The organism is Massilia sp. H6, assembly GCF_024802625.1.
GTDB lineage: Bacteria > Pseudomonadota > Gammaproteobacteria > Burkholderiales > Burkholderiaceae_D > Telluria.
Map to the genome: position 1 here is coordinate 2,341,000 of NZ_CP103371.1, position 115,343 is coordinate 2,456,342.

The 115,343-nt window shown below is 64.4% G+C and carries 86 protein-coding genes, 5 tRNA genes and 1 pseudogene (2 of these 92 only partly in view); 50 read left to right on the forward strand and 42 right to left on the reverse strand.

Translation table 11 applies throughout. The features are described 5' to 3' along the window. The 5 genes in view from NRS07_RS10470 to wrbA are tightly spaced (at most 11 nt apart) and all read right to left on the reverse strand, a layout consistent with a single transcriptional unit that may run on beyond the window. Positions 1-1,280, reverse strand: the 5' portion of a protein-coding gene (locus tag NRS07_RS10470; protein WP_259206126.1) for an FtsX-like permease family protein. 1,291 nt of this gene lie to the left of the window's left edge; 1,280 of the gene's 2,571 nt are visible here — the first part of the coding sequence; the start codon lies at positions 1,278-1,280; its stop codon lies beyond the left edge, outside the window. Further along, positions 1,268-1,699: a DUF4124 domain-containing protein gene (locus tag NRS07_RS10475; protein ID WP_259206128.1), complete on the reverse strand. Its 432-nt coding sequence runs from the start codon at positions 1,697-1,699 to the stop codon at positions 1,268-1,270. The genes NRS07_RS10470 and NRS07_RS10475 overlap by 13 nt, the downstream gene beginning before the upstream one ends. Positions 1,700-1,710: 11 nt before the next feature. Then, entirely contained in the window at positions 1,711-3,144 is a 1,434-nt protein-coding gene (locus NRS07_RS10480; protein ID WP_259206130.1) for an FAD-binding oxidoreductase, read from the reverse strand. Further along, the gene (locus NRS07_RS10485) at positions 3,137-3,535 is read right to left on the reverse strand and encodes a DUF2069 domain-containing protein (RefSeq protein WP_259206134.1); all 399 of its coding nucleotides are present in this window, start codon (positions 3,533-3,535) and stop codon (positions 3,137-3,139) included. The genes NRS07_RS10480 and NRS07_RS10485 overlap by 8 nt, the downstream gene beginning before the upstream one ends. Next, positions 3,535-4,146 carry an NAD(P)H:quinone oxidoreductase gene (gene wrbA, locus NRS07_RS10490; protein WP_259206137.1) on the reverse strand — a complete coding sequence of 204 codons (612 nt, stop codon included), beginning with the start codon at positions 4,144-4,146 and terminating at the stop codon, positions 3,535-3,537. The genes NRS07_RS10485 and wrbA overlap by 1 nt, the downstream gene beginning before the upstream one ends. A gap of 95 nt (positions 4,147-4,241) precedes the next feature. Here wrbA and NRS07_RS10495 point away from each other — a divergent pair, with 95 nt between their 5' ends. Continuing rightward, positions 4,242-5,621, forward strand: coding sequence for a YihY family inner membrane protein (locus tag NRS07_RS10495; RefSeq protein WP_259206141.1), 1,380 nt, complete (start codon positions 4,242-4,244; stop codon positions 5,619-5,621). A gap of 67 nt (positions 5,622-5,688) precedes the next feature. On the opposite strand, the gene NRS07_RS10500 is transcribed toward NRS07_RS10495, so the two are convergent. Both NRS07_RS10500 and NRS07_RS10505 read right to left on the reverse strand, forming a co-directional pair. Beyond that, complete coding sequence (locus tag NRS07_RS10500; RefSeq protein ID WP_259206143.1) at positions 5,689-6,498, reverse strand: alpha/beta fold hydrolase; 810 nt, start codon at positions 6,496-6,498, stop codon at positions 5,689-5,691. 1 nt (position 6,499) lies between these two features. Continuing rightward, positions 6,500-7,810, reverse strand: a complete 1,311-nt coding sequence (locus NRS07_RS10505) for an O-acetylhomoserine aminocarboxypropyltransferase (protein WP_259206146.1) — start codon at positions 7,808-7,810, stop codon at positions 6,500-6,502. A 181-nt stretch (positions 7,811-7,991) separates the two neighbouring features. Between NRS07_RS10505 and NRS07_RS10510 the strand changes: the two genes are divergently transcribed. Then, entirely contained in the window at positions 7,992-8,444 is a 453-nt protein-coding gene (locus NRS07_RS10510; RefSeq protein WP_259206149.1) for a CBS domain-containing protein, read from the forward strand. A gap of 46 nt (positions 8,445-8,490) precedes the next feature. Here NRS07_RS10510 and NRS07_RS10515 read toward each other — a convergent pair whose 3' ends face one another. Next, positions 8,491-10,818: an EAL domain-containing protein gene (locus NRS07_RS10515; protein WP_259206152.1), complete on the reverse strand. Its 2,328-nt coding sequence runs from the start codon at positions 10,816-10,818 to the stop codon at positions 8,491-8,493. 204 nt (positions 10,819-11,022) lie between these two features. Here NRS07_RS10515 and aroC point away from each other — a divergent pair, with 204 nt between their 5' ends. Then, a complete protein-coding gene (gene aroC / locus NRS07_RS10520; RefSeq protein ID WP_259206154.1) occupies positions 11,023-12,117 on the forward strand; it encodes a chorismate synthase in 1,095 nt (364 codons plus the stop codon). A 30-nt stretch (positions 12,118-12,147) separates the two neighbouring features. On the opposite strand, the gene NRS07_RS10525 is transcribed toward aroC, so the two are convergent. Continuing rightward, positions 12,148-13,641, reverse strand: a complete 1,494-nt coding sequence (locus tag NRS07_RS10525) for an HDOD domain-containing protein (RefSeq protein WP_259206157.1) — start codon at positions 13,639-13,641, stop codon at positions 12,148-12,150. Beyond that, positions 13,638-15,386: a bifunctional diguanylate cyclase/phosphodiesterase gene (locus NRS07_RS10530; protein WP_259206160.1), complete on the reverse strand. Its 1,749-nt coding sequence runs from the start codon at positions 15,384-15,386 to the stop codon at positions 13,638-13,640. Before NRS07_RS10530 ends, NRS07_RS10525 begins: the two co-directional genes overlap by 4 nt. Before the next feature lie 349 nt (positions 15,387-15,735). On the opposite strand from NRS07_RS10530, the gene NRS07_RS10535 reads away from it, so the two are divergent. The 4 genes from NRS07_RS10535 (at position 15,736) to NRS07_RS10550 (ending at position 19,096) form a co-directional block, all read left to right on the forward strand. Next, positions 15,736-17,418, forward strand: a complete 1,683-nt coding sequence (locus NRS07_RS10535; protein ID WP_259206162.1) for an isovaleryl-CoA dehydrogenase — start codon at positions 15,736-15,738, stop codon at positions 17,416-17,418. A gap of 105 nt (positions 17,419-17,523) precedes the next feature. Further along, the gene (gene upp, locus NRS07_RS10540) at positions 17,524-18,174 is read left to right on the forward strand and encodes a uracil phosphoribosyltransferase (protein ID WP_259206165.1); all 651 of its coding nucleotides are present in this window, start codon (positions 17,524-17,526) and stop codon (positions 18,172-18,174) included. A 25-nt stretch (positions 18,175-18,199) separates the two neighbouring features. After that, complete coding sequence (locus tag NRS07_RS10545; protein ID WP_259206173.1) at positions 18,200-18,550, forward strand: Hpt domain-containing protein; 351 nt, start codon at positions 18,200-18,202, stop codon at positions 18,548-18,550. A 342-nt stretch (positions 18,551-18,892) separates the two neighbouring features. Then, positions 18,893-19,096 carry a cold-shock protein gene (locus NRS07_RS10550; protein ID WP_027867533.1) on the forward strand — a complete coding sequence of 68 codons (204 nt, stop codon included), beginning with the start codon at positions 18,893-18,895 and terminating at the stop codon, positions 19,094-19,096. A gap of 101 nt (positions 19,097-19,197) precedes the next feature. On the opposite strand, the gene NRS07_RS10555 is transcribed toward NRS07_RS10550, so the two are convergent. Beyond that, on the reverse strand, positions 19,198-20,103 hold the full coding sequence (locus NRS07_RS10555; RefSeq protein ID WP_259206177.1) for a LysR family transcriptional regulator: 906 nt from the start codon (positions 20,101-20,103) through the stop codon (positions 19,198-19,200). 168 nt (positions 20,104-20,271) lie between these two features. On the opposite strand from NRS07_RS10555, the gene aceB reads away from it, so the two are divergent. Continuing rightward, complete coding sequence (gene aceB, locus NRS07_RS10560; RefSeq protein WP_259206178.1) at positions 20,272-21,861, forward strand: malate synthase A; 1,590 nt, start codon at positions 20,272-20,274, stop codon at positions 21,859-21,861. Between the two features lie 34 nt (positions 21,862-21,895). Here the strand turns inward: aceB and gloB are convergent, their stop codons facing one another. Next, positions 21,896-22,687 (reverse strand): hydroxyacylglutathione hydrolase, encoded by a 792-nt coding sequence (gene gloB, locus NRS07_RS10565; protein ID WP_259206203.1) that lies wholly within the window; start codon positions 22,685-22,687, stop codon positions 21,896-21,898. A 23-nt stretch (positions 22,688-22,710) separates the two neighbouring features. Here gloB and NRS07_RS10570 point away from each other — a divergent pair, with 23 nt between their 5' ends. The 5 genes from NRS07_RS10570 to NRS07_RS10590 all read left to right on the forward strand — a co-directional run bounded on the left by NRS07_RS10570 (position 22,711) and on the right by NRS07_RS10590 (position 25,080). After that, positions 22,711-23,484: a class I SAM-dependent methyltransferase gene (locus NRS07_RS10570; RefSeq protein WP_259206205.1), complete on the forward strand. Its 774-nt coding sequence runs from the start codon at positions 22,711-22,713 to the stop codon at positions 23,482-23,484. Then, a complete protein-coding gene (rnhA, locus tag NRS07_RS10575; protein ID WP_259206208.1) occupies positions 23,481-23,969 on the forward strand; it encodes a ribonuclease HI in 489 nt (162 codons plus the stop codon). The genes NRS07_RS10570 and rnhA overlap by 4 nt, the downstream gene beginning before the upstream one ends. Before the next feature lie 85 nt (positions 23,970-24,054). Further along, positions 24,055-24,762, forward strand: a complete 708-nt coding sequence (gene dnaQ / locus NRS07_RS10580) for a DNA polymerase III subunit epsilon (RefSeq protein ID WP_259206212.1) — start codon at positions 24,055-24,057, stop codon at positions 24,760-24,762. Between the two features lie 37 nt (positions 24,763-24,799). After that, positions 24,800-24,874 (forward strand) — tRNA-Val (locus tag NRS07_RS10585). A gap of 131 nt (positions 24,875-25,005) precedes the next feature. Further along, positions 25,006-25,080: transfer RNA gene (locus NRS07_RS10590), tRNA-Val, on the forward strand. A gap of 61 nt (positions 25,081-25,141) precedes the next feature. Here NRS07_RS10590 and NRS07_RS10595 read toward each other — a convergent pair. Then, positions 25,142-26,167, reverse strand: coding sequence for an AI-2E family transporter (locus NRS07_RS10595; protein ID WP_259206215.1), 1,026 nt, complete (start codon positions 26,165-26,167; stop codon positions 25,142-25,144). 270 nt (positions 26,168-26,437) lie between these two features. Beyond that, on the reverse strand, positions 26,438-26,671 hold the full coding sequence (locus tag NRS07_RS10600) for a DNA-binding transcriptional regulator (protein ID WP_259213155.1): 234 nt from the start codon (positions 26,669-26,671) through the stop codon (positions 26,438-26,440). A 454-nt stretch (positions 26,672-27,125) separates the two neighbouring features. On the opposite strand from NRS07_RS10600, the gene NRS07_RS10605 reads away from it, so the two are divergent. The 3 genes from NRS07_RS10605 to cphA (NRS07_RS10615) all read left to right on the forward strand — a co-directional run bounded on the left by NRS07_RS10605 (position 27,126) and on the right by cphA (NRS07_RS10615) (position 33,018). Beyond that, positions 27,126-28,526: an amino acid permease gene (locus NRS07_RS10605; RefSeq protein WP_307729887.1), complete on the forward strand. Its 1,401-nt coding sequence runs from the start codon at positions 27,126-27,128 to the stop codon at positions 28,524-28,526. Positions 28,527-28,810: 284 nt separating this feature from the next. Next, complete coding sequence (locus NRS07_RS10610; protein ID WP_259206217.1) at positions 28,811-30,286, forward strand: iron-containing redox enzyme family protein; 1,476 nt, start codon at positions 28,811-28,813, stop codon at positions 30,284-30,286. Between the two features lie 95 nt (positions 30,287-30,381). Then, complete coding sequence (gene cphA, locus NRS07_RS10615) at positions 30,382-33,018, forward strand: cyanophycin synthetase (protein ID WP_259206241.1); 2,637 nt, start codon at positions 30,382-30,384, stop codon at positions 33,016-33,018. Between the two features lie 51 nt (positions 33,019-33,069). Here the strand turns inward: cphA (NRS07_RS10615) and NRS07_RS10620 are convergent, their stop codons facing one another. From NRS07_RS10620 to NRS07_RS10640, 5 genes are all read right to left on the reverse strand, one after another. Next, the gene (locus tag NRS07_RS10620) at positions 33,070-33,615 is read right to left on the reverse strand and encodes an outer membrane beta-barrel protein (RefSeq protein WP_259206251.1); all 546 of its coding nucleotides are present in this window, start codon (positions 33,613-33,615) and stop codon (positions 33,070-33,072) included. A gap of 216 nt (positions 33,616-33,831) precedes the next feature. Beyond that, the gene (gene cphA / locus NRS07_RS10625) at positions 33,832-36,435 is read right to left on the reverse strand and encodes a cyanophycin synthetase (protein ID WP_259206258.1); all 2,604 of its coding nucleotides are present in this window, start codon (positions 36,433-36,435) and stop codon (positions 33,832-33,834) included. Next, positions 36,432-37,310 (reverse strand): cyanophycinase, encoded by an 879-nt coding sequence (locus tag NRS07_RS10630; protein ID WP_259206261.1) that lies wholly within the window; start codon positions 37,308-37,310, stop codon positions 36,432-36,434. The genes cphA (NRS07_RS10625) and NRS07_RS10630 overlap by 4 nt, the downstream gene beginning before the upstream one ends. After that, positions 37,307-38,218, reverse strand: a complete 912-nt coding sequence (locus tag NRS07_RS10635; RefSeq protein WP_259206265.1) for an isoaspartyl peptidase/L-asparaginase — start codon at positions 38,216-38,218, stop codon at positions 37,307-37,309. Before NRS07_RS10635 ends, NRS07_RS10630 begins: the two co-directional genes overlap by 4 nt. 127 nt (positions 38,219-38,345) lie before the next feature. Beyond that, positions 38,346-38,801, reverse strand: a complete 456-nt coding sequence (locus NRS07_RS10640; protein WP_259206266.1) for a DUF2244 domain-containing protein — start codon at positions 38,799-38,801, stop codon at positions 38,346-38,348. 172 nt (positions 38,802-38,973) lie between these two features. Between NRS07_RS10640 and NRS07_RS10645 the strand changes: the two genes are divergently transcribed. Further along, a complete protein-coding gene (locus NRS07_RS10645; protein WP_259206268.1) occupies positions 38,974-40,254 on the forward strand; it encodes an Hsp70 family protein in 1,281 nt (426 codons plus the stop codon). Between the two features lie 15 nt (positions 40,255-40,269). Then, positions 40,270-40,932 (forward strand): PolC-type DNA polymerase III, encoded by a 663-nt coding sequence (locus tag NRS07_RS10650; RefSeq protein ID WP_259206270.1) that lies wholly within the window; start codon positions 40,270-40,272, stop codon positions 40,930-40,932. Between the two features lie 172 nt (positions 40,933-41,104). Here the strand turns inward: NRS07_RS10650 and NRS07_RS10655 are convergent, their stop codons facing one another. Together NRS07_RS10655 and NRS07_RS10660 are read right to left on the reverse strand one after the other, a co-directional pair. Next, complete coding sequence (locus NRS07_RS10655; protein ID WP_259206285.1) at positions 41,105-43,075, reverse strand: TonB-dependent receptor; 1,971 nt, start codon at positions 43,073-43,075, stop codon at positions 41,105-41,107. 69 nt (positions 43,076-43,144) lie between these two features. Then, positions 43,145-43,480: a hypothetical protein gene (locus NRS07_RS10660; protein ID WP_259206288.1), complete on the reverse strand. Its 336-nt coding sequence runs from the start codon at positions 43,478-43,480 to the stop codon at positions 43,145-43,147. 302 nt (positions 43,481-43,782) lie between these two features. Between NRS07_RS10660 and NRS07_RS10665 the strand changes: the two genes are divergently transcribed. Beyond that, the gene (locus tag NRS07_RS10665) at positions 43,783-45,168 is read left to right on the forward strand and encodes an SEL1-like repeat protein (RefSeq protein ID WP_259206291.1); all 1,386 of its coding nucleotides are present in this window, start codon (positions 43,783-43,785) and stop codon (positions 45,166-45,168) included. Between the two features lie 144 nt (positions 45,169-45,312). Next, the gene (locus NRS07_RS10670) at positions 45,313-47,484 is read left to right on the forward strand and encodes a prolyl oligopeptidase family protein (RefSeq protein WP_259206293.1); all 2,172 of its coding nucleotides are present in this window, start codon (positions 45,313-45,315) and stop codon (positions 47,482-47,484) included. Positions 47,485-47,587: 103 nt separating this feature from the next. Here the strand turns inward: NRS07_RS10670 and NRS07_RS10675 are convergent, their stop codons facing one another. Together NRS07_RS10675 and NRS07_RS10680 are read right to left on the reverse strand one after the other, a co-directional pair. Next, positions 47,588-53,686: a CHAT domain-containing protein gene (locus NRS07_RS10675; protein WP_259206296.1), complete on the reverse strand. Its 6,099-nt coding sequence runs from the start codon at positions 53,684-53,686 to the stop codon at positions 47,588-47,590. A 366-nt stretch (positions 53,687-54,052) separates the two neighbouring features. Next, positions 54,053-54,628: a helix-turn-helix domain-containing protein gene (locus NRS07_RS10680; RefSeq protein ID WP_259206298.1), complete on the reverse strand. Its 576-nt coding sequence runs from the start codon at positions 54,626-54,628 to the stop codon at positions 54,053-54,055. Between the two features lie 191 nt (positions 54,629-54,819). Between NRS07_RS10680 and kbl the strand changes: the two genes are divergently transcribed. From kbl to NRS07_RS10695, 3 genes are all read left to right on the forward strand, one after another. Next, a complete protein-coding gene (gene kbl, locus NRS07_RS10685; protein WP_259206300.1) occupies positions 54,820-56,025 on the forward strand; it encodes a glycine C-acetyltransferase in 1,206 nt (401 codons plus the stop codon). 24 nt (positions 56,026-56,049) lie between these two features. Continuing rightward, positions 56,050-57,006 carry an NAD-dependent epimerase/dehydratase family protein gene (locus NRS07_RS10690; protein ID WP_259206303.1) on the forward strand — a complete coding sequence of 319 codons (957 nt, stop codon included), beginning with the start codon at positions 56,050-56,052 and terminating at the stop codon, positions 57,004-57,006. 63 nt (positions 57,007-57,069) lie between these two features. Then, the gene (locus NRS07_RS10695; RefSeq protein WP_259206318.1) at positions 57,070-58,458 is read left to right on the forward strand and encodes an L-serine ammonia-lyase; all 1,389 of its coding nucleotides are present in this window, start codon (positions 57,070-57,072) and stop codon (positions 58,456-58,458) included. Positions 58,459-58,464: 6 nt separating this feature from the next. Here the strand turns inward: NRS07_RS10695 and NRS07_RS10700 are convergent, their stop codons facing one another. After that, on the reverse strand, positions 58,465-59,859 hold the full coding sequence (locus tag NRS07_RS10700) for a lysophospholipase (protein ID WP_259206321.1): 1,395 nt from the start codon (positions 59,857-59,859) through the stop codon (positions 58,465-58,467). Positions 59,860-60,005: 146 nt separating this feature from the next. On the opposite strand from NRS07_RS10700, the gene thrC reads away from it, so the two are divergent. Genes thrC through moaD form a run of 3 tightly spaced genes read left to right on the forward strand, consistent with a single transcriptional unit; the run spans position 60,006 to position 62,971 of the window. Next, positions 60,006-61,481 carry a threonine synthase gene (gene thrC / locus NRS07_RS10705; protein ID WP_259206323.1) on the forward strand — a complete coding sequence of 492 codons (1,476 nt, stop codon included), beginning with the start codon at positions 60,006-60,008 and terminating at the stop codon, positions 61,479-61,481. 13 nt (positions 61,482-61,494) lie between these two features. Then, a complete protein-coding gene (glp, locus tag NRS07_RS10710) occupies positions 61,495-62,706 on the forward strand; it encodes a gephyrin-like molybdotransferase Glp (RefSeq protein ID WP_259206325.1) in 1,212 nt (403 codons plus the stop codon). A 7-nt stretch (positions 62,707-62,713) separates the two neighbouring features. Beyond that, positions 62,714-62,971 carry a molybdopterin converting factor subunit 1 gene (gene moaD / locus NRS07_RS10715; protein ID WP_259206328.1) on the forward strand — a complete coding sequence of 86 codons (258 nt, stop codon included), beginning with the start codon at positions 62,714-62,716 and terminating at the stop codon, positions 62,969-62,971. A gap of 25 nt (positions 62,972-62,996) precedes the next feature. Here moaD and dctP read toward each other — a convergent pair whose 3' ends face one another. From dctP to NRS07_RS10735, 4 genes are all read right to left on the reverse strand, one after another. Then, positions 62,997-64,013, reverse strand: a complete 1,017-nt coding sequence (gene dctP, locus NRS07_RS10720; protein ID WP_259206330.1) for a TRAP transporter substrate-binding protein DctP — start codon at positions 64,011-64,013, stop codon at positions 62,997-62,999. A gap of 227 nt (positions 64,014-64,240) precedes the next feature. Further along, on the reverse strand, positions 64,241-64,471 hold the full coding sequence (locus tag NRS07_RS10725; RefSeq protein ID WP_259206332.1) for a hypothetical protein: 231 nt from the start codon (positions 64,469-64,471) through the stop codon (positions 64,241-64,243). 91 nt (positions 64,472-64,562) lie between these two features. Next, positions 64,563-64,766, reverse strand: a complete 204-nt coding sequence (locus tag NRS07_RS10730) for a helix-turn-helix transcriptional regulator (protein ID WP_259206341.1) — start codon at positions 64,764-64,766, stop codon at positions 64,563-64,565. Continuing rightward, complete coding sequence (locus tag NRS07_RS10735; RefSeq protein ID WP_259206343.1) at positions 64,763-65,149, reverse strand: hypothetical protein; 387 nt, start codon at positions 65,147-65,149, stop codon at positions 64,763-64,765. The genes NRS07_RS10730 and NRS07_RS10735 overlap by 4 nt, the downstream gene beginning before the upstream one ends. Before the next feature lie 128 nt (positions 65,150-65,277). On the opposite strand from NRS07_RS10735, the gene NRS07_RS10740 reads away from it, so the two are divergent. Continuing rightward, positions 65,278-66,522, forward strand: coding sequence for a TIGR03862 family flavoprotein (locus NRS07_RS10740; RefSeq protein ID WP_259206345.1), 1,245 nt, complete (start codon positions 65,278-65,280; stop codon positions 66,520-66,522). Between the two features lie 138 nt (positions 66,523-66,660). Here NRS07_RS10740 and NRS07_RS20345 read toward each other — a convergent pair whose 3' ends face one another. Continuing rightward, positions 66,661-66,972 carry an antibiotic biosynthesis monooxygenase gene (locus tag NRS07_RS20345; RefSeq protein WP_373889822.1) on the reverse strand — a complete coding sequence of 104 codons (312 nt, stop codon included), beginning with the start codon at positions 66,970-66,972 and terminating at the stop codon, positions 66,661-66,663. 511 nt (positions 66,973-67,483) lie between these two features. Here NRS07_RS20345 and NRS07_RS10745 point away from each other — a divergent pair. The 4 genes from NRS07_RS10745 to NRS07_RS10760 all read left to right on the forward strand — a co-directional run bounded on the left by NRS07_RS10745 (position 67,484) and on the right by NRS07_RS10760 (position 69,603). After that, positions 67,484-68,128, forward strand: coding sequence for an RHS domain-containing protein (locus tag NRS07_RS10745; protein WP_259206346.1), 645 nt, complete (start codon positions 67,484-67,486; stop codon positions 68,126-68,128). A gap of 16 nt (positions 68,129-68,144) precedes the next feature. Continuing rightward, entirely contained in the window at positions 68,145-68,504 is a 360-nt protein-coding gene (locus tag NRS07_RS10750) for a TNT domain-containing protein (RefSeq protein WP_259206349.1), read from the forward strand. Continuing rightward, a complete protein-coding gene (locus tag NRS07_RS10755; RefSeq protein WP_259206351.1) occupies positions 68,501-68,818 on the forward strand; it encodes a hypothetical protein in 318 nt (105 codons plus the stop codon). Before NRS07_RS10750 ends, NRS07_RS10755 begins: the two co-directional genes overlap by 4 nt. A gap of 128 nt (positions 68,819-68,946) precedes the next feature. Next, a complete protein-coding gene (locus NRS07_RS10760) occupies positions 68,947-69,603 on the forward strand; it encodes a hypothetical protein (protein WP_259206355.1) in 657 nt (218 codons plus the stop codon). A 928-nt stretch (positions 69,604-70,531) separates the two neighbouring features. On the opposite strand, the gene NRS07_RS20350 is transcribed toward NRS07_RS10760, so the two are convergent. Continuing rightward, positions 70,532-71,356 carry an IS3 family transposase gene (locus NRS07_RS20350; RefSeq protein WP_373889823.1) on the reverse strand — a complete coding sequence of 275 codons (825 nt, stop codon included), beginning with the start codon at positions 71,354-71,356 and terminating at the stop codon, positions 70,532-70,534. Positions 71,357-71,516: 160 nt separating this feature from the next. Next, positions 71,517-71,756 (reverse strand): hypothetical protein, encoded by a 240-nt coding sequence (locus tag NRS07_RS10770; protein ID WP_259206360.1) that lies wholly within the window; start codon positions 71,754-71,756, stop codon positions 71,517-71,519. Between the two features lie 63 nt (positions 71,757-71,819). Here NRS07_RS10770 and NRS07_RS10775 point away from each other — a divergent pair. Both NRS07_RS10775 and NRS07_RS10780 read left to right on the forward strand, forming a co-directional pair. Beyond that, positions 71,820-72,224: pseudogene (locus NRS07_RS10775) on the forward strand (IS30 family transposase); the annotation flags it as partial. Positions 72,225-72,348: 124 nt separating this feature from the next. Beyond that, a complete protein-coding gene (locus tag NRS07_RS10780; protein WP_259206362.1) occupies positions 72,349-72,612 on the forward strand; it encodes a DUF2628 domain-containing protein in 264 nt (87 codons plus the stop codon). A 124-nt stretch (positions 72,613-72,736) separates the two neighbouring features. Here NRS07_RS10780 and NRS07_RS10785 read toward each other — a convergent pair whose 3' ends face one another. The 5 genes from NRS07_RS10785 to hpnC form a co-directional block, all read right to left on the reverse strand. Next, on the reverse strand, positions 72,737-73,543 hold the full coding sequence (locus tag NRS07_RS10785) for a head GIN domain-containing protein (RefSeq protein ID WP_259206366.1): 807 nt from the start codon (positions 73,541-73,543) through the stop codon (positions 72,737-72,739). A gap of 1 nt (position 73,544) precedes the next feature. Continuing rightward, complete coding sequence (locus NRS07_RS10790) at positions 73,545-74,351, reverse strand: DUF1700 domain-containing protein (protein WP_259206368.1); 807 nt, start codon at positions 74,349-74,351, stop codon at positions 73,545-73,547. A 146-nt stretch (positions 74,352-74,497) separates the two neighbouring features. Next, positions 74,498-75,937 carry a hydroxysqualene dehydroxylase HpnE gene (gene hpnE / locus NRS07_RS10795; protein ID WP_259206379.1) on the reverse strand — a complete coding sequence of 480 codons (1,440 nt, stop codon included), beginning with the start codon at positions 75,935-75,937 and terminating at the stop codon, positions 74,498-74,500. Continuing rightward, positions 75,924-76,757: a presqualene diphosphate synthase HpnD gene (hpnD, locus tag NRS07_RS10800; protein WP_259206389.1), complete on the reverse strand. Its 834-nt coding sequence runs from the start codon at positions 76,755-76,757 to the stop codon at positions 75,924-75,926. The genes hpnE and hpnD overlap by 14 nt, the downstream gene beginning before the upstream one ends. Positions 76,758-76,861: 104 nt before the next feature. Next, complete coding sequence (hpnC, locus tag NRS07_RS10805) at positions 76,862-77,671, reverse strand: squalene synthase HpnC (RefSeq protein WP_259206391.1); 810 nt, start codon at positions 77,669-77,671, stop codon at positions 76,862-76,864. A 98-nt stretch (positions 77,672-77,769) separates the two neighbouring features. On the opposite strand from hpnC, the gene NRS07_RS10810 reads away from it, so the two are divergent. The 11 genes from NRS07_RS10810 to NRS07_RS10860 all read left to right on the forward strand — a co-directional run bounded on the left by NRS07_RS10810 (position 77,770) and on the right by NRS07_RS10860 (position 91,330). After that, on the forward strand, positions 77,770-78,954 hold the full coding sequence (locus NRS07_RS10810; protein ID WP_259206394.1) for an efflux RND transporter periplasmic adaptor subunit: 1,185 nt from the start codon (positions 77,770-77,772) through the stop codon (positions 78,952-78,954). Continuing rightward, the gene (locus tag NRS07_RS10815; protein WP_259206395.1) at positions 78,951-82,049 is read left to right on the forward strand and encodes an efflux RND transporter permease subunit; all 3,099 of its coding nucleotides are present in this window, start codon (positions 78,951-78,953) and stop codon (positions 82,047-82,049) included. Before NRS07_RS10810 ends, NRS07_RS10815 begins: the two co-directional genes overlap by 4 nt. A gap of 241 nt (positions 82,050-82,290) precedes the next feature. Then, a tRNA-Leu gene (locus NRS07_RS10820) sits at positions 82,291-82,377 on the forward strand. 31 nt (positions 82,378-82,408) lie between these two features. Further along, complete coding sequence (gene tig, locus NRS07_RS10825) at positions 82,409-83,749, forward strand: trigger factor (protein ID WP_259206397.1); 1,341 nt, start codon at positions 82,409-82,411, stop codon at positions 83,747-83,749. Between the two features lie 63 nt (positions 83,750-83,812). Beyond that, on the forward strand, positions 83,813-84,430 hold the full coding sequence (gene clpP / locus NRS07_RS10830; RefSeq protein ID WP_259206399.1) for an ATP-dependent Clp endopeptidase proteolytic subunit ClpP: 618 nt from the start codon (positions 83,813-83,815) through the stop codon (positions 84,428-84,430). 175 nt (positions 84,431-84,605) lie between these two features. Continuing rightward, positions 84,606-85,874, forward strand: a complete 1,269-nt coding sequence (clpX, locus tag NRS07_RS10835; protein WP_259206402.1) for an ATP-dependent Clp protease ATP-binding subunit ClpX — start codon at positions 84,606-84,608, stop codon at positions 85,872-85,874. Positions 85,875-86,141: 267 nt separating this feature from the next. After that, positions 86,142-88,550 carry an endopeptidase La gene (gene lon, locus NRS07_RS10840; RefSeq protein WP_259206404.1) on the forward strand — a complete coding sequence of 803 codons (2,409 nt, stop codon included), beginning with the start codon at positions 86,142-86,144 and terminating at the stop codon, positions 88,548-88,550. Between the two features lie 229 nt (positions 88,551-88,779). After that, positions 88,780-89,052, forward strand: a complete 273-nt coding sequence (locus NRS07_RS10845) for an HU family DNA-binding protein (protein ID WP_259206407.1) — start codon at positions 88,780-88,782, stop codon at positions 89,050-89,052. A gap of 66 nt (positions 89,053-89,118) precedes the next feature. Further along, positions 89,119-89,195, forward strand: a tRNA-Asp gene (locus NRS07_RS10850). A 19-nt stretch (positions 89,196-89,214) separates the two neighbouring features. Beyond that, positions 89,215-89,291: transfer RNA gene (locus tag NRS07_RS10855), tRNA-Asp, on the forward strand. 116 nt (positions 89,292-89,407) lie between these two features. Beyond that, positions 89,408-91,330, forward strand: coding sequence for a SurA N-terminal domain-containing protein (locus tag NRS07_RS10860; RefSeq protein ID WP_259206409.1), 1,923 nt, complete (start codon positions 89,408-89,410; stop codon positions 91,328-91,330). A 93-nt stretch (positions 91,331-91,423) separates the two neighbouring features. Here the strand turns inward: NRS07_RS10860 and mnmH are convergent, their stop codons facing one another. Next, entirely contained in the window at positions 91,424-92,497 is a 1,074-nt protein-coding gene (gene mnmH / locus NRS07_RS10865) for a tRNA 2-selenouridine(34) synthase MnmH (RefSeq protein ID WP_259206416.1), read from the reverse strand. Beyond that, positions 92,494-93,099, reverse strand: coding sequence for an arylesterase (locus NRS07_RS10870; RefSeq protein ID WP_307729888.1), 606 nt, complete (start codon positions 93,097-93,099; stop codon positions 92,494-92,496). The genes mnmH and NRS07_RS10870 overlap by 4 nt, the downstream gene beginning before the upstream one ends. Before the next feature lie 22 nt (positions 93,100-93,121). Between NRS07_RS10870 and NRS07_RS10875 the strand changes: the two genes are divergently transcribed. Next, positions 93,122-93,862, forward strand: a complete 741-nt coding sequence (locus NRS07_RS10875) for an ABC transporter ATP-binding protein (protein ID WP_259206425.1) — start codon at positions 93,122-93,124, stop codon at positions 93,860-93,862. A gap of 7 nt (positions 93,863-93,869) precedes the next feature. On the opposite strand, the gene NRS07_RS10880 is transcribed toward NRS07_RS10875, so the two are convergent. Further along, positions 93,870-95,372 carry an NAD(P)H-hydrate dehydratase gene (locus NRS07_RS10880; RefSeq protein ID WP_259206434.1) on the reverse strand — a complete coding sequence of 501 codons (1,503 nt, stop codon included), beginning with the start codon at positions 95,370-95,372 and terminating at the stop codon, positions 93,870-93,872. 85 nt (positions 95,373-95,457) lie between these two features. On the opposite strand from NRS07_RS10880, the gene NRS07_RS10885 reads away from it, so the two are divergent. Then, positions 95,458-99,057 (forward strand): hydantoinase B/oxoprolinase family protein, encoded by a 3,600-nt coding sequence (locus NRS07_RS10885; RefSeq protein ID WP_259206442.1) that lies wholly within the window; start codon positions 95,458-95,460, stop codon positions 99,055-99,057. A gap of 50 nt (positions 99,058-99,107) precedes the next feature. Here NRS07_RS10885 and NRS07_RS10890 read toward each other — a convergent pair whose 3' ends face one another. Together NRS07_RS10890 and NRS07_RS10895 are read right to left on the reverse strand one after the other, a co-directional pair. Next, positions 99,108-100,721 carry a mechanosensitive ion channel family protein gene (locus NRS07_RS10890; protein ID WP_259206445.1) on the reverse strand — a complete coding sequence of 538 codons (1,614 nt, stop codon included), beginning with the start codon at positions 100,719-100,721 and terminating at the stop codon, positions 99,108-99,110. A 177-nt stretch (positions 100,722-100,898) separates the two neighbouring features. Next, positions 100,899-102,014: a prolyl oligopeptidase family serine peptidase gene (locus tag NRS07_RS10895; protein WP_259206447.1), complete on the reverse strand. Its 1,116-nt coding sequence runs from the start codon at positions 102,012-102,014 to the stop codon at positions 100,899-100,901. Between the two features lie 176 nt (positions 102,015-102,190). On the opposite strand from NRS07_RS10895, the gene NRS07_RS10900 reads away from it, so the two are divergent. The 3 genes from NRS07_RS10900 to NRS07_RS10910 all read left to right on the forward strand — a co-directional run bounded on the left by NRS07_RS10900 (position 102,191) and on the right by NRS07_RS10910 (position 112,088). Continuing rightward, the gene (locus NRS07_RS10900; protein WP_259206449.1) at positions 102,191-103,114 is read left to right on the forward strand and encodes an ABC transporter ATP-binding protein; all 924 of its coding nucleotides are present in this window, start codon (positions 102,191-102,193) and stop codon (positions 103,112-103,114) included. 9 nt (positions 103,115-103,123) lie between these two features. Next, entirely contained in the window at positions 103,124-106,705 is a 3,582-nt protein-coding gene (locus NRS07_RS10905) for a M1 family aminopeptidase (protein WP_259206462.1), read from the forward strand. A 130-nt stretch (positions 106,706-106,835) separates the two neighbouring features. After that, complete coding sequence (locus NRS07_RS10910) at positions 106,836-112,088, forward strand: tetratricopeptide repeat protein (RefSeq protein ID WP_259206473.1); 5,253 nt, start codon at positions 106,836-106,838, stop codon at positions 112,086-112,088. 16 nt (positions 112,089-112,104) lie between these two features. On the opposite strand, the gene NRS07_RS10915 is transcribed toward NRS07_RS10910, so the two are convergent. Further along, positions 112,105-113,739 carry a tetratricopeptide repeat protein gene (locus NRS07_RS10915; RefSeq protein ID WP_259206474.1) on the reverse strand — a complete coding sequence of 545 codons (1,635 nt, stop codon included), beginning with the start codon at positions 113,737-113,739 and terminating at the stop codon, positions 112,105-112,107. 228 nt (positions 113,740-113,967) lie between these two features. On the opposite strand from NRS07_RS10915, the gene purL reads away from it, so the two are divergent. Continuing rightward, positions 113,968-115,343 carry the 5' end (the start) of a phosphoribosylformylglycinamidine synthase gene (gene purL, locus NRS07_RS10920; protein ID WP_259206477.1) on the forward strand. Its footprint extends 2,668 nt past the window's final position, so only the first 1,376 of its 4,044 coding nucleotides appear in the window; its start codon is at positions 113,968-113,970; its stop codon lies beyond the right edge, outside the window.

Genomic DNA, 115,343 nt, shown 5'->3' on the forward strand with positions numbered 1-115,343 from the left:
GGCGCAAAGGCCAGCGCCGCCGCCAGCACCAGGCAGGCCACCGAGGGCCAGACGCGGCTCAGGCGCGACAGGGCAGCTTCGTCCGCGCCCGACTTGATCGCCACTGCCGGCCGCGCGCGCGCGGCATCCAGGGCCGGTGCCAGGCAGCCGAGCAGCGCCACGCCCAGGCCAAGCGCAAAGAATACGGCGGCCGCCACTGGCGTGAACTGTACTTGCGGACGGATGCCGGGGAAGTAACCCGCACCCAGGTCGCCGCCAAAGAAGTGCAGCGCCAGCGCGGCCAGCAGGTAACCGCCGCCGATGCCCAGCGCGGCGCCAACCACGCCCAGGCTGGCGCCTTCGAGCAAGACCTGGCACAGCAGCTGTCCGCGTTCGAGTCCCAGCACGCGCAGCAGCGCAAACTGGCCGCGCCGGCGCATGACCGACAAGGCCTGGGTCGAGAACACCAAAAAGGCGCCGGTGAACAGTGCCACCAGGGCCAGCACGGTCAGGTTGACGCGGTAAGCGCGGCTCAGGTTGGCGTTGCGGTCTTCCTGGTCGCTGTCGTCGGGCTGGCGCACCACGAAGCGGCCCGGATAGGCGGCGTCGAGCTCGGCCCCCAGCGCGCGCTGAAACGCTGCGCGGTCGACCCCGTCGCGCAGTTTCAGGTCGACCCGCGAGAGCCGGCCCAGCTGGCGCAAGCGCCACTGGGCCGCGCCGATGTCCATCACCGCGATGCGCTGGCCGGCGCGGGCACGCGCTACCGGTCCGGCCACGCGCAGCGCCACGTTGTCGGTGCCGACACGCAGCAGCACCGTGTCGCCGCGCCGCTTGCCAAGCCAGCTTTCGGCCGCGGGCGACAAGAAGATCGCATCGTCGGCCAGCACGTCGGTCATGCGGCCCTCGTGCGGCACGCCGGTCAGGTCGGGCGAAATAAAGCTGGCGCGGAAGGGATCGATGCCGACGATGCGCAGCGAGCCGCCACCGGCAACCCCGGCTGACAGCTCGAGCACGGGCGAGGCAACCACCACGCCTTCGCGCGCGGCCAGGCGCGGAAAAATGGCTTCGTCGAACAGCGGCTCGGTGGACACCACCTGCACGTCGGCCTGTCCCGACAGGCTCTTGACCGCGGCGGAGAATTCATTAAAAGCGGCGGCATTGATCAGGTGAATGGCGAAACCCATCGCCACGCCGACCGCGATGGCGGCCACCGCCAGCAGCGCACGCACGGGGTGGGCGCGCCATTCGCCCAGCAGCAGCCAGCGCGAGAGCGTGTCCAGGCGCAGGTTCAGGCCGGGCATTCCACCGCCAGCACCTCGCCTTGCCGTTTCGCCTTCAGGCGCGCCTGCCCGGCTTCATCGCGGCCGGCGCGCGCGCTGTCTTCATCGGCCCATTTGCGTTGCAGGCGCAGCTTGTCGCAGCGGCGCCGTTCGGCCGCGGCGGCGCGCTCGGTGCGGGCGGCTTCGCGCGCGGCTTGCTGCCCGCGCAGTGCGCGTTCCTGTTCGATTTCTTGCAGCAGTTTGCGCTCGCGCGCCAGGCGCTCGAGGGCGGCGGCGGCGTCGCCGGGCAGTGCCGGTGCGGCGGCCAGCGCTACCGCAGCGGCGCCGCAGGGCCGGTCGCTGTAGCTCACCTTGCCGGCATCGATGCACTTGTAGATGGTGGCGCCCGAGGCCGATCCGGCCAGCAGGCACAGCAGAACAAGGGGAAGCAGCTGGAGCATATCGAACCCTGTCATAGAATTTTGCCAGGGTTCATAATGCCGAGCGGGTCCAGTGCGGCCTTGATGGCACGCATCATGTCCAGTTCGACGGCGCTCTTGTAGCGCACCAGCTCGTCGCGCTTGAGCGCACCCACGCCATGCTCGGCCGATATCGAGCCATGGAAGGCGGCCACGTTGTCGTGCACGATGCGGTTGACCGCCTGCTGATGAATCAGGAAGGCCTCGTGCCCGGCTCCGGGCGGCGGCGCGACATTGAAATGAAGGTTGCCGTCGCCCAAGTGCCCGAAGCACACTAATTGGCAGCCGGGAAAGGCGGCCTGCAGCGCGGCGCCCGTTTGGTCGATGAACGCCGGAATACGCGACACCGGCAGCGAAATGTCGTGCTTGATGTTCTTGCCGGCCGCGGCCTGAGCCAGCGGTATGTGCTCGCGCAGCTTCCACAGGCCAAGCGACTGGCTATTCGAGCTGGCCAAGACGGCGTCGAGCGCGATGCCGGCCTCGAGCGCCGCCCCGATTGCCGACTCGATGAGTCCACAAGCATGGTCTTGGGATTCCGGGCTGGACAGCTCCAGCAGCGCGTATTGCGGATGGTGGACCGCGAACGGCGTGGGTAGCGCGGGAAACTGCGCCGCGACCAGGCGCAGGCAATAGTCGGACATCAATTCGAAGCCGGTCAGTGCCGCGCCGCAGCGTTCCTGCACCAGTCCCAGCAAGTCGAGGGCGGCCTGGGGCGAGGCCAGCGCCACCAGCGCCGTCAGGCTTGCCTTTGGCTGCGGGTACAGCTTGAGCACGGCGGCGGTGATCACACCGAGCGTGCCTTCGGCACCGATGAACAGCTCGCGCAGCGCATAGCCGGTATTGTCCTTGCGCAGCGCGCGCAATCCGTCCCACACCTGGCCCTGGGCGGTGACCACCTCGAGGCCGAGGCAGAGCTCGCGGGCATTGCCGTAGCGCAGTACCGCAGTGCCGCCGGCATTGGTCGACAGATTGCCGCCGATGGTGCAGCTGCCCTCGGCGGCCAGCGACAGCGGAAACAGCATGCCCGCTTGCGCGGCAGCCTGCTCGATGTCGGCCAGGATGCAGCCGGCTTCCACGGTCATGGTGCGGTTGGCGGCATCGATGTGGCGGATGCGGTCGAGGCGGCGTAGCGTCAGCACGATGGCAAGCCCGCTGGTATCGGGCACGCTGCCCAGCACCAGCCCGGTGCGCCCGCCCTGCGGCACGATCGGCACGCGCGCGGCCGCGCAGGCGGCCACGACGCGGGCGACTTCGGCGGCATTGGCGGGCAGCACGACGGCATGGGCGCGTCCGGTGTAGCGTCCGCGCCAGTCGGCCAGGTAGGGCGCCATGGCCGCGGGATCGAGCAGCAGATGGGACGGGCCGACGATCGCGCGCAGCGCGTCGTGCAGCTCGTCGTGCAGCTCGTCGTGCAACGGCTCAGTCATGCGGTACTTTGACCTTGTCGAGCAGTTCCTTGGCCAGGCGCTTGGCTTGCTTCTTGTACGGACGCAGGAACAGCAGCGCGCAGGCGAAATACACCAGTACCAGGACCACTTCGCCCAGTGCCATCATGCGCGAGGTGTCGTTGGTGTCGGCCCAGGCGCGCACCACGCCTTCTGCGAAATAGATCAGGATCACCATCGACGACCACTGCAGCGTATAGAGGTCGCGCTTGATGACCCCGCGCAGCGGCAGCAGCAGCGGCAATGCCTTGAGCGCCAGCAGCGAGCCGCCCGGATGGAGCGGAGCAACAAAAATTTCCCAGGCCACGAGCCAGCCGATCAGCCAGATCAGGCTGGCAATCGCGCCGGCGTGGAAGATTCTTGCACTGTCCATTATTTCATCCCCTGCAGTTTGACCGCGGCGGTGGCCAGCCGTTTGCCGAGCGCGAGCGCAAGCACGCGTTCTTCTTCGGTCAGCGCCTTCTTGCCGTCGGCGCCGGCCCAGTGCGAGGCGCCATACGGGCTGCCGCCGCTGGCGGTATTCATGAGTTCAGGATGGGAATAGGGCAGGCCGAGCAACAGCATGCCATGGTGCAGCAAAGGTAGCATCATCGACAGCAGTGTCGACTCCTGGCCGCCATGCAGGCTGCCGGTAGAGGTAAATACCGCCGCCGGCTTGCCCGCCAGGGTGCCGTTGACCCAGTCGGCGGCGGTGCCGTCGAGGAAGTACTTGACGCTGGCCGCCATGTTGCCAAAGCGCGTAGGCGAGCCCAGTGCCAACCCGGCGCACTCGTGCAGGTCGGCCAGTTCGACATACGGCGCACCAGCGGCCGGGATGTCGGGCGCAGTGGCCTCGGCCACGGTGGACACCGCGGGCACGGTGCGCAGGCGCGCTTCGGCTCCCGGCACGCTCTCGATGCCCTGGGCTACCAGTTCGGCCAGTTTGCGGGTGGCGCCGTGGCGCGAGTAGTACAACACGAGGATGGTCAGGTTGGTCGGCTTCATCGTTGGTATTATAGAGCTCTTTGCTTAAATGACATGCCTCCCCGCGGGGAAATTCGTGCCCGGCTTGCGCCGGTGCCCAGACTTGTCCAGACCAGATGCTCACCAAAACCGTGCACTCGCTGGCGCGCTCCACCACCGACAGGTTTTCCCAAGGGGTAGAGCAGGCGCGCTGGCTCAGTTTCGACGAAATCCGCGACTTGCTGCGTTTCGCGCGCCGCCGCCTGCGCGAGGCCAGGCTACCCCAGGTGGCGGGCAGCCTGACCTTCACCACCACCCTGGCGCTGGTGCCGCTGCTGACCATCGTGCTGGCGATCCTGACCATTTTCCCGGTGTTCGATCAGTTGCGCATCGCGCTCGACATCTGGTTCGTCGAAACCCTGATGCCCAGGGCCATTGCCAACACCATCAGCGACAACCTGAACCAGTTTGCCAGCAAGGCCAAGGGCCTGTCGCTGCTGGGCGCCCTGGCCCTCCTGGTGACCACGACCACCATGATGGGCATGATCGAGCGCGCCTTCAACCAGGTCTGGGGCGTGCGCCGGCCACGGCCCTGGTCGCAGCGGGTGCTGGTCTACTGGGCCCTGATCACGCTCGGCCCGATCCTGTTCGGCCTGTCGCTGAGCGTGACCACGCGCCTGTACACGGCCACCAGCGGCCTGGTCCAGACCATGCCGCTGGCAGGAGAACTGTTCTATACGCTGGTATCGGTGGCGCTCACTACCGGCGCCTATACGCTGCTTTACATGGTGGTGCCGAATCGGCGCGTGGCCTGGCGCGACGCGCTCTGGGGTGGCGTGGGCGCCGCCATCGCGTTCGAGCTCGCCAAGCGCGTGTTCGCGCTGTTCATCCGCCAGTTCCCGACCTACGAAATCATTTACGGTGCACTGGCCGCGCTGCCGCTGCTGCTGGTCTGGATGTATGTCTCCTGGCTCATCACGCTGGTCGGCGCCGTGCTGGCGGCGGCACTGCCAGTGGTGAAATACGAGCGCTGGTGGCACCAGCCGGTGCCGGGCAGCGCTTTTGTTGATGCGATGGCCGTGCTCAAGGTGCTGCACGGTAGTCCGCAGGCGACCGGCACCGCGCTGGTGTCGAGCGCGGCGATCCGGAGCCACACCCGGATCGGCTACGACGAGTTGACGACGCTGCTCGAAAAAATGGTGGAGGCCGGCTGGGTCGGGCGGGTGCAGGACGAGGCCAGTAGCAAGCCGCGCTGGAGGATGGGCGTGGCCGGTCCTGCGCATGCCGACAACTGGGTGTTGCTGGTCGATCCGGGCACGCTGCGGCTGGCCGACGTCTACCGGCTGTTTGTATTCCATGCGGGCGATGTCGATGGCGGCGGCGGCAACGAGCCTGCCCTGGCGGCGCCGGCCACGCCGCTGGCGCTGGACTCGGCAACGCTGGCGCGCCAGGTCGAAGGCGCGGTCGAAGAGGGGCTGGAACAGACGCTGGCGCAGCACTTCGGCCAGCCAGCCTGACTCCGCTCCTGCCAGATTAGCTTGCCCATCCGACGCTTGCCCGTCCGACGCTTGCCGGCGCGATCGCTCAGCCGAGCGTGGCGCTAAAGTCGATCAGGGCATCGAGCACCGCGTCGGGTGCTTCCGACATCATCTGGTGGCCGGCGTCCACCTTGACAATCTTGCCCTGCGCGAGCGCGCCGGTTAGCAGTTTCGTCGAGCGCAGCGGCGTCATCATGTCCTTGTTCCCGAAAACGAACAGCACCGGGCAGCGCACCGCGGCCGCGGCGCTCTCGCCATCGGCGTAACTGTTGCATGCGCTGAAATCGGTAAAGAACAATTGATCCGGGTTGCGAGCGGACATCCGCTGCATCAGGCGGCGCGCACCGCCCATGACCGAAAATCCCGGCCCCGGGCACGAAGGCTTGTGCGCGATCGACGAATGCGACCAGATGTTGACCATGTCGATCGCGGCCGGCTCGTCGCTGCGCGCAGTTTCTAGCAGGGCATCGGCCACGCGCATCGGATAGGTGGTGCCGAGCAGGGCCAGGCCGGCCAGCATGTCGGGCGCACGCCGGGCCGCTTCCAGTGCGATCAGCGAACCCATGCTGTGTCCGACCAGGATCGCGCGTCGCGCGCCGGCCGCGGTCAGCAGCGCCAGTACCCAGTCGGCCATCGCTTCGACGCTGGTCAGCGCCGGGCCGGCGCTGCGGCCGTGGCCGGGCAGGTCGAGCGCCAGTACCGAATACCCGTGGTGCGCAAAATAGCGGCTTTGCAGTGCCCACACCGAATGATCGTTCTGAGCGCCATGGATGAATACCACCGTGGCCAGGGTGGGGTCGAAAGCCTTGCCGCCGGTATAGGCGTAGGCGCTGGCGCCATTGATCTCGATCTGCATGTCAAGCTCCCTTCTGCGCCAGCTTCAAAGCGCGCTTGAGGTCGTCGATCAGGTCGTCCGCGTCTTCGAGGCCTACCGACAGGCGCATGGTGCCCTCGAGGATGCCGCTGGCGGCCAACCCCTCGGCCGGCACCCGCAGGTGGGTAGTCGAGGCCGGGTGGATCACCAGCGACTTGGCGTCGCCCACGTTGGCCAGGTGCGAGAACACCTGCAGGCCGTCGGCGAAGCGGCGCCCGGCCGCGCGGTCGCCTTTCAGGTTGAAGGTGAACACGGCGCCACAGCCCTTGGGCAGCAGCTGCTGCGCCAGCGCGTGGTCCGGGTGCGATTCGAGCTCGGGATACGATACCGATTCGACTGCCGGGTGCGAGAGCAGGAACTGCACCACGCGGCGGGTGTTGGCGACGTGGCGCTCCATGCGCAGGCCGAGGGTTTCGACGCCTTGCAAGATGGCAAACGCATTATGCGGACTCATGGCCGCGCCGAAGTCGCGCAAGCCTTCGCGGCGGGCGCGCAGCGCAAACGGGGCGACCGTCGATTCTTCGGCGAATACCATCCCGTGAAACCCATCGTAGGGCTCGCACAATTCGGGGAAGCGCCCGCTGGCCGCATGCGCGGCGTCCCAGTCGAAGCTGCCGCCGTCGACCAGCACGCCGCCGATCGCGGTGCCATGACCGCACAAAAATTTCGTGGCCGAATGAAACAGCAAGTCGGCGCCGAGCTCGAACGGGCGCTGCAGATACGGCGTGGTGAAGGTTGCATCGACCATCAGTGGCAGGTGATGGGCATGCGCCAGCGCGGCAATCGCCGGGATGTTCAGCACGTCCAGGCCCGGATTGCCAAGCGTCTCGCCGAACAGGACCCTGGTGTTTGGACGGATCGCGGCGCGCCAGCTGTCGATGTCGCGCGGGTCGACGAAGGTGGTCTCGATGCCGAACCGGCGCAGCGTGTAGTGCAGCAGGTTGTGCGAGCCGCCGTACAGTGCGCGCGAGGCCACGATATGGCTACCGGCGCCGGCGATGGTCGCCAGGCCCAGGTGCATCGCGGCCTGGCCGCTGGCGGTGGCAATGCCCGCCACGCCGCCCTCGAGCGCCGCGATGCGCTCTTCGAGCACCGCATTGGTCGGGTTTGAAATGCGCGAATACACGTGGCCGGCGCGTTCCATGTTGAACAGCGACGCCGCGTGGTCCGAGTCGCGGAACGCGAACGACGACGTGAAGTGGATCGGCGTGGCGCGCGCGCCGGTGGCCGGGTCGGGGGCGCTGCCCGCGTGCAGCGCCAAGGTATCGAAGCCGGGGTACTGGGGTCCGCTCATGGGTGAACTCATCCATCAATCAAGATGGGCGGCATCGTAGCATTGATTGATGGTCGCGCAACGACTTGCCGGCCATGAATTGGCGCGGTGCTGGATTTTTTGGTGGGCATCGGCTACAGTCGGTGTTATGCATCATACAAATATTCCTGGCATTACAAACCAACCGGACGGGGTGGCCAATATGAAAGTCTCCGAGATCCTGCAGGTCAAAGGCGAAATCCTGTATACCGTCACGCCCGACATGCCCCTGGCACAGGCTGCCGCGACGATGGCGGAGAAAGATATCGGTTCGCTGGTCGTCATGGAATTCGGCGACCTGGTCGGCATGCTGACCTTCCGCGAGGTGATCAAGGAGCTGCACGCCCAGGGCGGCAGCATTGGCGGGGGCACCGTGCGCAAGGTCATGGACGACAGCCCGATCACCGTCACTCCCGATACCGAAGTCAACGAGGTGCGCCGCATCATGCTCGAGAAGCATGCGCGCTACCTGCCCGTAATGAACGCCCGCACCCTGCTGGGCGTGATCTCGTTCTACGACGTGGCCAAGGCCGTGCTCGAGGCGCAGCAATTCGAGAACCGCATGCTCAAGGCATATATCCGGGATTGGCCGGCCGAGCAGGCGGCCGAAGACTGACAGGGCATACGGGCCGATCCGGCCCGTATGCAGCGGCGATGCAGATTTACGCCGCCTCGATCCGGGCCTGGTTCCCCAGCCACTCCACCAGCGCTTCCGGCGTCAAGGGCCGCGAGAACAGGTAGCCCTGCGCCAGCGGGCAGCCCAGGCTGCGCAAGATGTGGGCCTGGCGCTCATCCTCGACGCCTTCGGCGATCACCGACAGCCCCAGGTTGCGGCCCAGCTGGATGACCATCTCTGCAATGCTGCTGCCGCGCGCCGAGCCGGTGATCTCGGTAACAAAAGTGCGATCGATCTTGAGCCGGTCCACCTGCAGGCGCTGCAGGTGCGACAGCGAAGAAAAGCCAGTGCCGAAGTCGTCGATCGCGATCGACACGCCGGTGCGCTTGACCTGGGCCAGCTTTTCTACCAGCAGGGCCGGATCTTCCATCGCCATCGATTCGGTGATCTCCAGTTCCACGTATTCGGCGGCGGCGCCGGTATCGTCCAGCGCACGGCGCAGCATGTCGACGAAATGCGGATGGCGAAACTGCACCTGCGAGACATTGACTGACATGGTAAAGGTCCGATACCCGGCGGCGTGCAGGCGCACCAGTTCGGCCAGTGCCTGGCGCAACACCCATTCGCCGATGTCGACGATCAGGCCTGAATATTCGGCGATCGGGATAAAGCGGTCCGGTCCGATCAGGCGCCCGTCCTCGGTGCGCCAGCGCAGCAGCGCCTCGGCGCCGAAGGCGCCATTGGTGGCAAGGTCGACCTGCGGCTGGTAGGCCAGGAACAGCTCGCCACGCTGGAAGCCGCTGCGCAGCGCATGCATCATGCGCACCCGCTCGCGAATCTCGACTCCCATGCTGCGCGAAAAATAGAAGTGGCCGGCGCGCTGGTGCGACTTGGCGCGCTTGAGGGCGATGTCGGCATCCTTGAGGGCGTCGGCGCCGCTGCCGTCATGTTCCGACAGGCGTACCAGGCCGAGCGTGGCCGAGACCTGCACGTCCTGGCCGTCGATATGGAAGGGCTCGCGAAACAGGGCCTGGATCGGCGCCGGCTGCACCACGCCGGCTTCACCCAGTACGCAGAAGATATCGCCGCCGATCCGGGCTACCTCGAGTGTGTTACTGGCGTCAGCGCCGGCGGCGCTATCGGGCTTCATGCGCGTGCGCAAGCGCTTTCCGACCGCCGCCAGCAGCAGGTCGCCGAAATGGTGGCCGAGAGCGTCGTTGGTTTCGGCGAAGTGATCAAGGTCGATCAGGGCCAGTGTTGTCAGGCCGCGCTGGGCGCTGTCCAGGACCGCGTCCAGGAGTTCGACCACGCGGGTGCGGTTCGGCAGGCCGGTCAACTGGTCGTGGAAGGCCGCCTGGTTCAGGTGCGTCACCAGTTCGACATTCTCGAGGCCGACCGTGACCATGCTGGCGAAGACGTCGAGCAGGCGGCGCTCGGTGTCGTCCAGCTTGCGCCCGAACGGGATGCAGGCAGCGAAATCGCGGCCCGCCTTGCCCGGGAAATGCAGCGACAGCCAGCCTGCGGCGTCATGGCCGCGGCGCTCGCGCAACGTGCGTTGGGCGGCAGCGACCAGCGCCTGGTGGCGCTGCGGGTTCAGTTCTCCGCCTTCGAGTTCGCCGTGTTCGCCGGCAGCGGCTACCACGCGCAGCAAGTCGGGGCGCGCGTGACCGCTGTCGCGCACGCACAGCACGCCAGCCGGCTCCTGGCCGAGCAGGGTCGCCATCTGACGCAGCACGCCGTGCGCCACGTCGCGCACCCCGTGCTGGGCCATCAACTGGGTTCCGGCCGCGAGAATATGCTCCAGGCCGGCGCAATTGGCGTCGATCACGCGCAATTGCTGGTACGAGCGTATCGCGGCCGCCACCGCGGTGTACAGCTTGGTACGGGTGAGCTCGGACTTGGTGCGGTAATCGTTGATGTCATAGCCGCGGATCGCCTCGAGCTCGGGCGCATAGCCGGGCTGACCGGTGCGCAGGATGATGCGGACCCGGCTCATGCCCAGCTCTTCGCGGATCTGGCGTACCAGCTGCAGGCCGGCGTCGGGACGCTCCATCACCACGTCGAGCAGCACCACGGCGATGTCGGCTTCGCGCTCGAGTAGCGCGCGCGCCTCATGGGCGCTGTACGCATGCAGGAATTGCAGCGCACGGCCCTGCATCTCGACGTTCTTCAGCGCGAACAGCGTGCTCGAGTGAACGTCGGCGTCGTCATCGACCACCAGGATCCGCCAGGTCGCAACCGGCGCCAGCGGGGCGCGCACCAGCATGCCGTCGGCAGCAGAAAGCTGGTCGGCTTCAGCGACGAAGACCAGATCGTCGTCACGGTTATCGGGCGCATCCGTCAGGTTGCCTGTTGGCGTCATCGAGGCAGGCATGTGCTACTTCTCCGGTGTGGCTGGGCTTTGATGTTCCTCAGTATATATGCAATTAACAACGCAAAAACCGAAAGAACCCGCTGAAACATAAAATATATATCCACACGGCAATTTTAGTGAAGCTCAGTCAATAGGTCGCCGCCATTCGCCACCGCTGCCAGACTGGTAGAATGCCAGTTCCCCATTTCGCGTACTGAGCATTCCATGTCCGGCAATTCTTTTGGCAAGCTGTTCTCCGTCACCACATTCGGCGAGTCGCATGGCCCCGCCATCGGCTGTGTCATCGATGGCTGCCCACCGGGCATGGCCCTGAGCGAGGCCGACATCCAGCCTGAACTCGACCGTCGCAAGCCGGGCACCTCGCGTCATGTGACGCAGCGCCAGGAAGCCGATCAGGCGCAGATCCTGTCGGGTGTTTACCAGGGGGTGACCACTGGCACGCCGATCGCGCTCCTGATCCAGAACCAGGACCAGCGCAGCAAGGACTACGGCAACATCGTCGAGACCTTCCGCCCGGGACATGCCGACTATACCTATTGGCACAAGTATGGCGTGCGCGATCCGCGCGGTGGCGGGCGCTCGTCGGCCCGCCTGACCGCGCCAGTGGTCGGGGCAGGGGCCGTGGCCCGCAAGTGGCTGCGCGAGCAGTTCGGTACTGAATTTTTCGGCTGCATGCGCCAGCTGGGCGATATCGAGGTGCCGTTCCAGTCGTACGAGCATGTGCACGCCAATCCGTTCTTCGCCGCTACCGCCGATGCCGACCTGCTGGCACGCATGGAAGCGGCGATGGACGAACTTCGCCGCGCGGGCGACTCGATCGGCGCGCGCATCGACGTCGTGGCGCGCGGGGTGCCGGTCGGCTGGGGGCAACCGATCTACGACAAGCTCGATGCCGACATCGCCTATGCGATGATGGGGATCAACGCGGTCAAGGGCGTGGAAATCGGCGCCGGCTTCGCTTCGGTGGCGCAAAAGGGGTCGGAGCACGGCGACGAGCTCACCCCCGAAGGCTTCATTGGCAACAATGCGGGCGGGGTGCTGGGCGGAATTTCGAGCGGGCAGGACATCACGGTGTCGATCGCGATCAAGCCCACCTCGTCGATCCGCACGCCGCGCCGCTCGATCGACAAGGATGGCAGCCTGGTGACGGTTGAAACCTTCGGCCGGCACGACCCCTGCGTCGGCATTCGCGCCACGCCGATCGCCGAGGCGATGCTGGCACTGGTCTTGATCGACCACGCGCTGATGCATCGCGCGCAGTGCGGGGATGTCAGGGTAGCGACGCCGAAGCTGGGGTGAACCGGCCGCGCGGGGTGCCACCCGGCGTGGTCAAGCCCGGGCTGCCACCGCTTCCATCTGGTGCCGGCGCTCCACGGTCCGCACGATCAGCCCCCGCAAATCGTTCAGTAACGAGAACTCGGTCTGGCTCAGCGCGACCGACGGGAAGCTGTTGTTCCATTCGCCATAGATGAAACCGGCCGGCTGGCCGTGGGCGCACAGCGGCACCAGGACGAAGCAGCGGGCATCGGCCAGCGAGTCTTTCCACCAGCCGGGAAGCTTGGAAGCGAACCGGGTGTCGTGGGCATTCTCGATGAAGATCACGCGGTCGCTGCCAAGCGCCGCATGGAACACGTCCGGCTCGTAGGCGTCGTCGAACGTCAGCTTGGGCATCAAGGCCTTGCTGCCTTCGCCCATGCCCAGCCGCGCTGTGTACTTGCCGTCGCGCCGGTTGCGCAAGAAAGCGAACGAGCGGGTGAACGACAGGCCCTCGTGCATGGTCTCCAGCGCCATCGACATCATCTGGCCCGGCGTGGCGGCGGCGCCGGTGTCGCGCATGTCGGCCGCGCCGCTCATCAATACCTTGTTGCCAGCCTGGCGCTTGCGCGTCGCCGCAACCTGTTCGGCGCGCTTTTCGGCTGGCTTGGCCAAGGGCGCGATCGACAGGTCGGAAGCCGCAATCAAGCGTGCCTTGCCAATTGCCTCGAGCAGGCTCGATGGCTCCACGCCCAGCAGCGGTGAGAAGCTGGCGGCCAGTTCGGCCACCCGCTCGGCGCCGCTTTCATCGTCATGCCAGAGCGCCTGCGCAGCCTGGGTGGACATGGTGCCCAATGCGGCCAGCCAGTCCTCGTGGCCGAAACCGTCGAAGCGCTCGGACGGCTCGACCCGGCGCATCCCGGCGACCAGGTTGCGCGGCAGGCCCCAGCGCTGCGCAGTAGCGCGCCCCAGCGCCTCGAGCGAGAGCCCAAGGTGCGCGTTGGCCGCGGTTTCCTCGCAGCCGGCGTCGGCCGTCTCGCGCATCCGGGCCCAGCGTTCCGGCAGGTAGAAAGCGACCATCATGCGCCCGAGCGAATGCAGGATCGAGCAGACCACGGCTTCTTCCGGGTCGCGCGAGACGGTGCTGGCCGCCACCTGTTGTGCGACCATCCCGGCCAGCACCGCCTTTTCCATCTCGATGTGGGCGGTCTCGGTGTCGGGTGTGGACCTGGCCAGTTCTTCGATCAGTTTCAGGCCCAGCGCCAGGTGGCCAATGGCTTCGGTACCGAGCACCAGTACCGCCTTCGACACCGTATTGATGCGCTGGCCGAAGGCCGAATACATGCCGCTGTTAGCCAGCCGCAGCACCTTTTGCGTCAGGACAGGATCGGACAAGACCGTCTGGGTCATCGAAAATTCGCGCTCGTCCTCGCCGCGCATCGATGCCAGGATCGCGGTGATGGCCTTGGTGAATCCGGGCATGTCGCCTTGCCTGCGGGTGCGCTCCCACAACAGGGAGAGAGTGGCGTCGGCTTGGTGCGAGACCGGGTTGGCAGCTGGTGTCGTCATGGTTTTCCCGGGCCTAGCTCGCCCGGCAGTAATTCGGTGTAAAGATTTTCTTTAAGGGCGGCCAGCGCCACATGCGCCGGCATCGGCTTGCCGGTCAGGTAGCCCTGCACGTAGTGGCAGCCAAGCTTGCCAAGCCAGGCGAGCTGTTCCTCGGTCTCGACGCCTTCGGCCACTACCGACAAGTCGAGGTGGCGGGCGATGTCGAGCACCGCGCTGCAGATCGCCCCGTCCTTGGTGGCATGCGGCAGGTCTTTCACGAAGGCGCGATCGATCTTGAGCACCGAAATCGGAAAGCGCTTCAGGTAGGCCAGCGACGAATAACCGGTACCGAAATCGTCGATCGCGATGCGCGCGCCGCGTTCGGCCATCTTGGTCAGCACTGCTTCGGCATGGACAGGGTCGACCATCAGCGTGCCCTCGGTGATCTCGAGCACCAGCTGGCTGCCCCGGGCCCCGGAAAGCGCCAGCGCGTCATCCAGCACTGCCAGGAACGTATCGTTCCTGAACTGGCGCGGGCTGATGTTCACCGAGATGTACAGATCGCGCCCGGCGACTTGCTCGAACTGGCGGATCTGCATGCAGGCCGCCTTCAGTGCCCAGGCCCCCAGCAGGTTGATCAAGCCATTGTTCTCGGCGATAGGAATGAAGCGTACCGGCGGCACCATGCCCAGGGTCGGATGCTTCCAGCGCATGAGCGTCTCGAAGCCCTCGATGGTGCGTGAGCCGGCATCGACGATCGGCTGGAAGTAAAGCTGGAATTCGCCCTCGCGCACCGCGTTGAACATCGCCGCCTCGAGCGAGATGTCGTGCTCGGGCGGGCCGTAGTCGCTCGGGCTGTAGGTGACGGAGCGCGCCTTGCCAGTTTCCTTGGCGCGCGTCATGGCGGTGTCGGCCAGCGTCACCAGCCGCACTTCGTCTTCGGCGTGCTCGGGATAGGTGGCAACGCCGATCGAACCGGCCAGGTGAATGGTATGGCCGTCGATTTCGAACGGCGCCTGTAGCGTCGCCATCAGGCGCCCGGTGACCAGCTTGATCTGCGCCTTGCAGGCGGTGCCTGGCAAGACCGCGACGAATTCGTCGCCGCCGACCCGCGCCAGCGTGTCGCTGTCGCGCAGCGTGCGACGCAGGCGGCTGGCGGCCATGCGCAGCACCGCGTCGCCGATCGCATGACCCAGACCATCGTTGACTTTCTTGAAGCCGTCCAGGCCTATGGTGGCGACTGCGAAGCCCTGGCCGGAGCGGCGCGCATTGGCGATCACCATGCGGATCCGGTCCGACAGCAGCACCCGGTTGGGCAGTTCGGTGAGGGCGTCATGGGTCGCCATGTGGCGCAGGCGTTCTTCGGTCGCGTGCTGGGCCGACATGTCGCGGCCGATTACCAGTAACGGCGCGTCGTCGCCGCTATCGATCATGGCGATGCGCCATTCGAACCAGACATCGCGCTCGCCGCAGCGCAGGCGCGCTTCGACCACGGCCGGTTCGCCGCTGGCGGCGCAGCCGGCCAGTGCCTGCTGCAGCGCGAGTCGGTCGACATCATGGACCAGCGCGGCGAGGGAGTGCTTGTGCGGCTCGGCGCCGCTCAGGGCGTGTGCGCGCCGGCTCGCGACCCTTAGCAGGCCGCCAGGCGTGACGCGAAACACGGCGTCGCCGGCGGCTTCCAGCAGGCTCTCGATCAGCGCCAGCCCCGCCGGCTTGGGTGTCCTGGACGCGCATGACAGCGGTGCGACGGTGGAACTGGTGTGCATTCTTGTGGTTCTGCCTCAGGGTTCAGCCTCCTGGTCGCCGTGGCACCGGCGCCAGCAGGCGTATTCCAGCCGTATCTCAATCTTGTAAGCCTATCAAGCGACTGGTCGCGACAGCATCGAAAGATTCCAAAAAGCACTAATCAAGACAATGACCTGCACGCCAACGCTTCTTCTTGCGCTAGCGCAGCTGCTTGCGTTGCCAGGCGCTTTACGTTAGCGTGCTTGTTGCTTAGACAAGTGCGCCCGCATCTGCCATTGTCGCCGATTCTTGCAACTTAGCAAATTATTGCTTGCGTGTTCGCCATCAAATTGATGCTTACGTGCAACATCACGCCGAAAGACCCGTGGAATGACCGATTTCTCGACCCATGAAGTGCTCAATCAGGCCGCACCGTTCGCGGACATCAACCTGTTCGGGTGCGACCTTGCCTTGCGTGAAGCGCTCGAGCGCGAAGGGGCCGGCTGGGCCGCCGCGGGTCTCGATACGCTGGGCGCCGACCTGGGGCGGGCCGAGCTGCAGGAGCTGGCGCGCCTGGCCAATGCACACTCACCGCGCCTGAACAGCTACGACCGCGCCGGTAACCGGATCGACGAGATCGAGTTTCATCCCGCCTGGCACCGCTTGATGTCGCTGATGATCGGCGCCGGCGCGCATTCGCGTCCGTGGCAGGAGCCGCGCGCCGGCGCTCAGGTGGCGCGCGCGGCCCAGTACCTGTTGTTCGGCCAGGTGGAAAATGGCGCGCAGTGTCCGGTGACGATGACCTTTGCGTCGGTGCCGGCGCTGCGCCGCCACCCGGCGCTGGCAGCCCAATGGCTGCCCAAGATCCTGTCGAACGAGTACGACCCGCGCTCGCTGCCGGTGGCGCGCAAGCGCGGCGCCCTGATCGGGATGGGCATGACCGAAAAGCAGGGCGGCAGCGACGTGCGCGCCAATACGACCCGGGCCACGCCGATGCCGGCGCCAGAAGCGCACAGCCGCTTCGGGGCGGCGGGCGAGGGCGCCTGCCGCATTGTCGGCCACAAGTGGTTCTTCTCGGCGCCGCAGTCCGATGCCCACCTGATCCTGGCGCAGTTCGATGGGCAGGACAGTTCCGGACTCTCGTGCCTGTTCGTGCCGCGTTACCTGCCGGACGGCAGCCGCAATGCGATTCGCGTGCAGCGGCTCAAGGACAAGCTGGGCAACCGCTCCAACGCGTCATCGGAAGTCGAATTCGAGAACGCGGTCGGCTGGATGATCGGGGCGCCGGGCCGTGGCATCCCGACCATACTCGAAATGGGCGGGTATACCCGGCTCGACTGCGTGCTGGGGAGCGCGGGCATCATGCGCGCGGCGCTGTGCCATGCGCTGCAGCACGCGCGCGGGCGCAGCGCCTTCGGGCGGGTGCTCAGCGAGCAGCCGCTGATGCAGAACGTGCTGGCCGACCTGGCCCTCGAATCCGAGGCCGCGACCGCATTCGCGCTGCGCCTGGCACGCTGCTTCGATGCGCCCGACGATCCGTGCGAGGCGCTGCTCGGGCGGATTCTGGTGCCGGCCGGAAAATACTGGATCTGCAAGCGCGGCCCGGCCTTCGGCGCCGAGGCGATGGAAGTCATGGGCGGCAATGGCTATGTCGAGGATGGGCCGTTGGCGCGCATCTATCGCGAACTCCCGGTCAACTCGATCTGGGAGGGTTCCGGCAATGTGATGTGCCTGGACGTGCTGCGCGCGCTCGGCAAGTCGCTGCCGCAGGCGCGCGCGGCGCTGGCCCAGGAGTTGATGCCGGCCTATGGCCTCGACGCCCGCTTCGCCGACTATGCCGGGCGCCTGCTCGACGAGCTGCCGGCGCTGGTGGCCGACGAGGGCGGCGCGCGCAGGCTGGCCGAACGCCTGGTGCTGGCAGTACAGGGCGCGCTGCTGCTGCGCCATGCGCCCGGCTTCGTATCAAGTGCCTTTGTTGCATCGCGCATTGCCGTGGAGCCGGGCGGGGCCTTTGGCCGCTTGCCGGCGTCGAGCGACTGCGCGTCCATCCTGGCCCGCGCGCTGGCATGCTGACAATGCAGTTTCTTGTCTAAATGTGCAGAAAAAAAGGACAAACGGCGGCGCGGCTGGGATAATGCCGGTCTGCTGCTTCACACCTCATTGCGTTTGACACCGACCATGAAACAAGACCCGCGTTTTCCCAAGCTATTCATCCTCGACCACCCGCTCATCCAGCACAAGCTGTCGCACATGCGCGAGCACGATACCTCGACCCGCACCTTCCGCGAACTGCTGCGCGAAATCACGCTGCTGATGGGGTATGAGATCACGCGCGACCTGCCGCTGACCACGCGCCAGGTGCAGACCCCTTTGGTAACCATCGACGCGCCTGTCATCGCAGGCAAGAAACTGGCGATCGTGCCGATCCTGCGCGCCGGCATCGGCATGAGCGACGGCCTGCTCGAACTGGTGCCGTCGGCCCGCGTAGGCCATATCGGCGTCTACCGCGATCCGGAGACCCACGAGCCGGTCGAATACCTGGTGCGCCTGCCCGATACCAACGAGCGCACCTTCATCCTGTGCGACCCGATGGTCGCTACCGGCAATTCGGCAGTGCATGCGGTCGACGTGCTCAAGAAGCGCGGCGTGCCGAGCGAGCACGTGATGTTCCTGGCCCTGGTCGCGGCGCCCGAAGGCATCGAGGTATTCCAGAAGGCGCATCCGGACGTGAAGGTGTTTGTCGCCTCGCTCGACTCGCACCTGAACGAGCACGCTTATATCGTGCCGGGCCTGGGCGACGCGGGCGACCGTATCTTCGGCACCAAATGACGGCCCACATGGGCGCGGGTGCGCGATGAGGCAGGACGCCGACAAGGGCTTCTTCTCGCGGCTGGCTTCGTTCAACGACAGCTTTTCGAGCCGGCTGCCGGCCACGCTGGAACGGATCGGGGTGGTCGCTGCAGGACTCGATCCGCGCGCACCGGCGCCGGCCGCCGACGAATTGCAAGCGATGCTGCATACCGTGGCGGGCTCTGCAGCAACCTTCGGCTACCGCGGGCTCGGCCACCATGCGCGCGCCCTGGAGCAGCGCCTGCGCGTGCTGATGGCCTTCGATGCGGTGGCTGCCAGCGACTGGGCGATGTGGGTGGCAGAACTCGATGCCTTCGTCGAAGCCGGCCGGCGCGATCCGCGCGCACTCAATTAGTTACTGCATTAATTCGACCATAAGGTTAATGCTCTAACGCAACGATTCAATGCGCGGTCGTTTGATACCGCGCAAACTTACTCTCACTCATTGCCCTATATTTTATGTACTGCCGAATGCAAAAGACGCGCTGGTAAAAGTTGAAGTAAGGAATTTTTATCGAGATGCTTGCCAGCGCGAGAATTTTTATTTTGCGGACATGGGATTTATTTGTTTTTATTCGGTATAATACGGGATCGTTGGGTTGTAGGTAGTAGTGCAGTCTGTCTGTCATTCCTTTCTTGCTTCTTCAAACGATCTTAAACGGGCGCAAGCCCAACTTAACTGAAATAGGAAATTGTAATGGCAACTGGCATCGTAAAATGGTTCAATGATTCGAAGGGTTTTGGCTTCATCACCCCTGATGAAGGCGGCGAAGATCTGTTCGCTCACTTCTCGGCGATCCAAAGCAATGGCTTCAAGTCGCTGCAAGAGAACCAGCGTGTTTCGTTCGATGTGACCACTGGCCCTAAGGGCAAGCAGGCCGCGAACATTCAGCCGCTGTAATCGCTCTCCAGCGATAGCAAAAATCCCCGGACTGCCGGGGATTTTTTTCGTCTGGTGGTTTCTTGCCGCCGAGGCCGCTCGGCCGGCGGCCCCTGGCTGTCTTAGCGCACCTGCCAATAGTCCGGCTGTGCGTAATGCCGCCGCAAGAACTCCACGAAGACCCGGATCCGCAGTGGCAGGTGCTGCCGCTGCGCAAACACGGCGTGGATGTCGTTGCCCGGAGCGGCAAACCGGTCCAGTACCGTGCACAGTTCTCCGGCGGCGATCTGGGCGCCGACTTCCCACATCGAGCGCCACGCCAGGCCCTTGCCGGCCAGCGCCCAGGCGTGCAGCACCGCGCCGTCGTTGCACTGCATATTGCCGCCCACCTTGAGGACGACCGGTTTGCCATTGTCGAGAAAGGTCCAGCCGCGCTGGCTGCCGGCGCTGCTGATGGCCAGGCAGTTATGTTTCGCCAGGTCGGCCAGGTCGTGCGGCGTGCCGTGACGCTTCAGATAGGCGGGCGAGCCCACTACCACGCGCTGGTTGTCGGCCAGTTTCGCGCCGACCAGGTTCGAGTCGCTCAAACTGGCAATGCGGATCGCCACGTCGACGCCTTCGCCGAGCACGTCGACCAGGCGGTCGGTCAGGTTCAGGTTGACGGTGAGCTCGCGGTGCTCGGCCAGGAAGGAAGGTAGCAGCGGCGCCACGTGCTGGCGGCCAAAGCCGGCCGGGGCCGATACCAGCAGATGCCCGGTCGCGTTCGCGCTGCGCTCGGCCGCCGCGGCCTCGGCTTCCTCGAGCTCGGCCAGGATGCGCTGGCAATGCTCCAGAAAGGCTGCGCCTTCGTCGGTAAGTACTAGCCGGCGCGTGGTTCGCTGCAGCAGCTTGACCCCAAGCCGCGCTTCCAGCGCGTCGAGGCGGCGGCCGATCATGGCCGGCGCAATGCCTTCGGCGCGCGCCGCCGCCGACAGGCTGCCGCGCGCCACCACGTCGACGAAAGTCGATATCTGCCTGAATTTACCCATGGCGACTCCCAATCCATCCTGTAATCTGATACAAAAACACACAGATGTAGTGAGAAAATGTATCGTTTAGCTATCTGAAAGTGAATATACTGGATGACAAGACAAACGCCAAGCCGCGCTGCCCCCGGCATGGCGCGCACCGTTTCTACTTTCACTGGAGAATATGCAATGACGATCGCAATCCCTGCAGGCATGGAAATCACGGGCCCCATCAAACCCGGCTTCGAACAGGTCTTGACGCCGCAAGCGCTGGCATTGGTTGCGACGCTCTCGCGAGCTTTCGAGCCGCGCCGCCAGCAATTGCTGGCCGCGCGCACCGAGCGTGCGGCCCGGCTCGACGCGGGTGAGCGCCCGGACTTCTTGCCTGACACGGCGCACATTCGCGAAGGCGACTGGAAAATCGCGCCGATCCCGCAGGCACTCGCATGCCGCCGCGTGGAAATCACCGGCCCGGTCGAGCGCAAGATGGTCATCAACGCGCTGAACTCCGGCGCCGACAGCTACATGACCGATTTCGAAGATTCCAACACGCCCAACTGGGACAACCAGATCACCGGCCAGATCAACATGATCGACGCGGTGCGCCGCACCATTGCGCTGGAACAGAACGGCAAGAGCTATAAGCTCAACGACAAGGTAGCGACCCTGGTGGTGCGCCCGCGCGGCTGGCACCTGGACGAAAAGCACGTGCTGGTCGACGGCCAGCGCGTCTCTGGCGGCATCTTCGATTTCGCGCTGTTCATGGTGCACAACGCCAAGGAGCAGCTGGCACGCGGCGCCGGGCCCTACTTCTACCTGCCGAAGATGGAATCGCACCTGGAAGCGCGCTTGTGGAACGACATCTTCATCATGACCCAGGAAGAGCTGGGCCTGCCGCGCGGCACCATCAAGGCAACCGTGCTGATCGAGACCATCCTGGCCGCCTTCGAGATGGACGAGATCCTGTACGAGCTGCGCGAACACAGCGCGGGCCTGAACGCCGGCCGCTGGGACTATATCTTCTCGTGCATCAAGAAGTTCAAGCTCGATGCCGATTTCTGCCTGGCCGACCGCGCCAAGGTCACCATGACCGCGCCCTTCATGCGCGCCTATGCGCTGCTGCTGCTCAAGACCTGCCACAAGCGTGGTGCGCCGGCCATCGGCGGCATGGCGGCGCTGATTCCGATCAAGAATGACCCGGAAAAGAACGAGCTTGCGATGGGTGGCGTGCGCAACGACAAGGCGCGCGACGCCACCGACGGCTACGACGGCGGCTGGGTCGCGCACCCGGGCCTGGTCGAGCTGGCGATGACCGAGTTCACCAAAGTGCTGGGCGAGCGTCCGAACCAGATCGACAAGCAGCGCCCGGATATCGAAGTCAGCGCGGCAGACCTGCTCGACTTCAAGCCGGAAGCGCCGATTACCGAAGCCGGCCTGCGTTACAACATCAATGTCGGCATCCATTATCTGGGTGCCTGGCTGGCCGGCAATGGCTGCGTGCCGATCCATAACTTGATGGAAGATGCGGCCACCGCCGAGATCAGCCGTTCGCAGGTGTGGCAGTGGATCCGTTCGCCCAAGGGCGTGCTCGACGACGGCCGCAAGGTGAGCGCCGAGATGGTGCGTGCGATGATCCCGGAAGAGCTGGCGAAAGTGAAGCTCGACGCCGCCAATGGCGACAACCCGAGCTATGCGCGCGCGGCCGACATCTTCGAGCAGATGTCGACCTCGGAAACGTTTGCCGAATTCCTGACGCTGCCCCTGTACGAAGAAATCTAAGCGTTGTTGGAAGAGGGCGGCGGCGCCGTCCTCTCTAGGAAAATACGTTCTTCCATTGTCGCAAGGCGGCAAATGCCTCTAGCGGCGTCGCGCCGACCGGTAGCTTGCCAGCCTCCACCAGAGTGCGCACGATCCCCGGCTCGGTGTAGCGCAAAAAAGGATTGGTGCCTTTCTCCAGCCCGATTGTCGACGGTACCGTCGGCAGCCGCGTTCCGCGCCGGGCCGTGGCGTCTTGCATGCGCAAGGCCAGTCCTTCATTGCCGGGCTCGACCGCCTGCGCGAACCGCAGGTTCGCTACCGTATATTCGTGTGCGCAGTACACCAGCGTCTCGTCTGGCAGCGCGGCCAGCTTGGCGAGCGAGTCGGCCATTTGCCGTGGCGTGCCTTCGAACAGCCGCCCGCAGCCGCCCGCGAACAGGGTATCGCCGCAGAACAGCCAGTGTGCACCGGGCGTGCGGCGCACGTAGGCAATATGTCCGAGCGTGTGGCCCGGTACCTCCAGCACGTCGAGTTGCAGGTCGAGGCCGGCCACGTCGATGCGCTCGCCTTCGCCGAGGGCATGGCTGACCAGCTCGATGCCGTCGTTGCGCGGCCCGTAAACCGGCACCGGCCACTCGGCCAGCAGGCCAGGGACGCCGCCGATATGGTCAGCATGGTGATGGGTGAGTAAAATGGCGGTAAGCGACAGCTGGTGCGCGGCCAGCGCAGCGCGCACCGGTCCGGCATCGCCTGGGTCGACTACCGCCGCGTGGCGTCCATCGTGGATCAGCCACAGGTAGTTGTCGTTGAAGGCGGGGACGGTCAGTATCGACAGGGTAGGTGTCATAGGAAGTAAACCAAAGGGATGGCATGGACAGCGCGGTATCCGAGAAATCCATTATAGCGCTCGACAACTGGCTGCAATCGCCCGCCGGGGCATACGTGCGTGCGTTCGAACAGGCTTGCCTCGACGAACTCACGGCCGACATTTTCGGCTTTAATGCGCTGCAGATCGGCGTGCCCCAGCTCGATGCGCTGGCGGCCAACCGCATGCCCAACAAGTGGCAGGCCGCCACTCGCACCTCGAGCGACGACGAGCTGGCCTTTGCCGCCAACGGCAGGCAGGTGGCGGTGGCGCTCGATTTTGCCGAGCTACCGTTCGCCTCGCACAGCATCGACCTGGTGGTGCTTCCGCATGTGCTCGAGTTCGCTACCGAGCCGCACCAGGTATTGCGTGAAGTCGAGCGGGTCTTGATTCCTGAGGGGCAGGTGATCATTTGTGGCTTCAACCCGGCCAGCCTGTGGGGCATGCGCCAGGGCGTCGGCCGCGTGACCAATAACGGCTACCTGCCGGCCTCGGGCGAATTCATTTCTATGCCGCGCCTGAAAGACTGGCTAAAATTGCTCAATCTCGGCGTCACGCGCAGCCATTTCGGTTGCTACGCGCCGCCGTGCCGGACCGCGCACTGGCTAAGCCGGTTCGCCATGATGGAAACGGCTGGAGCGCGCTGGTGGCCCTACCTGGGCGCCGTGTACGTGGTCCACGCCATCAAGCGGGTCAAGGGCATGCACATCATCGGACCTGCATGGAACAAGAAAACAAGCAAGCGGCCGCAGGCAGTGCCGGCGGCGAACAGGGAATGAGCGACATGCACGACAACGAGACAAGCGCGAGCCAGGCCGCGCAGGGCACGACCAGGGTCGAGATCTTCACCGACGGCGCCTGCAAGGGCAATCCGGGCACCGGGGGCTGGGGCGCGCTGCTGGTGGCCGATGGCCACGAAAAGGAAATCTTCGGCGGCGAACCGAACACCACCAACAACCGCATGGAGTTGCGCGCCGTGATCGAGGCGCTGGGCGTGCTCAACCGGCCATGCGAGATCGTGCTGCATACCGACAGCCAGTACGTACAAAAAGGCATTTCGGAATGGATCCATGGCTGGAAGGCGCGCGGCTGGAAGACCGCCGCCAAGGAGCCGGTCAAGAACGACGACCTGTGGAAGGCGCTCGACCTGGCGCAGCAGCAGCACGCGGTGGAATGGCGCTGGGTGCGCGGCCATAACGGCCATCCGGGCAACGAACGGGCCGACGTGCTGGCCAACCGCGGCGCGGCCTCGGTGCGGCGCTAGGGCAGTTTTCGCAGGACGCGGCCTGTTATACTAGCGCCCGCCTGCAGCACCGTTCATCCACGCTTCATCTTTCCAGGTAACGCCCATGCGCCAGATTGTCCTCGATACCGAAACCACCGGCCTGAATCCCCGTACCGGCGATCGCGTCATCGAGGTTGGCTGCGTCGAGATCTTCAATCGCAAGCTGACCGGAAATAACTTCCACCGGTATATCAATCCAGAGCGCGACTCGGACGAAGCGGCGCTGGCTGTCCACGGCCTTACCACCGAATTCTTGCGCGACAAGCCGAAGTTCCACGAGATCGCCGAAGAACTGCGCGCGTTCGTGCAGGGCGCGCAAGTGATCATCCACAACGCACCGTTCGACCTCGGCTTTCTCAATGCCGAGTATGCGCGCCTGGGCCTGCCACCATTCAGCGGTTATTGCGCCGGCGTGATCGACACCCTGGTCCAGGCCAAGGAGCTGCACCCGGGCAAGCGCAATTCGCTCGACGCGCTGTGCGACCGCTACGAAGTGTCAAATGCCCACCGCAAGCTGCACGGCGCGCTGCTCGACTCGGAGCTGCTGGCCGATGTCTACCTGTCGATGACGCGTGGGCAAAATACGCTGACGATGGACGTCGCCAGCGAACACCATGCCGATGGCGGCCTGGTCGACGCTGGCCCCTTGGGCGAGATCATCGTGGTCGCGGCCAGCTCGGTAGAACTGGGCGAGCACGAGCAGGTTCTTGCCGGGCTCGACAAGAACGTGAAAGGCAGCTGCGTGTGGCGGAATTATTCCCCGCGGGGGTGACGGGCGCCTGATTCTGTGCCATAATACGCCTCGTTTTGGGAGGTTAGCTCAGGGGTAGAGCACTGCATTCACACTGCAGGGGTCGCAAGTTCGAAACTTGCACTTCCCACCAGAATTTTCGTCCGGATGTGTCCGCCGGACGCGCACAAAGCCAGCAGCGATGCTGGCTTTGTGCGTTAGCGAATCTAGCGAAGGTCGCAGGCATTGATAATTTTCAATAGTTAAGGCATAATACTCGCCATCGGGAGGTTAGCTCAGGGGTAGAGCACTGCATTCACACTGCAGGGGTCGCAAGTTCGAAACTTGCACTTCCCACCAAAATTCGCTGTAGATAAAAAGGCTTGCACCCACCGGTAGCAAGCCTTTTTTTCGCGCCTGCTCAGGGGCGGGTCTGCTCCGCGCGCAGCCAGCCGTACAGCACGGCCATCATGAATGGACCGACAAACAGGCCGATCACGCCCATGGTCGAGACGCCGCCCAGCAGGCCGAACAGCACAGCCAGGAAGGGCAGGTTGACCCGGCGTCCGATCAGCTTCGGCCGGATGAACTTGTCGACCATGAATAGCTCCACCGCGCCCCATACGAACAGGCCGAGCGCAGCGCCAGCATGGCCTTGTCCGAGCAGCAGCAGCGAGACCAACGTAAACGACAGTGGCGCCCCGCCCGGGATCAGGGCCAGGTAGCCGGTGATCACTCCCAGCAGCGCCGGAGCCGGAGCACCTGCAATCGCATACGCGACGCCCAGCACGATACCTTCCAGGATCGCGATCGAGCACAGGCCCAGCGCGGTGCCGCGCACCGACAGCGGCAGGATCCGGCGCAGGTTGGCGTAATGCTCGGGCAGCAGGCGGGCCCCGGCGCCATCCACATAGCGCACCACGGTGGGGCCGTGCAGGTAAAGGATGAACAGCGTGAGCAGGGTCAGGAACAGGTAGAGCGCATTGGCAAGGATGGTCGAGCCCCAGAAGCGCGCCGCCCCGGACAGGTGCGGCAAGACATCCCCGAGCGTGGTCTGGATCAAAGCATTGAGGCCACCCGGCACCGCCAGGTGTTCGTTCCACCAGGCGATCACGCGCTCGGATACCAATGGCACCTCGACCAGCCACAAGGGAGCGGCGACGCCGACTTCGTTGAGCCGCGCCAGCAGGCGCTGCACGCCCGCCAGTTCGTGGCCGAGCGCCTTGATCAGCAGCAGCGACGGGCCAAAGAAGCCAATGACCAGCATCAGCAGCAGCAGGCTGGCACTGGCCACGGGGGGCAAGCCGCGCGCCACCAGGCGGTCGCGCAGCGGCCAGGTGATCACCGCGAGCAGGCCGGCCCAGGCCAGCGAGCCAATGAAGTGTTGCAACAGAAAGCCCAGGGCGATGGCGAACGCCAGCGGCAAGACATAGGAGGAATAACGCATCTGACCCGGCCCGCGGTCAGTCGCGTCCGGGGGCGCCGTAGCGCCGTCCTGGGAATGCAAGTGTGCGGGCGAGCCTGGTCGCGTGGAGAAGTGCGGAGTGATTCATGATGCCCAAAGCGTGCCTGTCAACGATGCGTGGAAGGGGGCGCGGCGCGCCGCCCCCTGCAGCATAAAGCACTTGGCTCGTCCGGTAAAAGGGAAGATTACCGAAAGATCACTTCGAAAAAACAGAAAAGCGGCCGGAGCGGCGCATTTGCCGGCCCGCAAGCGTCAAGCGTGCAGGTCTTCATCCTTGAGCGTGCCGTTGGCGTACAGGCGCAGCAAGATGGCAACCGGCGGCGGAATCATCACGCCGGTCTCGAAACGGCTGCCGCTGGACTGGGTAACACCGAAGCGGCTCCAGAAGCGTTCCTGGCTTTCACGCTTGCGAATGCGCAGGCGGCGCAACTCATGCGGCGCGGATGGCCACGGCGCGGCCTGCTGCGGAGCGACCGCGAATTCCATGCCAAATTCTTCGTCCATTTGTTTGCCAGCCATTGCGACATCCTTCCGTTGTTCGATCAAGTTCTAACGCGCGCTGTGCGGTTCCATTCCGCGCTGCATGCGCTGCAGTAAAGACATGATCGTAATCAAAAAGATTGGGCGAATGTTCTCGAAATGTCACTGCCGAGTAATTCTTCTAACTTGCTATCGAGGCAAGAAAAACTGCTACTGGCAGGCCGCCAGCAGCGCGCAGCAGAAGATTTCGTCGCGTTTCATGGTTTTACTTTGATTCCAAACAATATTCTGGTGATAATGTTACATCTGCGAAATCCACCCCGCAGGCACGGCGAAGTCGGTTCCAGGGTCCGGCATGGCGGGCAAGTCCGGCATGCACGGAGCGCCGGGGCACGAACTGCCCCGGCGACATAATTAGAAGCCGTGGAACCACACTATTTCTTTGATTGGAGAACAAGCAGTGAGTCTTTTTAGAACCAAAAATCTCGACGCCATGCTGGCGACAGCCCAGAAGCCGGGCGGCCTCAAGAAGGTGCTCGGCCCGGTTGACCTTGTGCTCATGGGTATCGGGGCGATTGTCGGCACCGGTATCTTCGTGCTGACCGGCACCGGCGCCGTCACTGCAGGCCCGGCCTTGACCCTCTCCTTCATGATCGCGGCACTGGCTTGCGGCTTCGCCGCCCTGTGCTACGCCGAATTCGCATCGAGCGTGCCGGTGGCCGGTTCGATCTATACCTATAGCTATTTCACTCTCGGTGAGATCGTCGCCTGGATGATCGGCTGGGACCTGCTGCTCGAATACGGCCTGGCCACTTCCACCGTCGCGGTCGGCTGGTCCGGTTATTTCCAGTCCCTGCTTAAAGGCATAGGCGTGGTACTGCCGGAAGCGCTGCGCGCGGCGCCCGGCGCCCAGCCTGGCGTGGCAACGCTGTTCAACCTGCCAGCCTTCCTGATCATGATCCTGCTGACCTGGATGCTGTCGCTGGGGGTGCGCGAATCGGCCCGTATCAACAACGTCATGGTCTTGATCAAGACTGGCGTGGTGATCCTGTTCATCGTGGTCGGCGTCAACTACGTCAAGCCCGAGAACTGGCAGCCCTTCATGCCGTTCGGCTTTGGCAGCGTGATGAGCGCCGCTGCGCTGGTGTTCTTCGCCTTTATCGGTTTCGATGCCGTTACTTCGGCCGCCGAGGAAGTCAAGAACCCGTCGCGCGACCTGCCGATCGGCATCATCGGTTCGCTGGCGGTCTGCACCGTGCTGTATGTGATCGTGGCCTCGATCATGACCGGCATCGTGCCCTTCATGAATTTCAAGGGTGTCGACCATCCGGTCTCGCTGGCCCTGCAGTACGCCGGTCAGGACTGGGTCGCCGGCTTCGTCGACCTGGCCGCGATCCTGGGCATGAGCACCGTGATGCTGGTGATGGCCTACGGCCAGACCCGCATCCTGTTCGCCATGTCGCGCGACGGCCTGCTGCCGCGCAAGCTGTCGGAAGTACATCCGAAATACGGCACCCCGTTCTTCGCCACCTGGATGGTCGGCATCGTCTTCGGCCTGATCGCCGCGGTGGTCAAGCTCGAGGTGCTGGCCGAACTGGTCAATATCGGCACGCTGGCAGCCTTCACGCTGGTATCGGTGGCCGTGATCATCCTGCGCAAGAAGCGTCCCGACCTGCCACGCGCCTTCCGTTGTCCTGGCGTGCCAGTGGTTCCCGGGCTGGCGATCGTGTTCTGCCTGGCCTTGATGTCCTTCCTGAGCTGGCATACCTGGGTGGCCTTCGGCATCTGGCTTGTGCTCGGCCTGGTGGTGTATTTCGGCTACGCCCGCAAGCGCTCGCTGCTGAACGACACCGTGGCATAAATTCCAGCCATGTCTGCAGCCGCACCAGCGGCTGACCCGACGCCCGGCCAGCCTCGCTGCCCGGGCGTTTTTGTTGCTCCCACGTCCAGGGCAGGGCGGTGGCGATGTGCGATACTGGCGAATCTCATGCATTGAACTTTAAACAAGGTTTCGCCAGCTCTTCAATTGTTACTTTTGTAATCCCTCTCTTACATCGCAGCAGGCTGCCAACCGATTCTCGGCGGACAGTTCAGTCTGGATAATGGCGGTATCGTCGCACCAGACCATACAAATTTCCGAGAGACATGAACTCAATGCTGTCAGACGCCACGACCGTTGCCGACCCCGCCGACCTTGCCGACCCTGCCGCCGCCGCCGCCCCCGCGACCCGGGAGCGCGCCCGCGCGCTGTATTTCTCGCTCTACCACAACCCGCGTGCCACGCCGCAAGAGGCGCGCGCCTACGTTGCCGACCAGATCGCCGCGGTCCAGGCCCTGCCTGCCGATCTGCCGCCCACGCTGGCGCAGCTGCCGGCCTGGGTCGAGGAGCGCACCGACGCCGTCGGCCAGGAATACCGCGACTACCTTGCCGCGCGCAAGATTGGCGCGCCGCGCCGCTATTTTTCCTGCCGCTCGCACGCCCTCTACTTCATCAAGGCGGTGGCCCCGACCAAGCTGGTTGACGGCGCCTGGCTGTATGGCCTGCTCAAGCACTGGGACAATCCGGCCTACCATGGGCTGATCAAGACCTATATCGAAGAACTGGGCGAGGGCCTGCCCGACAAGAACCACGTCACGCTCTACCGCAAGCTGCTGGCGACCCATGGCTGCGACGGCTGGGAGGGCCTGGACGACGCGCATTTCGTGCAGGGCGCGCTGCAACTGGCGCTCGGCCACCATGCCGACCATTTCCTGCCCGAGGTGATTGGCTACAACCTCGGCTACGAGCAGTTGCCGCTGCACCTCTTGATCACGTCGTACGAACTCAACGAATTCGGCATCGACCCTTACTACTTCACGCTGCACGTCACGGTCGATAACGCCGCCAGCGGCCATGCGCAGAAAGCAGTGCAGGCGCTGACCGACCTGATGCCGCGCGTGGGCGACCGCGACGCCTTCTACCGGCGCGTGCTGGACGGCTACCGCCTGAACGACCTGGGCGCGAGCACCAATTCGGTGATCGCCGAATTCGACCTCGAGGACGAGCTGGTGCAACTTCTGGCCGCCAAGAGCAAGGTCGGCAAGAACATGCATTCGGATTACTGCCGCGTGGCCGGCCGTTCGGTCAACGACTGGCTGGCTACGCCGGCCCAGGTGCCGGACTTTCTGGCGGCGCTGGAAAAAGCCGGCTGGATCAAGCGCGGCGAAGACGTCGAGCACAGCCGCTTCTGGGGCCTGGTGAGCGGCGAGAAGGCCGAGATGTTCGGCGTCTTCAGCGCCTACGAACTGCAGGTGCTGCGCGACTGGATCACCACCACGCCCCAGGGCACCCGCGCCGAAGGGCCGCGCGTGATGACCTGGCGCGCGCGCCAGCGCACCCTCGACAACCTGGGCCAGCAGTGCGATCGCAGTGCCGCCTTTCCGGAGCGTGGCCTGATCCGCCGCCATCCGCGCCTGGAACAACCCGACAACGAGCTGCGCCTGCTCGAAGAGCAGGTCGCCGGCGCGGCCGGCAAGCAGCAGGCAATGGAGCTGCTGGGGGCCTTGATGTCGCCCGAGGTGCACCATACGGCCGCCGGCCTGATGGCTACCCGGATGTATACGCGCTTGTTCGATGCCTGAAGTGTCGCGGCGAGCGTCCTAAGTCGTGCGTACGTGCTTGATGCGGGCTGGTCTGTCGGCCGGCCTGCGCCCATAAATATTACAAGGATCTATTCGTGCAAATCCTGGAACAACGCTTCTTGCGCGGACCCAACGTCCACGCCGATACCCCTTGCCTGCTTAGCGTCGTCGACCTAGAAGGCCTGTATGGCCTGTCGTCGACCCAGCTCCCCGGCTTTAACGACGCCCTGCTGGCGGCGCTGCCTTCGCTGCACGGCCAGTTGCTCGCCACCGGCCAGCGCGGCGGCTTCGCCCAGCGCCTGCGCGAAGGCACCTACCTCGGGCGCGTGATCGAGCAGGTCATGCTCGATTTGCAGGATCAAGCCGGGGCGCCGGCGCCGGCCAATTATGGCCGTACCCGCCCCGTGATCGGGCACCCCGGCCAGTTCCGCATCGTCTGCGCGTATTCGCAGGAAAGGCTGGCGCAGCCGGCCTTCCAGCTGGCGGTCGACCTGGTCGAGGCGCTCGCCAACGCAGAAGCGTTCGACCTGGCCCCAGGCCTGGAAGCGCTGCGCACGATCGTCGCGCGCTACGCGATCGGCACCAGCACCGCGGCGGTACTGGCGGCGGCGCACGAGCGCGGCATCCCGACCCAGCGCGTGACCGACGACGCCAACCTGTTCCTGTTGGGCTGGGGGGCGCGCCAGAAACGCTTGCAGGCCACCACCACTGGCGAAACCAGCTTCATCGCGGTGAAGATCGCCAGCGACAAGCAGCTGACCAAGTCGCTGCTGGCCGAAGCCGGGGTGCCAGTGCCGGAAGGCTCGACCGTGACCAGCCTGGAACAGGCGCAGCGGGTGGCCGCGCGCATGGGTGCGCCGGTCACCCTCAAGCCGCTCGATGGCAACCAGGGCAAGGGCGTCACGGTCGACGTGCGCGACCCCGAGGGCGTGGCACGGGCCTTTGAATTTGCACGCCAGTTCGGCCGCCGCATCATTGTCGAGCGCTTCGTCGAGGGGCGCGACTACCGGGTGCTGGTGGCCAACGGCGCGGTAGCGGCTGCGTCCTGCCGCCGCCCGGCGCACGTCGTCGGTGACGGCATTGCCAGCATCCGCGCGCTGGTCGAGCGCGAGAACCGCAATCCGGCGCGTGGCGCCGGCCATGCCAATATCCTGACCAGGATCGCGCTGGACGAGCACGCGGCCGACATGCTGCGCAGGCAGGGGCTGGACGCCGACAGCGTGCTGCCGTTTGGCGTGCCAGCCGAGTTGCGTGGCAACGCCAACCTGTCCACCGGCGGCACCGCCGAGGACGTGACCGACCTGCTGCCGGAATCGACCCGCCTGCTGTGCGTGCGCGCCGCGGCCAAGATCGGACTGGACGTGGCTGGCATCGACATTGTCTGCCATGACATCGCACTGCCGCTCGACGCCCAGCGCGGAGCGGTCATCGAAGTCAATGCGGCGCCCGGTATCCGCATGCACCAGTATCCCAGCAGCGGCAGCGCGCGCGATGCCGGCGCCGCTATCGTGCAGGGCCTGATGGGCGACTCCGACGGGCGCATCCCGACGATCGCCATTACTGGTACCAACGGCAAGACCACCACCACGCTGCTGATCGGTCACACGGCGCGCATGGCGGGGATGGTGGCCGGCGTGACCACCACCGAAGGCGTGTTTATCGACGGTAAGCAGATCGCCAAGGGCGATTGCACCGGCTACTGGTCGGCGCGCACCGTGCTGGGTTCGCCCGATGTCGAGATCGCGGTGCTGGAAACGGCGCGCGGCGGCATCCTCAAGCGCGGCCTGGCCTTCGACCGCTGTGACGTCGGCGTGGTGCTCAATATCGCGGCCGACCACCTTGGGCTCGATGGCGTGGACACGATCGAAGACCTGGCCCAGGTCAAGGCCGTGATCGCCACTTCGGCCTCGAAGGCGGTGGTACTCAATGCCGAAGACCTGCTGTGCGTCGCGATGGGGCGGCGCGTCAAGCCAAATACCGAAATCGTTTATTTCTCGATGGACCCGGAAAACCCGACCCTGCTGCAGCACTTCGAAGAAGGCGGGCGCGGCGTCTATCTGCAAGATAACGCGGTGGTCGTGGCCGACGCCAACCTGCACCAGGAATTGCTGCGGGTCGAGAGCATGCCGGTCGCCTTTGGTGGCCGGGCACGCTTTAACATCGCCAACAGCCTGGCCGCGGCGGCCGCGCTGATGGCCGCCGGGTTCAGTAACCTGGAGATCGCCTCTGGCCTGTCCACCTTTGTCTCGAACGGGCGCACCAATCCGCTGCGCACCAATATGTTCGACATCCGCGGGGTCACCGTGATCGTCGACTACGCGCACAATCCGGCCGCCTACCGCGCGATGGCCGAAATGGCGCGCGCCTTGCTACCCGGCCAGCTGGTAGGCATCGTCACCGCGCCGGGCGATCGCCGCGACCAGGACCTGAAAGAAGTCGGGCGCGTCTGCGGCGAACGTTTCGACGAGCTGGTGGTGTACGAATCGCAAAGCCGCGGCCGTCCCATGGGCGAAGCCGTCGACCTGATCCTGCAAGGCGCGCAAGATGCGGCCGGCATCAGCGACACGCTGCACCGGGTGCTCGAGGTGGGTGATGCCATCCGTCACGGCCTGTCGCTGTGCCGTCCAGGCGACGTGCTGGTCTTCGCCTGCGGTTCGTCGCTGGAAGTGTTCGTCGAAGCCTTGCGGGTGAACGATCCGGAAAGTGCCGACCTGGTGGCCGCGCAGGTGTAGCAGGCCTTCAGCCGCGTAGCCGCAGGTCAGTCTTGCCTGACCTGCGGTGGCTTAAAACTCGAAGTTGATCCCCAGCGTCCAGGCGTCGGCCTTGGCGCCGGTCTTCTTGTCCTTGCCGAAGCGTTCGTATTCGGCGCTGATGGCCACGCCCGGCTTGATCGCATACTGCAGGCCGAAAGCGCCGTAGATGCCGGTGTCGGTGTCCTTGCGTACGCCGGGCATTCCAGAAACGCCAAGTTTGCGCTGATTGTGCGCCACGCCCAGTTTGCCGAAGGCCGACAGCGTTTCTGTGAGTGGGCGCATCAGGCGGGCGGCGACATAGGTGCCGAATCCGCCAAGGTCGATGGTGCGCGCGTCCGGCGCCGCCGTGGCTTTGCGCAGGTCGATATACCCGCCTTCGACCGCCAGGCTGTCGCTGAACGCGACCCCGCCAAATATCTTGGTTCCAACTTTCACCGAGCTACCGTGGCGCTCGCTCGCGCTGGCGCCCACGCCAGCGTAGGCTTTGGTCGGTGCGACCGGCGCGCTGGCCTGCGCGGCTTGGGCGGCGCCTGCCAGGGCGATACCGTAGCCGAAGGCGACAATGATTTTCTTCATTACTTTTCCATCCATCTTTTCTTGTGTGCTTGCCGCTACTTCAGTGTCTTATTTTGTTGCCAGTTGTAGGTTGGAATCAGGATACACGTGTGTCCAGCGCAATTTGTAACAAATTGCTAGTAGATACGCTTATAGATACATATGCATCTATAGGTTTAAGTAATACATAAGGAAAAAGCCCCACGCGGGGGCTTGATCGGGTCGGACGAGCAGGGCCTAGACGGCTTCGGCTTCGATCCTGCGCGCCAGTTCCGGCCGGGTCGGGCGCAGCGCCTCGGTCAGTTCCGAGATCGACGATCCGCAACCGAACACCAGCACGTCGCCTGGCCGGCATAGCGACAGGCCATGGCGAATCGCGCGGTGCACGTCGAGTTCGACCGTCAGCGCGTCGGCGGCGATGGCCAACCGCGCACCGCGTGCCAGCAGCGCCGCGGTCTCACCCTCAAACCGCCCGCGGTTCTCGGACTCATAAATCACCAGGTCGTCGAAGCCGGCCGCGCAGGTGCGGCCGATGTCGACCAGGTCGGCATCGCGCCGGTCGCCCGGCGCGGCCACCACGCCCACCAGCCGGCCGGCGCTCATGGCGCGCGCACTGTCGGCCAGGGCCGAGTAGGCGGCGCAATTATGGGCATAGTCGACGATCACGGTGACGCCGTCGACGTCGAACAGGTTCGAGCGCAGCGGATTGTTCTTGCTGTCGGAGACAAAGCTGCGCAGACCGTCCGCGATGTCGTCATTGCTCAGGCTGGACGCGCTCAGGGCGGCGGCCGCGGCCAGCGCGTTGGCGATGTTGTAGCGCGCCGCGCCGCCTAGCGCGACCGGCATCTGGCGCACGTCGAGCAGGGCTTCGTGGCGGGCGCCGTTGGCCAGCACCAGGGTGCTGTCCTGCAGGTAGACGCCGCGGCCACCTTGCCCGAGGTGGCGCAGCAGGGTTGGGTTATCGGGGTCGAGCGAGAAATACAGCACTTCCACGCCCTCGCGCAGCTTGCCGGCCATCGCCACGCAATAATCGTCGTCGGCGTTGAGCACCACCGCGCGGGTGGCGCGCCGGGCCACCACGGCCTTTACTTTTGCCAGATCGGCCAGGTTCTCGACGCCATCCAGGCCCAGGTGGTCGCTCGACACGTTCAGCACGACCGAGACGTCGCAGCGGTCGTAGGCCAGGCCGCGCTTGAGAATACCTCCGCGCGCCGTTTCCAGCACCGCGAACTCGACTCCCGGATCGGACAGGATGCTGCGCGCCGAATGATAGCCGGTGCAATCGCCCTTCATGGTGCGCTGACCATCGATGTACACGCCTTCGGTGGTCGTGACGCCGGTTCTAAGGCCAGCCATGCGGGTGGCATGCGCGATCAGCAAGGTGGTGGTGGTCTTGCCGTTGGTGCCAGTGACGGCAACCGTGGGAATGCGGCCGTCGCAGTCGCCGAACAGGGCCTCGACGATGGCGTCGCCGGCGTCGCGCGCGGCGCCGCGGCTTGGGTATTGGTGCATGCGGATGCCGGGCGCCGCGTTGACCTCGATGATGCCGCCGCGCTGGCCGCGCAGTGGCTGCGAGATGTCCTGGCAAACAATGTCGATACCGGCGATGTCCAGGCCGATGGTGCGCGCGGCGCGGATGCACAGGTCGCGGGTTTCCTCCGGCAGCAGGTCGGTCACGTCTTCAGCGGTGCCGCCGGTGGACAGGTTGGCATTGCCGCGCAGGTCGGCGCCGACGCCGGCCGGCAGCACGGTGTCGAGATCGTAGCCCTGCTTGGCGAGCGTCTCTTCGGCCAGCGCGTCCATCGGAATCCTGGTCAGGATATTGGCGTGCCCTTCGCCGCGCGCGGGATTGCGGTTTTCGAGTTCGACCAGCTCGCGGATGCTCGAGCGACCGTCACCGAGCACGCCGGGCGGGCGCCGCCACGAGGCCGCGGCCACCTTGCGGCCGGTCACCAGCACGCGGTAGTCGCGGCCGGCCAGGTGTTCTTCGACAATGATGCGGCGCCCGTAACGGCGCGCATGCTCGAAGGCGCGCGCCACCTCGTCGGGGGTGGCGCAATTGGTGGTCACGCCCTTGCCCTGGTTGCCGTCGAGCGGCTTGATGGTGACCGGGCGCGCCAGGCGCAGGGCCACGCGCTGCGCATCCTCGACCGTGTTCACGGTCGAGCCGCCCGGCACCGGCACGCCGACGCCGTCGAGCAGGGCCTTGGTCAGCTGCTTGTCGCTGGCAATGCCGACCGCGATCGCGTTGGTGGCGCCGGTGACGGTTGCCTGCAAGCGCTTCTGGCGGCTGCCCCAGCCGAGCTGGAACAGGTTGGCGTCGGCGGTCAAGCGTTGGACCGGGATGCCGCGCCGCAGCGCCGCCTGCACCACCGCGCCGGTGCTGGTGCCAATGGCGTGGTCCTGGGCGAGCTCGCGCAAGCGCTCGACCGTGGCGCCCAAGCCCGGGTCGCGTCCGGTGGCCACGGCGTCGACCAGGTCGAGCGCGCAGCGCAGCGCCGCTTCGGCGACCTGCTCGATGGTGTAGCCGCATACGATGCGGCGCGATTCCACAGGTGGCTGCCCCGCATTGTGCGCAGCCACCGGCACGGTGGTACTGAAACTGCCAGCGGCGCCGGCCAGGCGCTGCAGTTCCATCAGCACCGGTTCGACCGCGTCGACCAGCGGGGCGTCGTCGGCCAGGCGCACGGCGGCGTCTGGCGCCAGTGCCGGCAGCAGCGCGTACAGGCGGCTGGCGAAGCCGGGCACCTTGGTAGCGTTATCTTCGATGACTGCCATCAGGCAGGGGCTGTCGGCGTACAGGTGGGGGCCGCGCAGCAGGCGTTTTTCCTTGAGTTTCATTGAATGGGCGTCCGTTTTGTGATTATTTCCAGCATGTCGATCAAAGGCAGGGGCAGTCGGTTCGAGGCCGGGTCGTCGCTGCCGGGCAGCGCATACTTGCTGCCGGCCGGCAGCAGGTGCAGTCGTACGTCGATCAGTTCGGGGGTGGCGCGGTCCTTGATGTCGGCCACATTGGTGGTCATGGAGCGTCCGTCCACGATGGTCACGGCGCCCTGGCCCAGCACTTCGATGCCGACCCCGCGTTCGATGACCAGGGCGGTGTCTTCGTCGATGCCGATCCCCTGCAGGTAAGGGTTCTGGGCCACCACCGACAACAGGCGCGACAGGCGCTGGCGCTCCGAGAAGTGCTGGTCGATCACCACCCGGTGCAGGAAACCGAGGCCGGCGCCGAGGCTGACCGATCCTTTCTCGGGATGCAGTTCGACCCGGCCCTGGGCCAGCATGTGGCCAGACATCGCCGAAGCCCCGGCACTGGTGCCGCCGATGGTGGCGCCGCGCAGCTTGAGCGCGATATGCATCTCGGCATCGAGCGCGGTGCCGCCGATCAGCGCCAGCAGGCGCTTCTGGTCGCCGCCGGTCATGAAGATGCCGTCTGCCTCGGCCACCTGGGCTACGAATTGCGCGCTGTTGGCATCTTGCCTGCTGGTCAGCTCGAGATGGCTGTGGCGGCTCACGCCCAGCATGCCAAAGGCGCTGTCATAGACCTGCCACATCTCGTCGGCGACCGTGCTGGCCGCGGTAATCACGACGATTTTCGCGCCGCTACCACCGCACAGTTCCACGAAGCGCGACAGGATGGCCATGTCGTGCTTGCGGTCCTCGTGGCCACCGATAATCACGAGGTGGCCGTTTCTTGCTGGTGCTGGTTCGCTCATCGCTGTGTCATCCTTGAAGTTGGCATGGTTCGGTTGCTGCAGGATCCGGCTTCGTGGCGGCTCACGGCGATCAGCCCGATGGTGATATCCGGGTCGAACAGCTCGACGCCGCGCCGCAGGGCGTCCTGCAAGGGCATGCCGCCGGCGATCCAGCCGTAGACGGTGTGCGCCAGCAGGTGACGCACGATATGCTCGCCGATGCCGCTGGCCGCTACCGCGCCTTCCGGCCCGGCATAGAAGCCGCTGCCGATGATCGGGCCGTCGCCGACCCGGCCCAGCAGCGAAGGCGCCGAGCCGCCGGTCGAGCAGGCCACCGCGAAATGGCCATCGGGCCCGCGCACTACCGCGCCGACCGTGTCGCAGGCGGTACCGGGCGGCAGCTGCAGCGGGGTCTTGTAATTCCAGAAGCGCTCGAACAGCTGGTTCGTCACGCCCGGCATGACCGGCACCGAGCCGGCCAGTTCTGTCATCAGCTTGCGGTGCGCCGCGCGCTGGTGATCCGACGCCGGTGCGCTGTCGGCCATGCCGATGGTGCGGGCAAAGCGCTGGGCGCCTTCGCCGGCGAGCAGCCAGTGCGGCGTGTCGGCGATGGCGCGTGCCAGGCGCACCGGGTTCTTTACCGAGCGCACGCAGGCGACCGCACCCAGGCGGCCACGGGTATCCATGATCGACGCGTCCATTTCGATGGTCGCGCCGTCCAGGCAAAGCACCGAGCCGCTGCCGGCATTGAAGCGGCCGTCGTCTTCGAGTGCGGTCACGGCGGAGATGGCGGCATCGAGCGCATCGCCATTGGCTTCGAGTTGCGCCAGCGCGCGCCGGGCGGCCAGTACGCAGCCGTCCTCATGGTCGAGCGAAGCGCCGGCGCCGCCATGAACTACGACGGTGCCAGCCGTTGGGGGGATGCTCATCTGGTCGGTATTCCAAGGGTAAGGTGTTGCAGCGTGACAAATGTTGTCATGCAGTCAATGCGGCATTATCCGTGCCTGCAGTTGCTTGCCATATCGGCAATGTCGCCGTGCTCGTGTAAGAGCTTGCTTACAGGGATAATGTCGGGGAGGTACCGGGCACGGCGCCGGCGCGCAGGGCCGTGCGTAGGGCCCGCACCAGCTCAAGCCGGGCCGACGCTGTCAGATAACGTCCCACCTCGACCCGCTGCCTGCCGGATTCGATTACTACCAGGGTGCGCATGCGGTCATCGGCCAGGCTGATGCGAACGCGCGCAGGGTCCAGCCGCACCGCCGCGCAGCGCGCGCCATCGGCATGTTCGATGAGCAGGCTGCCCGGCTCCAGGCGGATCCGCTCGTGGTCGAGCGCGTGGCGGCAGTAATGCAGCAGTGCTGCGCCCAGCCCCGCGCTCTCGAGCAGGGCGAAGGCCAGCACCATCCAGGCCCCGCGCAGCGTCATCGCCAGCGCAATGCCGAGCGTGGCGCAGCACAGCAGGGCGTACACCAGCAAGGCCTGGCGCGGCGTCATCGAACAGTTGCGCTTCATGAGCCACTCGCGCGGAGCGGCTAAAGCGCCGGGGCAGGGGTCCGAACTCATCGTTTGCTGGGGCGTGCGTGAGAAGTGTCAGTTTGCCACAATCGGAAAAACCGCCACGCCCCGGCCGGCTATTGCGCCGCTTATCTGTTACCATACCGCCCCTTTATAGACGAAGGTTCTTATGGCGCTCGCTTGCGGCCTCGATTTCGGTACGTCGAATTCCACGGTCGGGTGGCTGCCCGGCAGCAGCCTGCAGCCGGGTGCCGGCCTGTCTGCGGCGCAATCGCTGCTGGTGCTCGAAGACGGCAAGGTGACCCTGCCATCGGTGGTGTTCTTCAACGCCGACGACGAGCAGGTCAGTTATGGACGGGCGGCGCTGGCCGACTACCTCGAAGGCTACGAAGGCCGCCTGATGCGCTCGCTAAAGAGCCTGCTCGGCACCAGCCTGATCGACGGCCAGACCGAGGTCGCGGGCCGTGCCTTGCCATTCAAGGCGCTGCTGGGCCAGTTCATCGGCGAGGTCAAGCAGCGCGCGCAGCAGCAGGCGGGGCGTGAATTCGACTGCGCCGTGTTCGGCCGCCCGGTCTTTTTCATCGACGACGACCTCGAAGCCGACCGCCGCGCCCAGGCTACGCTCGAAGAAGTGGCGCGCGCCGTCGGCTTTCGCGAGATTTCTTTCCAGTACGAGCCGATTGCCGCCGCCTTCGACTACGAGTCGCAGATCGACCGCGAAGAACTGGTGCTGATCGCCGACATCGGCGGCGGCACCTCCGACTTCTCGCTGGTACGCCTGGGCCCGCAGCGGGCGGGCCGGGTCGAGCGGCGCGACGATATCCTGGCCAATGGCGGTGTACACATCGGCGGTACCGATTTCGATAAATACCTGAGCCTGGCGAGCGTGATGCCGCTGCTTGGGCTTGGCAGCAGCATGCTCTCGGGCGCGGCCATTCCGTCGAGTTATTACTTTAATCTGGCCACCTGGCACACGATCAACCAGGCGTACACGCGCAAGAGCAGCGCGCAGCTGGCTGACCTGGTGCGCGAGGCGGCCGAACCGGCCAAGCTGGCGCGCCTGCAGCACCTGATCGACGAGCGCGCCGGCCATTGGCTGGCGATGCAGGTCGAGGCCGCCAAGATCGGCCTGTCGGACAGCCCGTCAGTCACGCTCGATCTCGACCGCCTGGCGCCGCCGCAGTCGCTGACAGTGCAGCGCGCCCAGTTCGAGCTGGCGATCGGGCCGATGGTCGACAGCATTGGCGCCACCGTGCTGCGCCTGTTTTCCGAGGCCGGGGTGGAGCCCGAGGCCGTCGATACGGTATTCTTCACGGGTGGCTCGAGCGGGGTCGGGCTGCTGCGCGAGCGCATCGCGGCGCTGGTGCCGGGCGCGCGCAAGGTCGAAGGCGACCTGTTCGGCAGCATCGGTGCCGGCCTGGCGCTCGACGCGCTGCGCAAATTTGGATAGGCAAAAAAGGAAACCATGAGTGTGTTTGAACGCCCGATTGTGATGCTCGACTTCGAGACCACCGGCTTGTCGCCCGAGATGGGCGACCGCATCACCGAAGTGGCCGCGCTGCGCATCGTCGGCGGCGAAATCCGCGAGCGCTACGTCTCGCTGGTGAACTGCGGCGTGCGCATCCCGTCGTTTATCACCTCGCTCACGGGTATCACCCAGCAGATGGTCGATACGGCGCCCTCGGCCGGGCGCGTGATGCCCGAGCTGCTCGACTTTATCGGTGGCGACATGCTGTCGGCCCACAATGCCAGCTTCGACGAGAAATTTTTAAAGGCCGAAGGCTGGCGCATCGGCCGGCCAACCGCCCATACCGGCCTGGTTTGCTCGCTCAAGCTGGCGCGCCGCCTGTACCCCGGACTGCCCAGCTACAAGCTCGGGAATTTGTCCGAGCGCCTCGGCATTGCCTTCCGCGGCAGCGCCCACCGGGCCGAAGCCGATGCCGAGGTGGCCGCCGAGGTGCTGCTGCACGCGGCGCGCCATCTCGGCCGCACTTGCGGGCTCGAGCGCGTGGCGCCCGACCTGCTGGTGTCGGTCAACAAGGTTGCCGCGGCCAAGGTGCCGGTGTTCCTGGATAAATACGCGCTGCTCGAGCGGCAGCGCCTCGAGCAGGCCCGCGCCGCCGCTTGAGCAATTGCGCGCTTAGAACCTATCCCAGTAGGTTATGAGTCGTTGCTGGCGCGCCTGACAGACGGGTGCTGCGTTGCTCGTCGTTGCATGGCTCGCCATGCGGCCTCCTCGCGCCTTGCCCGCGCCTGCCATGCATCGCCATCAACTTCCTCCTCCCTATTGGGATAGGTTCCTAGAACGCCGCGCGTACCCCCACCGTGATATTGCGCCCAGGCAGCGAGGCGACATCCTTGAGCACCGAGGTGGAGATCCGGATGTCCTCGTCGAGCAGGTTCTTGCCGATGATGAACCAGGTCAGGTCGACCTTGCGCAATCGCTGCACATACGCCAGGTTCGCATCGAGCTGGGTATAGGCCGGGGTCGGGGTCGACTCAAAAGCGGCCAGGCGCTCCTGCTTCAGGGCGCGCAGCAGTGACAGTCCGCCGCGCAGAGCGCCTGCCTTGTAGCCGATTTCCGCGCCCAGGCGCTTGGCGGGCTGGAGCGGAAGGCTGCCGGCATCGTCGAGCGAACCGCGCGACATGTCGCCGAACAGCCGCAGCGAGGTTCCCTCGTTGTGCAGGTTATAGCTGATCTCGGCTTCCGCGCCGCGAATCGTGGCATTTGCCTGGCGGAAGCTGCGCTCACGCAGCTCGTCACCCGGATTGCCCTCGTCGTCGAGCAGGGTATCGCTCACTTCGCCATAAATAAAGTCGCGCACGCGGTTCTGGAACAGGTTTGCCTGCCAGCGCACCAGGCCGGTCGTCTTGCGCAAGGACAGCTCGATATTGCGCGAGGTTTCTTTTTTGAAGTCCGGGTTGCCGATGTCGAAGGTCAAGGTCGATTCGTGCGGACCACCCGAATACAGCTCGTCGGCGGTCGGTGCACGCTGCGCGAACGAGGCCGTCAAGCCGGCGTTGTAGCCCGCAGCCACCGGAACAATCGCCCCGGCGGAATACGACAGCAGGTCGAAGTTGCGGCGGCGCGCGCCTTCGGGGTCGCGCTCGACGGTTTCGACACGCACGCCCGTGTTAACGCGTACCCGGCCAAATTCGCGCTCTTCGACCAGGAAGGCGGCGAAGGTGTCCGATACGGTCACCGGCACGGTTGCCGATTCGCCGCTGTCGGCGGACAGGCCGGAAAACCGGGCGTGCTCGGTCTGCACGCCAAAGCTGCCGGACCAGCCGGCCACCGGCTTGTGCTTGAGCTCCAGGCGGCTTTCCAGCGCGCGGTTGGAAAACACCGTTTCTGCCTCGCCCGCGTCGTTCAGTTCGACGTGGCCATAATCGTTATAGCCCAGCTTCAGGCGCAGCGTGTCGAAGCCCGGCAGCGGCGCGTCGAGCTGGCTGTCGATGTCGTAGCGGGTCTGGTCCAGGTCGATCTGCGCCCCTTCGCCACCAGGAATGCCGTATTTTTTCTTCAGTGAACTGACCGAGGCGCCCGCGTAGCCGCGCTCGCCAATGTAAGACGCGCCGGCCGCCAGGGTGTGCTGGCGCAGGGCCGAGTTGGGCAGGGTGTCGCCATCCGGAGCACCCGGCACGTGGTAATCCTTGGCCTTGCGCCCGCTGCCATCGACATGCAGCGCCGTCTTGCCAACCGATGCATCGCCCGAGAACGATACGGCGCGCCCATGGTCGACCGTGCTGTAGCGGGTTTCGACCACACCGCTGGGCACGTCATGGTGTTCGGTCGGGATGCGCTCGTTGACGACGTTGACCAAGCCGCCGATCGCCCCGGAGCCATACAGCAGCGCCGCCGGTCCGCGCAAAATCTCGATCTGGCGCGCGGTCGCCGGTTCGCCGGTTACCGCATGGTCGTTCGACAGGCCCGACAGGTCGGACACCGCCATGCCGTTTTCCAGCACCTTGACGCGGTTGCCTTCCAGCCCGCGAATGATCGGGCGCGATGCGCCGGCGCCAAATGCCGATGCCGACACCCCGAGCTCGCTGGACAGGGTCTCACCCAGCGAGCTGCCGAGCTTGCTGCGCAGTTCATGGCCGGCCAGGACCTTGGCCGGGGTCAGGATCTGGTCGCCTTCGGAAGCGCGAAATGGCGTGGCCGTGACGATCACGGTGGCAATCGGCTCAGCCGAGGTGGATTGGGCAAACGACAACGGGGCGAGAGCGCTCAAGACTGCGCTCGCCAGGAGGGTAGGCTGGACGTGCATGATTATTCCTGAAAAAAAAGAGAGGCAAACGCGCGCGCTAGGCGCAGGCGCGTCGAGAATTCAAGGCAATCAGGCGAACGGCGGAGCGCGGGAGTGAAACTGAATGGTGGGCGGTGCATCCCAAGAACGATAGGTGGCCAGCAAGACCAGCGCACGCCCGCCCGGCAAGAGCGCGGCGCTGCAGCCTGGCCGGTCCAGGGCCGGCGCCACCGTGGCGGCGTCGTAAGCCAGGCACGAATGCTGCAGCGCTTTCTGGTGGGTGTTAGCGCCAGTGCCAGCGCCGGCACTGGCTGGCGCCAGCACCGCTTGCGAGCGGTGCGCAACCCGGTGCGCCAAGCCTTGCCAGTGCGCGAAGACCATCGCCACCGTCAGGAGCAACACCAAGACCCAGCGGGTGGATCGCATGCGTGAAAGCAGAACAACCATCGATATCGTGTATGCCGGAAGGGCCTTGCCTGCACATTGCGGCATGGTAATTGAACCCAAAAGACTGAAGCCTTAAGACGCGCATTATAAGGCAGGCATGCCAAACCGTTGGATTGTTGCATCTCTCGAGTGCGGGGCGCACCGCTGGCCGGTCGTCACGATTGTGCCGACGCAAACCCGGCGCGCGCTGCCGTCTTAAAATTTTTACAACGACGGGTGTGCTGCTGTCCTTTGCTTTACCCGCGTGCCGAGTCACCGAGGTCGTTGCAGGGGGGGTATGGATGAATCGCCAGAACGCGCCGCGCGAAGGATACGAAGTCTTCCTGTGGTTTCATCCTGCCGCCGTGCGTGGCAACCCTTATGCGCAATACAACCTCGGCCTGCTCTATAAACAGGGCGAGGTCATCGAGCGCAACGATGGCCTCGCGCTCAAGTGGATGAAACGCGCAGCGCAGCAGGGCCTGGCGGCGGCGCAAAACCACCTCGGGGCCATGTATTGCAACGCACGCGGCGTCCGGCGCAGCGACGAGCTCGCAGCTTGGTGGTTCGGGCGTGCGGCCGCCCAGGGCGACGCCTCCGCCCAGCAGAACCTGGGCCTGCTCTACCGCAAGGGCCGCGGCGTACCGCAGTCGCACGACAGCGCCTTCGGCTGGTTCTACCGCGCCGCCGAGCAGGGGCTGGCCAGTGCCCAGAACGTGCTCGGCGAATGCTACCTGCGCGGCCTCGGGGTCGTGGCCAGCCATCCGCTGGCCATGGCCTGGTTTCGCAAGGCGGCGCGCCAGGGCCACGCCCCGGCCCAGCTCAACCTGGCGCTCATGTACCGCCGCGGCGACGGCATCGTCGCCGACGACGCGCAGGCGCTGTGCTGGTTTCGCCAGGCCGCTGCCCTGGGCGATCCGGTTGCCCAGCGCTATCTCGGGCTGGCCTATGCGCACGGCCAGGGCGTGCAGCCCGACCCCGAACGCGCCGTGGCCTGGCTCGAGCGTGCGGCGCTCAGGAACGATACCGACGCCCAATACGCGCTGGCCACGCTGCTGGCGGCCGGCCACGGCTCGGGCGACGACGAGCGCGCCCTGGCGTGGTTCGTGCGGGCCGCCGACCGCGGCCACGCCCAGGCGCAATACTGCGCCGGCGCCATGCTCGCCAGCGGCCGTGGCGCCCCTTGCGACCCCGGGCGCGCGTTCGCGTACTATGTGCGCGCCGCCGAGCAGGGCGCGGCCAACGCCCAGTTCAGCCTGGGCGTCATGTATGCCAAGGGCGAGGGCGTGCCACGCAACGAAGCGCGCGCCGCCGAGTGGTATCGGCGCGCGGCGCAGCAGGGCGACGCCAGCGCCCAGAACAACCTTGGCGTACTGTACGCCAACGGCCAGGGCGTGCCGCACGACGATACCCTGGCCGCCTACTGGTACCAGCAAGCGGCCGATCAGGGCCATGCGCTGGCCCAGTACAACCTCGGCGGCATGGTCAACAGCGGCCGCGGCGTCGAGCGCGATCCGCTGCGCGCCACTATGTGGATGCTGCTTGCCGCCGGCGCCGACAACTCCTCGCACCAGCCGCGCGACAGCGCGCCGGGCAAGCCCTGGGCCAGCGTCGGCGCATGGGGCAGGGTGCTGGCCGGACGGGTCCCGGGTGGGCGCCGCCAGCGCCGGCCCAGCCCCGGCCACTAGGGCCTTACATCGGCAGCGGAAGTGCGTTGCACGATCCGCCCCGGCCCGCCCACCCGTAGGCGAGCCCGAAAATTCGCGTTATGATGGCCGGCGGCGCCGAGTACGCTCCAAGCCGACCCCATGAATAACTCGAATGAGAAGCACATGACCCTGAGACACGCAACGCTCGTCACCCTGCTGGCCGCCGCATTCGTCGCCACCCCGGCGCTGGCGCACACCTGCCCCGCCAACGGGACCCCGCTGGATTACCCGGTGACCAAGACCTCTGGCCAGACCGACAATTATCATGGCACCACGGTGGCCGACCCCTATCGCTGGCTGGAAGACGCCAACAGCGCCGACACCAAGCAATGGGTCACCGCGCAGAACAAGCTGACCCAGGCCTACCTGGCCGAGATTCCGCAACGCGCGGCCATCCGCGCGCGCCTGACCAAGCTGTGGAATTACGAGCGCTTCAGCGTGCCTGGCAAGGAAGGCGGCCAGTATTTCTACACCCGCAACGACGGCTTGCAGAACCAGTCGGTCCTGTTCACCCAGAAAAGCCTGGGCGACACCCCGCGCGTGCTGCTCGACCCGAACACCCTGGCCGCCGACGGCACCGTTGCCCTGGCCGGCATCGAAGTGAGCCCCGACGGCAAGCTGCTGGCCTACAGCACCGCGGCCTCGGGTTCGGACTGGAACGAGATCCGGGTGCGCGACATCGCCACCGGCAAGGATCTGGAAGACCACATCAAGTTCGTCAAGTTCTCGAGCACGGCCTGGACCAAGGATGGCAAGGGCTTCTTCTACAGCCGCTACGACGAGCCGAAAGAGGCGACCAAGCTGGCCGACGTCAACTATTTCCAGAAACTGTATTTCCACCGCATCGGCACCCCGCAAAGTCTCGACACCCTGGTGTACGACCGTCCCGACCAGAAGGAATGGGGCTTCGGTGGCCAGACCACCGACGATGGCCGCTACCTGGTCATCACCACGACCAAGGGCACCGCGCCGAAATACCGCGTGTCGTACAAGGACCTGAGCAAACCCGATGCGAAAGTTGTCGACCTGATCGACAACTTCGACGCCGGCTATACCTTCATCGATAACATTGGCAGCGTGTTTTATTTCAGCACCGACCGCAATGCGCCGAAAAAACGCATCGTGGCGATCGACGTCACCAAGCCTGCCCCATCCAACTGGAAGGAAATCGTCGGCGAAAACGCCGATACCCTCGTTGGCGCCGACATCATCAACAACCAGCTGGTGCTCGAATACCTGAAAGACGCGCGCAGCGTAGTGCGCGTGCATGCGCTCGATGGCAAGCCGGTGCGCGAGATCGCCCTGCCTGGCATCGGCTCGGTAGGCGGCCTGGCGGGCAAGCGCGGCGACACCGAGACCTTCTACTCGTTTACCGGTTATACCACCCCGACCACGATCTATCGCCTGGACATGAAGACCGGCAAGAGCACCGTGTTCCGCCAGCCGAAGGTCGATTTCACGCCGGCCGATTATGAAACCCGCCAGCAGTTCTACACCAGCCGCGACGGCACCAAGGTGCCGATGTTCATCGTGTCGAAAAAAGGCCTGAAGCTCGACGGCTCGAACCCGACCTACCTGTACGGCTACGGCGGCTTCAATGTCGCGCTGACCCCGTCCTTCTCGCCGGCCAACCTGGCCTGGATGGAAATGGGTGGCGTCTACGTGGTGGCCAACCTGCGCGGCGGCGGCGAATATGGCGAAGCCTGGCACCAGGCCGGTACCAAGCTGCAGAAACAGAACGTGTTCGACGACTTTATCGGTGCGGCCGAATGGCTGATCGCCAACAAGGTGACCTCGCCCGAGAAACTGGCGATCGGCGGCGGCTCCAACGGCGGCCTGCTGGTGGGCGCGGCCATGACCCAGCGTCCGGAACTGTTCGGCGCGGCGATTCCCGCCGTGGGCGTCATGGACATGCTGCGCTTCCACAAGTTCACGATCGGCTGGGCCTGGACCTCGGACTACGGCTCCTCGGAAAACCCCGAAGAGTTCAAGGCCCTGGTCAAGTATTCGCCGCTGCACAACCTCAAGAAAGGCAGCTGCTATCCGGCCACCATGGTCACCACCGCCGACCACGACGACCGCGTGGTTCCCGCGCACAGCTTCAAGTACGCCGCGGCGGCCCAGGCCGCGCAAGGCGGGGCCGCCCCGATCCTGATCCGCATCGATACCAAGGCAGGGCATGGCGCGGGCAAGCCGACCACCAAGCTGATCGAAGAAGTGGCGGACCGCTGGGGCTTCCTGGCGCGCGAGCTGCGCGTTGGAGATGGCGAGAAAGCGGTGGGCGGTAATCACTAAATCGTCACGCTGAAATGAAATGGCCGCCTGGGAAACCTGGCGGCCGGCGGTGCTTTCATCGGTATGCGTATGGCAGCGCACCTAGATTGCCTCGCGCGCGCATTCAGATGCGCTTGCCTCCCGCTTGAGTGCGGGCTGGCTGCAGCCTGCGTGCCAGCTTCCTGAGGTTATCGGTGATGTGTTCGCGGGTCCGGGCAATCCGGGCCCAGCTCTCGTCGGGGCCCTGGTCTCGCGTGCTCAACGCGCCATATAGGCGCGCCAGCTCCTCGATGTCGGTCACGATGGCATCCAGCTCCGAGGGCTTGAGAGCGATACCCCTGGTCGCATCAGCATAGCCTTGCAGGATATTCTCGAAGGCGGCTTGGCCGCCCGGGCCGTCGTCCCCGAGTATCCCGGTGATCAGGGTTTCCACCAGCAAGGCCTTTGCCCTGAGTAGCGCCGCGGCGGCGTTGCCTGACTGGCCGGTATCGGCGTCGTGCGCACATAGCCGCGCGAAGGTGATCGCCGGACCTTGCGCCTCTGGAGTAGTGTGGAGGCCCGCGAGAGCCTCCAGCGCGAGCCTGCTCAGGGCCAGTTGGGGAGCGAAATGCCCCAGTGCCGGACTGCCTTCGGCTACCTTGTAGGCGTCGGTAGCGTGCCTGAGTTCCTCTTCCATCTGGTCCTGTATCCAAGTGGCTTGCTCGATCCGCCGACCGCAAGGGGCCAGCAAATGACGTGCGTGCACGCTGGCCTTGCGGCGGTGGATCCTGCCGCGCAGCGCCTGGCGCTGGCACTTCGGCGGGGCCGTCGCAGGAACGGCCAGCCCGGCAGTGGCTGGCGGCTGGTCCGGGCCGGCGCGCCCCAGGCACCGCTCCCCGGCGTCGACGCTGGACAGGCGATCGAGTGCCACTAGTCGTAACAGTGCCCGCTCGAGCAGTAACCCGCTTTCTTCCAGGTCCTGTTGAAGCTTTATTTGGTCCACCTCTTCGCCGTTTTCGCGGGTGAGCGCGCGCTCGGCGCACTGTTCCCCGTATTGGGCTTCGACTTCCGCCAATTGTTCGATGTTGCGGACCGACACTTGTCCGAACTTGTCTTCCAGCTGTACAGCGCGCAGGAACGCATCGTAGGCCTGCCTGATCTGGTTCAGCTCGCGCCTGGTGGCCCCTATGGCAGCATGCAGTTCCGGGCGCTCCAGCCATTTGGGCTGGCAGCGCTTGGTTAACAGCAGTTCGAGTTGCTTTGTGATCAGGGCACTGTCTTTGTCGGCAAATGCCTCGCGCCGGTGCGAGAGGCGAACCCGCAAATCGCTTAAGGCATCCAGCATTTCTTCCAGGCTCACGAATTGGGTTTCCTTGACCGGTCCGTCGGCATTGTCGGTGCCGGCTTCCGCCATCCAGCCGGGGTCACCGTAGGCCTGGAAGGCGCCCCAGGTAAGGTCGGCCCGGTTTTCATCCCAAACGGTCTTTCGCGCGGCCTTGACTGCCTCCCCGAACTGCTTGCGTTGACCCAGCAGTTGCTCGTAGAACGTAGTGCCGAACATTCGCGCAAGGGCGTCGTCGACCGCCCAGCCGGCCACCAATACGCAGCGCACACCGATCTCGATGAGCTCGCGTGCGATGCTGGCGGCCAGGCGGTTGCTCTGCCGTCCACCGTCGAACTGGCCGCTGTGGCAGGAATTCAGGAAGACTAGTTCAGGTACCACCTCCATGGCGGCCACTTCAGCCGCGGTGATCAAGAGGCCGTCCGACAACACGACGCCGCTGCGGAAGCGGCCGTCCTTGTGCTTGATGTTGTACACACCGTGACCGGAGACATGCAGAATGCGCCATGGCTGGCGGTACAGTGCCGCCAGTACGTGAGTGGCGTCGGTGGGCTCGCCCCTGCCGCCGTCGACACGGGGGCCATGGCGCTCGGACGAACGCGCCAGCGCCGTGGCCTGCGTTTGCGCCGCGGAGTCGGACTGTGCATGCGCGCCGACGTCTCCGATCTCGCCAATTAGGCCTTCGACCTCGTAACCGTGCTTGGTCAGCACCTGTTGGATCGTGCTGGCCTCGTCGCGTGCGCCACGTAACGGGGCAAGGCTGCCGTTCGTACGGGAATTGCCTCCGCTATCGGCAAAAGCTGTGCGGAAACCTCGCACCGACGGGTTGCCGATGACCAGCGCGCTGTAGGCGATCGCCTGCACTACCTGCGGCCGGTAGCGCAGGGCGGAGAGCTGACGAACCACGGAAGCGCGTACTGCCAGCGGCGTTTGCTCGTGGTCAAGGTCGTTGCCACCGTCTGGGGCGCTGTCCGCCAGCATCAGTTCCCACGGCAGGTTGGCCGTATAGCCGTCAACCACCAGCACCAGGCGGTCGAGCTGGCGCACAGCATCCTTGAAGTCGTGGGGCACCATCAGCTGGAATAGCATACGGCCGAAATCAGGATTCCATTTGTGGCTGTCGATCTGCTGCCGTACCAGTGTTTCGATCAGGCTCGGTTGACGCTGCTGCACCGTGGTCTCGGCGCGCGCCCGGGAGCCGATATACATGAAGCGCAGCCGGTCGGCGATCGGTGCTTCCTTCTGTCCGGTCGGTATCGGCAGCGGCTCGGCAAACGCGTGCTCCTCGGCATGGCTGGCATCGGTGATGATGATGCGGGGCCAATAGCTGGCTTCGGTGGTGTCATGCAGACGCTGTCGCACGCCTTCGCCGCTCACGAGTTCGTCACATACGCTGAGTTCGGTATGCTGTTTGTAAGCGATTTGCTTCAGCCTGTCGCGTAGATCGCGCAGGGCATAAACGGCGGCGATGGCCGTATCAAGGTAGAGCTCGACGATATTGAGTACGCCAATCCGGATGTTCAGCCCGGTCCGCTCGTGGAAGCGCTCGTTAGCGGACATGACGCCGCGCACCAGCGCCTCGACCGACGAGGCGACCGACAGGTTGGCGGACGAATTGAAGCCCAGCAGCAAAGATGAGAGTTCCAGCTGGCGCTCATCCTTGCCGAGCACGTCCATGACTTGAAGGAGGAAGCGCAGGGCGCCGACGCGCACTGCCTCGGTAAGCTCGGAAGCGCTAAGCGTGCCGTCGTAGCGCCCCAGCCCGGCGACCACGGCACCGCTCAGGCGGCCGCCGGGTTTGCTCGAGCTGGCGTCGCGCAGCACGACGGTTGCGCTACCGCGCGCGCCGGCATACGCGCCCAGGTTGTAACGCCTGCTCAGGTCGCCATCCAGCAGCTCGCGGTCGATCTGCGCCTCTGCGCCGGAGATCGGATCCTGTTCGTAGTGCCCCACCATGATAGGGCTGGACACGAAGCGCAGGTCCATTGCCCGCACGGTCACATCCAGTCGGCGTAGCGGTCCGGCCGGCACCCGGCTTCGCAATGAGCCGCCGACCAGGCAGCGCTGCACTGCCTCCGTATCGGCGGCGGTCGGCGGGGCAGCGTCGTAGAGGACCGTGCCGCTCATGTCCGCGGGGCGCGTCGGCGGCTCGTGTGCTAGCAGACGCGTTGTCCCGGTTTTGAGCAGTTCCAGGATGGCCGGAAAATGCTCCTGCGTGGCCAGCAAGTCGCCATGGCGCGCCGGCATAAAGTAGTAACTATCGATCCAGGGCAGGCGCCCGGATTCCCACGTGACGATGCCGTCGCCGGCTGCCGTGCCGAGCAGGCCCGCCTGCGCCTCGGCGATCCCGCATGGCGTGCTCTGCGCAACGCCGAAGACGTAGATCGTCTTCGGTTCGGCGCCACTTGGCAAAGGCGTTTCGCCACGCTGCTCAAGCTGGGCGTCATGCGCGGCCAGCCACCCGGCTTCGGACAGCAAGGCCTGATTCGGCACGGCACCGCAGTTCTCACCGAACCAGCGGTCGGAGAACAGCTCAGACAATTTCCGCCAATAAGCTTCGTTGTAGTAGTTGCGATCGCTTGCGCCAGGGGCGATATCGAACGCGTCGGCAAAGTCGCGCGTAGGAAGCATTGAAAGCATGCCAGGGAAAGCAGCGAAGGTCGACAGCAGGTCGTGGAAATTGGTGCTCCTGAACTGTTGCCGCCAGAGCGAGCGCAAGCCATCGCCCTTGCCCAGCAGATCGGCCACCACGGCATGTGTGCCGCGGTTGGCAGTGCCGAGCATCACGATCCGCGCGCCGTCGCGCCGCATCAGTACCTCCAAGATCCGCTGTTCGGAGGCATGGGTGCAGGCTCGCACCAGCAGGCCGCCCATCCCGTGTGCGATCAGCCTTACCGGCTCCGGGGTATCGCGAAAACGTTCGAGAAAGCTGGCCAGCCGTTCGCCCAGTTTCCTCAGTGGCTGGCGCCAGTCGTAGGGGAAGGTGAACACTTGGTGGGTTGGGACAAGCTCAGCGCACAGTTTCGCGTACAGGACGTCGATCACCTCGGTTGCCTCGACGTTGCGTCCGTTCAGTGCGAGCAGTTCCAGTCCCCTGTCGCCCGGGACCGGTGGATACCACAGCTGCGTATGTTTCTCTTTCAGGTGCGAAGCCATCATGTCGGGCAAGACCACCACTATCGGCAGGCGCGCCGTACCGCCATTACCACGCCGTTTGGCGACTTCCAATTCCTTGGTAATGGCTTCGCGCCCCGGAATCGCGATAAAACGATCCAGCTTGGTGGGATCGCGGCTGATCAGCCAGTCTCGCAGCGCCAGGCGGCTGGAGCTGTTGCTGCAATAGCGGAAGTGGGAAACGTGGGCCCCGCGTTCGAACAATACCCTGGCCTTGGCCTGGGGCGCGATACCGGCCAGCATGGCGGGGGTGTCGACAACGAGGTCATTGTCCTGCTTGTCGAACAGGACGAAATCTGTGAGCGCCACGCGCAGGCGGCTGAGCATGTCACCACCATCGACGTCGCCGGCAATCACAGCCATCTGGATGTCCGGTTTGACCAGCGCCTCGGACAGGAACTGGGCCAGGGGCGAATCCGGCAGCATGGCCTCGATGCCGGGTACCAGGTGCGGGTCGGTGCGGCGCTTGGCGATTTCGATGACTGCACGACGGAATATCCGATATAACACGCTGGTGTACAGGAAGGGGACGGCATGCAGAAGTGTTAGCAAGCCCGACAGGAAAACATCAAAGTTTCCACTGGCCAATAGAGTACCGTTGGCCGGGCTTGCGATGCGGGCATACCTGCGGATGACGAGTTTGCGCTCACGTAATTCCCCGGCAAGCTTCAGCAGCAGTTCCCGCTGCTCGCCATAGGCGTCTTCGAGCCCGCGCAGGATGTCTCTGCGCTGCTTGGCGTCGCGCGTGCCGGGCGAGTGGAATGGATACCTATAATGCTCGATCTGGGCGCCGAAGTCGGCGAGGCACAGCAGGTCGGCAACCAGTCCCCCACGGGAGTGCGACACCAGAGAAATGTGGGCGCCGTGGGGCAGGGATTGGACCAGTTCGAGTGCGTTTTCGATCGGACTTTGCGACAGGGTTCGGTGTTCGAACCCATAGATATGGTCCCCATAATGCCCGCAGAGGTCGTTCCAAAGCTCTGGTTCGGCCGTCCGCAGATGACCGAAGCTGCCGAGGGTGCTTGAGCCGGTTCCATGCACGAAGACGAGTAGTTCAGCATCCGGCGGCGGTTGATCACCGGGTGTGGTGAGGATCACGCTGGCGAGCTCGTCGACATCGTCCGCCTGGTATTTCCAACGGCACAAGCCGTGGTAGGTCTGGCGCCCCTCGATGGCTGCCATCAGTGCCTTGGTGCCGAGCCAGGAGATGCCGTCCTGCGCCAAGTCGATACCTTGCAACAAGGTGTCCTCGATGCTATCCGGCACCGCGATCAGGCTGATCTTGGAGATGACCCCCTTTAACATGGCCAAGGCACCGCGATGCCTGCCGGTGTCCGGCCCCAGCTTGTCGAGATCGGACAGAGTGCTGTTCCGAGACTGGCTCGCGCCGGCACGATCCAGTGCCTCCTTCAGCCGGCTGGGGTTAGCAACGAGTGTGCCGCCGTCGGCCAGCTCGAGGACGACGATCTGGCCGGGCTCGACTTGCAGGGAGATCCGTGTCGCTTCCGTATCGCGGGTGGCGGGGCTGACATCGATGACGTCCAACACCACCAAGCCAGGGGGCAGAAGGTCGTCATCTGCGTCCTGGGCCGTGGGGGCAGCGCCTGGATCCGGTGTCGCGGTTCGCCGCGGTCCGGTACGCAGGAAGGCGGCGGGCATAGGCTTTGAGTCGAGCCTGCGTCCTGTAATCGTCAAGCTTATCGGGCGGTCGACAGCACTATCGGACATGGCAAACTCCTCGGGCTGAATCATGCGGTGACGAGCGGCAGGTCAACGGCCCACTCACCTTTGGATGCCCGGCCGCGACCGCATGGCAGTAGTCGATAGCAGCGCAGTCAGGCGATTTGTTACAGGCAGCGGATCAAACGTGAGGGTTTCTTGGAGAGGGTGGCAATTCAGTTATTATGGTTGTCGGAATGACACTGCTATGCAAGTTAAGATTAGCGGCATCGCAAAAGGTTCACGCCCGACTGCGTGAGGCGAACCGGCGGTGCTGGAGAAAACCGACGCGTCGGAGCCATCCTCGGATTTCTCCGCATTGTCCGGTACGTCTTCGGCGTTGTCACCCGGCGGGCAACGAGGCCGTCCCGATGGTCAGCGTTGCACAACCACCAGCAGCGCCTTCGCCTCCGCCTTGCCGGCATTCCTGATCACATGATCATGGTCGGCCGGATACCTGGCCGTTCCGCCATGCTTGATCTTGCGTTTTTCAAGCCCTACCTCGAGCTCGATCGCGCCGCTCAATACCGTCAGGTGCTCGCTGGTGCCCGGATCGTGCGCCTGCGATTTGAGCTCGCCGCCGGGCGCCAGCGTCAGTTCGTACCATTCGTACTTGCCCGCCAGGTCCATCGGGCCCAGAATGCGCAAGGAGTAGCCGGCGTGGGCGCCAGGCAGGGTCGGGGTTTCGTGGGCGTCCACCACGCGGATCAGGTCCACGCTGCGCACCTCGGACGACAGCAGCTCGCCGATCTGCACGCCCAGCGCATTGGCCAGGCGCCAGGTGATGGCGATGGTCGGATTGGCTTTCTCGCGCTCGATCTGCGACAGCATCGACTTGGACACCCCCGCGATCCGCGACAGGTCTTCGAGCGTCAAGCCGCGCGCCAGGCGCATGCGCTGCAGCGTGGCACCGACTTCCGGCGGGGCGTTATTGGTGATGGTTTTCGTCATTGCGGTCGTTGTCACTATCTTGCTCGCTGCGGCTTGCCAAGGTGTTTAGCTAGGGGTAATATTCGATATATCGAATTTTAGTTCGACATACAGAACTCGGTTCGTTGAATCGAACGAATCCAACGGTACAACACCGCCAGCCGCCGGTCAAGCCGGCATTGGCCAAACCAGACTACCAGGGAGTGGGACACATGAGCGACCAAGCATTCTATAGCGGCCTTCAGACCAAACTCGAGGCGCTGCGCGACGACGGCCTGTTCAAGCCAGAGCGCGTGCTGGCATCGCGCCAGGGCGCGCAAGTGATCGCGCAGGATGGCCGCACGCTCATCAACATGTGCGCCAATAACTACCTGGGACTGTCAGGCGACCCGGAGACCCAGAAGGCGGCAGCCGCTGCCCTCGAGAAGTATGGCTATGGTTTATCGTCGGTGCGCTTCATCTGCGGCACCCAGACCGTGCACAAGGAACTCGAAGCCAGGCTCTCGACCTTCTTGGGCACCGAAGACACGATCCTGTACGCGGCGGCCTTCGATGCCAACGGCGGCTTGTTCGAACCGCTGTTCGACGAGAACGATGCCATCATCTCGGACGCGCTGAACCACGCCTCGATCATCGACGGCGTGCGTCTGTGCAAGGCCGCGCGCTACCGCTACGCCAACAACGACATGGCCGACCTGGAACAGCAGCTGATTGCCGCCGTCGATGCCGGCAAGCGCCACAAGATCATCGTCACCGATGGCGTGTTCTCGATGGACGGCACCATCGCCCAGCTCGACAAGATCGTCGAACTGGCGCAGAAATACGGCGCGCTGACCATGATCGACGAGTCGCATGCATCTGGCTTCATGGGCGCGACCGGACGCGGCACCCACGAACACTGCGGCGTGATCGGCAAGATTGACATCATCACCGGCACCCTGGGCAAGGCCCTGGGCGGCGCCATGGGCGGCTTTACCTCCGGCCGCAAGGAAGTCATCGAGACCCTGCGCCAGAAGTCGCGGCCCTACCTGTTCTCGAACACGCTGGCCCCGATGATCGCCGGCGCCAGCCTGGCGGTGCTGGACCGCATCTCGGCCTCGACCGCGCTGCGCGACCGCCTGATGGACAACACCGCCTACTTCCGCCAAGAGATCGAGCGCATCGGCTTTACCATCAAGCCGGGCACCCACCCGGTGGTGCCGGTGATGCTGTTCGACGCGCCGGTTGCGCAGAAATTCGCGGCCCGCATGTTCGAGCTGGGCGTGCTGCTGTCGGGCTTCTTTTATCCGGTGGTGCCGATGGGCCAGGCGCGCGTGCGCGTGCAACTGTCGGCCGCGCATACCCGCGAGCAGCTCGACACCGTGCTGGCCGCCTTCGAGCAGGCCGGCCGCGAACTCGGCATCCTCAAGAACACTTAAATAGAGCAACAGAACGGACACCACATGGAACGCATCCTCATCATCGGCGCAAACGGCCAAATCGGCAGCGAACTGGTCACGGCATTGGCGCTGCAACACGGCCAGGACAACGTGATCGCCTCGGACATCGGCAGCAACAACGTGTATGGCGCCGCGCGCTATGTGCAGCTGGACGTGATGGACAAGGACCGAATGGCCAGCCTGATCGCTGCCGAGGGTGTGACCCAGGTCTACCAGCTCGCCGCGCTGCTGTCGGCCACCGGCGAGAAAGCGCCGCTCAAGGCCTGGTCGCTGAACATGGACGGCTTGCTCAACATCCTTGAAATAGCGCGCGAACGTGGCGAGGCCGGCAAGCCGCTGAAGGTCTTCTGGCCGTCGTCGATCGCCGCCTTTGGCCCGAACACCCCGTTTGACCATACCCCGCAATACACGGTGATGGACCCGACCACGATCTACGGCATCAGCAAGCTGGCCGGCGAGCGTCTGTGCGAGTACTACCACAGCAAGTATGGCGTCGATGTGCGCTCGATCCGCTATCCGGGCATCATCAGCTACAAGTCGCCTCCGGGCGGCGGCACCACCGACTATGCGATCGCCATCTTCCACGCCGCGCTCAAGGGCGAGACCTACGAATGCTTCCTGGGACCGGACACGACCCTGCCGATGATCTACATGCCCGACGCGATCCGCGCTACCATCGAGCTGATGGATGCCGCGCCCGAGCAAGTGCTGATCCGCTCGTCGTACAACGTGGCCGGCGTGTCGTTCAACCCGCGCGAACTGGCGCTCGCCATCCAGCAGGCACTGCCAGAATTCCAGGTCGCCTATCAACCGGACAGCCGCCAGGCGATCGCCGATTCGTGGCCCCGGAGCCTGGACGACAGCCGCGCGAGTGCCGACTGGGGCTGGAAGGCCCGTATCGGCATCGAAGAAATGGTTGCCAGCATGCTCGAGAACATCGACGTCGGCATCACGGCCTAGGCGTCGTCGCCGCCGCCGCACTTCCATCACCACCATCACCACTACAATAATCGAGACAAACAGATGGACATGAGTGTATTTGATCTGTTCAAGATCGGGATTGGCCCGTCGAGCTCCCATACGGTGGGCCCGATGGTGGCGGCGCGCCGCTTTTTGCTCGAATGCGGTCCGCTCGATGCGGCGGTCGGCGTCGAAGCACACCTGTACGGTTCACTCGCGCTGACCGGCGTCGGCCACGCGACCGACAAGGCGGTGATCCTGGGCCTGATGGGCGAGACACCGCAGGACATCGATCCGGATTCGGTCGAGGACAAGCTGGCCGAGGCCGAACTCGACGGCGTGATCCGGCTGCTCGGCGCGAAAGAGGTGCCGTTCACCCAGAAAGCCAACCTGGTCTGGCACAAGGCCTCGACCCTGCCCGAGCACCCGAACGGCATGCGCTTCGTGCTGCAGCTGGCCGATGGCAGCCTGATCGAACGAATCTATTATTCGGTTGGCGGCGGCTTCATTACCGCGGCCGGCGAAAGCCAGGCGCGCGCGGAGCAGCCGCCGAAGGCCGACATTCCCTATCCGTTTGCGACCATGGAGCAGCTGTTGGCGCTGGGCCAGCAGCACGGCCTGGCGATCCCGCACATGCTGCGCGCAAACGAACTGGCGCGCATGAGCGAAGCCGAGCTCGATGCGGGCCTGGACCGGATCTGGGCCGTGATGCGCGACTGTATCGCCCACGGCCTGGTGACCGAAGGCCAGCTGCCTGGCGGCCTGAACGTCAAGCGGCGCGCGGCCAAGCTGTGGAAGGCGGCGCATTGCGACCTGGGTAACCGCATCAACGAATTGCCGCACGATTCGACCCACCAGGTGACGCTGTACGCGATGGCCGTCAACGAAGAAAACGCCGCCGGCGGCCGGGTCGTCACCGCGCCCACCAACGGCGCGGCCGGCATCATTCCGGCGGTGGTGCGGTATTACGCCGAAGACTGCTGCCCGAGCGACGCGGCGGCCGGCATCCGCGTGTTCTTGCTGACCGCCGCCGCGATCGGCATGCTGTGCAAGAAGAATGCCTCGATCTCGGGCGCCGAAGTGGGCTGCCAGGGCGAAGTCGGCGTCGCGTGCGCGATGGCCGCGGCCGGCCTGGTGGCGGCGCTGGGCGGCTCCAACGAACGCATCGAGAATGCGGCCGAAATCGGTATCGAGCACCACCTCGGCATGACCTGCGACCCGATCGGCGGGCTGGTGCAGATCCCCTGCATCGAGCGCAACGGCATGGGCGCGATCAAGGCGATCACCGCCGCCTCGCTGGCCCTGAAAGGCGACGGCACCCACTTCGTCAGCCTGGACAACGTGATCGAGACCATGCGCCAGACCGGGGCCGACATGCAGGTGAAATACAAGGAAACCTCGTTGGGCGGGCTGGCGGTGCATGTCATCACCGTCAACCACGCCGCCTGCTAGGACCGACTAGTCCTGCTTCTTGACAAAGGCCGCGATCCGCGCCAGCGCGATCGGGGCGATCGTTTCCTCGATCCGGTCGTATTCGTCCGTATTGCCCGTCTTGGCCGTCTGGAACAGGTGGTTCAGCGAGGGCAGCACCGCCGACTCCACCTGGCGATTGCCGCCGGCCCGCAATGCGCCGATGATGCCGGCCAGGTTTTCCCTGGCCGGCACCTGGTGGTCGAGGCTGCCATTGAGCGCCAATACCGGTACGGCAACCTTGCGCCAGTCGGCTTGCGTATTGCTCAGCATGGCGGTGCGCAGATGCGGCTTTTCGGCCTCGGACAGCGACAGCGAGCCGACATCCATCCGGTACTTCTTTATCAGTGCCCGGTCCTTGGCTGGCAGACGCGCGACCAGGGCCTTGAGCGCTGCCACGCGCGGTTGCGGCTCGGGATGCGCGACAATCGTTTGGTACCAGGTGCGCACATACTTCATCAGCTGCCGCACCTCGGCCGGCGACGCGCCATTGTCCCTGGCGTGAATGCGGTCCTGCAGCAGGAGCAACCCGTGACCAGACATGCCTACTCCAGCGAGCGAGACGATGAAATCCACCGCGTCCGGCTGGCGCGCCGCCACCGCCGCGGCAATGCCGGGGCCTTCGCTCAGGCCGACGATGCCGACACGATTGAATTGCGCGCGTGCCTGCATCGCCCCCATGATCGCCGCGAGGTCGTCCACCAGCTGGGCCGTGGTCAGTCCGGCATAGTTGCCGGTCGAGCGACCGTTGCCGCGCTTATCGTAGCGCAGCACGGCAATGCCCTGGCGCGCCAGGTAGTCGGCCATCACCGCAAAGTGCTGGTGCCCGGCCATTTCGCTGTCGCGCGTCGCCGGCCCGGTGCCGGTGACCAGCACCGCCAGGTTCGCACGCGTGCTGGCACGGGGCGTGCTCAAGGTAGCGCTGAGCACCGTGCCATCCGCGCTCGTGAATGCCAGTTCCTGTTCGTCGTAGGGGAAAGGCCGGGTCGGGGTTTGCGCCCGCAGCTTGCGCGGAAATTGCGCGACCCGGTGTAGCGCAAAGGCGAACACGCCGTCGCCCTGCGAAAACACGCCATTGAAGTGGTCGTCGGCCCAGGTCAGTGTCAAGGTGGCGACGTCCAGGTCGAGTTCGACCGTGTCGCCGTCTTCCCTGATGCGCGACACCGGCTGGTCGTAGGCGCCCTGGTCAGGACTGGCGATGCTGGCCCACAGCGAGCCGTCAGCGCGGGTATGAAATTCGGCGCCGATCTTCAGGGTCGGGCCGTTAGGAATGGCCATGTCGCCGAGCCAGCGGCCCTGGTGGTCCTTGAGGGGGCCGGCGTGGGCGCTCAAGGCGAAGGCAAGCAGCAGGGCCAGGCCAACTGGGGTGCGGAATCGTGTCATGGTGGGTTCGCTCTCGGTGGGTTGATGGACATGCAAGGCCTGCATCGTGCATGCCAATTGTGGAGGAACCATGGAGCACGCCGGAGCGCCGATGCCAGGCGCTATAATCGGGTTTCCACTCCTGCCACCACCGGATCGTCCAAGCCATGCAATATGTGTCCACCCGCGCGACCAGCGCTTCCGCAGAACGCAATCCCCAGCAGTTTTCCGACATCCTGCTTGCGGGCCTGGCCCCGGATGGTGGGCTGTATTTGCCTGAGGAGTACCCGCAGGTCACCGCCGCCGAACTCGACGCATGGCGCGCGCTGTCCTATGCCGATCTGGCCTACGAGATCCTGCGCAAGTTTGCCACCGATATTCCCGACGCCGACCTGCGCGCGCTGACCGCCAAGACCTACACCGCGCAGGTGTATTGCAACGCGCGCGCGGATGAATCCACCGCCCAGATCACGCCGCTGCGGGTGCTGGAAGATGGCCCGCAGGGCAAGCTGATCCTGCAGGCGCTGTCGAACGGACCGACCCTGGCCTTCAAGGACATGGCGATGCAACTGCTCGGCAACCTGTTCGAGTATGCGCTGGCCAGGAACGACGATGCGCTCAACATCTTCGGCGCCACCTCGGGCGACACCGGCAGCGCCGCCGAATACGCGATGCGCGGCAAGCGCGGCGTGCGCGTGTTCATGCTCTCGCCACACGGAAAGATGAGCGCCTTCCAGAGCGCCCAGATGTTCAGCCTGCAAGACCCGAATATCTTCAACATCGCCGTCGAAGGCGTGTTCGACGATTGCCAGGACATGGTCAAGGCGGTTTCGAACGACCTGGAATTCAAGGCGCGCCACAAGATCGGCACCGTCAATTCGATCAACTGGGCACGGGTGGTGGCGCAAGTGGTGTATTACTTCCGCGGCTACCTGGCGGCCACCACCGCCAGCGACCAGAAAGTCTCGTTCACGGTCCCGTCGGGCAATTTTGGCAATATCTGCGCCGGCCACATCGCGCGCATGATGGGCCTGCCGATCGACCGGCTGGTGGCCGCCACCAACGAGAACGACGTGCTCGACGAATTCTTCCGCACCGGCCGCTATCGGGTGCGCAAGGCCGCCGAAACCTTTCATACCAGCAGCCCGTCGATGGATATCTCGAAAGCCTCCAACTTCGAGCGCTTCGTCTACGACCTGGTGGGGCGCGACCCCGCGCGCACCCACGCGCTGATGCACAAGGTCGAGCAGGAAGGGGGCTTCGACCTGTCGGGCCAGCCGGGCAGCGATGGCGACGAATGGAAGCGATGCGGCCAGTACGGTTTCGCCTCGGGCAAATCGACCCATGCCGACCGCCTCGATACCATCCGCGAGGTCAATGACGATTACGGCATCACCATCGACACCCATACCGCCGACGGCATCAAGGTCGCGCGCGCGCACCTGAAGCCTGGCGTGCCGATGATCGTGCTCGAAACCGCGCTGGCGGCCAAGTTCAACGAGACCATCCTGGACGCGCTGGGTACCGACGCCGAACGACCGGCTGGCTTCGAGAATATCGAAGCACTGCCGCAACGGTTTGTCGTGATGCCCGTCGACGTCGAGCGCATCAAGTCGTACATCGCCCAGCACACGGGGCTGTGAGGTGAAGGCGCCCATGCTCTCCGTGCGCGAAGCGCTCGACCGCCTGCTTGCCGCCGCGCGCGCGGTCGATGGCAGCCAGACCGTGCCCACGCTCGAGGCCAACGGCCGCGTGCTGGCCGAAGACCAGCGCGCGACCCTGAACGTACCATCGGCCGACAATACCTCGATGGATGGCTACGCGGTACGCGCGCTTGACTGCGCCAGCGGCAGCGCAAGCTTGCGCGTGACCCAGCGTATTCCGGCCGGCAGCGTTGGCCAGCCGCTCGAACCGGGCAGCGCCGCGCGCATCTTCACCGGCGCCCTGGTGCCGCCCGGCGCCGATGCCGTCGTGATGCAGGAGCAGTGCGAAGCGCTGGGCGACACGGTGATCGTGCGCCATGCGCCCAAGCCGGGCGAATGGATACGCCGCAGCGGTGAGGACGTGACCGCCGGTGCCGTCGTTCTGCCGGCCGGCACGCGCCTGCGCAGCCAGGAACTGGGGCTGGCAAGCGCCTGCGGGCTGGCCCGGCTGCCGGTGCGGCGCCGGGTGCGCGTTGCGGTCTTCTTTACCGGCGACGAACTGGCGATGCCGGGCGAGGCGCTCAAGCCGGGCGGGGTGTACAACTCGAACCGCTTTACGCTGCGCGCACTGCTGGAAAACTTCGGCTGCGCGGTCACCGATTTCGGCATCGTGCCCGATTCGCTGGACGCGACGCGCGCGACCTTGCACCAGGCCGCGCAGGAGCACGACCTGATCATCACCTCGGGCGGCGTGTCGGTGGGCGAGGAAGACCACATCAAGCCGGCGGTCGAGGCGCAAGGGCGGCTGGACATGTGGCAGATCGCCGTCAAGCCCGGCAAGCCGCTGGCGTTTGGCGAGGTGTGGCGCGACGGCGGGGATACGGCGTTTTTCATCGGCTTGCCGGGCAACCCGGTATCGAGCTTTATCACTTTCTTGCTGTTCGTGCGGCCCTTCTTGCTGCGCCTGCAGGGCGTCACAGGTTCGGTCGAGCCGCGCGGCTATGCGGTGCGCGCCGACTTTGCGCTGCCCAAGGCCGACCGCCGCAACGAATTCTTGCGCGTGCGCCTGAACGCGGCAGGGGGCCTGGACCTGTTTCCGAACCAGAGCTCGGGTGTGCTGACCTCGACCGTGCGGGGCGATGGCCTGGTGGACAATCCGCCCGGCCAGGCGATCGCCGCGGGCGACATTGTGCGCTTCATCCCGTTTGCCGAACTACAGCACTAGGAACACCATGAAAATCACATTGCGGTATTTTGCTTCCGTGCGCGAAGCAGTAGGCCTGGCCCAGGAAGCGATCGCATTGCCTGGCGAGGCCGCCACCGTCGGCGAAGTACGCGCCGCCCTGGTGGCGCGAGGTGGCGCATGGGCCGAGGCGCTTGGCCCTGAGCGCCCCTTGCGCATGGCGCACCAGCAAGTGATGTGCGGGCCGGAGCAGCCAGTGGACGATGGCGCCGAGGTGGCGTTTTTTCCGCCCGTGACCGGCGGATAGGGCGCCTGGGGCGGCCCTACCCGGTTCAGGTCAGCGCGATCGACTGCTCGGCCAGTTCGAGCAGCCTGGCGCAATTGGCGTTACGTTCGCCGAACTCGCGCCAGGCATTGGCGCGCGCGATCGACTGCCATTTGCGCAGCGCTTGGGCATTCATGTCGACCACCTGGGCGCCGGTTGCCTGGAATACCGATGCCACCGCGGCGTCATCGGCGCGCGCCGCTTTTAGTGCAAAGGCTTCGAGGTCGGCCCCCACCGCCATCACCGCCGCCTGCTGCTGCCGGCTCAGGCGCTCGAACACGCTGCGCGACATCATGAGCGGCTCGAACATGAACCAGTAGGCGCCGCCGCGCGCGGTGGTCAGCGAGCGCGCCGCTTCCTGCAAGCGGAACGAGATCAGCGAGGTCGACGAGGTAAGCGCCGCGTCGAGCGTGCCGGCGCGCAGCGCGGCCTGGATGTCGTTGGATGGCATGTTGACCACGCTGGCACCGGCATCGAGCAGCAGGCGGTCCATTTCGTGCGAACCGCCGCGCACCTTGAGGCCGGCCACGTCTTCCGGGTGCAGGATTGGCTTGCCGCGCGAGGCGACGCCGCCGGCCTGCCAGATCCAGCTCACCACCACCAGGCCCTGTTCGTTCAGGATACGGGTCAGCTCGCGCCCGACCGGGGCGTTCTTCCAGGCGAAACCCTGTCCGTACGATGTGACCAGGCCGGGCATCAGGCCGATGTTCGCTTCAGGCAGTTCGCTGCCGGCATACGACAGTGGCACCAGCGCCATGTCCAGGGCGCCGCTGCGCAGCGCCGGAAACTGGGCGTTCGGACCCATCAGGCTGGAGCCGGGATAGATCGAGAATTTCAGGCCGCCGCGGGTGCGGCGCTCGACGTCGGCCGCGAACATGCGGCACAGGCGGTCGCGGAAATCGCCCTGGGCGATGCTGCCGCCCGGGAACTGGTGCGAAATTTTCAGATTGTTTGGCTGCGCCCATGCGGACTGCATCCATAACGGCGTGGTCGCGATTGCGCCCAGCACCGCCCTACGGGACATTGCTGCCCTGGTCATTACCGACATACACATCCTCCAAGATGGTGAAACAACACGCCCTCCGAATCGTGGCGGCCTCGTGCGTAACATCCCGGTGTCAAGTCGCCGGTCGTTACACGGGTGCCATCGTTCGTTGTAGCGCGTACAAGAATATTCCTGTCAGATATATTGTCAAGAAGTATCTTGCAGGCATGCAGCCTGCATGCCCGTTTCAACCTGGAAGAGGGCGCTCAGCGCTTGCCGGCGGTCCCGCCGCAGCGCGCATCGGCGCTGCCCTTGTGGCACTGGTAATAGCGCGAGCCGATGAAGATGGCCGACGCCAGCACGGCCCAGGCCAGCGACTGGCGGGCGCCAGTCTCGAAGGCTTCGCCGCGTATCAGTACGTCGATCGCGACCAGCAGGGCGAACATCGAGCCGGTGGCCAGCAGGTACTGCCCGGCCCAGTAAAGTAGTTTGCGCATTTAAATTCTCCTAAGTGTGGTGCTCAAGGACGAGAGATGCGGTTGCGGACAGCATCGGCCAGCGCATCGGTCTGGTCGATCATCGGGAAAATCATGAAGACTCCGGGTCGGGGCTGAAGATCGATTCGATCGGCTGGCCGAACAGGCGGGCGATGGAAAAGGCGAGCGGCAGGCTCGGATCGTAGCGCCCGGTCTCGATCGCGTTGACACTCTGGCGCGAGACCTGGAGCAGTTCGGCCAGTTCGGCCTGGCTCCAGCCGCGCTCGGCCCGTAGCGCCCTTATATTGTTGTTCATCGCCGGCACACACCGCGGATTACCGTTGCAACGATGGTGGAAGCGCACAACACAACCCATACCCAGAACATCGACAACTGGGGAAACCCGGCGTTCTCCAGGAAGCCATAGGTGACCGCCAGGCCGGCCGTGATGCCGGCTCCCAGGCTGACCGATTCGAGCAGGAGCCGGCGCATGTATTCGTCCACGCGCCCGATGTGGCGCGCGATCGCCCACAGCATCAGCCCGAAGCCGATCATCGGCGAGACCAGCAGCAAGGTGCGCAGCATGCCGGGCTCCATCGGGCGGCCGATGCGAACTGCCACTACCAGCAGCACCGTGTACAGCAGGCCGGAACCGAGCATCTCGCGAAAATAGGCAGTCTTGATGCGTTTCTCGTACATGGCAGCCTCCAAGTAAAGTATGCTTTACATCGTAGGCGTAAATACTGCGCATGTCAAGCTCGCTTTACATCTTCAGGCGTGGCGCATTCCCGGCTACAATGCCGCTCCCTTGATCACCGCTATCAAACATGCCCGAGTCCCGCCAGAACCTTCACCGCGTCGCCGTCATCGGCGCCGGCCCTGCCGGCCTGATGGCGGCCGAGACGCTGGCGGCCGGCGGCGTGCAGGTAGACGTGTACGACGCCATGGCCTCGAGCGGCCGCAAGTTTCTGCTGGCCGGGAAGGGCGGCATGAACATCACCCATTCCGAGCCCTTGCCGGCCTTTCGCGCTCGCTACGGCGCGCGCCAGGCCGAGGTTGCGCGCTGGCTGGAGGGTTTCGACCCGCAGGCCGTGCGCGCATGGATCCACGCACTGGGTGTCGATACCTTCGTGGGCAGCTCGGGCCGGGTGTTCCCGACCGAGATGAAAGCCGCCCCCTTGCTGCGTGCCTGGCTGCAGCGCCTGCGCGGGGCCGGCGTGCGCTTTCACACGCGGCACCGCTGGCTGGGCTGGCAGGATGGGCGCCTGCGCCTGGCCACGCCCGATGGCGACCTGTTGGTCGATGCCGACGCTACCCTGCTGGCCCTGGGCGGCGCGAGCTGGGCCCGGCTTGGGTCGGATGGCGCCTGGGCGCCGCTGCTGCAAGAGCGCGGGGTCGAGGTCGCCCCGCTGCTGCCGGCGAACTGCGGCTTCGATGTCGACTGGAGCGCGCATTTCAGCGCCCGGCATGCCGGCGCGCCGCTCACCACCGTGGCCATCGCCTGGCGCAACCGCGAGGGCGTCATCGAGCGCCGCCAGGGCCAGTTCGTGGTGACCCAATCGGGTATCGAGGGCAGCCTGGTGTATGCGATCTCGGCGCTGCTGCGCGACCAGATTATCGAGCACGGCAGCACCACCATCTGGCTCGACCTCTTGCCCGACCTGGACGCCGCCCGGGTGGCGGCCCAGGTGCAGCATCCGCGCGGTTCGCGCTCGCTGGCGAGCCATCTGCAAAGCCGGCTCGGGATCAAGGGTGTCAAGGCCGGCCTGCTGCACGAATGCCTGTCCAGACAGGACTACGCCGATCCGGCCCGGCTGGCGGCGGCGCTCAAGGCGCTACCGCTGGTGCTGCGCCGACCACGCCCGATCGACGAGGCGATCAGCAGTGCCGGCGGGGTGCGCTTTGAAGCGATGGAAGAGGGCAGCGCGATGCTGCGCGCACTACCCGGGGTGTTCGTGGCCGGCGAGATGGTCGACTGGGAGGCGCCCACTGGCGGCTACCTGCTCACCGCCTGCTTCGGCAGCGGCCGCGCCGCCGCCCGCGAGCTGCTCGACTGGCTGGAGCGTGCCTAGCCGATGATCGATCATCGATCATCGCGCGGCTCCCTTTGACAGTGCGAAGCAATCGCAAGTGTAAAAGGGTCACACCTGGGCCGCAATCGACCCAAATCGGTTGCGCGAGCTGGTCAATGCCATTGCCACCCTGTTCGCTCAGTCGGGAGCTGCCGTTACCAGAAGGTCGGCAACGACCTCACCCTGAAGCGGGCCATCTACAAGTTCGGCGCATGCACGCATTTGCTTGCGCAACTCGACCATGCGAGTAGTCGGCTCGGGCTGTGTAGCCCACACGAGTTCGGACGGCCATTGGGCATACGCAAAATAGTGGCCGTCAGCGCACCGATGCAGACGTGACCCCAGAGCGCCTCGCTCGTCGCGTATGAGCTCGGTGAGTTCCCGCCAGGCGTGCTCGAAGTCTCGCTCATGACCAGAGGTCACTTTCCATTTGAAGTAAATCGCGTACATGAGATCCTGTTGGGTGTATGGCCGAACCGTACCGGTCGAACTTCTAGCTTCAGGCTGGGGTCAAAGATCGTTTGTTTTATTGCCCTCATGCAATCTTCTCCAGGAGGTGGATTTTCTACCTATTCAGGTGTCCGGGCAATTTAGACCACAGCAGTGGGAACTGGTCGGATGGAACTGGCCACAGAAACGAAAAGTGCTGGGAGGGAAACGGCGAATGCCGCGCGGTAGCCAGCTTCCGCGAAGAAAACATTGAGAAGCGCGAGCCGAAGCGGCGTTTCTCAAACTTTCCCGCGCATGGGGGTGTTTTGACGGACTGCGTGTTGCATGTTCGCCGACTACTTGCAGGGCCAGCTTCTACGTGCAGCCAATGTACGACGCTCAAGCCAGCTCGTCAACCGCGCAGCCGGGCCTGGGCCAGCAACGGCCAGGACAGGCGTTGCTGGCGCTGTGCTGGTGCACTGGCTTCGCCCATTCTTAGGAAGGCACGGCCTTACGGAAAACGACCCGGACCATGTACGGCTGGGACGGCGACATGCTGGCCCTGGAAAGCAGCGTGCGCCAGGGCTATGCGGCGGACGAACGGACCGTGCACTATGTGTACGAGCGCGACAGCTTCGTTCCGCTGGTGCAGGCCACCCGAAGCCGGGCACTTCGACTGGCCCCTACCACCGATGTGAAAGCGCTGCTAGCGGGCAACGACGGCAAGTACGATATTGCTCTTGATCCGCTGTGGAATGGTGAGTACGAACATGAAGCCGAGCCGTTCGGTAAGGAAGAGATCGCCTTCTATCAATGCGATCATCTGGGTACGCCGCAGGAGTTGACGGACTGTGAGGGCAAGGTCGCGTGGTCGGCGCAGTACAAGGCGTGGGGACAGCAAAGGAGGCGATCAGCGATGCGGCGAACAGGGCTGGGATATGGAATCCGATTCGGTTCCAGGGACAATACTTTGATGAAGAGACCGGACTACATTACAACCGGCATCGTTACTCGATTCCGACATGGCGCGCTACCTCACGCAAGATCCGATTGGTCTACTCTGCGGCATCAATATTTATGCATACGCCCCGAACCCTGTCGGTTGGATAGGTCCGCTCGGGCTATCTGGCAATTCGGCACAGAGAAGAACATCCCGTCGTGTTGCAGAAAAGAATGATCCATGTGAAGAGAGAATGGCTGCGAAAGCTGCAGGTTGGAAAAAACCCGATGGTAATCGGTGGTATCCACCTAATGATGGGTTTCATGGAGCGCCAACTAGAAAGAAATTGGCCGTTGGTACTAAACTGGATCGTTATGGTGGAGAACACGGTCGTATTCTAGCTCGAAATTGTGCTTCGTACGAGGGACGTGCGTCGCCACCTGGGACCGATAAACTAGCCCCATATCATCAATATGAAGTCACCAAGCGAATTGCCGTAAAATCGGGGCCAGCAACACCATGGTTTGATGAGGTTGGGAAGGGCGCCCAATATGAGACTGAAAAGTCAGTAGAACAGTTAATTGCTTTAGGTTGCTTAATGAGAATTTCATGATTATCGAGTTACCAGAGTTTGACTTTGAAATTCCCCACCCAAATCCAGTGGCAATCGAGCCATTGCTCCGTAGAGTCCGCCAGTTTCTTGACGCAAAAGGAGTAGGCAGAAATGAATACGCCCTAGGTAGCCAAATCGCGGCTGGATTTGGCGAGCTTGTTATTAAGAAGATAAATAGCTTTTGGCTAGTATATAACACCGAACGCGGAACAAATTTTGATCTGGCGGTATTTTCAAATGAGTTTCAATCGGTCAACTATTTTATTTTTCGACTAACAGGTGAAAAAGAGAAGATCGATTGGTCGACTATCTGACAAGCACAGCGGGAAGTTTATTTTTGATGAGTTGATCAGATTGCTCGGCTAGAATCAATATTCATATCTAAAGCCTGCGGTAGGTTACTTACGCGGCGAACACTTGTGCCAACGAATAGAGGAGTGTCATGTCTAAAAAATCAGACAACGATAACCGTTCCAATCAATTAAACCCCAACCATGCCGAGTATACGAACTGTCGTGGCGCAGGCAAGGGGAGGGGTGGCGGTGAAATTGATGGCGATTATGATGAGCCTGGAAGGGGGAGAAGGAATTGGTCAGGATATTCTTCCGCCATCGGTTCCGAGCGTATTGAGAGAACCCGGTACTACTTTGCGGCTACGGCTTTCGACGGAACGGCAGCGTATGTTCGATTCCAGACTGAAGTAACAGTCACCAGCTTTTCTCGGGGCAGCGAAAAGGCCCGCGATCTCGCAGAGAATGCAAAAGACGCTCTACTCGGTCACCTGCGGCGGAAATGCCCGCTCGGCGTCGCCTACTGGCGTCTTGCAACCGATGAAAGCCGGGGTGAGTTTTTTTGGTACATGCCCCCTCTAACCGATAACGAGTTCACAAGAATGCCGGAAATTTATGGAGCGGTCGAGCGGCAAAAAATGTCGACCTGGTATTCCACGGTTCGAACCCAATCGCAACAGTTAGACCTCTTGTTCGATTGGGGGAAACACAATGATGCAGTCGATCTAGGAGTCATCAAGAGTGACGTCTTCACGATCGCTCCGGAAACTTACGCCTTGGCAAACTGGCAAATCCAGGAGTATCCCTAACCTCTGCCGCGCAATCCAGATATGACCGGTTGAGGGCTACCTGCCCAGACTTAAAGCGTCCGCTTCTACTTCCCACTGCCTGCCTAATTCTGTTAAAAAATAAAATTAGGCGCTTTCGGGAGAGTGGCGGCGGTTTAAACGTGCGATACCCTCAGATTGAAATATTTAATTCGACGCTAGCGCCGTACATATCCGGATTATTAGGAAACTAACTTAATATTAGTGCGAGTAAAATAATGGTTGAGGACAGTGTCCAAAAGAGCCAATTCAAAAATTTGCTTTTTCTCGTCTTTATATTTACAAAAATTTCAATTATTAAACTGAAGATTGTTTCGCCAAACATTTCTTCCTCCTGTTGATTTGAAATGATTTTAGCATTGAGAAGCCGTATATTTCTTTGCTTCGCATTGATGAAAAGCAAGCATCAATAGAAAATCAACCTTTCTAGACTAAGGCTGGAAGGTCGGTGATCCGCGATTTTGCGTTTGAGATATGTGTTGCTGATCCAGCGGTTGCTCAACTTTTCCGATGAGCAGATTGAGTTTCAACGCGGCTGGTGGATTTGTCGCATCTGCTGGGCGAACTCGGCACGCGCAGCCAGCACGCCCACCGACAGTGCGTTCACGCGATCAGGGCATTGCGCAACGATGTTTCCTTGAATTGGACTACGAAGCAGCGACGAGGGCACTTGATGACGCGATGGCGATCATCAATCATTTCGCTGTTCAAGAGCATGAGGAGCCTTGCCAACTACCTGGCGCGTCTTGAAGCAGAGTGCCAGTGCCAGCGGCAGCGCGCCGCCGCGCCCTGCCAGCTTGGTAGCGGGCAAGCGGCGAAGCGCCGTCAGGACCTGACCGCACTTCGCATCGTTAAAGATTGGGGCGGTGGATTGAAGATGTTTCCTCGTCCCGCTCCGGGGCATCGGTCGTTACAGTGTGGACTTGCCCTTGCGGCGCGTCGACGCGATACCTGGCAGTGCAATCCCGAACAAGGCCAGTGTCGCCGGCTCCGGGACCTTGGTGCCTTCTACTTCGAAAGCGGTAACAAGGCCCGGTTGATCGCTGAAACCGTTTTGGCTATTGATACCACCAAATACGCGGCCAAGGCCGGAAGTAGTCGAGTAGACTGCATCAAGAGACGTAGCGATATTGCCGCTATTGAGTTTAATGTCCATCAGCAAGCTGCTCACACCATCATAGTAAAACGTGTCGGCAACATCGATAACGAAATTGAAGCTCGGATTAGGGCCCCGCGCTTGAGCAGAAAACGTCTGCACGCCGCTCATCACAACGATGCCAATGCCGAGGTTGGATGCAAAGTTTTTGCTCAGAACAATCGTGTAAAAATTTCCGACAAGAAGGCGATGATTCTCGGTGCAACATGGACTGCCTGTGAGTCCTTCCCGGTGAATGCTCAAGCCGCCAGGCGCAACTCCTGTACTACCGGCAACATGTACGTAATGTCTGTGCCCCACGCGTGGCTCGGCGCACTCGGTTCGCTGCTCGAGCAGGTTTTCGGCAATTGGCAGGCTATGGTGCGAGTTCGTCGAGGCGACGATCTCGCGCAGCTGCCGGCAGCGCAAGCCCATTTCACGCCGCAAGCGTGCGATCCGGTCTCGGCCCGCGATGAAGCCATGCTCCCGCAGTTCGGGTTGTACACGCTGCGTGCCGTAGGAGTCGCGGCTCTGCCGGTGCTCGGCCTGGATAGCCACCTTCAGCACCGCATCCTGCCGGGCTCGCGGGGTAGACCGCATGCGCAGCGAGGCATAAAATCCGCTACGCGAAACCTCAAACGCGCGGCACAGTCATTCGACCGGATAGTCGGGTCGCATTGCCTTCACCTGCGCGTACCGGGCAGCGACTCCCATGCAAAGTACGCGGTGGCATTTTGATATTTCCACCTCGACATTGGCATTAGCTAACTCCTTGCGCAGCCGCGTCACTTCTGCTTCCAGCTCGGCCACGCTTCTGCCGCCTAGGACTGCTGCCGCGCCGTCGCCTCGTCTGGCTGCGACCCAAGGAGTTCGCCAGCGTGCCCTTCGGCAGAGCCAGGCTTACGCCAGCCTCTTCCAGCGACATTCCTTGCTCCAGCACCGGCTTGACCGCCTCGGTGCGGAACTCTTTCATGTAGGTGAGTTTTTCTGATTTGCTCATGTTGACTCCCTTTAGTCAGTTTACCAAACAGGAGTGTTCGAAACTCTCAGGCTACCTCACCGTTTCGTGGTGCTGGCCAAGATGGACAATGCCGGCACCCGCTCGGTCGTCGACAGCTTCTCCGCTGTCCTTAATCGTCAGCCAGCGGCGCTGCGCAAGTCCATGACGTACGACCAGGGCCGCGAGATGCACGGCCACAAAATCCTGAGCTAGCGCACCGGCGTGCAAATTTACTTTGCCGACCCACACAGCCCATGGCAGCGCGGCTCTAACGAAAACACCAACGGTTTGCTGCGACAGTACATGTCGAAAGGCTCTGACTTGTCGATCTACTCCCGGGACGAGCTCGACGCCATCGCGTTATCCCTCAACACCCGCCCCAGAGAAACGCATGGATGGAAAACACCGCTCGCCGTTTATACCGAGCATATGGCCAGGTTACAAATGCAGGCCGATTCGGTTCATTAACCCGGTGTTACAATTGGTTCTTGAGACCGCCCGGTTATGTGGAATAAGCGCGCGCGAATAAGGTTTCGACATGGCTAGAAGTACAACAGGCTTGGTTCATTTAAATTTTCATCGGAGATGATAATTGGAAATTGCAGGAATACCAGCGATACTTATTGGGTGGGGCGTGCTTGCCATAGCTTTCTGCGTGTTTGTACTCGCCTGGCGGCGGCGTTGGAAAATGGCCCTCTGGTATGATCTTATCGGCACGGTCCTGATTGTAATCGCGGGAATGCATTTCGATGTGAAGGACCATATCGTCGTGAGTGTTGGCCTCGGTATGACCGCAATATTCAGTCTGATGGAATTCAAGCGCACGCATCCAAAGAAGAATCGCTACGAATTGTAAATATATGGGTGGTCCGCTTTGGGTGTCTGACGACTTACTTTCGAGCGAAAGTAAGAAGCTGCTCGAAACAGGCGCATGCTACGACCGAGAAGCCGATCGTGCGAGAGCAAACAGTGAAGCGCGCTTAATCCGAAAACGTGACGCTGCCGGTGCCGGTGCGCCTGACGCTGCGCTCGGCCGGGTTGCCAAACACCTCGATGTCGCCGCTGCCCGAGAGCGTTGCCGCCATCGTGCGCCGGGCCTGTACCGTGGTGCTGCCCGAGCCGGTCTGGTCCACCTTGACCGTAGCGGCGCGCAGATGGCGCGCCTCGAGTTGGCCCGAACCGCTGGCCGTGGCCACCAGTTCGCGGGTGCTGCCGACCACGGTCATGCGACCGGAACCGGTCAGTGCGACCTCGACGCTGTCGGCGCCGGCCCCGGCGTTCAGTTCCAGCTCGCCACTGCCGCTGAGCGCTGCCCGCACGTGGCGGAAGCGCCCGTTCAAGCGCAGGCTGCCCGGTCCTTCCATGCGCACCTCGATCCGTTCGCCCGAAAATCCATTGACGCTGCTCGCGCCGCTGCCGTCTACGGCCACGCCCGCCAGGCTTGGCAGTACCAGTTCGACTTCGAGCGGACGGCGGTGGCGCAGCAGCATGCCGCGGATGCCGATGTGCAGCACAGCGCCCTCGGCACTCACGTCCACGTTGCCCAGCAGGCGAGATTCGCCGCGCACCTCGAGCGATGGCGTGGGGCCATAGCGTAGCGTCAGGTCGATCGGGCCGTTCAGTTCCACCGCGTTGACGCCGGCCGGCAGCGCGCGGGTTTCGCTGGCGAACTCGCGGCCCTCGGTGGCCGCTGCCACACCGTTGGCGCGCAGTACCCCATAGGCCAGGGCGATCAGCACGCAGGCCAGCAGCAGCAGGGCAAATCCGACTTTCAGCAAAGAGCGCATCTCACGCCCCCTTCAGCAGCGAAACGTTCATGCGGATATAGCGTTTGAGTCCGACAAAGGTATAGCGGGTGAGCAGCAGCGACAGCAGAAATAGCACGATTCCGCCCAGCACCATCGCCAAACCGACGCCTGTCTGGGTAGTGCGCGACTCGCGGTCCAGGTCGGTGGTGATCCGGATGCCACTCTCGGCCACCCTTTCGGCGCGGCGGATCACCCCCCCGGAGCGCCCCAGCGCGTCCGCAGGCTCGTCCGCTGCCGCCGGCCCCGGCTCCGGGCCCGGTTCTTCTTCGTCGTGGATCTCGATGCCGTGTTCGCCGAACGAGATGCGGGTGCGCATGTTGCCGACGGTTTCGCGGCGCTCGCCGTCGTCGCCGATCACCACCCGATGCAATGGATTGTCGAGCACCAGTTCACTGGCGCCGGCCAGTGAACTGGCGGTAATGGCGATCCCGGAGGCGTAAAAGCCGATCGCGCAGGCGTAGAGCGCGACCAGCAGTGCGGCGTAAACCGCGGCCGGGATCGCCATGAACAGGTTAAAGACCACCAGCCCGGCGCCGCCCACCAGCACGCGCAAGGCGTTGGCCGGGGATTTTTTCTCGGCGAAGGCGTGCATGTGGGCGCTGGCGCGCAGCGTAACCGCCACCTTGCGCGGGTCGCCCAGTTCTGCTGCGATGCTGTCCTGGCTACGGCCAGCCGCAATGCCGTCGACGAAGCGCTGCTCGTACCAGCCCAGCGTTTTGGCCTGCGTCTCCGGCGGCAAGCCCGTCATGGCGCGCTTGAGCGCGTCGAGATATTCCAGTTTGCCCATGTGCTGCTCTACCTTTTGATCAGTGATGCCCGACAACCGGAATGCTGTCGATCGCGCTGGCCGCGTCCACGGCCAGCGGCGCGAGCGTACGCAGGCCAGGCCGGGAGTTCATGGCGCCTTCCCTGTCAACGAATATGTCGATACTGCTAGCTTACGCAAGCGCGCGGCTGGTCGCCAGGGTCGTGCGACAGGCTGCGCAATTCGCGGGACAGGGTGCCCGGCGCGCCGATAGCCGTCGCCGCACCGATCCCGCTACGCACCGCCGTCTCCAGCGTGGCCGGGTAGTCGCTGGCGGTGAAGTCGCCTGCCAGAACCAGTCCTGGCAGCGCGGTATCGTTGCCGGGGCGCGCCAGGCCGGGCGTGCACGAGAAGGTGGCGCGCTTTTCGGTGATGACCCGGCTCCAGTGCGGCGCAGCCAGTTCAGGACGCCGCAGCTCGTGTGCCAGCTGCGCGGCGATGGCGGCGGCCAGCGCATCCTGCTGGAGTTGGGCAGCGTCGCCGGCGGCGCTGACCACCACGGCGAGCAGTCCCGCATGGGCCGGGTCGAGCTGGCCGCGGTCGAAGACGAACTGGCCCCAGCGGCCCAGCGCGGGGTTGTCCAGCAGCGCGTAGAACGGCAGCTCGAGCGCCAGCGCAGGATCGTATTGCAGGTAGCAGGTAGCGATGGCTTCGTAGTTTAGGGCCGCGAGCTGGGCTGCGAGCTGCGCCGTTTCCGGATAGGGGGAGAGCAGCGCCGCCGACTGCGCCGCCGGCGTGGCCAGCACGACCGCGTCGAAGCGGGCGTCAAGCACGGCGCCAGCGTCCGCGGCGTCGCCCTGCACCGAGCAGCGCCAGTGCTCGCCGTCGCGGGTGAGGGCATCGATTCTGGCGCCGGTGACAACGGCGCCGCCATGGCGCTCGACAAAGGCCGCCGCCGCCTGCGGAAACAGGGCGCCCATATCGCACTGCGGCAGCAGCATGTCCGAGGCGGCGCGGCGCCTGGCGCCCAGGCTGTCGCGCAGCACCGCCAGGAACACCCGGGCCGAGGCGCGCGCGGGCGGCGTATTCAGGGCGGCGATGCACAGCGGGTGCCACAGCAGCCGATTCAGGCGCGCGCTCTGGCCGAAGCGTTCCAGCAGTTCATCCACCGTGCAATCGTTGTACAGCTGCCAGCCCATCCACCTGGCGGCGCTGTGCAAGCGCGCCAGCGCCAGCTTGTCGGCGCGCTCCAGGCCCTTGGTGCGCAGCAGCGCGCCAATCAGGTGAAACGGCGCCGGCCAGCGCGGGGCGACGAAATCCATGCCGCCGCCGACGCCCGGAAACGGATAGCGCATCTGCACCGGCAGGCGCAGCAGGGCGGTATCCGGGTCGACACCTACCAGGCGCAGCAGGCGCAGCGTCTCGCCATAGGCGCCGAGCAGGATGTGCTGGCCGTTATCGAGCGTCTTGCCGTGCACTTCGACCGCGCGCGCACGACCACCCAGGCTGCGCGCAGCCTCGGCCAGCGTGACCCGGTGGCCTGCGCGCGCCAGTTCAACCGCCGCCGCGCAACCGGCCCAGCCGCCGCCGGCGACCAGGACCCGCAGCCCGGCGCTAGGTGCGGACATAAGTCTTCCAGGCCAGCCACAGCTTGCGCAGTGGCGTAAGCGAGATACGCTGGTTCAGCACATGGAAGCCGTCGCGTTCGATCTCGTCGAGCAAGGTGCGGTAGATGGCGGCCATCATCAGGCCCGGACGCTGGGCGCGCCGGTCTTCTTTCGGCAGCAGCGCCAGCGCCTCGTCGTACATGCGCTGCGCGCGCTCGGCCTGGAAGCGCATCAGCGCGTCGAACTTCTCGCTGTGGCGAAAGGCCAGCAGGTCGGCTGCGGTGACGCCGAACTGCTGCAGCTCGTTCACCGGCAGATAGATGCGGCCCTTGCGCGCGTCGTCGCCGACGTCGCGGATGATGTTGGTGAGCTGGAAGGCCAGCCCGAGCTTCTCGGCATACGCCAGGGTCTGCGGGTTGGTGTAGCCGAATATGCTGGCCGACAAGATGCCGACCACGCCAGCGACGCGCCAGCAGTATTTCTGCAGTCCGGGATAGTCGAGGTAGCGGCTCTGGTCGAGGTCCATTTCCATGCCGTCGATGATCGCCTGCAGATGCTGCTCTTCTAGCAGGTAGGGGGCAAGGTGCGGTTGCAGCGCCTGCGACACCGGGTGCGTGGGCCTTGCCTGGTACATGCTGGAGATCTCGGTGCGCCACCAGGCCAGCTTGATGCGCGCCACCGACGGGTCGCTCGCTTCGTCGACGGTGTCGTCGACTTCGCGGCAGAACGCATACAGCGCGGTGATCGCGCGCCGACGCTCCTGAGGCAGGAACAGAAAGCTGTAATAGAAGCTGGAGCCGCTCTGGACGGTTTTTTGCTGGCAGTATTCGTCGGGGGACATGGTCTTGTTACTTATTGGTCGAAGCGAAAATGGGTGATGCGAACCCGCTATCTTAGCCGATGCCGGCACTGCCCAGCGAACGCGGCTGGCTTGATGCGGCCGCCCTACATGCGCAGCGCGCCCCAGAGCACCGCCAGCCAGTCGGTGCCGGCCAGCGTGGGCCGGCGCCGGAATACGTCGTAGTCGGCGCGCTCGATGGCGTCCAGGATGCGCAAGCCGCCCTGGACGATCAGGCGCAGCTCCCAGCCGACCCGGCCCGGCAGGCGGCGCGCCAGTGGGGCGCCGCCAAGCATCAGCGCGCGCGCGCGGTCGACCTCGAAGCGCATCAGCGCGCGCCAGGCCGGACTGGCCGGGCTGGCCGCCAGGTCGGCCGCCGATACGCCGTGGCGCTCCAGGTCTTCGAGCGGCAGGTAGATGCGGCCCTTGGCGAGATCGATCGCGACGTCCTGCCAGAAGTTGATCAGCTGCAAGGCGGTGCAGATGGCGTCCGAATCGCGCAGGTTGCGCTCGTCCACCGCATCGTAGAGCGCCAGCATCAGCCGTCCGACCGGGTTGGCCGAGCGCCGGCAATAGTCGAGCAAGGTGGCGTAATCGGCGTAGCCGGTGGTGACCACGTCCTGGCGAAAGGCCGACAGCAAGTCGTGCAGCGGCGCCAGCGGCAGGCGAAACTCGGTGACCACGCTGGACAACCGGGCCAGCATCGGTTCCGGAGGTGTTTCTCCACGCCCGATCGCGTCCAGGGCATGGGCGTAGTGCGCCAGCGCCGCCAGCCGCTCGGGCGCGCTGGCCTCGCCCTCGTCGGCGATATCGTCGGCGCTACGTGCAAAGGCATAGATCGCCTCGACCGCGGGCACCAGGCGGCGCGGCAGCAAGAAGGACGCAACCGGGAAGTTCTCGTAATGCTCGACGGGCATATTTGACTGTTGCCTCTAAAGCGGGGTTGACATGGTTTTCCACGATTATAATTGCTCAGTAACAAATACAAATTACAAAATGCCGACACCGATTGCCCATGCCCGGGCATCGCCACGACAAAGGGTCCACCGTGTTCCAGTCTTTCCGTCTTTCACTGACCGTACCGCTGGCAGCGCTGGCTGTGGCCATGCTCGCCGGCTGCGACAAGCCAGCCCCCAAGGCCGACGACGTGCGCCCGGTGCGCGTGATCGAGCTGGCTCGCGATAACGGCACCGAACGGGTTGAATTTTCGGGGGACGTGCGCCCGCGCTACGAATCGCGCCTGGGCTTCAGGGTCGGCGGCAAGATCGTCGAGCGCAAGGTCGACGTCGGCGCCAGCGTGAATCGGGGCCAGGTACTGATGCGACTCGACCCGCAAGACCTGCGCCTGGCCGAAGCGCAGGCGCAGGCCGCGCTGCGCGCCGCCGAGACCGAGCGCGAACTGGCCCAGGCCGATTACCGGCGCCACCAGGACTTGCGTGCCCAGAATTTCGTCAGCCAGTCGGCACTCGAGGCCAAGGCGTCCGCGCTGAAGGCGGCCCAGGCCCGGGTCGATGCGGCGCGCGCCGGCTTGCGCGGGCAGTCGAACCAGACCGGCTACGCCAATCTCGAAGCAGACGCCGACGGCGTGGTGACCGCGATCGAGGCCGAAGTCGGCCAGGTGGTCGGCGCCGGCACCCCGGTAGTGCGGGTGGCGCGCACCGACGAGAAAGAAGTCGTGATCGGCATCCCCGAAAGCCGGATCGGCCAGTTGCGCAATGTCAGTCAGGTCAGCGTGCGCCTGTGGGCCGACCGTGACCGTGTCATTCCAGGCAAGATCCGCGAAGTCTCACCGGTGGCCGATCCGGCCACCCGCACCTATGCCGTCAAGGTGGCCTTGCCGCCCGGCCAGGACGTGCGCCTTGGCATGAGCGCCACGGTGGAACTGGCCAGCAACGCCGCCGCCGGCACGGCCGCGCTGCGGGTGCCGCTCAGCGCCCTGGTGCACGACCAGGGGGCCACGAGCGTCTGGGTGGTCGCCAAGGACCGTTCGGGCGCCGCCACGGTGCAGCTGCGCCCGGTCCAGGTGGCGGGCCAGTCCGGCAACGACCTGCTGCTCTCGGGCGGCGTGCAGCCGGGCCAGACTGTGGTCACTGCCGGCGTGCACCTGCTCAAGCCGGGCCAGCGGGTGCGCATCCTCACGGCCGACATCGCGCGCCGTGCCGATACCGAGGCTGCGGCAGCAAAAGGTGGCGCTCGATGAAGGGCTTCAACCTGTCGCGCTGGGCGCTCGAACACATTCCGCTGACGCGCTACCTGATCGCCGCGCTGCTCATCGGCGGCATCCTGAGCTATCAGCAGCTGGGCCAGGACGAAGACCCGCCGTTTACCTTCCGCGCCATGGTGATCAGCGCTGTCTGGCCAGGCGCCACCGCGGTGCAGATGGCCGAGCAGGTGACCGATCCGATCGAGCGCCGGCTGCAGGAAACGCCCTACATCGACCGCATCCGCAGCTTTTCCAAGCCGGGCGAAACCACCATCATCATCGAGCTGCGCGAATCGACGCCGGCCGCCGACACCGCCCCGACCTGGTACCAGGTCAGAAAAAAAATCGGCGACATGGCTGGCAGCCTGCCGCAAGGCGTGATCGGGCCGTTCTTCAACGACGAATTCGGCGACACCTTTGGCTCGATCTTCGCCTTGTCGGGCGACGGCTTCAGCCAGGCCGAGATGCGCGACTACGCCGACTTCGTGCGCCAGCAGCTGCTCGCGGTGCCGCTGGTGTCGAAGGTGGAGCAGTTCGGCGTGCAGGAAGAAAAAGTCTATATCGAGTTCTCGAGCAAGAAGTTCGCCCAGTTGGGAATTCCGTTCGAGCAGATCGTCAACCAGATCGCGACCCAGAACCAGGTCGAGGCCAGCGGCATGCTGGTCACGCCGACGGACTACCTGCAGGTGCGTGTGAGCGGCGCCTTCAAGACCGTCGAGCTGCTGGAAAACCTGCAGCTGCGCGCGGCTGGCACTACCTTCCGCCTGGGCGACTTCGCGGCCGTCAAGCGCGGCTACCAGGACCCGCCCAAGGACAAGATGCGCTTTAACGGCAAGGAAGTCATTGGCCTGGGCGTGTCGATGGAAAAGGGCGGCAACATCATCCGCCTGGGCGAAGGGCTTGACGCCACCGTCGCCCGCATCCGCGCCCAGCTGCCGGTCGGGATCGAGCTCGAGCGCGTGACCGACCAGCCGGCCGCCGTCACCGCCTCGGTCGACGAATTCATCAAGGTCTTGATCGAGGCAGTCATCATCGTGCTGGCGGTGTCTTTCATTGCCCTCGGACTGCATACCAAGCCCAGGCTGCGCATCGACGTGCGCCCCGGGCTGGTGGTGGCATTGACGATTCCGCTGGTGTTGGCGATTACCTTTTTGTTCATGCGCCTGCTGGACATCTCGCTGCACAAGATTTCGCTCGGCGCGCTGATCATCGCGCTGGGCCTGCTGGTCGACGATGCGATCATCGCGGTTGAAATGATGGTGCGCAAAATGGAAGAGGGCATGTCGCGCCTGGACGCGGCCACCTTCGCCTATACCTCCACCGCCATGCCGATGCTGACCGGCACCCTGATCACGGCCGCCGGCTTCCTGCCGATCGGCCTGGCCAAGTCGGCAGCTGGCGAATACACCTTCACGATGTTCTCGGTCAACGCGCTGGCGCTCCTGATTTCCTGGGTGGCGGCCGTCGTGTTCACGCCTTATATCGGCTACGTGCTGCTGCGGGTAAAACCGCATGGCCAGGACGGATCGGCGCACGACGTATTCGACAGTCCGGGCTATGTACGCTTCCGGCGCACGGTGAACTGGTGCGTGGAGTGGCGCAAGACCACGATCGCGCTGAGCCTGGGCGTGTTCGCGCTAGGCGTGTTCGGCTTTAACTTTATTGAAAAGCAGTTCTTTCCGGATTCGAGCCGCCCCGAGCTGATGGTCGAGATGTGGTCGCCCGAGGGCAGCAGCTTTGCCGCCAACGAGGCCGCGGTCAAGCGCTTCGAGGCTTTCCTGAAGCAGCAGCAGGGCGTGCAGAGCGTGACCAGCTACGTCGGTACCGGCAGTCCGCGCTTCTACCTGCCGCTGGACCAGATTTTTCCGCAGTCGAATGTCTCGCAGCTGGTGGTGTTGCCAATCGATGCGGCAGCGCGCGAAGCGCTGCGCCTGAAGATCGAGGACGCCTTCCGCAACGATTTTCCGGAAGTGCGCGGCCGCGTCAAGCTGCTGCCGAACGGTCCGCCGGTGGCCTATCCGGTGCAGTTCCAGGTGCTCGGCCCGGATATCGCCATCGTGCGCACCCTGGCCGACGGCGTCAAGCAGGCCCTGCGCGCCAATCCGAACACGGTTGGCGTCAACGACAACTGGAACGAGGCGGTCAAGGTGCTGCGCCTGGACCTCGACCAGGACAAGCTGCGCGCACTTGGGGTGACCTCGCAGGCGGTACGCCGGGTGCTCAACACCACGCTCACCGGCACCCCGGTGGGACAGTTCCGCGAGACCAACCGCCTGATCGACATCGTGGTGCGCCAGCCGCTCGACGAGCGCTCCACCATCTCGCGCTTGACTGAAGCGCTGGTGCCCACCAGCGGCGGCGGCGCGGTGCCGCTGGGCCAGGTGGCGCGGGTGCAGTTCGCGTGGGAGCCGGGCGTGGTCTGGCGCGAAGGGCGCGAGTGGGCCATCATGGTGCAGTCGGACGTGGTCGAGGGCATCCAGGGACCAACCGTCACCGCGCAGGTCGATGCGCAGCTGGCGGCCTTGCGTGCCGGGCTGCCGGCTGGCTATCAGGTCACGGTCGAAGGCGTGGCGGCCGACAGCTCGGATGCCGAAGCTTCGATCATGGCCAACGTACCGTTGGTGCTGTTCATCGTGTTTACCCTCTTGATGCTCCAGCTGCACAGTTTCTCGCGCGCGCTGCTGGTCTTTCTCACCGGGCCGCTCGGAATCGCTGGCGCGGCCATGGCGCTGCTGGTGTTCGACCGGCCGTTCGGCTTTGTCGCCAACCTGGGCGTGATCGCGCTGTTCGGCATGATCATCCGAAATTCGGTGATCCTGGTCGACCAGATCGAGCATGACATCGCCAGTGGCACCGAAGCCTGGGATGCGATCGTCGAGGCTGCGGTGCGGCGCTGCCGGCCCATCCTGCTGACGGCCGCCGCCGCTGCGCTGGCCATGATTCCGCTGTCGCGCTCGGTGTTCTGGGGGCCGATGGCGGTGGCGATCATGGGCGGGCTGCTGGTAGCGACGGCCCTGACGCTGTTATTCCTGCCGGCCTTGTATGCGGCCTGGTTCAGGGTCGGCAAGCCGCTCGAGACGAAGGCGCGCTAGTTTCAGGCCGGATTTGAAGCGGTGCCGATGGGGCTGCGCGTGCCGGTTTGCACGCCGCAGCCCCATGCTGTTTATATGGAAGAGCTCACTACCCCCGCACGCCAAGCAAAAAACGCCCAATAGTGACAGAAAATCCAGTAAAATAATTGGCTGAAGTTGTAGCCCATAAACAGAGGAGTGCAGGGCGGCCGGGTTTACTGTCGGGCGCCCTTTGTTTTTGTGGCAGAAAATGCAATCCTGCGCGAGGATGGCGAAATTGGTAGACGCACCAGGTTTAGGTCCTGACGCCAGCAATGGTGTGGGGGTTCGAGTCCCCCTCCTCGCACCACGAATAATTATTTTTTTGGACGATTTTTATAATGGCAACTGCAGTCGAAACCCTGGGTACACTCGAGCGTCGCCTGACGATCTCCTTTCCGGTAGCTGAAGTCCGTACAGAGGTCGAAAAGCGCCTCAGGCAGCAGGCCAAGACGGCAAAAGCGCCTGGCTTCCGTCCGGGTAAAGTGCCGCTCAAGATGGTCGCGGCGCAATACGGTTACCAGATCGAATCGGACGTGCTCAACGACAAAGTCGGCCGCGCGTTCAACCAAGCCGCCAACGAGAACCAGCTGCGCGTTGCCGGCTTCCCGAAAATCGAACCGAAGGCCGATGCTCCTGAAGGCGTGCTCGAATTCGACGCTACCTTCGAAGTCTATCCGGACGTCGTGCTGGCCGACCTGGCCACCGTCGAGGTCGAGACCGTCGCTGCCGACGTGACCGATACCGAAATCGACAAGACCATCGACATCCTGCGCAAGCAGCGCGTGCACTACCACACCAAGGGCGTGGCTGGCGAGCACGGCGACGGCGGCGAGCCGGTGGCCGCTAATGGCGACCGCGTCACCGTCGACTTCGTCGGCAAGATCGACGGCGTCGAGTTCGACGGCGGCAAGGCCGAGAACTACGCATTCGTGCTGGGCGAAGGCCGCATGCTGCCAGAATTCGAAGCCGCGACCATCGGCCTGAAGACCGGCGAGAGCAAGACCTTCCCGCTGGCCTTCCCCGAGGACTACCACGGCAAGGACGTGGCCGGCAAGACCGCCGACTTCACGATCACGCTCAACGAGCTCGAGTGGGCGCACCTGCCTGAGATCGACGCCGAGTTCGCCCAGTCGCTGGGCATCGAAGACGGCGCCATCGAAAAAATGCGCGACGACATCAAGGCCAATCTCGAGCGTGAAGTCACCGCCCGCGTCAAGGCCCGCAACAAGGAAGCCGTGATGGACGCGCTGGTCAAGGCGACCGACATGGAAGTGCCGAAAGCCATGATCCAGCAGGATTCGGAGCGTCTGGCCGACATGACCCGCCAAGACATGATGCAGCGCGGCATGGACGTCAAGGCGATGCCTTTCCCGGCCGAGATGTTCGCCGACAAGGCTGAGCGCCGCGTGCGTTTGGGCCTGATCCTGTCGCAATTGGTCAGTGAAAACAATCTGCAGGCAACGCAAGAGCAGGTCAAGGCGCAGATCGAAGACTTCTCGCAAAGTTACGAAGATCCGAAAGAAGTGCTCAAGTACTACTACAGCGACCGTCGTCGCCTGGCTGAAGTCGAAGCACTTGTTTTGGAAGAAAACGTCGTCAACTATGTGCTTGGCAAGGCCAAGGTCAGCACCAAGACCATTGCTTTCGATGAACTGATGGGTGGCAACGCTCAAGCTTAAGACGATGCCGGCCTTCAGGGCCGGCTTTTTCTTCAGGCCTCATTTACAAGGAACCAGACAGGTATGATTCATAATCCGGCATTGGATACCCAAGCCCTCGGCCTCGTGCCGATGGTGGTCGAGCAAAGCGGTCGCGGCGAGCGCGCTTATGACATCTATTCGCGACTCCTGAAGGAGCGCGTGATCTTCCTGGTCGGTCCTGTCAACGACCAGATGGCCAACCTCATCGTGGCCCAGATGCTGTTCCTGGAAAGCGAGAATCCGGACAAGGACATCTCGCTGTACATTAACTCGCCTGGCGGCTCGGTGTCGGCAGGCCTGGCGATCTTCGATACGATGAATTTCATCAAGCCAGACGTCTCCACGCTGTGCACCGGCCTGGCCGCCTCGATGGGCGCCTTCCTGCTGGCGGCGGGCACCAAGGGCAAGCGTTTCTCGCTGCCTAACTCGCGCGTCATGATCCACCAGCCTTCCGGTGGCTCGCAGGGCATGGCCTCGGATATCGAAATCCAGGCCAAGGAAATCCTTTACCTGCGCGAGCGCCTGGCACGCATCATGTCCGAAAAGACCGGCCAGACCATCGAGCAGATCCACAAGGATACCGACCGCGACCGCTTCATGTCGGCGGACGAATCGGTGGAGTATGGCCTGATCGACCGCGTCCTGACCACCCGCGCCTAAGCGAATCGCTTGCAGCGCCGGTCGAAGGTGTTGCCAAAAAACGCCCGAGCGCATGACGTTCGGGCGTTTCGTTTTTATTTCGGGTAGCATGTTCGTATGCGCACTTGTTGCGCGTCCGTATTAGCGTTATATTCAAGCAACTTATTAGCCAGCAACTCTCTAGATAACCTGCCCCATGTCTGACAAAAAATCCTCCAGCGGCGAAAAACTTCTGTATTGCTCGTTCTGCGGAAAGAGCCAGCACGAAGTCAAGAAGCTGATCGCGGGACCGTCGGTGTTCATCTGCGATGAATGCATCGATCTGTGCAACGACATCATCCGCGACGAAACTTCCAATGTCGAGTCGGTGGCGGGCGCCAAGTCCGACCTGCCGACGCCACACGAAATCACCGAACTGCTCGACCAGTATGTGATCGGCCAGCAGACGGCCAAGCGCATCTTGTCGGTGGCGGTGTACAACCATTACAAGCGCCTCAAGCACCTGGGCAAGAAAGACGATATCGAGCTTGCCAAGAGCAATATCCTGCTCGTGGGTCCGACCGGCTCCGGCAAGACCCTGCTGGCCCAGACCCTGGCACGCATGCTCAATGTCCCGTTCGTGATCGCCGATGCGACCACGCTCACCGAAGCCGGATATGTTGGCGAAGACGTCGAGAACATCATCCAGAAGCTGCTGCAAAGCTGCAACTACGAAGTCGACAAGGCCCAGCGCGGCATCGTCTACATCGACGAGATCGACAAGATTTCGCGCAAATCCGACAACCCGTCGATTACGCGCGATGTATCGGGCGAGGGCGTGCAGCAGGCACTGCTGAAACTGATCGAAGGCACCATGGCGTCGGTTCCGCCACAGGGCGGCCGCAAGCATCCGAACCAGGACTTCGTCCAGATCGACACGACCAACATCATGTTCATCTGCGGCGGCGCCTTCGACGGCCTGGCCAAGATCGTGCAGAACCGTTCTGAAAAGGGCGGTATCGGTTTCGGCGCCACGGTCAAGAGCAAGACCCAGCGTGCGGCCAGCGAGATCATGATGGAAGCCGAGCCCGAAGACCTGATCAAGTTCGGCCTGATTCCCGAACTGGTGGGCCGCCTGCCGGTGGTCGCCACGCTCAACGAGCTGACCGAGGAAGCGCTGATCCAGATCCTGATCGAGCCGAAGAACGCCCTGATCAAACAGTACTCGAAGCTGCTTGAAATGGAAGGCGCCGAACTCGAAATACGTCCTGCGGCGCTGCACGCGATTGCCCGCAAGGCCTTGGCACGCAAGACCGGCGCCCGGGGCCTGCGCTCGATCCTGGAACACGCGCTGCTCGATGTCATGTATGAGTTGCCGAGCCAGCAAAACGTCGTGAAGGTCGTTATCGATGAAAATACGATCACGAATGCCGCGAAACCATTGCTCATTTATAGTGAATCGCCTAAAGCGTCGGGCGAAAACTAAAAAAGCGCGCACGCTTGCAACAAAACTCTTGCCGTACGGATTCTTGAAGGTACAATTTACCTCAATAAAAGACGCAGGCTTCATTCGAAAAGCCACTCGCCGGGGTTACCCGGGCGGTGGCTTTTTCATTTGAAAGCGGATTTTATTGGAACGGCTATATTCTTCTTTAATTGATAAACTTTTACGTGAAGAAAATATTTTCGCAGCGGCCTTGAGATTCACGCTGCGGATGCCCAAGTTCAGCAACACGCTTTTATAAGGTACGCCATGACAACTTCGAAATTAACCGAGCAAACGACGCTGCCCCTTTTGCCGCTGCGCGACGTGGTCGTGTTCCCGCATATGGTGATACCTCTGTTCGTTGGCCGCCCTAAATCCATCAAGGCACTGGAAGCTGCGATGGAGCAGGGCAAGAGCATCATGCTCGCCGCCCAGAAGGCCGCTGCCAAGGACGAACCTTCCGCCGAGGACATCTACGAAATCGGCTGCGTGGCCAATATCCTGCAGATGCTCAAGCTTCCCGACGGAACCGTTAAGGTGCTGGTCGAAGGCTCGCAGCGCGCGCGCATCGATACCATCCTCGATGGTGCGACCCATTTCACCGCAGAACTGACCCCGGTCGAATCCGAAGTCGGCGACGACTCCGAAGTCGAGGCCATGCGCCGCGCGATCGTCCAGCAGTTCGACCAGTACGTCAAACTCAATAAAAAAATCCCGCCGGAGATCCTGGCATCGCTGGCTGGCATCGACGATGCCGGCCGCCTGGCCGATACCGTGGCTGCCCACCTGCCGCTCAAGCTCGAGCAAAAGCAGGTGATCCTGGAAATCTTTAACGTCTCCAAGCGCCTCGAGCACCTGCTCGGCCAGCTCGAAGGCGAACTCGATATCCTGCAGGTCGAAAAGCGCATCCGTGGCCGCGTCAAGCGCCAGATGGAAAAGTCGCAGCGCGAGTACTACCTCAACGAGCAGGTGAAAGCCATCCAGAAGGAATTGGGCGAAGGCGAAGAGGGCGCCGACATCGAAGAGCTCGAGAAGAAGGTAATCGCCGCCAAGATGCCGAAAGAGGCACTGGAAAAAGCGCAGGCCGAAATTCGCAAGCTCAAGCTGATGTCGCCGATGTCGGCCGAAGCGACCGTGGTGCGCAACTATATCGACACGCTGGTGTCGCTGCCATGGAAGAAAAAATCGAAGGTCACCATCGACCTCGAGAACGCCCAGAACGTCCTCGAAGCCGACCATTATGGCCTCGACAAGATTAAAGAACGCATCCTGGAATATCTTGCGGTCCAACAGCGCGTCGACAAGCTCAAGGCTCCGATCCTGTGCTTCGTCGGTCCTCCGGGCGTAGGCAAGACCTCGCTGGGCCAGTCCATCGCCCGTGCCACCAACCGCAAGTTCGTGCGCATGGCCCTGGGCGGCGTGCGCGACGAAGCCGAGATCCGCGGCCACCGCCGCACCTACATCGGCTCGATGCCGGGCAAGGTGCTGCAGTCGCTGGCCAAGGTCGGCGTGCGCAACCCGCTGTTCCTGCTCGACGAGATCGACAAGATGGGCGCGGATTTCCGCGGCGATCCGTCTTCGGCCCTGCTCGAGGTGCTGGACCCGGAACAGAACCACACGTTCTCGGACCACTACCTGGAAGTGGACTTCGACCTGTCGGACGTGATGTTCGTGGCGACCTCGAACTCGTACAACATTCCGCCGGCCCTGCTCGACCGCATGGAAGTCATCCGCCTGTCGGGCTATACCGAAGACGAGAAGACCAGCATCGCGCAGCGTTACCTGCTGCCGAAGCAGCTCAAAGCGAATGGTCTCAAGGAAGAAGAGATCAAGGTCGAAGAGTCGGCGGTGCGCGACATCATCCGCTACTACACCCGTGAAGCCGGCGTGCGTTCGCTGGACCGCGAAATCTCGAAGATCTGCCGCAAGGTGGTCAAGATGCTGCTGCTGAAGAAGTCGGAAAAGCGCGTGATCGTCAACGGCAAGAACCTGGACAAGTTCCTGGGTGTGCGCCGCTACGATTTCGGCGTGGCCGAAAAGCAGAACCAGGTTGGCCAGGTGGTGGGGCTGGCCTGGACCGAAGTGGGCGGCGACCTCTTGACGATCGAGGCCGTGAACGTGCCGGGCAAGGGCGCCATCATCCGCACCGGCACCCTGGGCGACGTGATGAAGGAATCGATCGAGGCGGCGCGCACGGTGGTGCGTTCGCGCGCCCAGCGCTTCGGCATCAAGGCCGAAGCTTTCGAAAAGAACGACATCCACATCCACGTGCCTGAAGGCGCGACACCGAAAGATGGTCCGTCGGCCGGCATCGGCATGACCACCGCGCTGGTGTCGGCCTTTACCGGCATCCCGGTGCGTGCCGATGTGGCCATGACCGGCGAGATCACGCTGCGCGGCGAAGTGCTGCCGATCGGCGGCCTGAAAGAAAAGCTGCTGGCGGCGCATCGTGGCGGCATCAAGACGGTCCTGATCCCAGAGCAGAACGTGAAAGACCTGGCCGAGATTCCGGACAACGTCAAGAACAAGCTCGAGATCGTGCCGGTGCGCTGGATCGAGAAGGTGCTCGAAGTTGCCCTGGAACGCCCACCAGAGGCGATCGTCGATGCGCCGGCAACGGTGGCGGTAGCGCCGGCCGCCGCCGCGGACGGGCAGCCCGACGTGGTCAAGCACTGACCGAGGCAGGTGATCGGCCAGACAGGCGCCTGCGGGCGCCTGTTTTTTTGCGGCAGCGCGCCCGATCGGTGCGCGCGGACCCTTACTGTGCACAAACAACACCGGCGGCGCCCCGGCAGGGCGGTCGGCAACGCATGTCACTTGACATACGAATGTTGCCCTTGTTTAATACGCGCTTGCACTTTTGCATGCAGACGCGCCAGCGTCGAACGAATCAACGAGGGTTAAAGTGAACAAGACAGAACTGATCGAAGAAATCGCGAAGTCCGCGGACATCACCAAGGCGTCGGCCACGCGCGCACTCGATGCGATGATCATCGCTGTGACGGAAAGCCTCAAGAAGAACGACAGCGTCACGCTGGTCGGCTTCGGCACCTTCACCGTGGGCGATCGCGCCGCACGTATCGGCCGCGATCCACGCACCAAGGAACCCATCAAGATCAAGGCTGCCAAGGTTCCAAAATTTAAGGCTGGTAAAGCTCTGAAAGATGCTGTAAACTAATGCCTTCTCTGCAGTGACATGCGGGGAGCACTGCCTGAAAAGGTAATGCGATGACGTGTTTTTGTTGGAGCGGTAGTTCAGTTGGTTAGAATACCGGCCTGTCACGCCGGGGGTCGCGGGTTCGAGTCCCGTCCGCTCCGCCAACATCCACAACATTATTCTGGAGCGGTAGTTCAGTTGGTTAGAATACCGGCCTGTCACGCCGGGGGTCGCGGGTTCGAGTCCCGTCCGCTCCGCCAGAATTGAGTTAAGTCCGTCGCTTCTCTAGCGGCGGGATACAAGAAGGGGCGAACGCGAGTTCGCCTTTTTTTTTAACATGTGCTGTTAAAGCATTATCAACCTTGAATGGCTGACCATGTTTGAATTCGTTCGTAACAACAAGCGCGTGATGCAGGGTGTCCTGCTCGTGATTATCGTGCCGTCGTTTGTCTTAGTCGGTGTCGACAGCTATCAGGACCGCGGCGACGCTGCCACGAGCGTCGCGACCGTTGCCGGCCAAAAGGTCACGCAGCAGGAATGGGAAGAAGCCCAGCGCCGCCAGATCGACCAGGCCCGCCGCATGATGGGCGCACAATTCGACCAGAAGATGTTCGAGAGCCCGGAAGCGAAGCAGGCAATCCTGAACAACCTGGTGGCCGAGCGCGCCGTTGCAGCCGAGATCGCGCGTAGCGATATCACCATCGGCGACGCTGCCCTGCAGAAGAACATCCTTGCCATCGAGGCCTTCCGCAAGCCCGACGGCAGCTTCGACATGGAGCAGTACAAGGCCGCGCTGGCCGCGCAAGGCATGACGCCGGCGATGTTCGACCAGCGCCTGCGCCGCGACCTGGCAGTGCAGCAGGTCTCCAGTTCGATCGAGGCGAGCGCCTTTGCGCCACGCAGCGTCACGGCGCGCCTGTCCGACATCAACGACCAGGAACGCGAAGTCCAGGAACTGGTGTTCCCGGTTGCCGCCTACCTGCCGCAAGTGCAGGTAACCGATGCGATGGTCAAGGCGTATTACGACAAGAACGCGCAGCAGTTCACCACCCCCGAGCAGGTCAAGGCCGAATACGTCGTATTCGACGCCGACGTCGTGGCCAGCCAGGTCCAGGTCAGCGATGCCGAGGTGAGCGAGTACTACAACAAGAACCTCAAGAACTACACCACGCCAGAGCAGCGTAGCGCCAGCCATATCCTGATCAACCTGGCGCGCGATGCCAAGCCGGCCGACGTGGCAGCAGCCAAGGCGAAAGCCGAAGCCGCACTGGCCGAGGTGCGCGCGAACCCGGCCAACTTCGCCGACATCGCCCGCGCGCAATCGCAAGATGCAGGTTCGGCCCAGGCCGGCGGCGACCTTGGCGTGGTCGAGAAGGGCACCTTCGTCAAGCCAGTGGAAGACGCCATCTTTGCCCTCAAAGAGGGCGAGACGAGCGCACTGGTGCAGTCCGAATTCGGCTACCACATCATCAAGGTGACCGAAGTCAAGCCAGCCGAGCAAAAGCCGCTGGAAAGCGCCAAGGCCGACATCGCCGCCGATCTGAAGAAGCAGAAGATGTCGAAGAAGTATTCGGAGCTTGCCGAGGTCTTCACCAATATGGTGTACGAGCAGTCGGACAGCCTCAAGCCGGTTGCCGACAAGCTGGGCCTGAAGATCGAGACCGTCGATGCGCTCACCCGTACCCCGAGCCCGCAGATGGCGCAGGCGCCGTTCAATCATCCGAAATTCCTGACCGCGATCTTCGGGGCCGATGCGGTCAAGAACAAGCGCAACACCGATGCCATCGAAGTGGCGCCGAGCGTGCTCATTGCCGGACGTGTGGCCGAGTTCAAGCCGGCCACCAAGCGTCCGCTGGCTGAAGTCGAGGCCGCCATCCGCCAGCGCGTGACGCTCGAAGAAGCGGCCCGCCTGGCGCGCCAGGCCGGCGAGGCCAAGCTGGCTGCCGCCAGGACCTCGGGCGATGTCAGCGGCTTTGGCGAAGCCAAGGTGGTCTCGCGCACCAAGGAACCAGGCATCAACACCACCGCGGCGATCGCCGTGCTCAAGGCGGACGTCTCGAAGCTGCCGGCCTACGTGGGTGTGGAGCTGCCGGGCCAGGGTTATGGCGTCTACCGCATCGGCAAGGTCTCGCAGGCGGCCCAGCCAGACGCTGCGCGCCGTCAGCAAGAAGCGCAGCAGATCTCGACCCTGGTGGGCCAGGCCGAGATGTTCAACTATGTCGAAGCACTCAAGAGCAAGGCCAAGGCCAAGATCAATGTGCAGCCGTCGCAGCTGGGCGTGACGAGCGACGCCCAGTAATCGGGGGTGTTAAAAAAGCCCGGCTGCGCTTGCAGCCGGGCTTTTTTGCATTCTACGTCCATTCACGCTCGGGGCAAGTCTCTTGCCCGCCGTTCAACAAGCTACCCGTTCGCCAGCCGCATGCAAGCGCCGCGCCAAGGCCACGAAATCGTCTTGCGCGATACCGTGTAGCTCCACCACCTCGCCCTGCGCCACCTGCACGAAATTGCGGTCGATCGAGCGCAGATAGGCTGGATCGTAATGCTGCTCCAGCAGTTCGGCCACCAGCTCGGGCATGGCGCCGCCCTTGGCCATGGCATGCCAGGCGTCGATCCTGGCGCGGCCGTGCAGCTGCACCAGGTGATCGAGCTGGGTGTTGAGCGCGTCAGGGTCGACGCAGAAGTGATCGTAGTCTTCCATCAGCAGGCGTACCCGGTTCTCGCGCGAGAGCGCCAGCGAGATGCACGTCGAGGCGCGCATGCGCTGCATCACGGCGTCCGGTACCCGCAGGTTGCCGACCTTCTTGCTCTCCGATTCCACGAACACCGGCTTGGAGGGGTCGAAACGGCGGAGCTTGTCCCAGATCAGGCTCTCGAACATTTTCTGGGACGGCTGGGGCTCGTTCGGCAGGTGGCCCAGCACCGAGCCGCGGTGGGCGGCCAGGCGTTCCAGGTCGAGCACCTGGGCGCCAATGCCTTCGAGTGTCTCGAGCAGGCGGCTCTTGCCGCTGCCGGTGGTGCCGCACACGACCCGGAAATTCAGCGCAGGCGGGGTTTCCAGGCTGCTTGCAACGTGCGCGCGATAGGCCTTGTAGCCGCCATCGAGCTGGATGGCCGGCCAGCCGATCCGGGCCAGGACATGTGCCATTGCGCCGCTGCGGTTGCCACCGCGCCAGCAATACACCAGCGGCTTCCAGCCCTTGGGTTTGTCGCCCCATAAGGTCTCGACATGGCGCGCCACATTCGCGGCCACCAGCGGTGCGCCGACCTTCTTGGCGTCGAAGGCGCCTACCTGCTTGTACAAGGTACCGACGCGAATGCGCTGCTCGTCGTCAAGCACCGGCGCATTGATCGCGCCCGGGATGCGATCCAGGGCGAACTCCGACTCGCTGCGCACGTCGATGATGGCATCGAAGGTGTCGAGTGCGGGAAGGATGTCGGCAAAACTCAGAACGGCAGGGTATTTCATTGTTTCTTCACGAGGGTGGCGAACTGTGGCCAGATGTTATTCAGGATAATCGGGTGCGCGGCAGCCAGCGGGTGCAGGCGGTCTTGCTGGAACAGGGCCGGCTTGTCGGCCACGCCTTCGAGCATGAAGGGCACCAGCGGCGAACGGGTGTCGCGCGCGACCCGTTTGAACATGTTGAAGAAGCTTTCGGTGTAGGCGCGGCCATAGTTGGGCGGCATGCGCATCCCCACCAGCACCACCCGGGCCTGGTTCTTGTGGGCCATGCCGATCATTGCGCGCAGGTTGCTCTCGGCCGAGGCCACCGGCAGACCGCGCAAGCCGTCGTTAGCGCCCAGTTCAATCACCACTACCTCTGGCTTGTGCTGCTGGAGCAGGGCGGGCAGGCGGGTGCGTCCGCCGATCGTGGTTTCGCCGCTGATGCTGGCGTTGACGACGTTGGCCTGGATTTTCTCGGCTTTGAGTTTTTGTTCGAGCAGGGCCACCCAGCCGGTGCCGCGCGCGATGCCGTATTCGGCCGACAGGCTGTCGCCCACCACCAGTACGGTTTTTGGTGCAGAATAGGCGCTCGCCGACGCTGCCAGCGTCAGGATTGCAACAAACATCAATTTTTTAAGAACAGCTAGCATGCGTGATAATCCCGAGGTTTCCCAGATTGGTGCGACGACTGCGGGCGCCAGTGCCGATAACAACACGGCTGGACGGCCGCCCGCGATCGCAGTGCGTGGATTGTCCAAGCGGGTGGCGGACGCCAGCGGCGAACTCACCATCCTGCAAGACATCGATTTTACCGTGCAACCGGCCGAGACGCTTGCCCTTGTCGGCGCTTCCGGGTCCGGCAAGTCGACCCTGCTCGGCCTGCTGGCCGGCCTGGACACACCATCCGACGGCAGCGTACTGCTCGATGGCACCGATATCTTCGCCCTCGACGAAGATGGGCGGGCCGCCCTGCGCAAGGCCAAGCTCGGCTTCGTGTTCCAGTCCTTCCAGCTGCTGGCGCACCTGAGTGCACTGGAAAACGTGATGCTGCCGCTGGAATTGCGGGGCGATACCGATGCCCGTGCCAGGGCCGAGGCCATGCTGGGCCGCGTCGGTTTGTCCAGTCGTCTCAGGCATTATCCCAAATACCTGTCCGGAGGCGAGCAGCAGCGCGTAGCCTTGGCGCGCGCCTTCGTCACCCAGCCGCCACTGCTGTTCGCGGACGAACCGACTGGCAGCCTGGACGCCGCCACGGGCGAATCGATCATCCAGCTGATGTTCGAGCTTAACCGCGAGCGTGGCTCGACGCTGGTGTTGGTCACACACGACCCGGCCATGGCGGCGCGCTGCGGCCGCACCATCACCATCGCCGCAGGCCGCCTGGTCTAAACCGTCTTTATCTGGCGTCGGCGGCCTGCGCCACCAGCATATTGAGCACTGCCCGCGCCGCTGGCGGCAGTTCGCCGGCGGTCAAGCCGATTGGGCCGGCACCGTTGGCCACCAGCAGGTCTGCCGCGGCGCCATGAATCCATGCGGCGCCGTTGGCCGCCTCCCACGCCGGCCAGCCCTGCGCCAGCAATGCCCCGCAGATTCCCGCCAGCACGTCGCCGCTGCCGGCCGTGGCCAGCCCCGCATTGCCGGTCGGGTTGATCACCAGCTCGCCATCGGGCTGCGCCAGCACCGAGCCCGATCCTTTCAGGAGAATGGTCGCCCCGGTGCGCCGCGCCATCTCGCGCGCTGCCCCCAGGCGATCGGCCTGGACCGCGACGGCGTCCAGGCCGAGCAGGCGCGCGCCTTCCAGCGGATGTGGCGTGAGCACGGTGGGCGCCTTGCGCGCCGCCAGCCGCGCCAGCAGCTCGACACTGGCGCCGATCAGGGTGATGGCATCGGCGTCGATGACCAGCGCACTATCGCTCTCCAGGGCCCTGGCCAGCATGCGCATCGCGCCGGCCGAGCCGCCCATGCCGGGACCGATGACCAGGGTGCGCTGGTCCATGTCGACGTCGTCGGCCGGACGAAACATGATTTCGGGTTGTACGCTGTCGTAGCCGGGTCCGGGGTCGAGCATTGCCACGACAACCCGGCCGGCGCCGGCGAATAATGCACCGCGCGCCGCCAGCACGGGCGCCCCGGCCATGCCCTGGGCGCCGCCGACGATGACCACGTCGCCAAAGCTCCCCTTGTGGGTGTTCTGGCGGCGCGGCGCCAGCCGGTGGGCAAAGACGGCGTCGGTGCCAAGCCGCGCCTGCGACGCCGGCACATGCGCGGGACCCACGCCGAGCATGTCCACGTGTACCAGGCCGGCATGGTCGCGGCCGTCGGCCGTGTGCAGGCCGGGCTTGTCGCCCAGAAAGGTGATGGTGTGGGTGGCGCGCACCGCGACCCCGTCCGGCCCGACGACGGCGCCGGTATCGGCATCGAGCCCGCTCGGCACGTCCAGCGCCAGGACAGGGCAGCGCAGCTTCGCCAGCGCGGCGATGATTTCGCGGTATTCGTCGTCAATGGGGCGGCTCAAGCCAATGCCGAACAAGCCGTCCACGACCAGGCCCCAGTCGCCGTCGGGCGGCAGCATGTCGATGAAACCGACGCTGCCGGCCCGGGCCCGCTCGTGGGCGCTGGCGGTCTCGTTCGAGGCATCGCGCTGTCCGGGCAGGTGCAGCACCAGCGCATCGACGCCGTCGTCGGCGAGCTTGGCCGCCATCTCGAGCGCATCGCCGCCGTTGTTGCCGGGGCCGGCCAACACCAGGACCGGCTTGTCGCGCCGCTGGCCCAGCAGTTCCATGGCGAATGCCGCGGCAGCGGCGCCGGCGCGCTGCATCAAGGTTCCGGGTGCCAGCTCGGCATAGGCCGACGCTTCGATGGCGCACAGTTGCGCGACGGTATAAAGATGATTGTCCATGCGCCCGATTGTGCTGCATTTTCGCCAACGTGGTCGCGCGCGCGCCTTACAATACCGGGTCAACAGCTTCGGCAGGAGTACTTACATGGACTGGCAGTTCTGGATCGACCGCGGCGGCACCTTTACCGACATCGTCGCGCGCAAGCCCGATGGGCAGCTCGTCACCCACAAGCTGCTGTCCGAGCATCCGGAGCAATACCGCGATGCGGCGGTGGCAGGCATTCGCCACCTGCTGGGCGTGGCCAGCGGCGCGGCGTTGCCGACCGAGCGAATCGACGCCGTCAAGATGGGCACCACGGTGGCCACCAACGCGCTGCTCGAACGCAAGGGCGAGCCCACCGCGCTGGCGATCACGCGCGGCTTTCGCGACGCGCTGCGCATCGCCTACCAGAACCGTCCGCGATTGTTCGACCGCCATATCGTGCTGCCGGAACTGCTGTATTCAAGCGTGACCGAGATCGACGAGCGCATGGGCGCGCATGGCGAAGTCGTCACCCCGCTCGACGAGCCGGCGACACGCTGCGCGTTCCAGGCAGTCTTCGATAGCGGCCTGCGCTCGCTCGCCATCGTCTTCATGCATGGCTACCGCTACACCGCACACGAAGCGGCCACCGCGCGCATCGCGCGCGAGATCGGCTTTAGCCAGGTCTCGGTGTCGCACGCGGTCAGCCCGCTGATGAAGCTGGTCGCGCGTGGCGACACCACCGTGGTCGACGCCTATCTGTCGCCGATTCTGCGCCGCTATGTCGACCAGGTGGCGGGCGAGCTGCCCGGCGTGAACCTGCAGTTCATGCAGTCCAGCGGCGGCCTGACCGATGCGCGCGCCTTCCAGGGCAAGGACAGCATCCTGTCCGGGCCGGCCGGCGGCATCGTCGGCATGGTGCGCGCCAGCCAGCACGCCGGTTTCGAGCGGGTGATCGGCTTCGACATGGGCGGCACCTCGACCGATGTGTCGCATTTTTCAGGTGAGTTCGAACGGGTGTTCGACACCCAGGTGGGCGGCGTGCGCATGCGCGCGCCTATGATGAGCATCCATACGGTGGCAGCGGGCGGCGGCTCGATCCTGCACTTCGACGGTAGCCGCTACCGGGTGGGACCGGACAGCGCCGGCGCCACCCCGGGCCCGGCCAGCTACCGCCGCGGCGGGCCGCTGGCAGTTACCGACTGCAACGTCATGCTCGGCAAGATCCAGCCGCGCCATTTTCCGCAGTTGTTCGGCGCGCGCGGCAACGAAGCGCTGGATGTCGAAGCGGTGGCCAGCGGCTTCGCGGCGATGGCCAGCCAGATCGGCGCCGCCACTGGCACCGTGCCCACGCTGGAAGCGGTGGCCGAGGGCTTTATCCAGATCGCGGTGGGCAACATGGCCAATGCGATCAAGCAGATCTCGGTGCAGCGAGGCCACGACGTCACCGATTATGCGCTGACCAGCTTTGGCGGCGCCGGCGGCCAGCATGCCTGCCTGGTGGCCGACGCGCTGGGCATGAAGACGGTCTTCATCCACTCGCTGGCGGGCGTGCTCTCTGCCTACGGCATGGGCCTGGCCGACCAGAGCGCGATGCGCGAGCAGGCAGTCGAACTGCGCCTGCCCGACGCCGGCACCCAGGTCCTGGCCGGGCGCCTGGAGGCGCTGGGCGAATCCGCGCGCGCGCAGCTGCTGGCACAGGGGGTGGAAGCAGCCCGCATCGAGCTGCTGCAGCGGGTGCATTTGCGCTACGAAGGCACGGATTCGGCGATCGTGGTGCCATTTGGCGACCCATCGGCGATGCAGGCCGCGTTCGAGCAAGCCTACAAGCGCCGCTATAGTTTCCTGATGCCCGGGCGCGTCCTGGTAGTCGAGGCGGTCTCGGTGGAAGCCATCGGCCGCTCTGACGCGCCGCCCGAAGCCGCCCCCAGGGCAGGCTCGGGGGGCGCGCGGCCGGAGCCGGCCCACAGCGTACCGATGTACAGCGGCGGCCAATGGCACCAGAGCGGCGTCCATCTCCGGCCAAGCCTGGCGCCCGGCGACATCGTGCCTGGGCCCGCCATCATCGCCGAAGCCAATGCCACCACGGTCGTGGAGCCGGGCTGGCAGGCCCAGGTCACGCCGCACGAGCACCTGGTGCTCACCCGCATCGAGGCGCTGCCGGAACGACGCGCCATCGGCACCAGCGCCGACCCGGTGATGCTCGAGATCTTCAATAACCTGTTCATGTCGATCGCCGAACAAATGGGCCTGCGCCTGCAGAACACGGCGTATTCGGTCAACATCAAGGAAAGACTCGACTTTAGCTGCGCCATTTTCGACGCGAGTGGCAACCTGGTAGCGAATGCCCCGCACATGCCGGTGCACCTGGGATCGATGGGCGAGAGCATCAAGACCGTGATGCGCGAGAATGCGGGCCGCATGCGCGCCGGCGACGTCTACATGCTCAACGATCCGTACAACGGCGGCACCCACCTGCCCGACGTCACGGTGATTTCGCCGGTGTTCGACGTCGCGGGCGCGGACATCCTGTTCTACGTCGGCTCGCGCGGCCACCACGCCGACATAGGCGGCACCACGCCCGGCTCGATGCCGCCCGACTCCAGCCATATCGAGCACGAAGGTGTCTTGATCGACAACTTCAAGCTGGTCGACGGCCTCGATGGCGTGCTGCGCGAACAGCAGACCCGCGAACTGCTCCTAGGCGCGCGCTACCCGGCGCGCAATCCCGACCAGAACATCGCCGACCTGCGGGCCCAGGTGGCCGCCAACCAGAAGGGCGTCGAGGAACTGCGCAAGATGGTCGCCCACTTCGGACTCGACGTAGTACGGGCCTACATGGGGCATGTGCAGGACAATGCCGAAGAGGCGGTGCGCCGCGTGATCTCGACCCTGGGCGACGGACAGTACAGCTACGAGCTCGATAACGGCGCCCGCATCGAGGTGGCGATCCGGGTCGACCGCGAGCGCCGCAGCGCCGAGATCGACTTCACCGGCACGTCAAGCCAGCTGCCGAACAATTTCAATGCCCCGTCCGCGGTGTGCATGGCGGCGGTGCTGTATGTGTTTCGCACGCTGGTCGACGACGCAATTCCGCTCAATGCCGGCTGCCTCAAGCCGCTGAAGGTCATCATCCCGCCGGGCTCCATGCTCAATCCGCGTTTTCCAGCCTCGGTGGTGTCGGGCAATGTCGAGACCTCGACCTGCATCACCAATGCACTCTATGGCGCGCTCGGGGTAATGGCGGCAGCCCAGGGCACCATGAACAACTTCACCTTCGGCAATGCACGTTACCAGTATTACGAGACGATTGCCGGCGGCTCGGGGGCGGGCGAGGGCTTCGACGGGACCGACGTGGTGCAGACCAATATGACCAACTCACGGCTGACCGACCCGGAAATTCTGGAATTCCGGTTTCCGGTGCGGCTCGACAGCTATGCGATCCGCCCGGGCTCGGGTGGGGCGGGGCGCTGGCGTGGCGGCAATGGCGGCGTACGCCGTCTTCGCTTCCTGGAGCCGATGACGGCGGCGATCCTGTCGAACAACCGCATCCATGCGCCGTTTGGCATGGCCGGTGGCGAGCCGGCCGAGCGCGGGCGCAACGCGGTGGAGCGGGCCGATGGAACGGTCGAGCCGCTAGCCCATATCGGCAAGGTGGAGATGGCGCCGGGCGATGTGTTCGTGATCGAAACGCCAGGCGGGGGCGGCTACGGAAGCGCCTAGCCCGGGCATGTGAGTGCGGGCTGGGCGCTGGGCCAAGCTGCCACCTGCGCTTACGATCTCTTGAGCAGCATGGTTTGCGTTGGAAAGGCAATGTCCGCTCCCGCGGCAGCGATCGTTTCCATGATTTTCAGCAGAATAGCTTCACGCAAGATCAGGAAAGCCGGATAGTCGATCGTGAGCACATAGGCGAATATTTCGATGTTGAGCGCACTTTGTCCCAGGCCGATAAACTGCACGCGGGCGTCCTCGTCTATATAGACATCGTCCGCCAACAAGGTCCGCAGGGCGTCCAGCACCGTGGTCATTTGCGCCGCCGAGGTGTCGTAGGTCAGTCCGATGATCGGATTGAACAAGAAACGGTCGCGCCGCGAATAATTCTCGATTTGCTGCGAAGAGAAATAGCCGTTTGGAATAGTCACCACGGTACGCTCGTTTGTGCGCAGGCGTGTCGAGCGCATGCCGATATCCTCCACGGTTCCGGTGACGTCGCCCACCTTGCAGTAATCGCCGACCCGCACTGGCTGGTCGAGGATGACGGTCAAGCTGCCGACCAGGTTTTCAATCGTCTTCTGGGCGCCCAGGGCAATGGCCAGGCCGCCCAATCCCAAGGCTGCGATGCCGGTTGTAACGTTGATGTTCATCGTGTCGAGCACGGCGACAAAGGCCGCTATCACCAGTACGCTCTTCGCGGCGCGGCGCACGAAGGTCAATGCCGACATTGCCTGGCGCCGGTCGGTACGGGCCATCCTGATCGACCACAGGTCTGCCACCATATCGATCAGGCGCCACAACAGCCACACAAAAGCGATCCAGGCAACAATCGTCGCATAGCGCGCCAGCACCTGGCGGGCGACGATCGCCACCTGAAGATGCTGGGTCGCAAAGAAGAACAGGATCGCCGCAAGATACAGTCCGAGCGGTGGAAACGACGCCTCGGCAAACTGATAGCCGCGATGGGTAGCCGGGTGGGTAACTACCGCATGCGCTATTTTTAGCAAGATCGCAAAGGCAAGCCGGATCGCCAGGAAGGCGATCACCGCAACGATCACCAGGATGAGCCAGTCGGCCATCGGCGCTCCCGCAACGCTGATGCCGGACAGCGCTTCGGGCACCATGTTTTCCTGGGGCGCGACGACCGCTTCCTGTTTTTTCTTGGCCAGCGCCTTGAGGCTTTCGGTGGCGATCACCCAATATGGTGCGCCGTCGGCAGGTGCCAGACGCCGCGCTATCAAGGGAAGCTCTTCTGTCTGCGTACGCAAACTTCCTATCCGCTCTTGATCGATGGGAAGCCCATCGTTCGTCTCTCCTTCGGACTCGCTGGACAGGCTCGGAAACGGCACCAGCGTACCGCCGCTGTCGAGCCGGCGCTGCAGTTCCTGCGCAAGCTCGGCCATTCGTTCTGGTGCGGAAGCCCGTTCTCCGGCCGGCGGCTCAAGATAGTGAGCAGCTCTGCGATAGTCGCCGCTGGCAAAGGCGCGTACCAGGCCTGTTGCCAGGCCGCGCGGGGTTTCGCGCCCGTAAGGATCTTCGGCGGCGGGCGCGCTGGCGGCATTGTCCGCTCCCTGCGTGACAGACTGACCCCTCGCCCCGGAACAGAACAGCAAGGCCAAGAGTAAAAAGGCAACGAGCAAGGCGCTGCGCCATTGCTTCTCGGGTTGAATCATGGTGCGAGCCTAATGAAAATAAAACGATGATGAAAGCGGGGCGCACGGCGTGCTGGCGCCTTCAAGAACAATGGAGCTCCGTATGGTGCCACCCGTGCAAACCCGCCTCGACAGTTTAACCGGGGTGGCATGGTCTATCCAATGCTGGCTGGCCGGCAATGTACGTGAAGGCAACCGTCACATGTTCTTGAAAAACGCCAGCACGCTGGCATTCATCCTGGCATGGAAGACGGCTCGGTCGAAATCGCCCGGGTCGGCGCACAGCAGCGGCGGGCGCAGAATGCCGCATGGCGCGAGAAAAGCGACATGTCCCGCGCCAGGCACGGAATGAAACTCGGCCCTGGCACCAAGTGCCTGGCGCACCGGCTTCATATTGGTGGAATAGGGGACGATGCGATCTTCCTCGCCGCTCCACAGCTGCACGGGTATGCGGATGTCATCGAGCGTGCCCGGTCCCATCAGAAAACCCAGGCCCGGCGCCGCCACGACCTCCGCCTTGATTCTGGGGTCATGCAAATAGTTGTTTCCCTTGCCTGCCAGGGCCGGGTCGAGCAAGGGCGACTTGCCTTCTTTGAACAACTGGCAAATAAACTCGGGCGTTGCGGCGCAATGCGGACCAATGCGGCGCAGATCGGGTCGGGCTCCTACCGCCGCCAGTACCGTGGCGCCGCCGGCGGAAAATCCGAAAGCGCCGATGCGCTCGGGATCGATGTGCCCTTGCCCGACCCATTGCCCGAGCATGTAGTCGATGGTGAGGCTGACTTGCTCAGTGCGTCCACTTAGCCAGGGCAGCGTTCCCGCCGCGCTCTGGTCGGCATGGTTATCGCCCGGATGCATCGGGGCCGCAACGACATGGCCAGCGCCCGCCAGCGCAAGCGCCAGGTCTGCATGACTGCCGGGGCCGCCAGCATTGCCGTGCGATATGACCACCAGCGGCAAGTTGCGCCCGGCGACAGGGGCGTCGCGGGCGACGTTCATCATCCGCAGATCCAGCCAGGTGACGGGCCAGGACCTGGCCTCGGTCGGATACCAGATTCCGACCGTAAACGGCTGCCCATCCGTATGGAGCGCTTGCCCGAGCTGAAAGCCCACTGGACGTGCGGGGCGTAGAGCGGTCCAGACGAGCGCGATACCAAGCGCGCAGACCAGGACGAGGATGGTCAACAGGATCCGGCGACTCCATGTCATGTTTATTCCCTCCAGAAAGAATTGTATGCGTCGATCTTCCCGAGAAAAATCCGGGAATGCAAGAAAATACGCAAACGCACGCTGCTGTCGAATCGAGAGCGGCATGCTTGATGCATATACCGCGTATTACGTCGTTCATCCCCGTTTTCACGCAGCCTGTCACATCACGCTGACATTACATTTCGTAAACGCTATATTGACTATAAGGAAATAGTTGCCCTCGGTTTGCGCATGCGCGCTAAGGGCAGACCTCCCCCTACTACATTCTGGAGAGACACACAATGCTATCGATCAAGCAGCTCAACAAGACGTATGCCAATGGCGTCAAGGCCATCAACAATGTCAGTCTCGAGATTCCGAACGGCATGTTCGGCCTGCTCGGACCTAACGGCGCCGGCAAGTCGTCCTTGATGCGGACCATCGCGACGCTGCAGGATCCCGATAGCGGCAGTATCCATTTCCACGGCCTCGACGTCCTGAAAGAAAAGCAGGCGCTGCGCCGCCAGCTCGGCTACCTGCCCCAGGACTTCGGCGTGTACGCGAAAGTCAGCGCCGAGAAGCTGCTGAATCACTTCGCCGTGCTCAAGGGACTCACCAACAAGGGCGAGCGCAAGGAAGCGGTCGAGGCGTTGCTGCACCAGACCAACCTGTGGGAAGCGCGCAAACGCGGCCTGGGCACCTATTCGGGTGGCATGCGCCAGCGCTTCGGCATCGCCCAGGCGCTGCTCGGCGCGCCGCGCCTGGTGATCGTCGACGAGCCGACCGCCGGACTCGATCCGGACGAACGGAACCGCTTTCTCAATCTGCTGGCCAAGATCGGCGAGCAGGTGGTGGTCATCCTGTCGACCCATATCGTCGAAGACGTCACCGACCTGTGCCCGCGCATGGCCATGATCGCCAAGGGCACGGTGCTGCTGCAGGGCGAACCGCAGGCCGCGATCGACACGCTCAAGAACCACGTCTGGCGCCGCACGGTGAGCCAGGAAGCCCTCAGCGGCTACCAGGAGCGCTTCAATGTCCTGTCCACCCGCCTGGTGGCGGGCCGGCCCCAGATCAATGTGTTCTCCGAGTCGCAGCCAGACGAAGGCTTCACCAGCGTGGAACCGGACCTCGAAGACGTTTACTTCTTGCAGATCCGCAACGCCGGCCGTACCACGGGCACCAAGCCTCCGGTGGCGGCCCCCGGCGCACCGGTCCTGGCGTAAGGAGCGGACATGCTTAGAGAATTCTTCAGCTTCGAGCTCGCTACCCAGCTGCGCCAGCCATTGCTGTGGGTGTGCGCACTGCTGCTCGGCGCGCTCGCCTTTGGCGCCACCACCACCGACGCGATCCAGGTCGGCGGCGCCATCGGCAACGTCAACCGCAATGCCCCTCTGGTCGTGGCCCAGCTGCTCGGTGCCTTCAGCCTGATGTCGATGTTGGTCGTCACCATCTTCATTGCCGGCACCGTACTGCGTGACAGCGAGGTCGGCATTTCCGACATGCTGTTCGCCACCCCGATGAAAAAGCACGACTACCTGATCGGGCGCTTTGCCGCCGGCCTGGTGGCCTGCCTGGTCATCTTCGCCATGATCGTGGCGGGCATGATGCTTGGGCCCCTGATGCCCTGGGTCGACGCCGAGCGCGTCGGCGCCTTCCCCGGCGCGGCCTACCTGTGGGCGCTGGGCGTGCTGGTGGTGCCCAACCTGTTCTTTATTGGCGCCTTGCTGATGCTGCTGGCCTCGACCACGCGCTCGATCATGCTGGTGTATGTCGGCGTGCTGGCTTTCATCGTCCTGTGGATCGTCGCTGGCAGCTTCACCTCGGACATCGACAACGAATGGATCGCGGTGCTGACCGATCCTTTCGGGATCCGGGCGCTGAGCCGCGCATCCCGCTACTTCTCGACCGCCGAAGCCAATGCGGGCCTGCCCGCCATCGGCGGCTACCTGCTGGCCAACCGCCTGCTCTGGGGCGCGGTTGCTCTTGCGCTGTTTGGCCTGACCCTGCTGCTGTTCAAGCCGCAGCGCGCCGGCACCGCCAAACGCCTGTTCCGCAAGGCCAAGGTGGCGGCGCCGAGCGCGCCAGCGTTGGCGCCGCGCGCGCTGCCGCGCATTGCGCCGCGCTTTACCGGCGCGACCGGTGCGATCCAGTGCTGGCACATCCTGGCCTTCGATGCCGCAGCGGTGTTCAGGAGCGTGCCTTTCCTGGTCATGCTGCTGTTTGGCATGATGAACATGGTGGGTAGCTCGATCCGGATGGGCGACATGTTCGGCACCACCGTCTATCCAATGACCCACCTGATGGTGGAGCTGCTCAACGGCAGCTTCAACTTCATGCTGGTCATCATCGTGACCTTCTACTCGGGCGAGCTGATCTTCAAGGAGCGCCAGGCAAAAATCGCCGACGTCAGCGATGCCATGCCGATGCCGTCCTGGGCGCCGCTGGTGGCCAAGAGCCTGGCCCTGGCGGGCGTGGTGCTGGCCTTCATGCTGGCGGGCGTGCTGACCGCGATCGCGATCCAGCTGATCAAGGGCGGTGCACCGGTCGAGCCGCTGGTCTACCTCAAGGGCGTGCTGCTAACCGGACTGCCGTTCATCATGCTGGGCCTGTTCGCGACCGTGCTGCAGGTGCTCACCAATTACAAGTTCATCGGCTACCTGCTGGTGATCCTGCTGATGGTGTCGCAGATCGTCGCTGGCGTGATGCACTTCGACCACAACCTCTACAACATCGGCGGCCTGCCGCGCACGCCGTACTCGGACATGAACGGCTATGGCCATTTCATCGCGGGCTGGTCGTGGTTCGCGCTGTACTGGACCTTGTTCACGGTGGCGGCGCTGATCGTGGCCCAGGCTTTCTGGGTGCGCGGCCTGTCGACCCAATGGCGCACCCGCGTGCGCGAGGCGGGCCGCCGCCTGAAGGGCCCGTCCGGCGTGGCGCTGGCAGCCTGCCTGGTGGCGTTCGCTGGCGTGGGGGGCTGGATCTTCCACAACACGGTGAACCTGGCGCACTACGAACCCGGCAACGTGACAATGGACAAGCAGGCTAGGTACGAAAAGACCTACCGCAAATACAAGGACTTGCCGCACGCGAAAATCACCGACGTGCGCGCCGCGGTCGACATCTATCCGGACGAGCGCCGCGTGACGATCGAGGGCAGCTACGTACTGGAAAACAAGACCAGCCAGGCGCTCGACACCTTGCGCCTGCAGCTCAATCCCGACGTCGTCACGCGCTTGTCCGGGCTGCCGGCGCATCAGGTCGAGCTCGACGACAAGGACCTGGGCTTCAAGGTAATCAAGCTGGCGCAGGCCTTGCCCCCGGGCGCGCGCTTGCCGCTCGCATTCAGCGTCGAAGTGCGCCGTCCCGGCTTCTCGAACGCCGGCACCGCCGATACGATCAACCACAACGGCAGCTTCTTCGACAACCGCGCGTTCTTCCCGCAGATCGGCTACCAGTCATTCTATGAACTGACCGACCGCAACGAGCGCCGCAAGCGCGGCCTGGGCGAACCGGAGCGCATGGCCAAACTCGAAGACCAGGCAGCCCGCGCCGATTCGATGTTCGGTCAGTCAGCGGACTGGATCAATTTCGAGACGGTTGTCTCGACCAGCGGCGACCAGCGCGCGCTGGCGCCGGGCAGATTGCAGAAATCGTGGAAGGAGAACGGCCGCAACTACTACCACTACAAGATGGACCAGAAGATGATGCCGTTTTTTGCCTACCTGTCGGCCGACTGGCAAGTGAAGAAGGGGCAGTGGAAGGGCATTCCGATCGAGATCTACCACGACCCCAAGCACGCGTATAACGTGGACCGGATGATCGCCAGCACCCAGAAGTCGCTCGATTATTTCACGACCCATTTCACGCCTTACCAGCACAAGCAGGTGCGCATCCTGGAATTCCCGAACTACAGCGCGTTTGCGCAGTCGTTCGCGGGCACGATACCGTTTTCGGAAGCGATCGGCTTCATTGCCGACCTGCGCGACAAGCAGGACATCGACTATGTGTTCTACGTGACGGCCCACGAGCTGGCGCACCAGTGGTGGGGCCACCAGGTGACCGCTGCCAACGTGCAGGGCGCGAGCATGCTGATCGAGTCGCTGTCGCAGTATTCGGCGCTGATGGTGATGGAAAAGGAATACGGCCGCCACCAGATGCGCCGCTTCCTGCGCTATGAACTGGATCGTTACCTGCGCTCGCGCGGCGGCGAGCTGATCGAGGAGCTGCCGCTGGTGCGCGTGGAGAACCAGGATTACATCCACTACCGCAAGGGCAGCCTGGTGTTCTACCGCCTGCGCGACGAAATCGGCGAGGAAGCGCTCAATCGCGCACTCAAGCGTTTCTTGATGGACAAGGGCTACCAGGAGTCGCCGTTTACCACATCGGCCGAGCTGCTCGACTATATCCGCGCCGAGGCACCACCCGCCAAGCATGCGCTGATCAACGACCTGTTCGAGAAGATCGTGTTTTACGATAATCGCGTGCTCGAAGCCAGTGCCAAGAAGCGGCCCGATGGCCAGTGGGACGTGACCATGAAGCTGCACCTGGCCAAGATGGAAGCCGACGGCAAGGGCAAGGAAACGCCGCGCGTCTACGACGAACCGGTGGAAATCGGTATCTTTGCGCGCGCCAAGGGCGCCAAGGAAGCGGACGAACGCGTGCTGCTGCTCGACAAGCGCGTGCTCAGCGGCGACAAGCCGGAGCTGATCATTACCGTCAAGGAGCAGCCATTCGAGGTCGGCGTCGATCCCTACAACAAGATGATCGACCGCGTCTCGCGCGACAACCGCAAGGAAGTCAGCGTGGAATAAGCAGGCCGCTGCAAGGCGCCGCACTTGCAGCGGCCTCTTGCAGCAGCATGTGCCGTGCATAACTTGCACGCAGAGCTTGCTCATTCGATAACGCACCTTTAGGCTGGAGGTATTTCCTAGAATAAAATCTATGCGCTACCTCCCGCTTGCCCTTGCCATCCAGCTTGCCGTTCTTGCCGGCTCCCATACCGTCCTGGCCGCGCCTGGCCAGGCCCTCATCGACAAGGCTGGCCCGGTACAGGGCGCGAAGGCGGAATTGCAACGGTCCGCGCCTCTGCCCGCCTGGGCGCAGCCGCTGGCGGACATTCCCGAAACCGGACGCACCGACGCCGTCGTGTTGCGCCTGCATGAAACCCAGGCCTTGGCGGGCGATACGCCAGCTTACCTGGTCAATCGTGCGATCCAGGTGAATGACAGCAGCGCGCTCGCCGCGATCGGGCAACCGAGCCTGAATTACTTCCCCAGCTACCAGACATTGAGCCTGCACCGCGTCGTCATCCTGCGCGGCGGCAAGGTACTGGATCGAACCGCCAGTGTCTCGGCGCGCGTGCTGCAACGCGAGACGGCTATCGAGCAGGGTGTCTATGGCGGCGCGAGCACGATCCAGCTTTTGCTGGAAGACGTGCGGGTAGGCGACACCTTGTGGATGACCTATAGCGTGACGGGCGCCAACCCTGTATTCGGAAAGAAATGGTTTGACGAATATAACTGGGACCAGCTGGCGCCGATCGAACTGCGCCGCGTGACCGTCTTGTCTCCCAGGCAGCGCAAGCTGGCATGGCGCCAGCTGGGCGATTTTCGCACCGACAAAATCGCCGTGCGCAGCAGCGCGGTGGGCCCGTATGACCTGTTGGTATTCGAGGGCAAGGGCATCGAAGCGCTCGACGACGAAGCGTCGATCCCGAGCGACTACCTGGCTGCGAGGAGCTTGCAGTTTTCCGAATTTGCCGACTGGGCCTCGGTGGCCGAGTGGGCGGGCAGCTTATTTGCGCCCATGGCTGGCAACCCTGCCGTCAAAGCACAGGCCGATCAGTTCCGCAAGCTGGCAACGCCACTGGCACGCGCCTCCGCGGCCCTGCGTTGGGTGCAGGACGAAATCCGTTATTTCAGCGTCTCGATCGGCGAGAATTCACACCGGCCGCAAGCGCCCGGCACCGTGCTCAAACGCCGCTACGGGGACTGCAAGGATAAAAGCTACCTATTGATGTCACTGCTGGGCGAGCTTGGCATCGCAGCCAAGCCAGTCTTGCTATCTACCGGTGCGCCGGGCCTGCCGGCCAGGGTCGGTCCGTCGCCAGGATGGTTCGACCATGTGATCGTCGAAATTCTCGTCGACGGCAAACGCTACTACGTCGATCCGACCCGTAGCGGCCAGCAGGTAGGGCTCGATGCGCTCTCCACTGCCTTCCCCGGCGCATCGGCCCTCGTGGTCGCCCCTGGCACAACCGCATTGACCGTCCTTCCGGAGTCTGGCCAGCGCGAGCCAAACTACGAAGTCAATGAGACCATCGCCATCGCCGGCTACGACGGCGATGCCACCCTGGAAACGCGTGTGCTGTTCCGCGCAGAGCTGGCGGAAATCTGGCGCCAGCGCCTGGGCGCGCTGTCTCCCCTTGAGCTGAAGAAAGTTGCCACTGGGGATTACCAAAAACGCTATCCTGGCATCTTTCCCGTCGATGCCCCGGTCGTGGTCGACGACAAGCAGACCAACCGGGTGGAACTGCGGTCACGCTATCGCTTGCCCAAGGCGGTCAAGCTGGCCGATGGTGCCTTGTCGATCGAGTATCGGGTCGGGATGCTCGACGGCGTCGTGGGCCTGCCCGACAAGCTGCAACGCAGCTATCCGCTGGATATGCCAGCGGCAAGATTCCACGGCCGTTACCGCCTGAACATCCAGTGGCCCGAGGATGTCCGCGCGAACGAAGCGCCGTGGTCGCGCAACGTTGACAACCGATTTTTCCACGCGCATGAAGCTTATGTGTTCCGCGGCAACCAGCTGCAGCATATGGTCGACTACCGCACCAGGGCGCACACGGTGCCGGCATCCGAAGTAGCCGAACTGCACGCAGCGGCCAAGCAAATTGACGACCTGGGCTATGGCCGTTACACCTCGCGGCCGGAGCAGAGGATCGAGAAGCAGGCAGCTGGCTACAGCGCACGCGACGTCGACCTGGTGCGCATGACCGCCAAGGCAAATGAACTTGCGCAGTCGATGGCCGGCCAGGACGACGCTGCCATGAAGCGCGGCCAGGCTTGCCTGCTGCTGCAACTGGCCAGTGCTGCGGACGGGATCGTCCTGCCGGCCAACAAGAAAGTCGTTACCCAGGCCTGGCGCGTTATCAAGGACGATGCCAGCGACCGGACGGCGCGGGCATGCCGCGCGCGCATGGCATTCGAGAGAGGCGACTTTGCCGCCAGCGCCCGCCTGTACCAAGAGCTGGGCGCCGCCCCGGCCGCAGGGCAAGCGGACGAATTGCGCAATCTGGCCTGGGCGCAGTTCTTCCAGGGCCAGAGCGAACTGGCACTGGCAACGATGCAACAGTACGAAGATGCGCAGGCCGGGCTCGCGGTACGCTCGGGCGCCGAGCTCGACCTGATCGACAGGATCGCGCTCTTGCAGCGCAGCGGGCAGGGACTGCTGCCCGGGATGCGCGAGCGCGCCGCCCATGCGCCGGACGGCCCGTGGCCGCGCCCGCTGCTCGCCATGCAGGCAGGTCTGATCAGCCCGGAGGCGCTGCTGACCCAGGTTGACGCAATGCCCGATCACGCCCGCGCCTATGCCCTGACCGAAGCCCTGTTCTATTTGGGGCAGATGCGGTTGGCGTCCCGTGACACGGCCGGTGCGGTGGCCGTCTTGCGCAGGCTGGAAGAAAGCGGCATCCGCAGCTCCCATTTGTATCTGCAGGGCGTGGCGGAACTGCGCATGCTGGACAAGGTGACAGCGGATTCGCGGACCCTGGGTCAGGGCATCGCGGCCGACCCGGCCCAGGCCGCGCAGCGGTACAGCCTGGCCGCCGACAATGGCGATGCCCAGGCCAGCCTCGCGCTGTCCGAGCGCTATCGCACGGGTAAGGGCGTTTCCAGGGACGAGCAGAGGGCCACCGCGCTGCTGCGCCGCAGCGCTGAACTGGGTAACGCGACCGCCATGAGCCTGGTTGGCTGGCGTTATTTCGAGGGGGCCGGCTACCCGCAGGACCATGCCTATGCAGCGCTGTGGTTCCAGCGTGCTGCGATGCGCGGCAACCTGTACGCCATGTACGGCCTCGGGCGGCTGCTGTCCGCTGGACAAGGGGTGCCGCGCGACCTCGAAGCGGCGGCGGTACTGTACCGGGCCGCGGCGGACAAGGGACAGGCCGAAGCCCAGCTCGACCTGGGCTATGCCTACGAAATGGGGCAGGGCGTCGCCAAGGACATTCGCGAAGCGGCCGCCTGGTACCGCAAGTCGGCCGAGCAGGGCAATGCGATTGCGCAGGCCAACCTGGGCCAGTTCCATGCGAATGGCACAGGTGTTCCCAAGGACGAGAACGCCGCGATTTCCTGGTACCGCAAAGCGGCCGATCAGGGATATGCACCGGCAATGATGAAGTACGGCTACCTTCTTGAGTACCCCACGACCATCAAGCCTGATCCGGCCCAGGCGCACGGGTGGTACCTGAAAGCGGCGGAGCTGGACGAGCCGATCGCGCAATACAATCTCGCCCAGCAGTTCAAGCAGGGCAGGGGCGTGGCAGCGGATTCGGGCCTGGCCGTCAAGTGGTTCACCCGGGCTGCGCAGAACGGCGACCTCGATGCGATGGTCCTGCTCGCCGATGCCTATCAGGACGGCGAAGGGGTTGCGCAGGACTTGGCCGCGGCCGTGCGCTGGTACACGGCTGCAGCCGACGGTGGCGATGCGGTTGGCGCACTGCGGCTGGGCATCATGGCTTTCACCGGGAACGGCCTGCCGCAGGATTACGCGCTCGCCGCCAGGCGTTTTGAACAGGCAATCTCGGCAGGCAATGATGGCGGAAACTACTGGCTTGGCCTGTTGTACGAACGCGGCCTGGGCCGGCCCAGGGACGTGAATCGGGCACGCGCCCTGTATGCGCTGGCCGACTCGCTATGGGATGCCGACATCCGGCTCGCCGTGATGGACGCCCATGGCAATGGCGCGCCGCGCGACTCTGCCCGTTTCGAGAAATTCCTGGAGGACTGGGGCCGCAACGGCGAATTGTCGTTGCTAAAAAAGCTGGCGCAGGCATTCGACGCCGCCATCGATGGAGAACGCGCGCTGCGGGCTTATGAGCGCTTGCTCCAGGCAGCGGAAAAAGACGAACGGGCAGACGTTTTCAAGGCGGCGCTTGGTCAGCTGGCCGACAACTATGTCAAATACGAGAAGCACCTGAAGGCGGAGCCGCACTATCTGCGCCTGCTGTCCATGAAAGAAAAAGCCCTTGGCCCGCAGCATGCTGACGTCTCCGATACGCTCGAGGATCTCGCATCGGTGTATGCGGCCACGGCACGTCTCGCACAGGCGGAAGCGGCGCAACGGCGTGCACTCGCGATACGCCTTGCGAGCTCCGGCTCCACCAACCCCATGACGCGGCGCGCCATGCTCAAGCTCGCTGGCCTGGTCGGCGCACGCGGCGACCTGGCGTCGGCGCGCCACTACCTGAACGAAGCGCAGTCCGGCGCCGAACGCGCCCTGGGCGCGGCCGATGCCGGGCTCCCCGACGAGTTGTCGGTGATCGCGCAGGAGTACTACGAGCTGGGGCAGTATGAGGATGCCGAAGCGCTCAACCGGCGCGCGTTGGCCATGGTCGAGGCACGGGAAGCTCCCGGTATTGCGCTGGAATCCCCGCTCAATGGCTTGGCATGGACGCTCGCTGCGCGCGGCAAGCATGCCGAATCCGAGCGCTTGTTCCGGCGTGCCGTCGAGATCCGCGAGCAGTGCTATGGCAAGGAGCATCACCTGTACGCTGCCTCGCTTGGCGGCCTGGGGCTGCAGCTGTCGAAGCTGAACCGTCATGAGCAAGCCGAGCAGGCCCTGCGCCAGGCCCTGGCCTTGCGCGAGGTCTTCCTAGGTAGATTCGATAGCGAGGTTGCTTTGGCCCTGAATCAATCTGGAATGGGTTGGGCAAGGCAGGGGAAACTGGCTGAGGCCGAGGCTGCGTTCGAGCAGGCCCTGGCTTTGCGCGAGCGCGTCTACACGCCCGTGCATGTCGAGATTGCCGATTCCCTGCACGAGCTTGGCGCGCTTTACCTTGGACAGCAACGCCTCGACAAGGCGCAGCCGCTCTTGCTGCGTGCCGTGGCAATCCGCAGGCAGTTGATGCCCTTGCACCCGGCTACCCGTGCGAGCGAGGCATTGGTCGACGAATTGACGCAGAAAGCCCGGCGCTGACGAGTATCCCGAACGGCTAGGCCGACATACCGTAGCTGCGCCGGGCTTGCTGGAACTGCTCGGTCAGCGCCGCCAGCCGCGGGTGGCTGGCATCGAGCGCGCGCAGGCGTTCGATCTGCTCGAGCGCCACGTCGCCGAGGGCGTGGTCCCAGCCCAGTTCGTTAATCTGGCGCAGGATGGCGCCGGCCACCGCCACCATCACCTGCTGGTTGCCGGGAGCCATGTGGAGCGCTTCGATGAGCGTATGCACCGCGCCGCGCAGGTCGCCCATGTTGCGTTTTTCGTCGGCCACGCCCAGCAGGATCTGGGCCTGGGCGCGCAGCTGCTGGCCCATGCCGTCGGCCAGGTCGGGCCGGCCGGCGCGCACGAACACGCCGATCGCCTGGTCGAGCGTGACCGTACTGGACGAATTATTCATCACCGTCATCATGACGGCCGAGGCCTGCTCGTCGAGCTGGTAGGCGAGGCAGGACTGGGCCAGCCCGATCTTCAGCTGCGACGACAGCGCGCTGCTCGCGCGCGTAGCGTTGACCGCCATCTGCAGTTCGGCAATGGCGGCGCCTGCATTACCGGTTTTTTCGTGCAGCAAGGCATTCGCGTAGGCCTTGCAGGCATCGGCTTCGGCGCTGCCGCGCAGCGAGCGCTCGAGGTCGCGGATCGCGCCACCCGCGCCCTGGACGTCGCCGCGCGTGACCAGCGCCCGCACCAGGTTGACATGGTCTTCCGGGTCGCGAAACTCCGAGTAGCGCGCCTTGCCAACCACCGACTTGAACGATTTCTCGGCGGCTTCGGCGTCGCCGTTCTCGAGCGCGACTGCGCCGAGCTTGCGCAAGCGGCGCACCATGTGCGGGGAGATAGCCACCGCTTCTTCGAGAATCTTTTGCGCCGCATCGCCGGCGCCGAGCTGCTCGTGGCAGCGCGCCAGCAAGTCGTAGGCGCCCATCAAGCGTGGATGGCCCTGCACCAGGCGTTCGAGCGTCTCGCGCGCCTGGTCGAACTGCCCTTGCGCAACCATCGTGCGCGCCAGCCCCAGGCCGGCCCATCCCAGCGGACGCTCGCCGAGCACGTCGGCATAGAGCGCGCCGGCTTCGCGGTGCTCGTTGACCGAGATATGCAGCTCGGCCTTCAGGCGCAGGAAGTCGAGCGCGTAGCGCGGGTGGACCAGGGTCGCCGTGGCGCAGGCGCGGATCGCTTCGGACGGCTTGCCCTGCGCGGCCAGCTGCCAGACCGGAAGCAGGGCGCTGCGGCGCTCAAGTGCGCGCTTGATGCGGCCGCTGAGCATGTCGACGGTGAAGGGTTTGAGCACGTAGTCAGTCGGGCTCAGTTCAGCTGCGCTGACGACCTTGCCGTAGACGCCTTCAGAGGTGAGCATGATGAAAATGGTCGATGCCGTGATCAGGCGGTGGTGGCGCAGGTCTTCCAGCAATTGCTGTCCATCCTGGCCGTCGCCAGTGCTGCTCGAACCGGCCAGGTCGTACTCGCACAGGATCACGTCGTAGCTGCGCTTGGCCAGCTGTTTGATCGCGGTACTGGCATTGACCGCCGACTCTACCTTGGCGATACCGGCCTGGTTCAGCATGTTCTGCAAGCTGGCGCGCATGCCGGCATTCGGGTCGACCACCAGCACCGACAGGTTCGCATTTTCTTGCATTGTCTCGTTTCCCGTATCGTCTCGGTCAGCGTGCGTAGCCCGCAAGGAGTAGCGCGCAGTTTTTATAATAATGTTCCCATTACAATACCGATAACTGCTCTCAGGATCAAGAAATGTCCGTACTACAAGTTCGGCATCCCCAGGAATGCAGCGCTGCATTGCAACACTGTATAATGACGCGCTATCTTCCACCCAAGCAGCGACGCTGCATCAACCGACTTCTCAGCCATGTTGATTCTGCCGGGTTCCAATGCCCTGTCCGCCTTCCGTAGCCAACGCCTCCTGGCGCAACTCCAAGCCGTCGCCCCCACGATCGCCGCAGTCCAGGCCCGCTTTTTCCACTTCATCGACGCCAGCGCACCGCTGACCAGCGCCGATACCGAGCGCTTGACCGCCATGCTCACCTATGGCGAACCGGCGGCGCAATCATTGTACGAAGGCGTGACCGAAGAATTCTTCGTCATTCCGCGGCTGGGCACGATTTCACCGTGGGCCTCGAAGGCCACCGACATCGCCCACAACTGCGGCATGGCGCAGGTGCATCGGATCGAGCGCGGCGTTGGCTATACCGTGGTGCTCAAGAGTGGCATCCTGGGCACCGGCCTGGGCGCGCCCAAGCGGCTGGCCGAAGAAGAACTCGCTGCGGTGGCGGCTTTGCTGCACGACCGCATGACCGAGACCGTCTTGCGCAATGCCGACGGCGCCGCGCGCCTGTTCGACGAACTCGAAGGCAAGCCGCTCGAGACCGTGGATGTGCTGGGCCAGGGCGTCGACGCGCTGCTGCGCGCCAATACCGAACTGGGCCTGGCAATGTCGGGCGACGAGATCGACTACCTGCACGACGCCTTTACCCGGGCCGCGCGCAATCCGACCGATGTCGAACTGATGATGTTCGCCCAGGCCAACAGCGAACACTGCCGCCACAAGATCTTCAATGCCGACTGGATCATCGATGGCGTGCGGCAGGACAAGTCGCTGTTTGGCATGATCAAGAACACCCACCAGCTCAACCCGCGCGGCACCGTGGTCGCCTACAGCGACAACTCGTCGATCATCGAGGGCGCCAGCGTAACGCGCTTCTTCCCGCGCGGCGCGGGACAGGAATATGCGCCGGCGACCGACCTGACCCATATCCTGATGAAGGTGGAGACCCACAACCACCCGACCGCGATTTCACCGTTCCCGGGCGCTTCCACCGGCGCCGGCGGCGAGATTCGCGACGAAGGCGCGACCGGCCGCGGCGCCAAGCCCAAGGCTGGCCTGGCCGGATTTACGGTATCGAACCTCTACCTGCCCGATGCCCACCGCCCGTGGGAAAACGCCTCGGACGTGACCGGCGGCCAGGCCGGCCGGGTCGACGCCATCACCGGCAAGCCCGAGCGCATCGCCTCGGCGCTGCAGATCATGACCGACGGCCCGCTTGGCGGAGCCGCGTTCAGCAATGAATTCGGGCGCCCGGTGCTGGGCGGCTATTTCCGCAGCTACGAGCAGAATGTTGGTGCCGCAGGCGACCAGGGTGGAACCGTGTACGGCTACCACAAGCCGATCATGATTGCCGGCGGTATCGGCAGCATCTCGGGCGCGCACACCCACAAGGATGACAT

Bases quoted from the DNA above. Each gene is read 5' to 3' on its own strand.
- NRS07_RS10900 (WP_259206449.1), top strand. From the start codon at position 102,191: ATGCTATCGATCAAGCAGCTCAACAAGACGTATGCCAATGGCGTCAAG.
- NRS07_RS10655 (WP_259206285.1), bottom strand. From the start codon at position 43,075: ATGCACGTCCAGCCTACCCTCCTGGCGAGCGCAGTCTTGAGCGCTCTC.
- NRS07_RS10675 (WP_259206296.1), bottom strand. From the start codon at position 53,686: ATGTCCGATAGTGCTGTCGACCGCCCGATAAGCTTGACGATTACAGGA.
- NRS07_RS10595 (WP_259206215.1), bottom strand. From the start codon at position 26,167: ATGCGTTATTCCTCCTATGTCTTGCCGCTGGCGTTCGCCATCGCCCTG.
- hpnD (WP_259206389.1), bottom strand. From the start codon at position 76,757: ATGTCCCCCGACGAATACTGCCAGCAAAAAACCGTCCAGAGCGGCTCC.
- NRS07_RS10810 (WP_259206394.1), top strand. From the start codon at position 77,770: ATGCCCGGGCATCGCCACGACAAAGGGTCCACCGTGTTCCAGTCTTTC.
- cphA (WP_259206258.1), bottom strand. From the start codon at position 36,435: ATGAAACTCAAGGAAAAACGCCTGCTGCGCGGCCCCCACCTGTACGCC.
- NRS07_RS10610 (WP_259206217.1), top strand. From the start codon at position 28,811: ATGAACTCAATGCTGTCAGACGCCACGACCGTTGCCGACCCCGCCGAC.
- lon (WP_259206404.1), top strand. From the start codon at position 86,142: ATGACAACTTCGAAATTAACCGAGCAAACGACGCTGCCCCTTTTGCCG.
- NRS07_RS10895 (WP_259206447.1), bottom strand. From the start codon at position 102,014: ATGCCGCTCTCGATTCGACAGCAGCGTGCGTTTGCGTATTTTCTTGCA.
- aceB (WP_259206178.1), top strand. From the start codon at position 20,272: ATGACGATCGCAATCCCTGCAGGCATGGAAATCACGGGCCCCATCAAA.
- NRS07_RS10500 (WP_259206143.1), bottom strand. From the start codon at position 6,498: ATGCAGATCGAGATCAATGGCGCCAGCGCCTACGCCTATACCGGCGGC.
- mnmH (WP_259206416.1), bottom strand. From the start codon at position 92,497: ATGAAATACCCTGCCGTTCTGAGTTTTGCCGACATCCTTCCCGCACTC.
- NRS07_RS10645 (WP_259206268.1), top strand. From the start codon at position 38,974: ATGGCGCTCGCTTGCGGCCTCGATTTCGGTACGTCGAATTCCACGGTC.
- NRS07_RS10870 (WP_307729888.1), bottom strand. From the start codon at position 93,099: ATGTTTGTTGCAATCCTGACGCTGGCAGCGTCGGCGAGCGCCTATTCT.
- clpP (WP_259206399.1), top strand. From the start codon at position 83,813: ATGATTCATAATCCGGCATTGGATACCCAAGCCCTCGGCCTCGTGCCG.
- NRS07_RS10695 (WP_259206318.1), top strand. From the start codon at position 57,070: ATGGACATGAGTGTATTTGATCTGTTCAAGATCGGGATTGGCCCGTCG.
- NRS07_RS10475 (WP_259206128.1), bottom strand. From the start codon at position 1,699: ATGCTCCAGCTGCTTCCCCTTGTTCTGCTGTGCCTGCTGGCCGGATCG.
- NRS07_RS10640 (WP_259206266.1), bottom strand. From the start codon at position 38,801: ATGAAGCGCAACTGTTCGATGACGCCGCGCCAGGCCTTGCTGGTGTAC.
- NRS07_RS10650 (WP_259206270.1), top strand. From the start codon at position 40,270: ATGAGTGTGTTTGAACGCCCGATTGTGATGCTCGACTTCGAGACCACC.
- NRS07_RS10535 (WP_259206162.1), top strand. From the start codon at position 15,736: ATGACCGATTTCTCGACCCATGAAGTGCTCAATCAGGCCGCACCGTTC.
- NRS07_RS10730 (WP_259206341.1), bottom strand. From the start codon at position 64,766: ATGAACAACAATATAAGGGCGCTACGGGCCGAGCGCGGCTGGAGCCAG.
- NRS07_RS10670 (WP_259206293.1), top strand. From the start codon at position 45,313: ATGACCCTGAGACACGCAACGCTCGTCACCCTGCTGGCCGCCGCATTC.
- kbl (WP_259206300.1), top strand. From the start codon at position 54,820: ATGAGCGACCAAGCATTCTATAGCGGCCTTCAGACCAAACTCGAGGCG.
- NRS07_RS10525 (WP_259206157.1), bottom strand. From the start codon at position 13,641: ATGACGACACCAGCTGCCAACCCGGTCTCGCACCAAGCCGACGCCACT.
- NRS07_RS10620 (WP_259206251.1), bottom strand. From the start codon at position 33,615: ATGAAGAAAATCATTGTCGCCTTCGGCTACGGTATCGCCCTGGCAGGC.
- NRS07_RS10880 (WP_259206434.1), bottom strand. From the start codon at position 95,372: ATGGACAATCATCTTTATACCGTCGCGCAACTGTGCGCCATCGAAGCG.
- NRS07_RS10735 (WP_259206343.1), bottom strand. From the start codon at position 65,149: ATGTACGAGAAACGCATCAAGACTGCCTATTTTCGCGAGATGCTCGGT.
- NRS07_RS10890 (WP_259206445.1), bottom strand. From the start codon at position 100,721: ATGATTCAACCCGAGAAGCAATGGCGCAGCGCCTTGCTCGTTGCCTTT.
- NRS07_RS10785 (WP_259206366.1), bottom strand. From the start codon at position 73,543: ATGCGCTCTTTGCTGAAAGTCGGATTTGCCCTGCTGCTGCTGGCCTGC.
- thrC (WP_259206323.1), top strand. From the start codon at position 60,006: ATGCAATATGTGTCCACCCGCGCGACCAGCGCTTCCGCAGAACGCAAT.
- NRS07_RS10510 (WP_259206149.1), top strand. From the start codon at position 7,992: ATGAAAGTCTCCGAGATCCTGCAGGTCAAAGGCGAAATCCTGTATACC.
- NRS07_RS10905 (WP_259206462.1), top strand. From the start codon at position 103,124: ATGCTTAGAGAATTCTTCAGCTTCGAGCTCGCTACCCAGCTGCGCCAG.
- rnhA (WP_259206208.1), top strand. From the start codon at position 23,481: ATGAGCGACATGCACGACAACGAGACAAGCGCGAGCCAGGCCGCGCAG.
- NRS07_RS10815 (WP_259206395.1), top strand. From the start codon at position 78,951: ATGAAGGGCTTCAACCTGTCGCGCTGGGCGCTCGAACACATTCCGCTG.
- NRS07_RS10760 (WP_259206355.1), top strand. From the start codon at position 68,947: ATGTCTAAAAAATCAGACAACGATAACCGTTCCAATCAATTAAACCCC.
- NRS07_RS10485 (WP_259206134.1), bottom strand. From the start codon at position 3,535: ATGGACAGTGCAAGAATCTTCCACGCCGGCGCGATTGCCAGCCTGATC.
- NRS07_RS10860 (WP_259206409.1), top strand. From the start codon at position 89,408: ATGTTTGAATTCGTTCGTAACAACAAGCGCGTGATGCAGGGTGTCCTG.
- NRS07_RS10690 (WP_259206303.1), top strand. From the start codon at position 56,050: ATGGAACGCATCCTCATCATCGGCGCAAACGGCCAAATCGGCAGCGAA.
- glp (WP_259206325.1), top strand. From the start codon at position 61,495: ATGCTCTCCGTGCGCGAAGCGCTCGACCGCCTGCTTGCCGCCGCGCGC.
- aroC (WP_259206154.1), top strand. From the start codon at position 11,023: ATGTCCGGCAATTCTTTTGGCAAGCTGTTCTCCGTCACCACATTCGGC.
- NRS07_RS10660 (WP_259206288.1), bottom strand. From the start codon at position 43,480: ATGCGATCCACCCGCTGGGTCTTGGTGTTGCTCCTGACGGTGGCGATG.
- NRS07_RS10790 (WP_259206368.1), bottom strand. From the start codon at position 74,351: ATGGGCAAACTGGAATATCTCGACGCGCTCAAGCGCGCCATGACGGGC.
- clpX (WP_259206402.1), top strand. From the start codon at position 84,606: ATGTCTGACAAAAAATCCTCCAGCGGCGAAAAACTTCTGTATTGCTCG.
- gloB (WP_259206203.1), bottom strand. From the start codon at position 22,687: ATGACACCTACCCTGTCGATACTGACCGTCCCCGCCTTCAACGACAAC.
- NRS07_RS10570 (WP_259206205.1), top strand. From the start codon at position 22,711: ATGGACAGCGCGGTATCCGAGAAATCCATTATAGCGCTCGACAACTGG.
- dnaQ (WP_259206212.1), top strand. From the start codon at position 24,055: ATGCGCCAGATTGTCCTCGATACCGAAACCACCGGCCTGAATCCCCGT.
- hpnC (WP_259206391.1), bottom strand. From the start codon at position 77,671: ATGCCCGTCGAGCATTACGAGAACTTCCCGGTTGCGTCCTTCTTGCTG.
- NRS07_RS10505 (WP_259206146.1), bottom strand. From the start codon at position 7,810: ATGAGCGGACCCCAGTACCCCGGCTTCGATACCTTGGCGCTGCACGCG.
- NRS07_RS10885 (WP_259206442.1), top strand. From the start codon at position 95,458: ATGGACTGGCAGTTCTGGATCGACCGCGGCGGCACCTTTACCGACATC.
- NRS07_RS10480 (WP_259206130.1), bottom strand. From the start codon at position 3,144: ATGACTGAGCCGTTGCACGACGAGCTGCACGACGAGCTGCACGACGCG.
- wrbA (WP_259206137.1), bottom strand. From the start codon at position 4,146: ATGAAGCCGACCAACCTGACCATCCTCGTGTTGTACTACTCGCGCCAC.
- tig (WP_259206397.1), top strand. From the start codon at position 82,409: ATGGCAACTGCAGTCGAAACCCTGGGTACACTCGAGCGTCGCCTGACG.
- NRS07_RS10515 (WP_259206152.1), bottom strand. From the start codon at position 10,818: ATGCCTGCCTCGATGACGCCAACAGGCAACCTGACGGATGCGCCCGAT.
- NRS07_RS10665 (WP_259206291.1), top strand. From the start codon at position 43,783: ATGAATCGCCAGAACGCGCCGCGCGAAGGATACGAAGTCTTCCTGTGG.
- upp (WP_259206165.1), top strand. From the start codon at position 17,524: ATGAAACAAGACCCGCGTTTTCCCAAGCTATTCATCCTCGACCACCCG.
- NRS07_RS10630 (WP_259206261.1), bottom strand. From the start codon at position 37,310: ATGAGCGAACCAGCACCAGCAAGAAACGGCCACCTCGTGATTATCGGT.
- NRS07_RS10680 (WP_259206298.1), bottom strand. From the start codon at position 54,628: ATGACGAAAACCATCACCAATAACGCCCCGCCGGAAGTCGGTGCCACG.
- NRS07_RS10530 (WP_259206160.1), bottom strand. From the start codon at position 15,386: ATGCACACCAGTTCCACCGTCGCACCGCTGTCATGCGCGTCCAGGACA.
- NRS07_RS10600 (WP_259213155.1), bottom strand. From the start codon at position 26,671: ATGGAATTCGCGGTCGCTCCGCAGCAGGCCGCGCCGTGGCCATCCGCG.
- NRS07_RS10915 (WP_259206474.1), bottom strand. From the start codon at position 113,739: ATGCAAGAAAATGCGAACCTGTCGGTGCTGGTGGTCGACCCGAATGCC.
- NRS07_RS10545 (WP_259206173.1), top strand. From the start codon at position 18,200: ATGAGGCAGGACGCCGACAAGGGCTTCTTCTCGCGGCTGGCTTCGTTC.
- NRS07_RS10740 (WP_259206345.1), top strand. From the start codon at position 65,278: ATGCCCGAGTCCCGCCAGAACCTTCACCGCGTCGCCGTCATCGGCGCC.
- NRS07_RS20350 (WP_373889823.1), bottom strand. From the start codon at position 71,356: ATGCGGTCTACCCCGCGAGCCCGGCAGGATGCGGTGCTGAAGGTGGCT.
- NRS07_RS10555 (WP_259206177.1), bottom strand. From the start codon at position 20,103: ATGGGTAAATTCAGGCAGATATCGACTTTCGTCGACGTGGTGGCGCGC.
- NRS07_RS10725 (WP_259206332.1), bottom strand. From the start codon at position 64,471: ATGCGCAAACTACTTTACTGGGCCGGGCAGTACCTGCTGGCCACCGGC.
- NRS07_RS10495 (WP_259206141.1), top strand. From the start codon at position 4,242: ATGCTCACCAAAACCGTGCACTCGCTGGCGCGCTCCACCACCGACAGG.
- NRS07_RS20345 (WP_373889822.1), bottom strand. From the start codon at position 66,972: ATGTACGCGATTTACTTCAAATGGAAAGTGACCTCTGGTCATGAGCGA.
- moaD (WP_259206328.1), top strand. From the start codon at position 62,714: ATGAAAATCACATTGCGGTATTTTGCTTCCGTGCGCGAAGCAGTAGGC.
- NRS07_RS10550 (WP_027867533.1), top strand. From the start codon at position 18,893: ATGGCAACTGGCATCGTAAAATGGTTCAATGATTCGAAGGGTTTTGGC.
- NRS07_RS10635 (WP_259206265.1), bottom strand. From the start codon at position 38,218: ATGAGCATCCCCCCAACGGCTGGCACCGTCGTAGTTCATGGCGGCGCC.
- NRS07_RS10910 (WP_259206473.1), top strand. From the start codon at position 106,836: ATGCGCTACCTCCCGCTTGCCCTTGCCATCCAGCTTGCCGTTCTTGCC.
- NRS07_RS10750 (WP_259206349.1), top strand. From the start codon at position 68,145: ATGGCTGCGAAAGCTGCAGGTTGGAAAAAACCCGATGGTAATCGGTGG.
- dctP (WP_259206330.1), bottom strand. From the start codon at position 64,013: ATGTCCCGTAGGGCGGTGCTGGGCGCAATCGCGACCACGCCGTTATGG.
- hpnE (WP_259206379.1), bottom strand. From the start codon at position 75,937: ATGTCCGCACCTAGCGCCGGGCTGCGGGTCCTGGTCGCCGGCGGCGGC.
- NRS07_RS10745 (WP_259206346.1), top strand. From the start codon at position 67,484: ATGTACGGCTGGGACGGCGACATGCTGGCCCTGGAAAGCAGCGTGCGC.
- NRS07_RS10770 (WP_259206360.1), bottom strand. From the start codon at position 71,756: ATGAGCAAATCAGAAAAACTCACCTACATGAAAGAGTTCCGCACCGAG.
- NRS07_RS10700 (WP_259206321.1), bottom strand. From the start codon at position 59,859: ATGACACGATTCCGCACCCCAGTTGGCCTGGCCCTGCTGCTTGCCTTC.
- NRS07_RS10875 (WP_259206425.1), top strand. From the start codon at position 93,122: ATGCGTGATAATCCCGAGGTTTCCCAGATTGGTGCGACGACTGCGGGC.
- NRS07_RS10755 (WP_259206351.1), top strand. From the start codon at position 68,501: ATGATTATCGAGTTACCAGAGTTTGACTTTGAAATTCCCCACCCAAAT.